103 protein-coding genes, 1 tRNA gene and 1 riboswitch (1 of these 105 cut by a window edge) are annotated in these 115,343 nt (G+C 39.0%); of the genes, 20 read left to right on the top strand and 84 right to left on the bottom strand.

Going from position 1 to position 115,343, the window contains the following annotated elements; translation table 11 throughout:
- Window positions 1-266 precede the first annotated feature (266 nt).
- Window positions 267-1,100 (top strand): undecaprenyl-diphosphate phosphatase, encoded by an 834-nt coding sequence (locus IGJ14_RS05840; protein WP_066025946.1) that lies wholly within the window; start codon window positions 267-269, stop codon window positions 1,098-1,100.
- A gap of 115 nt (window positions 1,101-1,215) precedes the next feature.
- On the opposite strand, the gene abc-f is transcribed toward IGJ14_RS05840, so the two are convergent.
- Together abc-f and IGJ14_RS05830 are read right to left on the bottom strand one after the other, a co-directional pair.
- Entirely contained in the window at window positions 1,216-2,799 is a 1,584-nt protein-coding gene (gene abc-f, locus IGJ14_RS05835; protein ID WP_195274513.1) for a ribosomal protection-like ABC-F family protein, read from the bottom strand.
- A gap of 111 nt (window positions 2,800-2,910) precedes the next feature.
- Window positions 2,911-3,045 (bottom strand): hypothetical protein, encoded by a 135-nt coding sequence (locus IGJ14_RS05830; RefSeq protein WP_019723122.1) that lies wholly within the window; start codon window positions 3,043-3,045, stop codon window positions 2,911-2,913.
- A 261-nt stretch (window positions 3,046-3,306) separates the two neighbouring features.
- Here IGJ14_RS05830 and IGJ14_RS05825 point away from each other — a divergent pair, with 261 nt between their 5' ends.
- The 6 genes from IGJ14_RS05825 (at window position 3,307) to rpsT (ending at window position 6,745) form a co-directional block, all read left to right on the top strand.
- Window positions 3,307-3,639, top strand: coding sequence for a PadR family transcriptional regulator (locus IGJ14_RS05825; RefSeq protein ID WP_019723123.1), 333 nt, complete (start codon window positions 3,307-3,309; stop codon window positions 3,637-3,639).
- Window positions 3,636-4,592: a permease prefix domain 1-containing protein gene (locus IGJ14_RS05820; protein WP_066025944.1), complete on the top strand. Its 957-nt coding sequence runs from the start codon at window positions 3,636-3,638 to the stop codon at window positions 4,590-4,592. The genes IGJ14_RS05825 and IGJ14_RS05820 overlap by 4 nt, the downstream gene beginning before the upstream one ends.
- A 380-nt stretch (window positions 4,593-4,972) precedes the next feature.
- A complete protein-coding gene (locus tag IGJ14_RS05815; protein ID WP_010735644.1) occupies window positions 4,973-5,428 on the top strand; it encodes a DUF441 domain-containing protein in 456 nt (151 codons plus the stop codon).
- Between the two features lie 70 nt (window positions 5,429-5,498).
- Entirely contained in the window at window positions 5,499-5,624 is a 126-nt protein-coding gene (locus tag IGJ14_RS05810) for a hypothetical protein (RefSeq protein WP_010735645.1), read from the top strand.
- Window positions 5,625-5,819: 195 nt separating this feature from the next.
- Entirely contained in the window at window positions 5,820-6,089 is a 270-nt protein-coding gene (locus tag IGJ14_RS05805; RefSeq protein WP_010735646.1) for a hypothetical protein, read from the top strand.
- Between the two features lie 401 nt (window positions 6,090-6,490).
- A complete protein-coding gene (gene rpsT / locus IGJ14_RS05800; RefSeq protein ID WP_010735647.1) occupies window positions 6,491-6,745 on the top strand; it encodes a 30S ribosomal protein S20 in 255 nt (84 codons plus the stop codon).
- A gap of 112 nt (window positions 6,746-6,857) precedes the next feature.
- Here the strand turns inward: rpsT and holA are convergent, their stop codons facing one another.
- The 36 genes from holA to purC form a co-directional block, all read right to left on the bottom strand.
- Window positions 6,858-7,904, bottom strand: a complete 1,047-nt coding sequence (gene holA / locus IGJ14_RS05795; protein WP_029594021.1) for a DNA polymerase III subunit delta — start codon at window positions 7,902-7,904, stop codon at window positions 6,858-6,860.
- A 36-nt stretch (window positions 7,905-7,940) separates the two neighbouring features.
- Window positions 7,941-10,217 (bottom strand): DNA internalization-related competence protein ComEC/Rec2, encoded by a 2,277-nt coding sequence (locus IGJ14_RS05790; RefSeq protein WP_019723127.1) that lies wholly within the window; start codon window positions 10,215-10,217, stop codon window positions 7,941-7,943.
- Complete coding sequence (locus IGJ14_RS05785) at window positions 10,210-10,692, bottom strand: ComE operon protein 2 (protein WP_019723128.1); 483 nt, start codon at window positions 10,690-10,692, stop codon at window positions 10,210-10,212. The genes IGJ14_RS05790 and IGJ14_RS05785 overlap by 8 nt, the downstream gene beginning before the upstream one ends.
- A 19-nt stretch (window positions 10,693-10,711) precedes the next feature.
- A complete protein-coding gene (locus tag IGJ14_RS05780) occupies window positions 10,712-11,356 on the bottom strand; it encodes a helix-hairpin-helix domain-containing protein (RefSeq protein ID WP_029594023.1) in 645 nt (214 codons plus the stop codon).
- 123 nt (window positions 11,357-11,479) lie between these two features.
- Window positions 11,480-12,622 (bottom strand): hypothetical protein, encoded by a 1,143-nt coding sequence (locus IGJ14_RS05775; protein ID WP_229049050.1) that lies wholly within the window; start codon window positions 12,620-12,622, stop codon window positions 11,480-11,482.
- A 304-nt stretch (window positions 12,623-12,926) separates the two neighbouring features.
- Entirely contained in the window at window positions 12,927-13,970 is a 1,044-nt protein-coding gene (locus IGJ14_RS05770; RefSeq protein ID WP_019723132.1) for a SepM family pheromone-processing serine protease, read from the bottom strand.
- Window positions 13,960-14,451, bottom strand: coding sequence for a pantetheine-phosphate adenylyltransferase (coaD, locus tag IGJ14_RS05765; RefSeq protein ID WP_019723133.1), 492 nt, complete (start codon window positions 14,449-14,451; stop codon window positions 13,960-13,962). Before coaD ends, IGJ14_RS05770 begins: the two co-directional genes overlap by 11 nt.
- A complete protein-coding gene (gene rsmD, locus IGJ14_RS05760; protein WP_019723134.1) occupies window positions 14,452-15,009 on the bottom strand; it encodes a 16S rRNA (guanine(966)-N(2))-methyltransferase RsmD in 558 nt (185 codons plus the stop codon).
- 183 nt (window positions 15,010-15,192) lie between these two features.
- The gene (locus IGJ14_RS05755) at window positions 15,193-15,534 is read right to left on the bottom strand and encodes a YlbG family protein (protein WP_034689324.1); all 342 of its coding nucleotides are present in this window, start codon (window positions 15,532-15,534) and stop codon (window positions 15,193-15,195) included.
- Window positions 15,518-15,949 (bottom strand): YlbF family regulator, encoded by a 432-nt coding sequence (locus tag IGJ14_RS05750; protein ID WP_065096766.1) that lies wholly within the window; start codon window positions 15,947-15,949, stop codon window positions 15,518-15,520. The genes IGJ14_RS05755 and IGJ14_RS05750 overlap by 17 nt, the downstream gene beginning before the upstream one ends.
- Complete coding sequence (locus tag IGJ14_RS05745; RefSeq protein ID WP_019723753.1) at window positions 15,936-17,066, bottom strand: CAP-associated domain-containing protein; 1,131 nt, start codon at window positions 17,064-17,066, stop codon at window positions 15,936-15,938. The genes IGJ14_RS05750 and IGJ14_RS05745 overlap by 14 nt, the downstream gene beginning before the upstream one ends.
- 17 nt (window positions 17,067-17,083) lie before the next feature.
- A complete protein-coding gene (locus IGJ14_RS05740; protein ID WP_019723754.1) occupies window positions 17,084-20,512 on the bottom strand; it encodes a pyruvate carboxylase in 3,429 nt (1,142 codons plus the stop codon).
- 21 nt (window positions 20,513-20,533) lie between these two features.
- Window positions 20,534-21,700 (bottom strand): FtsW/RodA/SpoVE family cell cycle protein, encoded by a 1,167-nt coding sequence (locus IGJ14_RS05735; RefSeq protein ID WP_019723755.1) that lies wholly within the window; start codon window positions 21,698-21,700, stop codon window positions 20,534-20,536.
- A gap of 2 nt (window positions 21,701-21,702) precedes the next feature.
- Window positions 21,703-22,005, bottom strand: a complete 303-nt coding sequence (locus IGJ14_RS05730) for a YlaN family protein (protein ID WP_010735661.1) — start codon at window positions 22,003-22,005, stop codon at window positions 21,703-21,705.
- A 97-nt stretch (window positions 22,006-22,102) separates the two neighbouring features.
- A complete protein-coding gene (gene recQ / locus IGJ14_RS05725; protein WP_195339587.1) occupies window positions 22,103-23,881 on the bottom strand; it encodes a DNA helicase RecQ in 1,779 nt (592 codons plus the stop codon).
- 435 nt (window positions 23,882-24,316) lie between these two features.
- Complete coding sequence (locus IGJ14_RS05720) at window positions 24,317-29,533, bottom strand: LPXTG cell wall anchor domain-containing protein (protein ID WP_019723243.1); 5,217 nt, start codon at window positions 29,531-29,533, stop codon at window positions 24,317-24,319.
- Window positions 29,534-29,988: 455 nt separating this feature from the next.
- Window positions 29,989-31,818: a translational GTPase TypA gene (gene typA, locus IGJ14_RS05715; RefSeq protein ID WP_010735665.1), complete on the bottom strand. Its 1,830-nt coding sequence runs from the start codon at window positions 31,816-31,818 to the stop codon at window positions 29,989-29,991.
- Between the two features lie 345 nt (window positions 31,819-32,163).
- Window positions 32,164-32,931, bottom strand: coding sequence for an inositol monophosphatase family protein (locus IGJ14_RS05710; protein WP_029594039.1), 768 nt, complete (start codon window positions 32,929-32,931; stop codon window positions 32,164-32,166).
- A gap of 4 nt (window positions 32,932-32,935) precedes the next feature.
- Window positions 32,936-33,211: a UPF0223 family protein gene (locus IGJ14_RS05705; protein ID WP_019723241.1), complete on the bottom strand. Its 276-nt coding sequence runs from the start codon at window positions 33,209-33,211 to the stop codon at window positions 32,936-32,938.
- 167 nt (window positions 33,212-33,378) lie between these two features.
- Entirely contained in the window at window positions 33,379-34,785 is a 1,407-nt protein-coding gene (lpdA, locus tag IGJ14_RS05700) for a dihydrolipoyl dehydrogenase (protein WP_010735668.1), read from the bottom strand.
- A 7-nt stretch (window positions 34,786-34,792) separates the two neighbouring features.
- Window positions 34,793-36,445, bottom strand: a complete 1,653-nt coding sequence (locus IGJ14_RS05695; protein WP_195339590.1) for a dihydrolipoyllysine-residue acetyltransferase — start codon at window positions 36,443-36,445, stop codon at window positions 34,793-34,795.
- Window positions 36,446-36,469: 24 nt separating this feature from the next.
- Complete coding sequence (locus IGJ14_RS05690) at window positions 36,470-37,447, bottom strand: alpha-ketoacid dehydrogenase subunit beta (RefSeq protein ID WP_010735670.1); 978 nt, start codon at window positions 37,445-37,447, stop codon at window positions 36,470-36,472.
- A 2-nt stretch (window positions 37,448-37,449) separates the two neighbouring features.
- Window positions 37,450-38,559, bottom strand: a complete 1,110-nt coding sequence (pdhA, locus tag IGJ14_RS05685; RefSeq protein ID WP_010735671.1) for a pyruvate dehydrogenase (acetyl-transferring) E1 component subunit alpha — start codon at window positions 38,557-38,559, stop codon at window positions 37,450-37,452.
- Window positions 38,560-39,077: 518 nt separating this feature from the next.
- Window positions 39,078-40,514, bottom strand: a complete 1,437-nt coding sequence (locus IGJ14_RS05680; RefSeq protein WP_019723827.1) for a PLP-dependent aminotransferase family protein — start codon at window positions 40,512-40,514, stop codon at window positions 39,078-39,080.
- 242 nt (window positions 40,515-40,756) lie between these two features.
- Entirely contained in the window at window positions 40,757-41,734 is a 978-nt protein-coding gene (gene guaC, locus IGJ14_RS05675) for a GMP reductase (protein ID WP_019723828.1), read from the bottom strand.
- Between the two features lie 239 nt (window positions 41,735-41,973).
- A complete protein-coding gene (locus IGJ14_RS05670; RefSeq protein ID WP_019723829.1) occupies window positions 41,974-43,095 on the bottom strand; it encodes a hypothetical protein in 1,122 nt (373 codons plus the stop codon).
- 105 nt (window positions 43,096-43,200) lie between these two features.
- Window positions 43,201-44,115, bottom strand: a complete 915-nt coding sequence (locus IGJ14_RS05665; protein WP_019723830.1) for an aldo/keto reductase — start codon at window positions 44,113-44,115, stop codon at window positions 43,201-43,203.
- Between the two features lie 118 nt (window positions 44,116-44,233).
- A complete protein-coding gene (gene purD / locus IGJ14_RS05660) occupies window positions 44,234-45,499 on the bottom strand; it encodes a phosphoribosylamine--glycine ligase (protein WP_195339591.1) in 1,266 nt (421 codons plus the stop codon).
- Between the two features lie 15 nt (window positions 45,500-45,514).
- Window positions 45,515-47,047 carry a bifunctional phosphoribosylaminoimidazolecarboxamide formyltransferase/IMP cyclohydrolase gene (purH, locus tag IGJ14_RS05655; protein ID WP_029594273.1) on the bottom strand — a complete coding sequence of 511 codons (1,533 nt, stop codon included), beginning with the start codon at window positions 47,045-47,047 and terminating at the stop codon, window positions 45,515-45,517.
- On the bottom strand, window positions 47,044-47,622 hold the full coding sequence (gene purN / locus IGJ14_RS05650; RefSeq protein WP_019724550.1) for a phosphoribosylglycinamide formyltransferase: 579 nt from the start codon (window positions 47,620-47,622) through the stop codon (window positions 47,044-47,046). Before purN ends, purH begins: the two co-directional genes overlap by 4 nt.
- Window positions 47,619-48,662, bottom strand: a complete 1,044-nt coding sequence (gene purM, locus IGJ14_RS05645; protein WP_019724551.1) for a phosphoribosylformylglycinamidine cyclo-ligase — start codon at window positions 48,660-48,662, stop codon at window positions 47,619-47,621. The genes purN and purM overlap by 4 nt, the downstream gene beginning before the upstream one ends.
- Before the next feature lie 30 nt (window positions 48,663-48,692).
- Window positions 48,693-50,132: an amidophosphoribosyltransferase gene (gene purF / locus IGJ14_RS05640; protein WP_430608389.1), complete on the bottom strand. Its 1,440-nt coding sequence runs from the start codon at window positions 50,130-50,132 to the stop codon at window positions 48,693-48,695.
- Window positions 50,117-52,339, bottom strand: a complete 2,223-nt coding sequence (gene purL / locus IGJ14_RS05635) for a phosphoribosylformylglycinamidine synthase subunit PurL (protein WP_019724082.1) — start codon at window positions 52,337-52,339, stop codon at window positions 50,117-50,119. The genes purF and purL overlap by 16 nt, the downstream gene beginning before the upstream one ends.
- The gene (gene purQ / locus IGJ14_RS05630) at window positions 52,340-53,014 is read right to left on the bottom strand and encodes a phosphoribosylformylglycinamidine synthase subunit PurQ (protein WP_430608388.1); all 675 of its coding nucleotides are present in this window, start codon (window positions 53,012-53,014) and stop codon (window positions 52,340-52,342) included.
- Between the two features lies 1 nt (window position 53,015).
- On the bottom strand, window positions 53,016-53,270 hold the full coding sequence (purS, locus tag IGJ14_RS05625) for a phosphoribosylformylglycinamidine synthase subunit PurS (RefSeq protein ID WP_010735683.1): 255 nt from the start codon (window positions 53,268-53,270) through the stop codon (window positions 53,016-53,018).
- A 3-nt stretch (window positions 53,271-53,273) separates the two neighbouring features.
- Window positions 53,274-54,005, bottom strand: a complete 732-nt coding sequence (gene purC, locus IGJ14_RS05620) for a phosphoribosylaminoimidazolesuccinocarboxamide synthase (protein WP_019724080.1) — start codon at window positions 54,003-54,005, stop codon at window positions 53,274-53,276.
- A 256-nt stretch (window positions 54,006-54,261) separates the two neighbouring features.
- Here purC and IGJ14_RS05615 point away from each other — a divergent pair, with 256 nt between their 5' ends.
- Window positions 54,262-54,639 (top strand): hypothetical protein, encoded by a 378-nt coding sequence (locus tag IGJ14_RS05615; protein ID WP_010735685.1) that lies wholly within the window; start codon window positions 54,262-54,264, stop codon window positions 54,637-54,639.
- A gap of 141 nt (window positions 54,640-54,780) precedes the next feature.
- Here the strand turns inward: IGJ14_RS05615 and purB are convergent, their stop codons facing one another.
- The 9 genes from purB to IGJ14_RS05570 all read right to left on the bottom strand — a co-directional run bounded on the left by purB (window position 54,781) and on the right by IGJ14_RS05570 (window position 63,162).
- On the bottom strand, window positions 54,781-56,076 hold the full coding sequence (gene purB, locus IGJ14_RS05610; RefSeq protein WP_034690182.1) for an adenylosuccinate lyase: 1,296 nt from the start codon (window positions 56,074-56,076) through the stop codon (window positions 54,781-54,783).
- Window positions 56,077-56,089: 13 nt separating this feature from the next.
- On the bottom strand, window positions 56,090-57,214 hold the full coding sequence (purK, locus tag IGJ14_RS05605) for a 5-(carboxyamino)imidazole ribonucleotide synthase (RefSeq protein ID WP_019723456.1): 1,125 nt from the start codon (window positions 57,212-57,214) through the stop codon (window positions 56,090-56,092).
- Entirely contained in the window at window positions 57,207-57,695 is a 489-nt protein-coding gene (gene purE / locus IGJ14_RS05600) for a 5-(carboxyamino)imidazole ribonucleotide mutase (protein WP_010735688.1), read from the bottom strand. The genes purK and purE overlap by 8 nt, the downstream gene beginning before the upstream one ends.
- A gap of 441 nt (window positions 57,696-58,136) precedes the next feature.
- On the bottom strand, window positions 58,137-59,441 hold the full coding sequence (locus IGJ14_RS05595; RefSeq protein WP_019723457.1) for a nucleobase:cation symporter-2 family protein: 1,305 nt from the start codon (window positions 59,439-59,441) through the stop codon (window positions 58,137-58,139).
- Window positions 59,442-59,443: 2 nt separating this feature from the next.
- Entirely contained in the window at window positions 59,444-60,025 is a 582-nt protein-coding gene (locus IGJ14_RS05590; RefSeq protein ID WP_019723458.1) for a xanthine phosphoribosyltransferase, read from the bottom strand.
- An 86-nt stretch (window positions 60,026-60,111) separates the two neighbouring features.
- Window positions 60,112-60,209, bottom strand: a riboswitch (purine riboswitch).
- A 276-nt stretch (window positions 60,210-60,485) separates the two neighbouring features.
- On the bottom strand, window positions 60,486-61,163 hold the full coding sequence (locus tag IGJ14_RS05585; protein WP_010735691.1) for a hypothetical protein: 678 nt from the start codon (window positions 61,161-61,163) through the stop codon (window positions 60,486-60,488).
- Between the two features lie 24 nt (window positions 61,164-61,187).
- On the bottom strand, window positions 61,188-61,802 hold the full coding sequence (locus IGJ14_RS05580; RefSeq protein WP_019723459.1) for a glycoside hydrolase family 73 protein: 615 nt from the start codon (window positions 61,800-61,802) through the stop codon (window positions 61,188-61,190).
- A 9-nt stretch (window positions 61,803-61,811) separates the two neighbouring features.
- Window positions 61,812-62,612, bottom strand: a complete 801-nt coding sequence (locus IGJ14_RS05575; protein WP_019723460.1) for a M15 family metallopeptidase — start codon at window positions 62,610-62,612, stop codon at window positions 61,812-61,814.
- A gap of 13 nt (window positions 62,613-62,625) precedes the next feature.
- A complete protein-coding gene (locus IGJ14_RS05570) occupies window positions 62,626-63,162 on the bottom strand; it encodes a hypothetical protein (protein WP_019723461.1) in 537 nt (178 codons plus the stop codon).
- 197 nt (window positions 63,163-63,359) lie between these two features.
- Between IGJ14_RS05570 and IGJ14_RS05565 the strand changes: the two genes are divergently transcribed.
- A complete protein-coding gene (locus IGJ14_RS05565; protein WP_019723462.1) occupies window positions 63,360-64,319 on the top strand; it encodes a Gfo/Idh/MocA family protein in 960 nt (319 codons plus the stop codon).
- 57 nt (window positions 64,320-64,376) lie between these two features.
- On the opposite strand, the gene IGJ14_RS05560 is transcribed toward IGJ14_RS05565, so the two are convergent.
- The gene (locus IGJ14_RS05560; RefSeq protein WP_019723463.1) at window positions 64,377-65,342 is read right to left on the bottom strand and encodes an aromatic acid exporter family protein; all 966 of its coding nucleotides are present in this window, start codon (window positions 65,340-65,342) and stop codon (window positions 64,377-64,379) included.
- 109 nt (window positions 65,343-65,451) lie between these two features.
- On the opposite strand from IGJ14_RS05560, the gene IGJ14_RS05555 reads away from it, so the two are divergent.
- Complete coding sequence (locus IGJ14_RS05555; RefSeq protein WP_010735697.1) at window positions 65,452-66,048, top strand: FUSC family protein; 597 nt, start codon at window positions 65,452-65,454, stop codon at window positions 66,046-66,048.
- 182 nt (window positions 66,049-66,230) lie between these two features.
- Here IGJ14_RS05555 and IGJ14_RS05550 read toward each other — a convergent pair whose 3' ends face one another.
- Window positions 66,231-67,712, bottom strand: a complete 1,482-nt coding sequence (locus IGJ14_RS05550; RefSeq protein ID WP_019723963.1) for a flotillin family protein — start codon at window positions 67,710-67,712, stop codon at window positions 66,231-66,233.
- A gap of 13 nt (window positions 67,713-67,725) precedes the next feature.
- The gene (locus IGJ14_RS05545; RefSeq protein ID WP_034690200.1) at window positions 67,726-68,250 is read right to left on the bottom strand and encodes an NfeD family protein; all 525 of its coding nucleotides are present in this window, start codon (window positions 68,248-68,250) and stop codon (window positions 67,726-67,728) included.
- A gap of 126 nt (window positions 68,251-68,376) precedes the next feature.
- Here IGJ14_RS05545 and IGJ14_RS05540 point away from each other — a divergent pair, with 126 nt between their 5' ends.
- Together IGJ14_RS05540 and IGJ14_RS05535 are read left to right on the top strand one after the other, a co-directional pair.
- Window positions 68,377-69,189 carry a DNA/RNA non-specific endonuclease gene (locus IGJ14_RS05540; RefSeq protein ID WP_019723962.1) on the top strand — a complete coding sequence of 271 codons (813 nt, stop codon included), beginning with the start codon at window positions 68,377-68,379 and terminating at the stop codon, window positions 69,187-69,189.
- Between the two features lie 9 nt (window positions 69,190-69,198).
- Window positions 69,199-69,558, top strand: a complete 360-nt coding sequence (locus IGJ14_RS05535; protein ID WP_019723961.1) for a hypothetical protein — start codon at window positions 69,199-69,201, stop codon at window positions 69,556-69,558.
- Window positions 69,559-69,827: 269 nt separating this feature from the next.
- Here IGJ14_RS05535 and IGJ14_RS05530 read toward each other — a convergent pair whose 3' ends face one another.
- Window positions 69,828-72,419, bottom strand: a complete 2,592-nt coding sequence (locus tag IGJ14_RS05530) for an HAD-IC family P-type ATPase (protein ID WP_019723960.1) — start codon at window positions 72,417-72,419, stop codon at window positions 69,828-69,830.
- A 162-nt stretch (window positions 72,420-72,581) separates the two neighbouring features.
- On the opposite strand from IGJ14_RS05530, the gene IGJ14_RS05525 reads away from it, so the two are divergent.
- A complete protein-coding gene (locus tag IGJ14_RS05525) occupies window positions 72,582-73,370 on the top strand; it encodes a MerR family transcriptional regulator (RefSeq protein ID WP_253181800.1) in 789 nt (262 codons plus the stop codon).
- Window positions 73,371-73,464: 94 nt separating this feature from the next.
- Here IGJ14_RS05525 and nagA read toward each other — a convergent pair whose 3' ends face one another.
- The 4 genes from nagA to IGJ14_RS05505 all read right to left on the bottom strand — a co-directional run bounded on the left by nagA (window position 73,465) and on the right by IGJ14_RS05505 (window position 77,473).
- Window positions 73,465-74,613, bottom strand: a complete 1,149-nt coding sequence (nagA, locus tag IGJ14_RS05520) for an N-acetylglucosamine-6-phosphate deacetylase (RefSeq protein WP_029594281.1) — start codon at window positions 74,611-74,613, stop codon at window positions 73,465-73,467.
- Window positions 74,614-74,687: 74 nt separating this feature from the next.
- Window positions 74,688-75,524, bottom strand: coding sequence for a helix-turn-helix domain-containing protein (locus IGJ14_RS05515; RefSeq protein ID WP_010735706.1), 837 nt, complete (start codon window positions 75,522-75,524; stop codon window positions 74,688-74,690).
- A gap of 435 nt (window positions 75,525-75,959) precedes the next feature.
- Entirely contained in the window at window positions 75,960-77,177 is a 1,218-nt protein-coding gene (locus tag IGJ14_RS05510; RefSeq protein WP_019724414.1) for a pyridoxal phosphate-dependent aminotransferase, read from the bottom strand.
- A gap of 134 nt (window positions 77,178-77,311) precedes the next feature.
- A complete protein-coding gene (locus IGJ14_RS05505; RefSeq protein ID WP_019724415.1) occupies window positions 77,312-77,473 on the bottom strand; it encodes a hypothetical protein in 162 nt (53 codons plus the stop codon).
- Between the two features lie 64 nt (window positions 77,474-77,537).
- Here IGJ14_RS05505 and IGJ14_RS05500 point away from each other — a divergent pair.
- Window positions 77,538-77,620, top strand: a tRNA-Leu gene (locus tag IGJ14_RS05500).
- A gap of 146 nt (window positions 77,621-77,766) precedes the next feature.
- Here IGJ14_RS05500 and IGJ14_RS05495 read toward each other — a convergent pair.
- Together IGJ14_RS05495 and IGJ14_RS05490 are read right to left on the bottom strand one after the other, a co-directional pair.
- Window positions 77,767-78,042 carry a hypothetical protein gene (locus tag IGJ14_RS05495; protein WP_019724534.1) on the bottom strand — a complete coding sequence of 92 codons (276 nt, stop codon included), beginning with the start codon at window positions 78,040-78,042 and terminating at the stop codon, window positions 77,767-77,769.
- A 96-nt stretch (window positions 78,043-78,138) separates the two neighbouring features.
- The gene (locus tag IGJ14_RS05490; protein WP_019724533.1) at window positions 78,139-78,831 is read right to left on the bottom strand and encodes a hypothetical protein; all 693 of its coding nucleotides are present in this window, start codon (window positions 78,829-78,831) and stop codon (window positions 78,139-78,141) included.
- Between the two features lie 210 nt (window positions 78,832-79,041).
- On the opposite strand from IGJ14_RS05490, the gene IGJ14_RS05485 reads away from it, so the two are divergent.
- Complete coding sequence (locus tag IGJ14_RS05485; RefSeq protein WP_010735711.1) at window positions 79,042-79,254, top strand: DUF378 domain-containing protein; 213 nt, start codon at window positions 79,042-79,044, stop codon at window positions 79,252-79,254.
- A 397-nt stretch (window positions 79,255-79,651) separates the two neighbouring features.
- The gene (locus IGJ14_RS05480; protein ID WP_019724622.1) at window positions 79,652-80,266 is read left to right on the top strand and encodes a LysM peptidoglycan-binding domain-containing protein; all 615 of its coding nucleotides are present in this window, start codon (window positions 79,652-79,654) and stop codon (window positions 80,264-80,266) included.
- A gap of 110 nt (window positions 80,267-80,376) precedes the next feature.
- Here IGJ14_RS05480 and IGJ14_RS05475 read toward each other — a convergent pair whose 3' ends face one another.
- The 8 genes from IGJ14_RS05475 to IGJ14_RS05440 all read right to left on the bottom strand — a co-directional run bounded on the left by IGJ14_RS05475 (window position 80,377) and on the right by IGJ14_RS05440 (window position 88,887).
- Window positions 80,377-80,901, bottom strand: a complete 525-nt coding sequence (locus IGJ14_RS05475; RefSeq protein WP_019723590.1) for a hypothetical protein — start codon at window positions 80,899-80,901, stop codon at window positions 80,377-80,379.
- Window positions 80,902-80,999: 98 nt separating this feature from the next.
- Entirely contained in the window at window positions 81,000-81,602 is a 603-nt protein-coding gene (locus tag IGJ14_RS05470; protein ID WP_019723589.1) for a hypothetical protein, read from the bottom strand.
- A gap of 33 nt (window positions 81,603-81,635) precedes the next feature.
- A complete protein-coding gene (locus tag IGJ14_RS05465) occupies window positions 81,636-81,983 on the bottom strand; it encodes an LPXTG cell wall anchor domain-containing protein (protein WP_019723588.1) in 348 nt (115 codons plus the stop codon).
- A gap of 376 nt (window positions 81,984-82,359) precedes the next feature.
- Entirely contained in the window at window positions 82,360-83,832 is a 1,473-nt protein-coding gene (locus IGJ14_RS05460) for a helix-turn-helix domain-containing protein (RefSeq protein WP_065096555.1), read from the bottom strand.
- Window positions 83,833-84,163: 331 nt separating this feature from the next.
- Complete coding sequence (locus IGJ14_RS05455) at window positions 84,164-85,648, bottom strand: helix-turn-helix domain-containing protein (protein ID WP_019723587.1); 1,485 nt, start codon at window positions 85,646-85,648, stop codon at window positions 84,164-84,166.
- A gap of 410 nt (window positions 85,649-86,058) precedes the next feature.
- Window positions 86,059-87,006, bottom strand: coding sequence for an ABC transporter ATP-binding protein (locus tag IGJ14_RS05450; protein ID WP_019723586.1), 948 nt, complete (start codon window positions 87,004-87,006; stop codon window positions 86,059-86,061).
- Window positions 87,003-88,541, bottom strand: a complete 1,539-nt coding sequence (locus tag IGJ14_RS05445) for an ABC transporter permease/substrate-binding protein (protein ID WP_019723585.1) — start codon at window positions 88,539-88,541, stop codon at window positions 87,003-87,005. The genes IGJ14_RS05450 and IGJ14_RS05445 overlap by 4 nt, the downstream gene beginning before the upstream one ends.
- Before the next feature lie 130 nt (window positions 88,542-88,671).
- Window positions 88,672-88,887 (bottom strand): hypothetical protein, encoded by a 216-nt coding sequence (locus IGJ14_RS05440; protein WP_010735720.1) that lies wholly within the window; start codon window positions 88,885-88,887, stop codon window positions 88,672-88,674.
- 510 nt (window positions 88,888-89,397) lie between these two features.
- Here IGJ14_RS05440 and IGJ14_RS05435 point away from each other — a divergent pair.
- On the top strand, window positions 89,398-90,063 hold the full coding sequence (locus IGJ14_RS05435; protein ID WP_010735721.1) for a YitT family protein: 666 nt from the start codon (window positions 89,398-89,400) through the stop codon (window positions 90,061-90,063).
- Between the two features lie 133 nt (window positions 90,064-90,196).
- On the opposite strand, the gene IGJ14_RS05430 is transcribed toward IGJ14_RS05435, so the two are convergent.
- The 5 genes from IGJ14_RS05430 to IGJ14_RS05410 form a co-directional block, all read right to left on the bottom strand.
- Window positions 90,197-91,246, bottom strand: coding sequence for a zinc-binding alcohol dehydrogenase family protein (locus IGJ14_RS05430; RefSeq protein WP_195339328.1), 1,050 nt, complete (start codon window positions 91,244-91,246; stop codon window positions 90,197-90,199).
- A gap of 151 nt (window positions 91,247-91,397) precedes the next feature.
- Complete coding sequence (locus IGJ14_RS05425) at window positions 91,398-92,090, bottom strand: hypothetical protein (protein WP_019724129.1); 693 nt, start codon at window positions 92,088-92,090, stop codon at window positions 91,398-91,400.
- Window positions 92,091-92,152: 62 nt separating this feature from the next.
- Window positions 92,153-93,121 (bottom strand): LacI family DNA-binding transcriptional regulator, encoded by a 969-nt coding sequence (locus IGJ14_RS05420; RefSeq protein WP_010735724.1) that lies wholly within the window; start codon window positions 93,119-93,121, stop codon window positions 92,153-92,155.
- A 157-nt stretch (window positions 93,122-93,278) separates the two neighbouring features.
- Complete coding sequence (locus IGJ14_RS05415; protein WP_019724128.1) at window positions 93,279-94,040, bottom strand: alpha/beta fold hydrolase; 762 nt, start codon at window positions 94,038-94,040, stop codon at window positions 93,279-93,281.
- Between the two features lie 8 nt (window positions 94,041-94,048).
- Complete coding sequence (locus IGJ14_RS05410) at window positions 94,049-94,435, bottom strand: hypothetical protein (protein ID WP_019724127.1); 387 nt, start codon at window positions 94,433-94,435, stop codon at window positions 94,049-94,051.
- Between the two features lie 137 nt (window positions 94,436-94,572).
- On the opposite strand from IGJ14_RS05410, the gene IGJ14_RS05405 reads away from it, so the two are divergent.
- Window positions 94,573-95,121 carry a DUF2179 domain-containing protein gene (locus IGJ14_RS05405; protein WP_019724126.1) on the top strand — a complete coding sequence of 183 codons (549 nt, stop codon included), beginning with the start codon at window positions 94,573-94,575 and terminating at the stop codon, window positions 95,119-95,121.
- 138 nt (window positions 95,122-95,259) lie between these two features.
- Complete coding sequence (locus IGJ14_RS05400; protein WP_019724125.1) at window positions 95,260-95,871, top strand: hypothetical protein; 612 nt, start codon at window positions 95,260-95,262, stop codon at window positions 95,869-95,871.
- Window positions 95,872-96,034: 163 nt separating this feature from the next.
- Here the strand turns inward: IGJ14_RS05400 and IGJ14_RS05395 are convergent, their stop codons facing one another.
- The 7 genes from IGJ14_RS05395 to IGJ14_RS05365 all read right to left on the bottom strand — a co-directional run bounded on the left by IGJ14_RS05395 (window position 96,035) and on the right by IGJ14_RS05365 (window position 106,662).
- Entirely contained in the window at window positions 96,035-96,886 is an 852-nt protein-coding gene (locus tag IGJ14_RS05395) for a DUF1803 domain-containing protein (RefSeq protein WP_195339327.1), read from the bottom strand.
- A 98-nt stretch (window positions 96,887-96,984) separates the two neighbouring features.
- A complete protein-coding gene (locus tag IGJ14_RS05390) occupies window positions 96,985-97,911 on the bottom strand; it encodes a manganese-dependent inorganic pyrophosphatase (RefSeq protein WP_019724232.1) in 927 nt (308 codons plus the stop codon).
- A gap of 84 nt (window positions 97,912-97,995) precedes the next feature.
- Window positions 97,996-98,757 carry a pyruvate formate-lyase-activating protein gene (pflA, locus tag IGJ14_RS05385; RefSeq protein ID WP_019724233.1) on the bottom strand — a complete coding sequence of 254 codons (762 nt, stop codon included), beginning with the start codon at window positions 98,755-98,757 and terminating at the stop codon, window positions 97,996-97,998.
- A 197-nt stretch (window positions 98,758-98,954) separates the two neighbouring features.
- Window positions 98,955-101,186: a formate C-acetyltransferase gene (gene pflB / locus IGJ14_RS05380; protein WP_066025377.1), complete on the bottom strand. Its 2,232-nt coding sequence runs from the start codon at window positions 101,184-101,186 to the stop codon at window positions 98,955-98,957.
- A gap of 273 nt (window positions 101,187-101,459) precedes the next feature.
- Window positions 101,460-103,910, bottom strand: coding sequence for a DNA topoisomerase IV subunit A (parC, locus tag IGJ14_RS05375; RefSeq protein WP_019724203.1), 2,451 nt, complete (start codon window positions 103,908-103,910; stop codon window positions 101,460-101,462).
- An 11-nt stretch (window positions 103,911-103,921) separates the two neighbouring features.
- A complete protein-coding gene (gene parE / locus IGJ14_RS05370; protein ID WP_065096566.1) occupies window positions 103,922-105,967 on the bottom strand; it encodes a DNA topoisomerase IV subunit B in 2,046 nt (681 codons plus the stop codon).
- Between the two features lie 269 nt (window positions 105,968-106,236).
- Entirely contained in the window at window positions 106,237-106,662 is a 426-nt protein-coding gene (locus IGJ14_RS05365; protein WP_010735735.1) for a CoA-binding protein, read from the bottom strand.
- A gap of 97 nt (window positions 106,663-106,759) precedes the next feature.
- On the opposite strand from IGJ14_RS05365, the gene plsY reads away from it, so the two are divergent.
- Window positions 106,760-107,395: a glycerol-3-phosphate 1-O-acyltransferase PlsY gene (gene plsY / locus IGJ14_RS05360; RefSeq protein ID WP_195339326.1), complete on the top strand. Its 636-nt coding sequence runs from the start codon at window positions 106,760-106,762 to the stop codon at window positions 107,393-107,395.
- Between the two features lie 137 nt (window positions 107,396-107,532).
- Here plsY and IGJ14_RS05355 read toward each other — a convergent pair whose 3' ends face one another.
- From IGJ14_RS05355 to topA, 7 genes are all read right to left on the bottom strand, one after another.
- Window positions 107,533-108,408: an aldose 1-epimerase family protein gene (locus IGJ14_RS05355; protein ID WP_019723888.1), complete on the bottom strand. Its 876-nt coding sequence runs from the start codon at window positions 108,406-108,408 to the stop codon at window positions 107,533-107,535.
- A 66-nt stretch (window positions 108,409-108,474) separates the two neighbouring features.
- Window positions 108,475-109,266, bottom strand: coding sequence for a GTP-sensing pleiotropic transcriptional regulator CodY (gene codY, locus IGJ14_RS05350; protein WP_010735738.1), 792 nt, complete (start codon window positions 109,264-109,266; stop codon window positions 108,475-108,477).
- A 15-nt stretch (window positions 109,267-109,281) separates the two neighbouring features.
- Window positions 109,282-110,679, bottom strand: coding sequence for an ATP-dependent protease ATPase subunit HslU (gene hslU / locus IGJ14_RS05345; RefSeq protein ID WP_010735739.1), 1,398 nt, complete (start codon window positions 110,677-110,679; stop codon window positions 109,282-109,284).
- Between the two features lie 11 nt (window positions 110,680-110,690).
- A complete protein-coding gene (hslV, locus tag IGJ14_RS05340; RefSeq protein ID WP_010735740.1) occupies window positions 110,691-111,239 on the bottom strand; it encodes an HslVU peptidase proteolytic subunit in 549 nt (182 codons plus the stop codon).
- Window positions 111,240-111,263: 24 nt separating this feature from the next.
- Entirely contained in the window at window positions 111,264-112,160 is an 897-nt protein-coding gene (gene xerC, locus IGJ14_RS05335; protein ID WP_023519490.1) for a tyrosine recombinase XerC, read from the bottom strand.
- Between the two features lie 277 nt (window positions 112,161-112,437).
- A complete protein-coding gene (gene trmFO, locus IGJ14_RS05330; protein WP_430608373.1) occupies window positions 112,438-113,763 on the bottom strand; it encodes an FADH(2)-oxidizing methylenetetrahydrofolate--tRNA-(uracil(54)-C(5))-methyltransferase TrmFO in 1,326 nt (441 codons plus the stop codon).
- Window positions 113,764-113,785: 22 nt separating this feature from the next.
- A protein-coding gene (gene topA / locus IGJ14_RS05325; RefSeq protein WP_019723732.1) for a type I DNA topoisomerase crosses the window boundary here: on the bottom strand, window positions 113,786-115,343 show its 3' portion. 521 nt of this gene lie beyond the right edge of the window; the window shows 1,558 of its 2,079 coding nt (coding positions 522-2,079); its start codon lies off the right edge, out of view; the stop codon is at window positions 113,786-113,788.

Genomic DNA, 115,343 nt, shown 5'->3' with positions numbered 1-115,343 from the left:
GGAGTGGGACATTAGTTCTCTCCCACCACCTAAAACCGAATAAACGGCGGGAACAGAAGTAACCTCTTCGGAAATAAGACGCCATCCACAAAAATTTGAAGAACAATTTTCGTGGATGGCGCCTTATTTCTCGAGGCTGAACACTTCTGTCCCGTCCTCTTTTTTGAAGTCCTTTATTTTTGTATTAATCTCAAAGAAACAATTTGGCTTTGGAAACAAAGAACGGTATACTAAATGTTGTATTTTAATTGGGAAGGAAGGAATTTATGTTTTTTGCAAATATCATAAAAGCAGCGATTCTAGGAATCATTGAAGGAATCACAGAGTGGCTGCCAATCAGTAGTACAGGACATTTGATCTTAGCAGATGAATTCATCAAGCTTGATGCGAGTTCACAATTCATGTCGATGTTCAATGTCGTGATCCAATTAGGAGCGATCTTAGCCGTCGTTGTTTTGTATTTCCACAAGTTGAATCCTTTTGCGCCAAGCAAGTCCTCGATCGAGAAAAAAGATACGTGGGTTTTATGGTCAAAAGTACTTGTTGCTTGTGTGCCAGCAGCTATTATTGGTTTATTATTGGACGATTGGTTAGATGCCCATTTTTATAAATTTTTACCAGTAGCGATCGCCTTGATCGTTTACGGTATCGGCTTTATCATTGTTGAAAAACGAAACAAAAATAAAACACCTCGTTGGTCAAACCTGAATGATTTGACTTTCCAAGCAGCGATTCTGATTGGGGCTTTCCAAGTCTTGGCTTTGATACCAGGGACTTCACGCTCCGGCGCTACGATCCTTGGAGCAATCCTGATTGGTGCTTCCCGCTTCGTTGCCACTGAGTTCTCATTTTTCCTTGGCATTCCAGTGATGTTTGGTGCCAGTGGATTAAAGATCGTGAAATACCTTGCTGATGGCAACAGCTTCCAAATGGAAGAAACAGTTATTCTTTTAGTGGGTACTGTGGTTTCATTCATCGTTTCGATTTTTGCGATCAAGTTCTTGATCAACTACTTGAAACGTAATGACTTTACTGTTTTTGGCTGGTATCGTATCATTTTAGGGATCATCTTGATCGGTTACTGGTTCATCGCAATGTAATTTGATATGCTCATCGCAAACCAGCTTAATGATTGGTAAGCGCAACAACAAAACAAAATAGTAGTAAGCTCACGCATCGCTGAGCTTACTACTATTTTTTATAAACTTTTTTAAGCTAAATTGAATGATCCTCATACAACAGCTTTTTGATTTTTTTATCTTTCACTAATAATATCTGATCGAAATTCTTTCGCAAGAAATAGCGATCATGAGTAACTGCTAAAATGGTACCGGTAAATGTAGACAATAATTCTTCGATTTCTTCTCTTACATAGATATCCAAGTGATTGGTTGGTTCATCTAGGATCAATACATTGATTTTCTTTTGGAACAGTTTCAAGAGGTACAGCCTTACTTGTTCTCCGCCAGAAAGATCTTTGATTCTTTTAGCAACATCCCCACTGAAGAATCCAAAATTCGCTAATACTTGTCGTGCTTTCTGTTCATCAGGTATCAGGTATTTAGCATAATTCAATATCCGTTGTTCTGGTTGATCAAACGTTAAGCGTTGAGGCAAATAGCCAATTGACAAACTAGCACCAGTTTTGATTGTTCCTTCCTCTACATCCATTTCTCCCATCACTACTTTTAATAGCGTTGATTTCCCAGAACCATTCTTACCTAATATGGCGATCCGCTCACCACGATAGATCATAAACGAACTATCTGAAAACAAACATTTGTGACCTACTGTTTTCTTTATATTTTTGGCAACCAACACTTCTTTCCCCGACAGATCTTCTTGACTGATCGTAGTTAGTTTTTTGCGGGGGACCTTAGGCGCATTGATCAGTATCATTTTTTCTAATCTACGCTCGATTTCTTTTGCTTTTTTAAAGAATGCTTCGTTGTCTCCTTCATTCCCCCATTGGCGATAGCGTCGTATCATTCCTTTCAATCGTTTGATTTCTTTTTGCTGAAGTTCATGATTTTTTTGAAGTTCCTGTATCCGTTGTTTCTTCAACGTCATGTAACGACTATAATTTCCCGAATATTCGATTATCTGACCGTCCTCGATCTCCATGATTTTTTTGACAACATTGTCAAGGAACGCACGATCATGGGAAATCACGAGGAACGCACAATTTGTCAATCTTAAATATTCTTCTAACCATTGTACGGAGTCGAGATCAAGATGATTAGTTGGCTCATCTAATAGAAGAACATCATTTTCTTGTAATAATACTTTGGCTAATTCTACTCGAATACGTTCGCCTCCGCTTAATTGATCAAGCGTTGTTTCAATTTGTTCTGCAAGGTCTAATCCTTTCAAAACACTCGTGATCCGATCTTCTAATCCATATCCGCCCATCGTCTCAAATCGTTGCTGCAAGTCGCCATATACTTTCATGATATGGTCCAGATCTTCCGTTGCGATACACATTTTTTCTTCATAGTAATTAAGTTGTGTTTGCAATTCTTGGATGTCTTTGAAGCTTTGATACACATAGTCAAAAGTAGCGATTGAGCCATTTTCCATTTTCTGTGGAATATAACCAATCGACAGCCCTTTTTTCCTACTAACTGTCCCTTCATCAACACCTTCAGACCCGATCAACATTTGAAGAAGAGTTGTTTTCCCAGTGCCATTTTGTCCGATCAATCCGATTTTGTCTTGCTTATTGAGTGTGCAACTCAAATTTTCAAAAAGAGGTACGCCACTATAATTTTTACTGATCTTATTCGCTTGAATATACATTTTCCCGCTCCTTAAGACCAATCAAAAAAGCCATGAAAAAATTCATGACCTGTTGTTATTTCATTTATCTGGTACTTAGCTAAAAATGGAATAAACATATTGAATGGTCATTTATTTTTGATTGATTTTTCTATTTTTAAGCGCACTGATGCCTTGGATAGAAAATACAAAAATAATTGCATGACTAAAGCTAATATGATATCTAGAATAATCATCTGTTTCTGTTATTTTAGTCAAGCTGCCCATTAAATATGTCCCTCCTTTTCACTATATTTATATCAATTGTACCAAATCACTCATAAAAGCTCAAATGAGACTAAAAGAAATAAACATCTAGACTGAACATTGTGACATTTCCCCAGATATTGTCTCCGCAAAACGATTTCTAACAAACAGACTCAGACCTAAGACTGAATTCTAAGTAATTCATTTTATTTACTTTACCTGTCGTAGTAATTGTTTTATAATTATTACGACAGATGTAGTAATTATGAAGGAGGCGATCGAGTGATATCAAGTGATGCAATTCGTGGGTATAATGATGCCATCATCTTATCGATTCTTTCCAAAGAAGATTCCTACGGGTACGAAATCTCTAAACAGATTCGCGAGGGAACTGATTCAATGTATATCATCAAGGAAACAACCTTATACTCCGCGTTTACACGCCTAGAAAAGCAAGGGCTGATCCTTTCTTATCCTGGCGAAGTCACCCATGGCAAGAAACGAACGTATTACCGAATCAGTAGTGCTGGGAAGAAATTATTAGAAGAAAAAAAAGACGAGTGGCAGCAAACAAAAATCGTTGTTGACCGTTTTCTACAAGGAGGAGAAACATGAAAACCATTAAGGATTATCTAGATAGTTTATTTTTAAATGTACCGAATACACCTGAAACAAAAAAAGCCAAAGAAGACCTATTGGCAATCATGGAAGATCAGTATCACGGATTATTAGAAGAAGGAAAATCAGAGCATGAAGCCATTGGTGCAGTCATCAGTGAATTTGGTTCTATTGATGAGATCCTCCAAGAATTGGAACTTTCTCGGTCCTCTTTTGACGAAGAAGTCTGGGAAAACGAGATTGAACTCGATGAAGTGATTTCATTTTGGAACCAAGTCCGTCGTTTCTCCCTTTTTCTTTCAACTGGAATTGCTAGTTGTATCTTAGCTGTAGGAATGCTCGTATTTTTTGCTAATGGTATTAGCGAGATCATCGGCTTTCTGGCAATGTTTCTTCTGGTCGCTTTAGGCGTTGGTTTGATTATTACTACAAGTTTGAGCTATTCAGCTAGTAAGAAAAAACTAAATGATCGACCCTATTCACAACAAGTAAAAATCGAAGCAAGACAACAAACAGAAGCCTATGCGAAAAGTTTTCGAGTAGGACTAGTTTTCGGTATTATTTTATGTATCCTTGCGGTCACACCTATCTTGATGAATAGAGCCTTTGGCTTACCGATTGGATTCGCTTTATTACTTTTCTTTGCTTCCGTGGCACTCGGCGTCTTCTTTATCGTCTACGTTAGCATCATCTACACTTGGTTTTCAAAAGTGGCTGAAGGCACGTTCTTCATCTCAGATGAAGATGAGCCAGGACCACGAGCGTCTCAACACATGTACGGAGACTCAGCAGAAGCGATTCGTTTATTTGAACGTTTATACTGGCCGGGTATCTTCATCGTTTACATGGTTTGGTCCTTTATGACTCGAAGCTGGGCTTACTCTTGGCTCATCTTTGTACTAGGCGGTGTATTAGAAGACTATTTTCTTGAAAGATTGAAACGTAAATAACTTCTCAATTTAGTCGAATCATCCGAGGGATTTCGGTATGATTCGACTTTTTTATTTGTCGATTTTTTCTAACTAGAAGATTCTGTCATGTTTTCCACCACATTTGTTGCCTTATTGACCCATTTCCCTTTTGCGACATCAGACAGTTTATTTGTTACTTTTTCACATCAAGTATACATGATAAATCAGACACTCTATTCTTCACCTCATAAAAACATGTTTTGATATCATCAACGTAGGTATTTTTCTCATTTTGCCTTTTCGTCTAATTCTTCGTACCTTTTTGTTCCTTCTATATTCGATCAAATATTTTGCTAATGACTCTTTTGCATCGTATTAAAAAAATGGTATGATGAATAATTAGAAAGTGAGGTTTTTTGATGGAAAGTTGGTTATTTCTTGGGTTGATCATGCTGGTAGCCGTCCTTGCTAAAAATCAAAGTCTGATGTTAGCGACTGGTTTTATTTTACTTGTTAAGTTTATTCCTGCATCAAAAGATTTTTTGACATGGCTCCAAGGGAAAGGAATCAATATTGGCGTGACGATCATTACTGCGGCGATTTTAGTGCCTATTGCTACAGGTGATATTGGTTTAAAAGATTTGCTTGATGCGTTCAAATCACCTATGGGTTGGGTCGCGATCTTCTGTGGCGGCTTAGTTGCTGTATTGTCGTCTAAAGGCGTTGGCTTGATCGCGACAGATCCACAAATCACTGTGGCTTTAGTTTTTGGAACGATCTTAGGCGTTGTCTTTTTAAAAGGAATCGCAGCGGGCCCTGTGATTGCTTCTGGAATCGCCTATTGCATTCTCCAATTGTTTTCTTTTAATAAATAATGATGCATCTAGTGGTTGAGAAAAGGATAATTTTTTTGTTCGTGGTATACTAGTTTTGAGGTGATCGCATATGCAAAAACTAAAATATTTCTTTGGGACTGTTGGATGGTTTTTATTGGCTGTTCTATTGATTATTGGATTGACCTACTTACTATTTCCTGATTTGATCCAAAACGTCTTTGATGCCAATTTTTAATATACGTAACTATTTTTTCAATTATCTATAAAAAAAGTCGGAAAACTTGAAAGATCTTGGGATTATTCAAGTTCTTTCGGCTTTTTTTTGGCTTGGTGCTTCTTTTTTGTTATACTAAGTGTAAGTGTACCTCTTTTATGCAGGAAATTTTAAAAGAAGTGCGAAATGTTTGATTTAGAAGAAAGGAAGACGCTCGTGGAAACTTTTGAAGGTCTTTTGATTGATACGTATGTTTTACAAGAACAACCAATGATGTTGACTGGTTTGAATCTCCAACTTGAAGATCGGGTAATCAATTGTCTAATTAAAGATCGCTACTTGGCAAAATATGTTTTACGTTTACCTTTAAACAAATATGTATTGGAAGTTAGCGGAAAATGGAATCGTCGAAATCAATTAGTCATCAAACGAATGATGATCAAAAACATCGATGAATACATCAAAATCATTGGAACACCCGAATAGCTCCTTTTCATGCATTCTAATTAGTTATAAAATAACTAATCTATGTTAACGTTATGATTCATTGATTTGAAGCAATCGTATCCCTTTTCAAAAAAAACTTTGCAAACGGTTGACTTTGTTATATACTATTTCAGTACCAAACATCCCATTCAATTATTTATTTACCAAGATAAATTAAACCACGTTTGGTTAAGCGCTCGTTGTCTCCCACAACAGCGCTTTTTCTTTTGTTTTTTTGTTTTTCTGCCACTCATAAATCCATGCTCTCTGATATTTCTTACGTGTTAAGGAAAAAAACTTGTCATGTTGATATTGCAATGCGCGCTCGCATTAGGTATAATAATGAATGTTGAATTATGCGGTAACACGCGTAAGAACTTTACTTATCGGAGGTGAAACAAATGCCAAACATTGAATCTGCAATCAAACGTGTTCGCACAAGCGAAAACGCGAATGTAAAAAATTCATCTCAAACTAGTGCTATGCGTACTGCAATCAAAAAATTTGAGGATGCTGTAGCTTCAGGTGCTGACAACGTAGATGCGTTATATAAAGACGCTGTTAAAGCGATCGATATGGCTGAAACTAAAGGTCTTATCCACAAAAACAAAGCAAACCGCGACAAATCTCGTTTAAGCAAAAAAATCGCTAAATAAGGAAATCGGCCACGGCCGGTTTTTTTATTTGCTTTTCTATACACAAACACACAGTTCTTCGCTAATCCTTCTGATCACCGACAAAACTGTGTGTTTTTTGTTGCGATTGTCTTTACTTGTTTTTTAGTCTTTCAGCTGCCTGAAAAACGAATAATTGAAAACTCAATTTCTTTTCGATTTGCCCACTTTTCACTTGATAGTCCATCTCGACTAATTGGTCGAACAATTGGACTAATGTTCGTTCATCGAACTTTCTGACTTCTTGCATCGCCAATTTTACCCGATAGGGATGGATTTTCAAAGTTTCCGCAATGTTTGCTTGTTGGTACCCGATTTTGACTAAAAATTTCGTTTGGAGATACAATCGTAGTTGGGAGAGTAAGATTGCATTGATCTTGATGATCTCTTCCCCTTGTGTGACTAAATCTTCAAATAATCGCAGGGTATGTTCCGTATCTCCAGAAAGCATATATTGTGTCATGTCAAAGATATTATGTTCCAATGTCTTAGGCACTAATTGTTCGATTTCTTTCGCAGAGATTGCTGATTGATTCTGTCCATATAACATCAATTTATCTAATTCTGCCATCATTTTTGATAAGTCTAAATCAGTCAATCGTAAAAAAAGGTCGATTGCTTTACGATCTAGAGTAAGCGGTGTATTTTCTAATGTGTTCAATAAATACTGTCGCACTTCTTTTTCATTCAATTGCTGAACATTGATCGATATCGCCGTTTTCTTCAATTGTTTCGTAACTTTTTTTCGTTCATCTAATTTTTCATAAGGCGCAAAAAAGACGAGTACGGTTGATTCAAGCGGTTCTTTTAAATAGTCTACTAAAAGATCTGTGTTTTGTTCGATACTGTTGCTGTTTTTTTCACCCGTCAAAAAATAAGGGTTTTCGACAAAAACCACCCGTTGATCACCGAAAAACGGTAAGGTTTCTGCTTCAGCGATTACGTCATCGATCGTTGCTTGAGTCATATCAAATCGCAGAAAATTAAGGTCATCTTCTCCTGATATTTGTATTTTCTTGAGGATTTCTGTACGCACTTGGTCTTGTAAAAACTTCTCCGTTCCTAAAACGAGATAACAAGGTGCGAGCTTATCTTTACGTATTTTTTGTAGTTCAACTTGGATACTCACATCTCTCACCACTTTCCAATTTATCCTATCACGAGAAAACAAAAATTGCTAGTCTATCATTTTCTGAAGTTGGCCATTTTTGGTCCAAATAGGATGCCAATAAAAAGTGATCGCCCCATTTTTGTCTGTCCGATAAACTGTACTCTCTAAGCTTTCCAACGTGTCAAGGACTTCAGGATGAGGATGGCCATAGCGATTGTCAAGCCCGTTAGATAAGATACTGATCTTTGGTTGCAAAGCAGCCAAAAACATAGGATGACTCGAACTACGACTCCCATGATGTCCTAGTTTCACGACCTCCGCCCTTAATGTTGGGTAAGCATTCAACAGGTCGAGTTCCCCTTCTTGATCTAAATCCCCCAGTAATAAAAAGCGCTGCTTCTTATATGCGAACCAGAGAACCACTGAATCTTCATTTTTTCCTTGCCCTTCTTTACTTGGCATCAAAACGTACAAGTCAAAGCAAGCAGATATTCGATCTCCTTGCCTGACTTCCATGATCTTGGTTCCTAACTGACTAATTTTTATCAATCGTTCGCGAAACTTTGGTTCTTTGGCAGCGCCCCAACCAATGTAAATTTCTTTGATGGTGAAATGTGACGAGAGTGTTTCTAATTCCCCGATATGATCAGTGTCATTATGTGTGAGAAATAGTTTTGTAATCGTGGTGATCCCTTGTCCTTTTAAATACGGAACGATATTATTTTCTGCATAAGGACGAGTAATACGTTGCTGCCACGCTTCTGTTTCAACATTTAATCTGCCCCCAGTATCGATTACAATCACTTCTTGTTTCATCGGACTTTTTAGTAGGATACTGTCGCCTTGTCCGACATCGATAAAGGTGATCGTAGTCGAGGCATCAAGTAATGGTATCAAGAAATAACTGAGGAGGAGTGATAATGAATAAATGATTGTTTTCCATGGGGGAATCGTTACGCTCTCAAACAAAAGTAAGAGGACGACAATACTCAATAAAACGAAATAAAAAGCGGGTTGCCCGATTGTCAGTGTGGAGAAATCAAAAAAAGAGAGGAAGTCTTCAAAGAGCATCAAACACGATTCGAGGATTTCTAATAAAGACTGCGGAAGGATGTTGCCTGCTAAAAAGAGAATGATCACCCCTGGAAGAAGGACGTATTGGAATAATGGAATGCCAAGTGTCGTGAATAAGCCACCTAAAAACGACCACTCATAGAAATACCAAGCACTTAAAGGTAATTGAATTGCACTTGTTTGGAATAAATAGAATAAACGATTGTTCCAACCTTTTGATGAGTGAGAAAATGTCATAAATAATAAACTCATCCATATACTTAATTGCGCACCCATTTGAAGCAGGATCAATGGATCGAACAATAAAAGCAACCATAGATTCAAAGAAAAGCAATCAAGCGTAGATAGTTTGATTTCTGCCAATTTAAGTATAAGCTTCAAAATAAATAAGCTCCCTGCTCTAACCACAGAAAATGAGCCTCCAGCTAATAGGATATACCCCCCTGTAAGCAATGTCAGTGGAAGAATCGTAATAGACAAAAGACAACCACTTCGTCGAAAAAGATAATACAAAAATCCTAAATAATAGTGGACATGCATCCCAGAAACTGCGAATAGATGCAGTAATCCAGTGGCTTTAAAAATTGATTCGGACTCGCGAAAAGAAGCATCACGATAACCGTAAAGTAACGCGTTAATATACATTCCTATTTTTTCAGGATAGCGTTTTTTTACATAATTGATTGCTTTTCCACGGAGGTCACGAAATAGAGTCCACCCTCCCCTTGTTGAAGGCAGGACTTCGAAATCAGTTCCAAGGAACTGACCACTAGTTCGTGATCCCTTCAGATATTTGACCGCATCAAATGCATAACGATTACGCAACGATTCGGATGTTTGATAACTGCCAGTTACTCGAAGTTCGATCGGATACCCGCGAAAGTCTTCCCATTGGTGTGCTTCTGCTTTTGTTTTGGCTTGATAACTTAGCTGGACTTTTTGTTTTGTGGGGATTCTTCGCGCCTCTACAGTCAACCAGTCGCCATTCCGTTGAATTGTATCGGTCATCAATAAAAACTCTTCAGTTGTTCTTGTGTGATCAATCGAGGGAACCTCTGAACGAAGACAAGCCAACCAGACTGTCAGACTGCAAAAACAACAAAGATAGATCACCGCTTGCTTGTGTTTGAATAGTACCAGAAGAAAAAGACCAGCAACGATCAAGCGAGACAGATCATGCTCCTTATAGTAAACGAAACATAAAATGACCGAAGACATTGCTGGTAAAATCAAGTAATTACGAACTTGTTCGCCAAATTGTTTAATCAAGCTCTCCTGTTGACTCTTGTTGAAGTTTAGCAAAATATTTCATATCTAAATTGACTTGATGGACGGATGCATCTAATTGGGTAATCAATGACTGTGCATAAGGGTCATTGCGATAATCATGCAAGTAGTGGATTTTCCTGATTCCTGCTTGAAGCAATGCTTTTGTACATGCCAAACATGGAAAATGGGTGACATAGATCTCTGCCCCTTCTGTAGGAACTCCGAGTTTTGCACATTGGAGTAACGCATTCATTTCTGCATGGATCGTTCGTAAACAGTGACCATTCACGACATAGCAACCTTCGTCGATACAATGAACATCCCCACTCACTGCGCCGTTATAACCACCCGCAATGATTCGTTTTTCTCTAACTAATGTGGCACCTACTTCTAATCGTGTACATGTACTTCTTAATGATAATAATACGGCTTGTGCCATAAAATACTGATCCCAAGGAATTCGTTCATTGCTCATATTTTGTCACCTCATTGGTTTATTCTATTGTAATTGTAACGAAGTTTTTCAGTTTTTCAACTGTCTTTTCGCCAAATCCCGATATTTCTTTCAAACTTTCAATTGTTTGGAAGGAACCGTTGGCTTCGCGATAATTGATGATCTCTTGTGCTTTCATTGCCCCGATTCCTGGAAGCTCCTGTAATTCAGCAAGGCTGGCAGTATTAAGATTGACTTTCTTTTCCTCTGTCTGTTCTTTTTCCTCTGCGAACTGAGGCATCTCTTCCCCAACTTGGGGAATATAAAGCACTTGTTGATCCGAAACTTTTGCAGCAAAATTGATTTGTTTTTCATCAGCGTGTGCAGTCAATCCTCCTGCTTTTTCAATGATATCAAATACACGTTCCTCGTCTGTAAATGCGTATATTCCTGGTCGATGGACATTTCCTTTCACGTCTACATACATGATTGGGTCGTTTGTCGTTGTTTCGGTTGTCGCAGTTTTTTGGTAACTATCCGAGCTTGTCGCAGTTATCAACGGTATGTTACTAGATTCATGGATCTTAGTTGGAGCGATCTGACGGTATATGACCACTCCTACGATCATACTAACTGATACACTGCATATAAAAAATAGAATGAGGCGTTTTGGCGAATCAAAGATTTCTTGAACTATTTTCTTCATTGGTATTCTTTGCTATTTCATTTTCCTTTCTAAAAAATAGTGAAAAAACATCTACACTGCGATGTTCCTTCAATATTAGATACGCCTCAAATGATTATTTCTTTTATTTTTTATATCCAGGGTTTATCTAGTTGGTTCTATCCTTGGTTTCGGCTTCAAACTTGGAGAAGGCGGAGCTGGTGGTCGATTTTCCCCTGACTTACTCATTGCTGCTTGTTTGGTCATGCCAAATGAACGTTTGTCTGAGTCATTATGACTATTAAAAACCATACGGTCGGACTTCCCAGATCCGTTCTCTATTTCCCAAATCCGTTGTTTCACCGATTGCACAGCGCCTTCTCCAGATAAATTTTTTGACGAAATAAGTCCTTGATTGATCGCAGATTTTACTTCTCGAAGTTTCGTATCACGTCGTTCAAACTCATCTTTCAATGAATTTTTTCTCCCATTATTTTCTTGCAACTCTGAAATTGGTGATAACCGTCTTGGTTGTTTGATTTGTTGCTCATGGTGACCAGTAAAGGCTACCTCGCCATGAACGGAAGGATTTCTGTGGTGTCTAGTTATAGGTTTTTCGATTCGTTTCTCTTTATTATGAGAAACTTCTATATTTAATGAGACTTTTTCCCCATTGTCCTCTCGTCGGATCACAGCGTAAATGACGGGGTCATCTTTTCTATTGATAGTTATCTTGCGCGACTTCTCGCTTTCTCCACCTTCCTCTAGGAAAGAAAGGGTACTGTAGTGTAATTCTTCTTCTGTTTCAGGTTGACGCCATTTTTTTTGCTCCGAAGGTTGTGCTCGAAACTGTTCCCTTAGTTCCAACCCGCGAGCCGTAGGGATAGATTTCGCTCTTGAAGCTAAGTGCTTGATTTCATCAACGATTTCTTTTGGATCAATCCATACATCTTTATCAACAATCGATTGAATATATTCTGATTTAAAATATTTACTGTTCAAATCCTTTAGTGTATTCTCATATTTTTCAGGCTCTTTATTCTTACGCCTAAGAATAAAATTGAAAACTCTACCCGCTTTGCTCAACTTTTTCTGTCGAAATTCTGCAAGTAAGCGTCTAGTCCACAACACACCGTTTCGATGTTTTGGCAGTTGATCTTTCGTTTCTTCCAGTTGTTTGTCAAAATCAATTAATACACGTTTAAAGTCTGCTGTTTTCCGCAAGTGCCCAAAATTTTTTTTATACTTTTTTTCGGAGTAATATTCTCCGATATCAAATGATGATTGGCGATCGCTTGGTTGTTCCATATTTATCTTGCCCCTTTCTAACTCTTTTCTTAATATGGTAGCAAACTTACTTAAAATTACCTACAAAATAACAAAACGTTTTTTTGTAATTATTGAAAAAAAAGAAAAAGAGGGGACATTAGCCCTTTCATACCATCTAAACCGAATAAACGCCGAGAACAGATAGAACCTCTTCAAAAATTAATGCGCCACTCACAAAAATTTAAAAAACAATTTTCGTGGATGGCGCATTATTTGTTGAGGCTAAACATGTCTAGACCTCGCTTTAAAATATGAGTACAAAACATACAAGTCGATAAACCGTTTATTTCATGTTCTCAAGATACTCTAAGGCATCTTGCACTGTTTTGACCGGAACGATCTTCATCGATGTATTGAGTTTTTTAGCCGCAGCTTTAGCTTCTTCATAATTCGTTTTGATATCTGGATTTTCTTTTTTCACTTCCTCAGAAATCGTATCATCTGGCGCAAAAAAGATATTCATTCCTGCTTCGTCTGCACTTGCCACTTTTTTATCGATTCCACCGATTCGTCCCACTTCACCTGCACTATTGATTGTCCCTGTACCGGCTATTTTTTTCCCTTTACGGATGTTTTGATGGGTCAACTGTTCATAGATCTCCAAAGTAAACATCAAGCCTGCTGAAGGGCCACCGATTGAACCAGAATTGATTGTCACTTCAGTGTCTGTGGCGATTTCTGTATGGTCGGTCAACGTGATCCCGATTCCTGGTTTTTTATCTGTCGATAACTCGATCAGTTTACCTGAAGCTTCTTCTTCTTTGCCATTGTGGATGAAGGTGATTGTGACAACCTGTCCTACTTCCTGTCCTTTCACGTACTCCATAAATTCTTCCGCACTCTTGAAACTCATCCCATCTACTTTCGTGACTGTATCGCCAACAGATAGTTTCTTGTAAAAACTCGAATTTTTTTCGACGCCCATGACATAGACACCTTTGAATTCCATCGTATACGGAATATTCGCTAGTTTCAAGGCTTGCTCAATGGCGGCATTTTGTGAGGATTCCATATAATATTTTTGCATCTGATTATATTCTTCATTTGTCGCTCCACCAGTCAACTCTTCTTCACTGATAACATCTTTGAAATTTGACAGCAGTGCGGAGACGACACCAAATCCTGTTGCTCTTCTGATTCCTACAGAAGTGAGAGAGAAAGAGCCTGATTCTTTATCTTCTTGATCATTGACTGTGATCATATCTTTAAGATCAATCGTGGCACCTGGAGCCTCCACGTAATAGGGTAAAGGAACAATGACAAAGCCTGCTAATAACGTACCTAAAAGGATTACGGATAATGTTTTCCACCATTTCTTATTCTGCATCACTTTCACGCTTTCTAGCTAATGCTTCGTTGATCACAGTAGGTAAATAGGCGCTCACGTCCCCACCAAAATAAAGAACTTCTTTAAGCATACTTGAGCTGATATGGCTATACTCTGGTTTTGCCATAAAAAGCACCGTCTCCAATTCATGACTCAAATGATGATTCATTTGCGCAATGTCACGTTCATATTCAAAATCTTTGAAGCTGCGAACACCTCGAACCAGCGCTTGAACACCTAGTTCTTTTGCCGTCGTCACTGTCAGCTGTGTCTCTTGGTGGATCACTCGGACATTTTCTAAGTGTGCGACTGCTTGTGTGATCAATTCCAAGCGTTCCTCAGCCGTGAACAATGTTTTTTTTGATGTATTGATAAAGATACCGATGATCACTTCATCAAACAACTTCGCAGCTCGTTCGATCGTGTCTAAATGTCCCATAGTCAATGGGTCGAAACTCCCTGGAAATAAAGCTCTTCTCATTTATATTTCCTCTTTTCTATAAATGGTCACCGCAGAGATGCCATAGGTCTGCTGTTTGATTTGTTGAAAATTTCCTATTGTCTCAGGAAGCTCCACTGACTTATCTGTTTCGCATACGATCAAGGCAGCATCCTGAAAAAGAGCCAATTCTTCCATACGTTCAATTTGATCGACGATTTTTTGTTTAGCATAAGGTGGATCTAAAAATAGAATATCAATCTTTTGATCTTCTTTCGCCAGTGACTCAATCGCTTTATCAGCATCTAATTTCATTGTATTGAATTTGTTTGGTTCTTTTGTGATTTCAATATTTTCTTTGATTATTTTTAGTGCTTGATAGTTTTTCTCCACGCAGATTGCGTAGCTACAGCCTCTGGAAACTGCTTCGATCGCTAGACCCCCGCTTCCTGAGTAAAGATCCAAAACGACCTCTCCATTAAAATAAGGACCGATCATGTTGAATATCGACTCTTTGACTTTATCAGACGTCGGTCGAGTATTTGGCCCTGCTAAACTTTTTAAACGGCGACCGCCGTAATCTCCTGAAATTACTCGCATCTACTCACTCCTTGAAACATACTGTTATTAGTATACCAAAAAAATAGACTTGATTCCGACTAAAATCGTCAATTCTCAAGTCTATTTTTTCTTAATTTAACTTTTTATAACTATTCAAAATCTTTTTATCACATTTTCTTCATTTTCGCCGATTTTATTAACTATAACGCTGGACTCTCTTTACTAGAAAACGTGATCAGCTAAGCGGATCTTGGTGTTTAATTCTTCGATCTCGAAGCCTTCTTCTTTTGTATCCGCCTTTTTACCGATTTTTTCAGCAAAATTCATTTCGATATCTGGTCGATAAGAACGTTCGACATTTCGTACGAAATGTAATTTCTTGATCCTTTCTTCCGTTTGTTCATAGTTGTCTTCATTTAAATACATGATCACATACTTCATTTTACGAGAGACATAATGCACTAATCCAAATTTGCGAAGATTTTTCAATTGTTTTAAACTATATACCCACACGACTAACCCTCGCCGATGTGTTTGTTCAAATTCTTTATTTTCTATGTCCATGGCAGTTTCCTCCGCACCCTTCACTTTTTTCAAAAAATGGACTACCTGCACTGATTTTGATCTCCGTCGAAATCGTATGTGCAAGTTGTTTTCCAATGGAATCTAGTATCTTTTGTAATTCTGTTTCACTTATTCGAAAAGCAGCTACTTCTTCATTTAGATCCAACTGCCTTTTGGCTTGGCGTACAGTTCGTTGTTTTTCACGAAACTCTGGAACGTACTTTCCATAAGGTGAAATTTCTTCAAATGCTTGTCTGCTTGCAATAAAATCATTTTTTAACTGGTTGACGTTGATAGAAGTTTCCATCTCTTTTTTAGTTTTGAGATATTGTTCCATCATTTCACTTGTTACAATCGTTTGAACAAGCTGATGACACTGGTCCTCCAGTTCAAACAACTCCTCATTGATTATCACTGCTTTCACTAGTCTCCTCTTTTTCCTTCATTAAGACTAACATGTTTTCTTTCGAAAACGCAACGCCTAACTGTGTTGGTTCTTTTTCCAAGAATCGATCATGATAATAAGGATCAGTATATAACAATAAAACTGAAAAAGTCGGATCAATGATTGGATGCATGAAAATTCCAGTTGTTTGATCTAATTGTCGTTTTTCCACTAAGCGATTGATTTCATCATTTGACAACGTAAATTTAACTGTAGTTTGCGAAGTCTGTGTTGCCATTTGCCACTCTGCCAAACGATTTTCTGCCAACCATTCTTCTGGTTGTTCGATAAAGTCTGTTAACAGTACATTCGTTTGGATCATAAAATCTGGAGAGTAATGATAATCAGGCAGTTCAGCTTCTTGGCGTAATCTCGTCAACACTCGAATGATGACACGCTCTCTTGATTGATTGATACTTTCCCAGTCTGCTGAACTATCCATTTCGTAGTGGGGCAATCCTTCCCCAAAGACCTGGTAAGGCATTAATTTCAATAAGCTTTTCTTATTTAAATAAACTGTTGAAAATAATCCACCTGTATCTTGATCAAAGAAAAGCATCGCAAATGTACCATTATCAAAAGCAATCAAGGGACGATAATTCATGTCTTCTTCTGTCAATTCGATTCCGACTTCTGTCTCTTCATATTCAAATGTGAAGTTCGGAAAAATCGTTGTAATCTCTGTCAGATCCTGCATAGTCATGCCAACGGCAAATGGTGTCAAACTAGTTGCGTTCGCATTTAAAACTTTGATAGCCTCCACTCGGTCATTTTGTATATTTGCTTCAAGTACGATTTGTTGAATTGGATCTTGATAATATCTGATCTCAAAGCCGAATCCGCTCGTCAAACGATCTTTAGGTGAACCAATCTTTGCTTCTAATTCGGTGACTGATCGACCAATATATGTAGAAAAGCCAGTCGCATTTAGCTCCTGGTATTTCCAAGACGTTACCTGATTTTGATTTCCTATCAGTTGTTGGTCTTGCGTGGATGTTTCAAGTTTGGGAGGGAACACTACTGGCTCCAAATATAAAGCCGACGTGACGAATAGTAGTGTTGCTATAAATAGACCTAGTCGTTTCAAATGTTCCCTCTCCTTTCTTATTTTTCTGTAACTTCGATCAATAGATCTCCTGAGGCAATGGGATCGCCAGCAACAACATAGAGATGTGCGATTTCTCCATCGAATGGTGCTTCAATGGCCGTTTCCATCTTCATTGCTTCAGTAACCATCAATGTATCGCCTCTTTTGACCGTATCGCCTTTTTTCACCAAGACGTCTAGAACTGAACCGGACATCGTCGCACCGATTTGTTCGCGATTGGTTGGTTCTGCTTTTCGTCTAGTTTTTACCGCACTGACGATCGACGTATCTTTGATAGTGATTTCTCTTCGTTGGCCGTTCAAATTAAAGAATAACACACGGTTTCCTTCAATATCAGGTTCACCGATCTCATCCAAACGAATGATCAGGATCTTGCCTTTTTCGATTTGGACATTGACCGTTTCACCTAAGCGGATTCCTTGGAAGAAAGTCGGTGTATCCAGTAATGTGACATCGCCAAATTGATTATAAGCGGTTTGATAATCCAAGAAGACTTGTGGATACATCAAGTAACTCAAGACTTCTTCTTGTTTTGGTTCATAGCCGATCTTTTTAGCTAATTCTGCTTTGACTTTTTCGAAGTCTACTGTTTCAGCGAACAATCCTGGACGTTCGGTGATGGCTGGACGACCTTTCAAAATGATCTTTTGGAGTTTTTCTGGGAATCCGCCTACTGGTTGGCCTAATTCACCTTGGAAGAAGGTAACGACTGATTCCGGGAAACTCAATGTCTCGCCTTTTTCGTAAATGTCTTCTTCGCTCAACTCATTTTGGACCATGAACAAGGCCATATCGCCTACAACTTTAGAAGAAGGCGTGACTTTGACGATATCACCAAACATCAAGTTTACTGTGTGATACATTTTTTTGATATCATCCCAACGATGACCTAAGCCAACTGCTTTGGCTTGTTGTTGTAAGTTCGAGTATTGTCCACCTGGCATTTCGTGCATATAAACTTCAGTTTCAGGTGCATTCAAGCCATTCTCAAATGGTTTGTAATACATGCGAACATCTTCCCAATAGTGATTCAACTGTTGCGCATTTGCAATATTGATTTCTGGTACACGTGGCCCGTTGACCAAAGCGTAATACAAACTGCTCATACTTGGTTGGCTAGTATTTCCACTCATCGCACTCATCGCTACATCGACGATATCGACACCCGCTTTGGTTGCTGCTGAGTAAGTGATGATGCCATTGCCACTTGTATCATGTGTGTGTAAATGGATTGGTAGATCCGTTGTCGCCTTCAATTCACTGATCAAGCGATAAGCAGCTTGCGGTTTCAACAGTCCTGCCATATCTTTGATTGCAATCATATGAGCGCCTAACTGTTCCAACTCTTTTGCCATGTCCTTGTAATATTGCACATTGTATTTCGCACGACTTGGATCATTGATATCACCTGTGTAGCAAATCGTCGCTTCTGCAATTTTCCCTGTATCACGAACGGCTTGGATACTCTTTTCCATTTGTGGTACCCAGTTCAGACTGTCAAAGATCCGGAAGACATCGATGCCTTGTGCTGCTGCTTCTTTGATAAATTCAGCGATCACGTTGTCTGGGTAGTTGGAGTAGCCGACAGCATTCGATCCTCTAAAGAGCATTTGCAATAAAGTATTTGGCATCAAGGAGCGAATCTTTCTCAGGCGTTTCCATGGGTCTTCATTCAAGAAACGATAGGCGACGTCAAATGTAGCACCGCCCCACATTTCGCTTGAAAACAGCTCCGGAAGCCCTTCACCAGTCAACCGCGCGATTTCTTTGAAATCTTTTGTGCGCACACGAGTAGCCAATAAGCTTTGATGGGCATCTCTAAACGTGGTATCTGTCAATAACACATTTTCTTGTTGTTTGACCCAATCCACTAATGCAGAAGCGCCGTCTTTGTCTAAGACATTTTTAGCTGTGATGTAATCCGGACGAGTGATCAGCTCTTTTGGCATACGTGGTGCATCATAATATGGTTTTTCACCACGTTCGATGCCAGGGAAACCATTTACCGTGATTTCTCCGATGTATTTCATCGTTTTATTTCCACGGTCACGTAAGCGTGGGAAGTCAAATAATTCATTGGTACTATCGATGAACGTCGTTTTAGCTTGTCCTGATTGAAATTCTGGGTGCAAGATGACATTCAACATAAATGGAATATTTGTTTTCACTCCACGAATACGGAATTCTCTCAAACAACGTTCCATTTTTTGGATCGCTGTTGCAAAATCAGCCGCATGGGTACAAACTTTTACTAAAAGTGAATCAAAGTATGGGGTAACGATGTAGCCTGAATAGGCATTCCCTACATCTAAACGGACGCCCATGCCCCCTGGTGAGCGATACGTATCGATCTTACCAGTATCTGGTAGGAAGTTACTCAATGGGTCTTCCGTTGTGATCCGACATTGAATGGCTGAACCTTTGATCTTTATTTCGCTTTGCTGTGGCAATCCGATTTCTTTATGCAGATCTTTTCCTTGTGCGATCAATAATTGGGTCGTTACGATATCGACATCCGTGATCATCTCAGTGATCGTATGCTCCACTTGGACACGTGGGTTGACTTCGATAAAGTAAAATTCGTCATTTTCCACTAAAAATTCGACTGTCCCTGCATTGACATATCCCACATGCTTCATCAACTGGACAGCGGCATCGCAAATACGTTGACGCTGTTGGTCATTCATCGAAACACAAGGAGCAACTTCTACGACTTTTTGATGACGCCGCTGGACTGAACAATCACGTTCAAAGAGATGGATGATGTTTCCATGGGTATCCCCTAAGATCTGGACCTCGATGTGTTTCGGATCAGCGATATACTTTTCAACATAGACTTCATCACTACCAAAAGCAGCTTTCGCTTCGCTTTTTGCACGTTCATATCCTTCGCGAGCGCCTTTTTCGTCATATGCTACACGCATCCCACGACCGCCACCGCCTAATGCTGCTTTGATCATGACTGGATAGCCATGACGTTCAGCAAATGATAAAACTTCTTCAATTGACTCTACTGGACCATCTGTCCCAGGGATCGATGCGATACCAGCTTCGATTGCTGCTGTTTTCGCTTTGATCTTATCGCCAAAAATATCAAGATGATGAAGTTCTGGCCCAACAAAAGTGATGCCTTCTTCTTTGCACCGTGTGGCAAAGTGTAAGTTTTCAGATAATAATCCGTAACCGGGATGGATCGCGTCCGCTCCACTAGCTTTAGCAATCTCAAGAATCCCTTCAATATCAAGATACGCATCTATCGGTCTTTTTCCTTTACCAACTAGATATGCCTCATCCGCTTTAAAGCGATGAACGGAATATTCATCTTCTTCTGCATAGACACCTACAGTTTGGATCCCTAATTCTGTACAGGCACGAAATACCCGTACAGCAATTTCTCCTCTGTTAGCTACCAAAACTTTTCTCATCGAATCACTCCTACGTCAATTTTAGTAAATACCTAAACTCTTACGTTTCTCATCTGCGCTGATATTCAGGACGAAACCTACGCAGATCGAAAGCATCAGTAAACTCGAACCACCTTGACTCAAGAATGGGAATGTGATCCCTGTCAATGGGATGATCCCAGTTATCCCGCCAAGGTTGACAAATACTTGGATCAGAAACATCGAACCGATTCCGATACATAGCAAAGAATTGAATGGATCTTTTGAGCGGATGCCCACTAAAATGATACGCGCAATCATGAACATCAATAAAGCTAAGATCAAAATACCCATGATCACTCCTAATTCTTCTACTACGATGGCATAGATAAAGTCGGTTTGCGCTTCTTGTAGAAATCCTTTTTTCTGGATACTATTCCCTAATCCGCGACCAAATAGGCCACCGTTGAACATCGCATAATATCCATTCACCATTTGGTGTCCGTTATTCAATTCATCAGAAAAAGGGTTTTGAAAAATTTCAAAACGATGATAAATATATTGTAGGCGACCTGGGAAAAGTTTCCCTTGGGTCACGTTGATCAACCAAATTGTTACCACACTAAAAATGATTCCTCCGACACCGACGATCAAGGTGTAAAAATAATTGACGCCGCTAGCTAGTAGTAACACGATGATGATCAAAAAAATAACCGTTGCATTCCCAAAATCGGGTAAACTTGCCACTAATACTGTCAAGGCAAGCACTAACAATAAAGGTCGTTTGACCGTTGCAATGAAGTTTTTTTGCACACTCATTTGTCTCTGTGACAAAGTAAAGGAAAGATACCAGATGGCAATGATTTTTAGGTATTCGGCGGGCTGGATAGAAAATCCGGCAATTTCAAGCCAACCTTTTGCCCCATTACGTTCTTCCCCAAAAAATAAGACGATCAATAATAAAATCGTCAAGACTGCGATAGCCGCCATGATCAATCGCTGATTTTTCAATACACCGATTTTCATTTTGTATAAAAGTGCAATAACAATCAAGCTAAGCACCCAAAAAATACTTTGATTGATAACTGATGATGCTGGATTGCTCCCATTTGCTAATAACAAGTAGGAGGTGGAACTATAAACCATGATCAACCCGATGATACATAAAATCAAATATGGAATTAAAATACTGTAATCCAACAGATGCCTTTTTTTTACTTTATTCGGCAAGCTTATTCCCCCTTGCCACTTTCTTTTTTATCATAATTTTCTCGGTAAACTTCATTGTATAAGTGATTCAATTGACGTTCTAACTCGCTGAGCATCAGTTGCCCTTCTTTTTTTTCAATGATCCCTACACGTATCGCAAAACTCACTTGCTGAGAAAATCCATACATTTGTGTATCGACTACCTCTTCAAAGGCTTTGCACTGCGAGATACAAAGACTGTTTGTTTGATTTTGGATCAAACGCTTGATGCGATCTGCCTCATCAATCAACACATTGAGTGCCGTCTCTTTTGAAAGAGAATCCATTTGCCTTTCCCTCCATTTCTAAGTTCATTCATTATAGCATATTTTACGCGATAACTGAGCAAGAACCTAGATTTATCTAGGCTTTTTTTTATGTTTTTTAACTATCACTTTGCGTAGCGCTTTCTTGGAAATTTTTGATTGCCTGTAAGAACATTTCACCGTACTTATCAAGCTTGCTTTGTCCTACCCCTTTGATTTGGAGAAGTGCCAATCGGTCATTTGGTCGATGCTGACTCATTTCTTTGAGTGTCGCATCTGAAAAAACAACATAGGGCGGAACGTCTGCATCAACAGCTAAATCAGTCCGTAGCTGGCGTAATACTTCAAATAGACCATCCGTTTCGTCATGCGACAATTGTTGCACTTTTTTGGGTTCCTTTTTGTGGACAGTTACTTTTCCCATAAGCACTTGCACCCCAAGATCGCTGACTTTCAAAACAGGGTATTCACCACTAGCCGCAAGTAAGTAGCCACTTGAAATCAGATAGTCGATCAACTGTAATATGTTTTTTTGTGACAGATTCCTTAGTAGACCATACGTAGACAATCGATCAAACTGAAACTGTTTGATTTTCTGATCTTTTGATCCGGCAAGGACTTTCATTAGTAATTGTTTTCCGTAGTTCTCACCCATTCGTTTCAAACACGACAAAACCATTTGCGTTTCTGTGGTCACATCGACCAGTTCACGATCATCAAGACAATTGCCACAACGCTGACAAGGCTCGCTTGCTTCTCCAAAGTAAGAAAGAATATATTGTTGCAGACAGGATTCGATATGGACGTATTCAGTCATTGCTCGGATCTTGTCGTATTCCTTATGTTTTTGTGCTTCCTCACGTTGCGATTGTTGAACAAAAAACTTTTGGACTTGCACATCTTGTGGCGCAAATAGCAAAATGGCTTCACTAGGTAAACCATCTCTTCCGGCACGACCAGCTTCTTGATAATATGCTTCTAATGAACCTGGTATTTGGTAGTGAATGACAAAACGAATATTACTTTTATTGATCCCCATTCCAAAAGCGTTCGTTGCTACTAATAGCTGGATACGATCATAAAGGAAAGCTTCTTGCATTTCCGTCCGTTCCTTTTCGGAAATACCGCCGTGGTATCTGCCAACGGAAAAACCAAATTTCGCCAACAACTGATATAGTCGATCCACTTCTTTTCTAGTCGCGGCATAAATGATGCCTGATTGATTTTGATTCACTTTTAAATACTCGACCAAATATTGTTCTTTTTTTTGATCTTTGATAACCTGCAACCTCAGATTTTCTCGTGCAAATCCAGTTTGAATATGGTTTTGTTCAGGGATTTTTAAAAGTCTTTTGATATCTGTCGCTACAGGGACAGTAGCAGTTGCTGTCAAGGCCACGATGGGCGGACGCTGAGGGATACCTTCTAAAATAATCGCCATCTGCAAATAACTAGGTCTGAAATCATGCCCCCATTGCGAGATACAGTGGGCTTCATCGATGGCAATCAAGCGAACTGACCAACGATTCATCGCTTGGATAAAATCAGGCATGATAAAACGTTCTGGTGCAACATATAACAATTGAACCTTGCCCTCATCTAATGAACGAAAACGTTGTGCCACTTCATATCCTTCTAATGAACTATTGATAAACGTAGCCGCAATTCCCAGTTGATTCGCAGCATCCACTTGATCTTTCATCAAAGAGATCAAGGGAGAAACGACGATCGTCAACCCTTCTAAGGCTAGCGCGGGTAGCTGATAACATATTGATTTTCCGCTTCCAGTCGGCATGATACCCAAGACATCTTCTTGAGCCATGATTTTTTCAATGATTTCTTTTTGGCCTGGGCGGAAAAGCTCATATCCAAAATATTTTTTTAATAACTGCTCCACATGCGCCCTCCTCGATTTCTGTTTGTTTTTACACTTTCATGTTTTACTTCTTTCATCTAACTATTAATTACGCATTTTATCAAATGATTCATCAGACATGTACTATCTATTCTACTTCTGTCTGCTCATAAGAGCAAGTCTCGCTCTGTGAAACAAAACGCCTTTTGTGAAACTAAAAACAGAGTATTTTAAGTTTTTTAAAAGTTCTTTAAAAAATTCATCTTGCCATTCTTGCTTTCATTTTTTGTTTCTTTAAGTTCTCCACAGCTAATGATTGACTTCCTATTACAAGAATTTTGTTTTTTACTCATAGGATTTATTTTTATATTTCTTGTCTATGACTCCTTTATTGGTCATAAAAAAACAGTTGAAAGGATGCCAAAGTAATTATCACTTTCGCTCTTTCAACTGCTTCGTTGTCATTTTAACTATCCGTTACTGTTTATCAAACGATTTTTTAGATGCTTTTCGTTTCCATAAAACAAATCCTACTATTAGTAAGAAGCATGCACCAATATATGGCAGTACTCGATTGATGGTTTGATTGGTTTGTGGCAATTTACTCTCATCACCTTCTGCTGCGGAACCCTCGCCTAAACCAGTCTCTGCTGAAATTCCATCTGCATCTGGGTCGTTTGATGTGTCAGTACCTTCTACTCCTCCTGCATTAGCATCCTCTTCTCCTGGCGTTGTTTCTTGACCAGGTTCAACGATTTCATATGAAGATTCTGTACGAGTAGATAAACTCCCATAACTCCGATCCACTTTGACATCGAGAGAAACAAAGCGACTGCCCATAGTTTCAGTATCGATTTCAGATGTCCCATCTAAAGAAACAGTATAGACGTTTTTAGGTATTACACGTCCATTGACTTTCACTTCTTTTACTAACGATTTCAGGTCAACTCTTTCAGTGCCTTGTGCAAAAGAAGGCTGAGCAGGTTCAACTGTTAACTCACCTGTAGGCTCAAAACCATAATCTGTTACCTTATAATAAGCGTAATTACTGCCATAGGTGTAGTTTCGTTCGTTCTCTTCTGCCATCAATAAATTATTACTAGTATCTACGTGATAAACCTTCACGATATCACCTGGTGTCACCGCCAGTGATTTACCTGTATTAAAACGTGAAATTGCTTGCTCGATCGTTTGTGTACCACGAACCTCGTATTGATATTTGCTTTGCTTACGTTCGTTGAGAATTTCGATTCCATAATATACTTCGGTGTCATCGTATTCATTCACTCGATTCTTCAACACTGTTTGATCGGTTCCTTGGACAGATTGGATTTCGATTTGTTTACTGTTTTTTAGTAGTCCAAACGATCCAACCGTTTCACCTTTACGATTTTTTAAATGGATCGTACTGCCCCATTTCACTTCATATGGCACTTCGATGTCAGTCGAAGAAACTCCATCTGCGGTTGATACTTTTACCGTTACTGTTTTTTCTCCTGTCGTATGGGTATCAAACGCTCCCGTTTGTTCTACTTTGTAAAGCTCTGTGTTCAAACTCTGTCCGTTGAATGCAACATTCTCAATCAACGTTGTCACGTCTACCTCACTGGTATCCTCACCTAAGACGAGTTCCTGACTAGCAACATCTGCGTGAATCATCGTAATCGGCTCAAACTCGCCATTCTTGACTTCATAATAAGCGTAATTCAACCCAGCTGTATAGTTTTTGACGATATCATCCCACATCAGTAAGTTCTGGTTATCTGTTTCTGCATGGTAGACACGGAAAATGTCTCCTTCTTCCACAGGTAATGATTCTCCATTATTGAACCCTTCGATTGCTTGACGAACCGTTTGATTACCTGCCACCTCATAAGTATATTTGATGTTATCGGGAAATAAACTATTGGCTTTATTTTTAGGATCTGCTAGGATGTCGATTCGATAATAGGCATTCCGACCATAGGCAGAGTTGACCGGCGCATTAAGTTCTGTTTCATCTTCGCCTTTTGTGGCATAGATAGCCAACTCATCATTTTGATCAAGCAGGCTAAAGGAGCCGACGATTCCTCTTTTCCCTTCTTTTTCTTCACCTTTCAGAATAAATGTACTTCCCCATTTGACTTGATAAGGCAGTTCAAGTTGTACACTAGATAAACCGTCGTTCATTTTCACACGCATAGCGACGTTTTTATTTCCTATCGTTGTCGTATCGATTTCTGAACGTCTTTCGATCGTGTATTCCTCTGGATCGACTGTTTTGCCGTTGATCGTCACACGATCAATTAATTCAGCATCAGCTGCAGTAGTCACATCTTGCGCGAGATAAAAGGCTTTATTAGCTGTATGGACTTCCATGACTGGCATTGCTTCAAAACCATATGTCGTTACTTTGTAATACGCATAATCTGAACCATACGTGAAGTCCTCTTCTAGTTCATCGACCATCAGTACCGAGCTACCAGGAGATTTTTGCGGGTGATAAATTTTGATCACATCATCTAACTGGACAGTGACAGCTGGAGTACCATTCGTTCCAAAACTGTTGATGACGTCTTGTAGCGTGACACGACCTGGGACTTCTTGACTATACTGGACTTTTTCACCACGTAAGACTTCAATTGAATAATAGAGGTCTTGATCGTTTCCTAAGCGCTCATCTAATGGCGAGTCAAACCCATGATGAATTTTCAGTTGTCTGGTCGTATTAGTAGTTTGCAGTGAGAAAACACCTGCTGAACCACCAGTGCTAGATTTCATCACGATCGTTCTGCCCCATTTCACTTCATAAGGCACTGTGATGACTTTTGATACTACCCCATCTTTTGTGTCAAATTGGATAGCAAGTTCTTTTTGACCGACTGTGGTTGTATCGAAGTTTCCTAATTGTTTCACTGTATATAGATCCGGTGTTAACTCGGTACCGTTGATCGTCACATAATTAATCAGTTGTGTGCCATCAATCTCTGTGGCATCATCACCTAAACTAAATTCTTGTGGTTTAGTATCTGTAGAAATCGCCAGGATCGGTTCTAGCCCATGCTCGGTGACTTCGTAATAGGCATCATTTGAGCCCATCGTAAAGTCTTTGGCTAATTCATCTTGCATCAACAGACTATTACCTGTTGGTTCTGCATGATACACTTTGATGACATCGCCTTGTTTAACGTTTAATGGCTTTCCTTGATTGAACCCTTCGATTCCTTCTCTAATCGATTGATTTCCTAGTACGTTATATTGGTATTTGGTAGTAATATTTTCGATCACTTCAATACCATAGTAAATGTCTCGGCCAAAATGATTATTGACCGGTTGACTCAAGTCCGTCCCACTTACACCTTGACTAGCATGTAATGCCCATTGATCGTTTTCTTTTAGTAGACTAAATGCGCCAACTGTTGCATCATCTAAACCTTTCAGTAAAATCGTACTACCCCATTTCACTTGGTAGTCGACATCAAATTCTTTAGTGGCTAAGCCATCCTTCATAGAAACTTTCAGGCGCATACTCCTGGTTCCAATTGTACTAGTATCAAAATCAACTGAGGATTCTACTTGATATAAACTATTATCGATGATTCTACCATTGATAGTCACATGTTTTAATAGGGAAGCGGGATCGATATTTTTCGTGTTTTCACCTAAAACAAAACTTTTTTGCGAAACTTCTGCATCTAACAATGGAATTGGTTCAAACCCATATGCTGTCACTTTGTAATACGCATATGGCGTATCATAAGTGAAGTCATTTTCTTTTTCATCGATCATCACAACAGAACTATTTGTCGTGTGTTCAGGATGATAAATTTTAATGACATCATTTAGACGCACATCAATCGTACTTGATGAATTTCCAAATTGGTTTATGATTTGCTGTAAAGTCGCACGATTACTCACATCTTGACTATAGGTAACTTGTTGATTTCTTAATACTTCAAATGAATAATAAAGAGAAAATGGAGATACTTGAGGTCCAACTGGTACGTCCAATGGGGACGAAAGTCCTCTAGTGATTTTTAGAGGAATACTATTTGAACTAGAATTATCTAACGTTAAGGAAAAAGCACCTGCCGACTCCCCGTTACTTGTTTTCATCAGAATTGTACTTCCCCAACGAACATTCACTTTTGCTTCAACTGTTCCTTTTGTCATCGCATTGACATCTGGACGTCTTCCTTGAACGGTCAAACGCAAAATCTGTTCACCAACTACGTCATAGTCTGGCTCTACTGATTCTGCCCCAACTAATTCTAAGCTATCTATATCTATTGATGTTCCACGAAAGCTTACTTTTTTAATTAACTCTTTAAATCGATTATTAGAGAGTAAGGAAGTGGTATTTCCTAATTGCTGTTCCTCAATTGAATTTAATTCAATTTCTAGTCCTTCATCAGGTATGATTTCTACATTCACATTTGCAGTTGCCTCTCTACCATCCTGTGTCAGAACTTTTGCTTGCCAAGAGTACATCCCAGGGGTTGAAGTATTAGTTGAAGTTACCCATGACAATTGATAAGAACCTTGATGAATGACTTCAAAAATTTCTTCGATTTTTGGCACAGGATCATTTTGGTAAATCTGTATACTATCTTTTATAGCTTTAATCAACGGCTTGATTTCTAAATCGAAATTTACTGTAACTGGCGCTCTACCCGATTCATCACTTACTTTGATACTCACTTCTTGCTTACCTATTTTTGTTGCATCCGGTACTTTGACCCATTCATAGCTAACTGTTCCACGCGTATTATCTACTTTAATATACTCTTTTGGATCAGGAATCTTTTGTTGGTGCTCAAGAGTATGGGAACCTTCTTTTACACTAGCTTTGATATTACCAATATTTGTTTTTGAGAAACCATCAAAACTAAATTCTGTGCTAATTCTTTCTATACTATAACCACCTTCATCCGCATTTCCCCACCAATAAGAATAAGGGAATCTAGGTATATCAAAAATTTCTTCTTGAGGTGGTGCCACCTTTAAGCGAGTAAATACAACCCCAATTTCTCCTAACTTCATATCTTCCGCTGTCGCCTGCTCTGTTGGAGTAAGTTGCATCCGCCAATTACCACTCTTTGATTCCACATTGATCGTATAAACTGGTCTAGGATGGCCAACTCCATTGTTTCTTAATGGACTCAAATTTTCAACCCTAGTATGATGTCCAGACCCTGGTTTATAAAGCGGAATTGGGCTTTCTCTGTAATAAATCGGTGATACATTAGTTAAGATAATCGTATCCCCAACTGTTAAAGTATCACTTGAAATATCAAATTTACTTCTGATTCCGTTTTGAATATATTCAGACAAGATATTCCCATGATCAACAGATAGTTGATTAGGTGCGACAGGTATGCTTGTGGGTGGTTCGATAGCATATCTAGGGCTAATTAAGCCTTTGATCAATTTTTCAGTTTCCTTCACTTGCTCTTCTGTCTTTTGCTCTTCTGTCTTTTGCTCTTTTTTCTTTGAGCTTTCAGTTGTTGTTTCAGATTTCGTATTTTTATTTGCTACCGTATCACTTGTTGTTTTATTTGATGTTTTAGTCTCTATTCCTTTTTTTGTTGGTTGTGTTTGTACGTTATTACTTGTGCTTACCGTTGAAATACCTTGTACTATCGTTCCATTCATATTACCTAGTATCATTCCAGCTATCAAAAAACTATGTAGTGCTTTTTTCCTTACCGTCAACCTATGTTCCTCCTTCACGCAACTTTTTCATATTACAATTCTCATAAAAATGACAAGCTATCTTTTTATGCTCATTCACACATCCCTTTCTTCTGACATTTTTATAGGTAAGTCCCACTCTCTAACTTTAAAACGAAATCCGTCATTTGATAACGCCATTTTTTCTCAATTAATTGGTAAATATTGAAAGATATTAGTTATTTTAACCTATCTATCAGGCAACTACAGAATTTCCTATCCATCAGCTGAAAAATAAAAAAAAACACCTTTTTAAGGTTATCTCACACATTTGATGTTGAATTAAAATTTTAGAGTTTCTTTTGTTAATACCAGTCATTGATTATGATGACATGTGTACTTCCAAAATTAATTCATCATATTTGACTATCCATCCGTTCGAACTTCTAAAAAAAACCGAACCTCAGAGATTTCTCTCTAAGATTCGGTCAAAATTATTATTTTTTCTTTTTAGATGCTTTTTCACGCGCATTTTTTTCTAAGATTTGTTTTCTTAGTCGGATGTTTTCTGGTGTTACTTCACAGTATTCATCGTCATTCAAGAATTCTAGTGATTCTTCAAGTGTTAATTGTTTTGGTTTTTTGATGACTGATGTTTGATCTTTGTTAGCTGAACGAACGTTAGTCATTTGTTTTGCTTTTGTGATATTGACTGTCAAGTCATTCTCACGGCTGTTTTCACCGATGATCATACCTTCGTAGACTTCTGTACCTGGTTCAACAAATACAGTACCACGTTCTTCGATACTCATGATTGAATACGTTGTTGCTTTACCTGTATCGATGGATACTAACGCACCTTGGTGACGTCCGCCGATTTGGCCAGGAAGCATTGGCAAGTATTGATCAAATGTATGGTTCATGATTCCGTAACCACGAGTCATTGACAAGAATTCTGTTGAGTAACCGATCAATCCACGAGCAGGTGTCAAGAATGTCAAACGAATTTGACCATTTCCTGTATGAACCATATCTTGCATTTCACCTTTACGTTGGCTCAATGATTCGATGACACTACCCATGTATTCTTCTGGTGTGTCGATTTGAACACGTTCAAATGGTTCACATTTTACGCCATCGATTTCTCTTTCGATAACTTCTGGACGTGATACTTGTAACTCATAACCTTCACGACGCATGTTCTCGATCAAGATCGATAAGTGAAGTTCACCACGACCTGAAACTGTCCAAGCATCTGGTGAATTTGTTGGTTCAACACGAAGTGAAACGTCTGTTTGTAATTCTGCCATCAAACGCTCTTCGATTTTACGTGATGTCACGTATTTTCCTTCGCGTCCAGCAAATGGAGAGTTATTGACTAAGAAAGTCATTTGTAATGTTGGTTCATCGATATGCAAGATCGGTAATGCTTCTTGATGATCGACTGGTGTAACTGTTTCCCCAACGAAGATATCTTCCATTCCTGAGACAGCAATCAAGTCACCAGCTTTAGCTTCTTGGATCTCTAAACGTTGTAAGCCAAAGAAACCAAATAATTTTGTCACACGGAATTTCTTCACTGTGCCATCAAGTTTGATCAGTGATACTTGGTCACCAACTTTGATTTTCCCTCTGAAGACACGGCCGATACCGATACGTCCAACATAATCATTGTAATCAAGTAATGATACTTGGAACTGTAAAGGTTCATCGCTATTGTCAACTGGTGCAGGAATAGCTTCGACAATTGTATCAAAGATCGGTGCCATTGTTGGTTCTTGGTCCGCTGGATCATCGGATAAGCTTGATGTTCCGTTCAAAGCAGATGCGTAGATCACTGGGAAATCCAATTGATCATCGTCTGCGCCTAATTCGATAAATAATTCTAAGACTTCATCTACCACATACTCAGGACGAGCGGATGGTTTGTCGATCTTGTTTACAACAACGATCGGTGTGATATGTTGTTCTAAAGCCTTTTTCAATACGAAACGTGTTTGTGGCATGGTGCCTTCATAGGCATCTACAACTAAGACAACGCCGTCTACCATTTTCATGATACGTTCTACTTCACCACCGAAGTCCGCGTGTCCAGGTGTATCCATGATATTGACGCGAATCCCTTTATAATCAACAGCTGTATTTTTTGCTAAGATTGTGATTCCACGTTCTTGTTCAAGTGCGTTTGAGTCCATCGCACGTTCTTGTAATTGAGTGTGGGCGTCTAATGTGTCAGATTGTTTTAATAGTTCATCAACTAATGTTGTTTTTCCGTGGTCGACGTGGGCGATGATCGCTACGTTACGGATGTCATTTCTTTTATTCAATTTAAGTAACTCCTTTTTTATCGATTCTTTATCACAGGGCAATTTTACTCGACTGTTTATTATACCAAACTTTTTTCATGAAATATAGTGAAATGTTTTCATTTTTTCGAGAAAATTAATAATTCGCCCTTTTTCTAATCAAAACAGCACGAAAAATCCGAATTTATGTAAAAAAGAGTCATTACAAAACTTTTCCATTAGCATATTCTATAAATGAATGTTCCGATACTATCATCGATCAAAAAAATAAGCGAAGGATTACATTGCTCAAAAAAGCAATTTTATCGTCCCCCACTTATTTTATAAGAACTTTTTGATGGATGTATCTCAAAGCTAGAAAAATAATCAATCCAATTGAAACATGTCGAGTATGGTCGCATAGGCGGTTGGAGTTGCGGCTAAGTAATATTCTCTGCCACTGAAACTCAATGGTGCACCGGAAAACCCACTATATCGCATACCGAACTCTTCCAACAAGACATTACCAGCTGCGTAATCCCAGGGACTTAGATTGGAGATATAGCCGATGTGGTTGCCTTTTAACATCGCAATCAATTCTAAGCCTGCACAGCCACACATCCGAACGCCGATACTTTGTTCACCAATCGCATGGATATTGAATCGATCATGACCGAAGAGATAGCTATTGATCGCTACTAATCCTTTGTCTAATGGAAGGTCTTGCGGTTGGGGTAATTTCACGTCATTTTTGTAAACACCGATCGTTTTACCGCCCCAGTATAATTCATCTCGCATGACATCATAGATGAATCCTAGCTGTCCTACTCCATCTTCGTAATAAGCAAGCATGATACAAAAATTTTCTCCTTGTACCACGAAGTTCAACGTACCATCAATGGGGTCAATGATAAAGACTTGACCACTTAAATCAGATAAGTTGTTGTATCCTTCTTCTTCTGCCAAAATTTTTGCTTGAGGATAGGCAGAATGGATTTTATTGATCAGAAATGCTTGGATTTCTCGATCCATGTTTGTCACTAGATCTTTACGATTCGTTTTTTCTGCGACTGTTAGTTGCTCATTTTGTGCATGGAGGATCTTTTCTTTTGCTGCTACCAACCAGGCAATTATTTCCTCAATCATTTTCTCCATCGTCTCACCCATTCATTTTTAGCATTTTGTTGGTGTTCTTCTTTGCCTCTTGAATAGTACGGTATAGCGAATAGCCAGAAGCTTTTTCAAACTCACGTCCTAACCGTTTTTCTTCTCCGATCGATTTGATCACTGTTTTGAATTGTTGATAGGTTGTTAGAAATTCTTGATTATTGATTCCTTGTTCATTCGCTTTTTCGAGGGCTTCCCACATGTTCATCACGATGACCATTTCTTCAGTGGTCCAGTCCAAGTCTAATGGATATTGATACTCATTCATAGATATTATCTCCTATTCTATTCATCCCTTTCAGTTTATCATAGAAAGAAGACTTCTTCCAAGTGGTTTTGCTCTATTTTAGTTTACATAATAATTTTATAATCGTTATTTAGAGTAAAAAAAACACAACTCTCTCTTCTCAGAGAAAGTTGCATTTAGTTGAATGATTAAATATGGATCGGTAAGCCTAAAGCTAATTCAGCTGCGTCCATTGTGATCTCACCTAAAGATGGATGTGGATGGATCGTCAACGCGATATCTTCAGCGTTCATACCTGATTCGATTGCCAAAGCAAGTTCAGAAACCATATCACTTGCTCCAACTCCACCGATTTGCGCACCGATGATGACATTGTCTTCATTCGTTGTCACTAAGCGGATAAAGCCTTCTGTTTTACCTAATGATAAAGCACGACCGTTCCCAGAGAATGGGAATTTGTAAGCTGTTGCTTCTAGTCCGGCTTCTTTTGCTTCTTTGATCGTCATCCCTACTGATGCTAATTCAGGATCAGTAAAGGCAACTGCTGGCATTGCTTTGTAGTCAACTGCTACTTTTTTGCCAGAGATTGCTTCTGCGGCGATTTTTGCTTCATAACTTGCTTTATGTGCTAAAGCAGCGCCTGGAACGATGTCGCCGATTGCAAAGATGTTAGGTACGTTTGTACGTCCTTGATTGTCAACTGGGATCAAGCCACGTTCACCGATTTCAACACCAGCTTGTTCTAAGCCCATGTCTTCTGTATTCGGACGACGTCCAACAGTGACCATCACGTAGTCAGCTGTTACTGATTCTTCTTTTCCGTCTACTGCATATTTGACAGTTACGCTATCACCATTGTCGATTGATTCTTTAGCCATTGCATTTGTAATGACTGTTACGCCTTTTTTCTTGAAGTCATCTTCCACTAATTTCACCAAGTCTTTTTCATACGTAGGTAAAATTTGTGGTGAACCTTCAAGGATCGTTACTTCAGAACCTAAGTTGGCATAAGCCGCACCAAGTTCAGCACCGATTACCCCGCCGCCGATGATGACGAATTTCTTAGGAACTTCTGTTAGGCTTAATCCACCTGTAGAATCTAAGACACGACCACCAAATTTGAATCCAGGGATTTCGATTGGACGAGAACCTGTCGCAACGATAGCATGGTTGAATGAATAAGTTTGAGCAGAATCCGGATGGATCACACGTAATGTATGATCATCTACGAAGAATGCTTCACCTTCGATCGTTTCAACTTTGTGTTTTTTCAACAAGTAGCCGACACCTGAAGTCAATGTTTTCACTACTTTGTTGTCTTTCCACTCTTGTGTTTTTGTAAAATCTAGTGAGACATTTTCACTTGTTACACCGAACATCGATGAATCAAGTGATTCTTGATAATGATGACCAGCTGCGATCAACGCTTTAGAAGGAATACAACCAACGTTCAAACAAACGCCGCCGATATATTCTCTTTCAATGATCGCTACTTTTTGGCCCATTTCAGCAGCGCGGATGGCAGCGACATAACCGCCAGGTCCCGCACCGATTACAACTGTATCTAATTCAACAGCAAAATCTCCAACTACCATTTGTTTCTCATCCTTCCATCATTAATAGCTCTGGATCAGCTAATAAACGTTTGATGTTATTCATTGCTTGTTGTGCTGTCGCACCATCGACGATTCGGTGATCGAAACTCAATGATAATTTCATCACTCGGCCAACAACGATTTCACCTTCAGCATTGACGATTGGTTGTTGTGCAATTGTTCCTACACCAAGGATTGCTACTTCAGGGTAGTTGATTACTGGTGTGAACCAGCCGCCACCAACTGAACCAATGTTACTGATCGTGATCGTTCCGTTACGCATATCGTCTGCCGCTAGTTTGCCATCATGAGCAAGTTTTGCTTTCTCGTTGATTTCGTCTGCGATCGCAAACATTCCTTTACGGTCAGCATCTTTCACGTTTGGCACATACAAACCGTGGTCTGTATCTGTTGCGATACCGATATTGTAATAGTTTTTATAAACGATTTCTTGTTTTGCATCGTCGATTGACGCATTCAAGATTGGGAATTTTTTGACTGTTGCAGTCAACGCTTTGACAACGTAAGGCAAGAACGTTAATTTCGTGCCGTTAGCAGCTGCCACTTCTTTGAATTTCTTACGGTTATCCCAAAGATTTGTTACTTCAACTTCATCATGTAAAGTGACATGAGGTGCTGTTTGTTTGCTGTTGACCATTGCTTTGGCAATTGCTTTACGTGTTGGTGTCAATGCCACACGTTCTTCTAGATCGCCTAAGTTTGATTTGAATGCTTTTGCTGGAGCAGCTTTTGTTTCAGCTGGTTTTGCAGCAGATGCTTCTGTTGGTGCAGCTGATTCAGCAGGTTTGCTTGCAGCTGCTGGAGCGCCTCCGCCAGATAAGAAGTTTTCGATATCTTCTTTTGTCACACGTCCGCCTTTTCCAGTTGCAGAAACTTGGCTGATATCCACGTCTTTTTCGCGAGCGAATTGACGAACAGATGGCATTGCTAATACGCGTTTATCTGGGTTTGCCGCTTCAGGGATACTTGAAGAACCTGAAGTTTCCACTTTTGCATCAGAAGTTGCTGCCGCTAGTTTGCTTGCAGGTGCACTATTGTGTCCTGGCGCATCGATCTCAACCAATACGTCACCAACATTTGCGACTGTACCTTCAGAAACAACGATTGTTTTCACAGTTCCTGTTACTGGAGATGGAATTTCTTCCACTGATTTGTCATTTTGCACTTCTAATAATGTATCGTCTTCATTGATCGTGTCACCGGCTTTAACAAACCATTTAACGATTTCACCTTCTGCGATACCTTCACCGATATCAGGTAATTTGAATTGGAATACGCCGCCGTCAGAAGCTTCTGCTGATGCAGATGAACTTTCTGTTGTTGGTTCAGCAGCAGGTGCTTCAGGTGTTTGCTCAGCAGCTGCCACGCCTTCGCTTCCGCTGTCTTCGTTTCCTTCATGTCCTGGTGCATCGATCTCAACTAATACGTCACCAACATTTGCAACTGTACCTTCTGGAACAACGATGCTTTTCACTGTTCCTGTTACTGGAGATGGAATTTCTTCCACTGATTTATCATTTTGTACTTCTAATAATGTATCGTCTTCATTGATCGTATCGCCTGGTTGAACGAACCATTTAACGATTTCACCTTCTGCGATACCTTCACCGATATCAGGTAATTTAAATTGGTAAGCCATGGGTTTTTAACGTCCTTTCTTTCCTTAAAATTCTGCGATTTCTTTTACTTTTGCTTCGATGTCAGAAGCATTTGGCAACCAGATGTTTTCTGCTTGACCGAATGGGAAAACAGTATCTGGTGCAGAAACGCGTCCGATTGGTGCTTCTAATGAAAGAATTGCACGTTCAGAGATTTCAGAGATTACTTGAGTGCTTACGCCTGCTTGACGTTGTGCTTCTTGAACAACAACGACACGTCCTGTTTTTTCAACAGATTTGATGATTGTTTCAACATCTAATGGAGCAACTGTTCGTAGGTCAACGATCTCAACAGAGATACCTTCTTTTTCAAGATTGTCTGCTGCCTTGATGGCTTCACGTACCATTGCACCGTAAGTGATGATTGATACATCTGTTCCTTCACGAGTCACTGCGGCTTTATCTAAAGGCACTTCGTACGCTTCATCTGGCACTTCCTCACGGAATGAACGATAAAGTTTCATATGCTCCAAGAAAACAACAGGGTCATTACTTCTAATAGAAGCAATCAATAATCCTTTTGCATCATATGGGTTTGACGGAATCACTACACGGATACCAGGAGATTGAGCAATCAATCCTTCTAAGTTATCTGAGTGTAATTCAGGTGTATGAACACCACCACCAAATGGTGAACGGATCGTTACTGGAATATTTCTTGTTCCACCCATACGGTATCTCGTACGAGCCATTTGTGCTACAACTTCATCCATTGCTTCAAAAATAAAGCCAAAGAATTGGATTTCAGGGACAGGACGGAATCCTTCAAGTGCTAAACCGAAACCTAATCCGGCAATACCTGATTCTGCTAAAGGAGTGTCAAATACGCGGTCTTCACCGAACTTTTCTTGCAATCCTTCAGTTGCACGGAATACGCCTCCGTTTTTGCCGACATCTTCACCAAAAACGAGTACGTTTTCGTCGTTTTCAAGTTCAAGTGCTAAGGCATCTGTGATTGCTTGAATCATTGTTTTTTGTGCCATGGTTATTTCGACTCCTTCGCTTCATAGATTGCAATTTGTTCTTTGATTGTTTGTGGTGTTTCTTCAAACATATTTTTCAAGAAATCTGAAACTTTTTGTTTTGGAACTTTATCTGCTTCAGCAATTGCTGCTTTGATTTCTTCTTTTGTTTGTTCGATGACTGCTTCTTCTTTTTCTTCGCTCCATAAACCTTTTTCAGTTAGGTATTTACGGAAACGGATCAATGGATCTTTTAATTGCCATTCATCGTCAACATCTTTTTCACGGTAACGTGTTGGGTCATCACCAGATAATGTATGTGGACCGTAACGGTAAGTCAATGTTTCGATCAATACAGGTCCGTTACCAGAGACTGCCCAGTCACGTGCCATTTTTGAAACAGTATAAACGGCTAATGGGTCCATACCATCTACTTGGATACCAGGGATACCAGCTGCTACTGCTTTTTGCGCTAATGTTTTTGCTGCTGTTTGTTTTTCACGAGGTGTTGAAATCGCAAATCCATTGTTTTGGATGTAGAATACAGCATTCGCATGGTAAGCTCCAGCAAAGTTGATTGCTTCATAGAAGTCACCTTGAGAAGAACCGCCATCACCTGTATAAGTGAAAACAACATTTTTCTTGTTACGTTTTTTAAGTCCTAATGCAACACCTGCTGCTTGGACGTATTGTGCACCAATGATGATTTGTGGTGGTAGAGCTTTCAATTCTTCTGGGTAGAAGTTTCCAGCTGCATGCCCACGAGACCATAGAAATGCTTGAGATAAAGGTAAGCCGTGTTTGATCAATTGTGGAACATCACGGTAACCTGGTAATAGTACATCTTCTTTGTCAAAAGCGAATGCACTAGCTAATTGACTTGCTTCTTGTCCAGCAGTAGGAGCAAAAAATCCTAAACGTCCTTGACGGTTCAATGCTGTTGAGCGTTGATCCAATACACGAGACCAAACCATGCTAGTCATCAATTCTACTAACTCTTCATCTGTTAAATCTGGAACAAGATCAGGGTTTACTACTTTCCCATCTTGATCAAGTGCTTGGTATACCGGAAAATCTGAATTGACTTCTTCAAGCAACGCTTGGAAGTCGATAGGTGTTTTCTTGTTTGCCATTTATCACACATTCCTCTCTCATCTATAAGAAACTCTCTTCATTCCGCGGTTGAAACAGCGACGATATCTGTATCACTATTTCTCCGGCTTCACTAATAAATTATCACGTATTCCTCCGAAATACAAGCTTTAAGCACAAATTTTCACCATTAAAAAAAATTATAACAATCCCTATCTCTGTTAAAATAGTGAAGGTAATCACAAGGTAGTAAGCGGTTTACATTTTTTCTAAAAAAACATAGAGATGTTTCTCCCCTTTTATAACAATCGTTTCTTTTCTGTATCCAAGTTGTTACAACCTTTTACCAATCACTGTATTAATTTTTTTCTCGATAGTGAGTGATTACACAAATCACTTACTTTAATTTTATCCTTAACATAGGCTTTTTTACAAACAATAAGCCTGTCCAACTACATATTTCTTTTGATTGACAGGCAATACGTCAACTTTTCCAGAAATTTCTTCACAAAATAAAAAAGAAAAGAAAAAATAACAAAAGTTACTCTTTCTTTTCTTATTATTGTTTCTCTTTCGCTTCCAACCATGTACGTAATTTGTCCATTCGTGAAACGAACAGTGGTAGGTCATCAGGACTCATACGGCTATAGTTGATTCTTAAACCAATGTCTTCGCCAAAAAGATAACCTGGAGCCACACCTAACCCCTCACGCAATAATCTTTCTGCTAATACTTTCGTGAACTTTTCACCCTCCCAAGTCAACCAGCCATAGTATCCGCCTGCAAGAGGGGCTAAATGAAAGAAGTCTTGCGAATCGACCCAACTACGTAAAAGCTGACTGTTCTTTTCTAGTCGTTGACACAGACTTGCCATGTTTTGGTCAAAAGAAGAATCAAAAACAGCAGTTGCAGCCATTTGTGTAAAGATACTCAAAGAGACATCCATCATTTTTTGTGCCTCAGACAATCGTTGGATCAGAATAGTTGGGCCCACGATCCAACCAATTTTAGTCGTTTCCCCCAACAAACGCGATAACGAGCCGACATACAAGACATTTTCCGGATCAATCGCATGGATCGGAGCGATCGAAGCTTGTTTCTCCGGAGAAAAGGCTAAATCTGCAAACACATCATCTTCTATGATCGGCAATTGGTATTTGCGGCACAGCGCGACTAAACGTTGGCGACGTTCAGCAGCCATCACTGTACCTGTCGGATTTTGAAAATTTGGATTGACTAAGACCGCTTTGATCTTATGCTTATGAATAGCTTCTTCCAATTTCTCTAAATCAATCCCTTGATCATCCATTGGAATACCGAACAAGCGGGTACCAAGTGCTTTAAACAATGGCAAGCGGTAGAAAAAAGTGGGGGATTCCACCGCGATGGCATCTCCTACCGACAAAATGGTTTGTAAAATCAGAAAGATCGCTTGTTGTCCCCCACCAGTGATTAGCAATTGACTTTTTTTAAACGAAAATCCGTTATTTCTGATCAAGCGTTCTCTGATCTGCGCCATCAGCGGTTGATACCCAAACACGGAAACGGCTTGTTCTTCTTTTAAGATACCTTCTAATGTATAATTGGGCATCTTCATATTAGGTAATACATCAAGCGGCATTTCACTTGAATATAAATCTAAAAAATCGGATTTTCGACTTGCTTCTTTGACTTTTTCTCCGTAACTATCAACGATTTTATCGTATCTTGCAGAGATCAATTGACGCCAATCGATCCGTGGCTCTGAAAAATCACCCCAAGTCATCGAAGAAATAAACCGACCACTCCCTTGACGACTTTCCAATATCCCTAGTCCACGCAATTCATCTAACGCATGAACAACAGTCGTACGATTCACACCAAAAAAATCAGCAAACATTCTTTCAGAAGGTAATTTATCTCCTGGTTGCAATTGCCCATTTTCGATTTTCTTCAAAATTTGATCCATGATCTGTTGGTAAGCAGAACCTTTATGTTTAGTTATTCTCGTCCACATGTGCATTCTCCAAATATTTACTTTCTACTATTGTAGCTTAGTTTCAAAAAGAAAGAAAATGTAAAAAAAGGGAGTGGGACATTCGTTCACCTCACCCACCTATAACCGAATAAACGGCGGGAACAAAAGTAACCTCTTCGAAAAATAAGGCGCCATCCACAAAAATTTGAAAAACAATTTTAGTGGATGGCGCCTTATTTCTCAAGGCTGAACACTTCCGTCCCGACCTCTCTTACTTCGAATTAAATCGTATCTCCATTGAAAATCGAGTTTTTAACGATGACATAATCGACTTTACGAATCGATTCTAAATCACGACCACCGGCATAAGAAATCGAAGATTGTAAATCTTGTTGCATTTCAACTAACGTATCTTTTAAAGATCCTTTGTGTTGAATCCAAATTTTCTTACCTTCAACATTTTTCTTTTCGCCTTTTTGGAATTCAGAAGCTGATCCAAAATATTCTTTGTAAACGACACCGTTCTCAACTTTTGTTTCTCCTGGTGATTCTTCGTGTCCTGCAAACAATGAACCGATCATCACCATCGTCGCACCAAAACGTACTGATTTCGCGACATCTCCAGGTGTACGGATGCCACCGTCCGCAATGATAGGTTTGCGGGCAGCTTTCGCGCACCATCTTAGTGCCGCTAATTGCCAACCACCAGTACCAAAACCAGTTTTGATTTTTGTGATACATACTTTTCCTGGGCCAATGCCGACTTTCGTTGCATCTGCTCCAGCGTTTTCTAATTCTCGAACGGCTTCTGGCGTGCCGACGTTCCCTGCAATGACAAACGTATCTGGTAAGTGCTTCTTAATGTGTTGGATCATCGCGATCACAGCATTTGAATGTCCATGGGCAATATCAATTGTAATATAATCTGGTACAAGCGATTTTTCTGCTAATTCTTCTACAAAAGCATACTCGTCTTTTTTCACGCCTACACTAATAGAAGAAATTAAATTTCTTGCTTTCATTTTTTCGATAAATGGGATTCGTGCTTCTTCTTCAAAACGATGCATGATATAGAAATAACCATTTTCAGCTAAAAATTCCGCAATCGTTTCATCAATGATCGTTTGCATATTTGCTGGTACAACCGGCATTTTAAAGGTATGTGAACCTAAAGTCACAGTTGTATCACATTCTGAACGGCTGTTTACGATACATTTATTAGGAATCAGTTGAATATCTTCGTAATCAAATACTTTCATCATATCGTCCTCTCGATTTCATATTCGTAAAAAACACGAACATTATCTACTTTTTACGTGCTTATTTTTAACACCTCAAGTAATTTAACGCAATTTAATTAAAAAATCAAGCTTTTTATTATAAAAAAGTTGTATTTTACCTTTAATTAAGTTTTCGTGTAAAAAAAAGCGAACATTTTTAAACGTTCGCTTTTTTTGATTGCTACCTTACTTTTTTGTTTGTAAAATCACAATGATTCTTAACGACTTTTTTCATGGTTACTTGTTGTTGGGCGATTTTGTTGAAAATCTCCCGCCATTTTTTTCGCACGATTCGTCCGATCGGCGAAAGAACCTTGCGCTTTCAACTGAGCTACTTGTTGGAGTTTTCTATCCGTCTGTACATGCTTATCTACATCAACTGTTCTTAGTACTCCCGCACCTAAACTACGTACATAATCGATCGCTGACAGCACTTTAGGAGTATAGTGTGATTTGCTTATTGCTTTTAGATCAGTTAATGCCTGACCACGCTGATAATTCAAACTTTTCAGCGTATGGCTCCCATTGACATACTGATTTTTCCCGTTGATTTGCGCTCTGGTTTCAAAAAGTTCTCCCTCTTTTTTATTTAAATGGATCAAACTTTCTGCGTAATTCAACATACTTGAATGTAGTGATTCGATCGAATTGATGACGGGGGCTGCAATATGTTCAATAGAATGATGCGACTCCAAACCTCTCTTGAAATCCATGCGAAAATCAGGATTTTCTAAATCTTCACGATGCTGTAATACTTGTTTCGTTAAGGTTTTTAAATCATTTTTCCATTCATTTGATTCTTTATGTAGTACTTTAAACTCAGCTGATAAACGATCTTTACGTGTTTGTAATGTTTTTTTACTTAGGTTTAGATCAACCGATTGTGGAATTTTTGCTTCACCACGGGCGAAAGTTACATCCTGACCAAGGAAGGAAGTGATATTTGAAATCAATTGTTGAAACACCTTGGGATAAAACTGTTCGTTACGTTTTTCAAGCATGAATCTTGCCGAATTTTCCTGATAACCCATTCTTTCGAAAGCCTTGCTTGGTTGATGAAAGCCCGCATGTAATTTTAATCGGATAGATTGGATATGTTTTTCCATTTTTTCCATCCGCATGGCGTTGGCTACCCACATTTCGATCTTATTTTCATAAGAATTGATTTGGTCGATAAGTTTTTTTGCTTGTGTTTCATTTTCAGGAAATTTATTCAATAAGTTATTTTGTTCTTTGGTGATCTCATTATATAGTTTTTGTTGTGTTTTATGTAATGTACTAAAATCGGCGTATAAGTATTTTCTCTCATCTTGTAATAGTTTCCTTAACTGTTTATCCATTGATTCTCCTCTTTTCTTCGATACTGTTCATCGTTTTTCTATTTTTGTAAAAACCGACTCTCTTTCTCATAAAAAACAGAGAGTCGGCTAACGATATCTTTTATTTTATGGCAAAATATTGCCAGCAGCACGATATAATGCATACCAATCTTCTCGGGTCATATCGATCATCGATGCTTTCGCGATTTCTTCAATCCTTGTCAGATTCATCGTTCCAGCGATCACCTGCATATTTGCAGGATGACGTAAGATCCACGCCGACGCTAACCCTGTTGGTGTCGTCTGATATTTTTCTGCCAGTTCGTTTAACGACTGATTTAATTCTGGGAATTTTTCATTTCCAATGAATACACCTTCAAAGAAGCCATATTGATAAGGCGACCACGCTTGGATCGTCATCTCATGTAAACGAGAATAATCTAGGATACTGCCATCATGGTCAATACTTGCTTGATCCGTCATGTTCACATGGATTCCCTGATCGATCATTTCGGAATGTTTAAGACCAAATTGTAATTGGTTCGCCAGTAATGGCTGGTTCACATATTTTTTCAATAACTCGATCTGCATTGGCTTTTGATTGCTCACACCAAAGAAACGAACCTTGCCAGATCGCTCCAACTCATCAAACGCTTCCGCCACTTCTTCGGGTTCAACGAGCGTGTCTGGACGATGAAGTAACAAGGCATCAACGTATTCCATATCTAATCGACGCAAGCTATCTTCAACCGATTGAATGATGTGTTTTTTTGAGAAATCAAACATCTTTCCTGGTACGATCCCGCATTTCGTTTGGATAAATAATTCATCACGTTTTAGCGAAGTTTTTGCTAACGCTTGAGCAAAAATTGTTTCACAGTCCCCACCACCGTAAATATCCGCATGGTCAAAAAAGTTGATGCCATTTTCAAAAGCTGTTTCAATCACTTTTTCAGGTTGCTCAGAACCATTCATACGCATACAACCTAAAATGACGGAGGATACGAGCTGTTCAGAAGTCCCTAAACGAATCTTTTTCATCAAATCTCATCCTTTCTTACCAACTCGATTTTACCATAACCACCATGAAAAGGCTTCAAAAAAAATAAAACTATTTTTCCGTTTCAGCAAAAAATAGTTTTATTTCTTTGTGTGACTTTTACTTTTGTACCAAGGCTTTTGAGCCGATATCCGTCCGATAGAATGTACGCTCAGTATTCTTGACTTTTAAAACAGAGTATATTTTTTCTTGCGCTTCTTCGATTGTCTGACCACTCGCTTCCACCAAATAGATCCGTCCCCCTGCACCTACCAGTTCTTTCGCTTGTTCCTCTACTCCCGCATAATAGACGGCCACATCTGGATCAGCTGAAAAATCCGGAAGCAAGGCACCTTTTTGGTATTTTTCTGGATAGCCTTCTGCCGCAACGACTACACCTAAGCAAACTCCTTCTGTCTCCCATGTTAACTCGACTGCCTTTCCTGATAATAGGCGGTCAATGACTTCCGCTAGATCACTTTTAAGTCGTGGCAACACAACTTGCGTTTCGGGATCACCAAACCGGGCGTTGAATTCGATTACTTTTGGCCCTTCTGCTGTGGCAATCAGTCCTGCATATAAAATACCAGTAAATGAACGACCTATCTCTTTCATTCCTCGCACTGCTGGTTTCAATACTTCTTCGACAGCCTGATCAACCATGGTTTGAGGGATTTGTGGCACAGGTGTGTAAGCACCCATTCCGCCAGTATTGGGACCTTTATCCTCATTATACGCTCGCTTATGGTCTTGCGAGATCACCATGGGATAAACTTCTGTATCTCGGACAAAAGCAAGTAAAGAGAACTCTTCACCCGACAAGAACTCTTCCACAACGATTTGCTGCCCACTAGCACCAAAACGATCATTTTCTAGCATCTCTGAAGCGGCTTCGACAGCGGCTTCGAGGGTTTCCGCCACAACGACCCCTTTACCAGCAGCTAATCCGTCTGCTTTGATAACGATCGGTGCGCCTTTTGCTTCAATGTATTCTCTCGCTTCGGCAAAACGGGTAAACGTTTGTGACTCTGCAGTAGGAATACCTTGACGTGCCATCAACTCTTTGGCAAAGCTCTTTGAACCTTCAATTAAAGCTGCAGCTTTTGTTGGACCAAAAATCGCTAATCCTTCCGCTTGAAAATCATCAACGATCCCATTGAGTAGAGGGATTTCTGGACCAACAAATGTCCAGGCGATCCCTTCAGCTCGAGCAAATTCGATCAATCCTTCATGATCCGTTTCAACAAGATCCACTAAGTGAACCCCATCTTTTTTCATTCCTGCATTTCCAGGTGCGCAATATACAGCTTCAACTAATGGACTAGCTAAAAGTTTTTTGCTGATCGCATGTTCTCGCCCGCCCGAGCCAATCACTAAACACTTCATTTTATCCGCTCCTTCTTAATGTCTAAAATGACGCACGCCGGTAAATACCATTGCGATACCATACTTGTTTGCCATATCGATCGAGGCTTGATCCTTGATACTTCCTCCAGGCTGGATGATTGCTTTGATGCCATGCTTCGCAGCGTATTCGACAGAGTCATCCATTGGGAAGTAGGCATCACTTGCAAGCGCAGCTGTTTCGGCTTTAGCACCAGCTTGTTCGATCGCAAGCTTGACCGAACCCACACGATTCATTTGGCCCGCACCAATACCGAGGGTTTGCTGTTGATTTGCAACGACGATCGCATTTGATTTCACATGTTTGACCGCTTTCCAAGCAAAAGCCATCGCTGCTTGCTCTTCTTTGGTGGGTTGACGATCGGTGACTACGGTCCAACTTTCTGGTTCTTCCATTGCACGATCATCTTGTTGGACCAGTAAACCTCCTAAGACAGAGACCATTTCGTTAGCATTTCCTTCCACATTCGAGAAATCGACTTGCAACAGGCGGAGATTTTTCTTCGTTTTCAGTACAGCTAGGGCCTCTTCACTGTAACTAGGAGCGATAATGATTTCTAAAAACAATTGAGTCATTGCTTGTGCACTAACCAAATCGACTTCCCGATTCAATACGATAATGCCGCCAAAAATTGATACCGGATCAGCAGCATAAGCAGCTTCCCACGCAGAGAAAATCGTCTCGCCACTTCCGATCCCACATGGATTCATATGTTTCAACGCAACGACAGTTGGTTCCGTGAACTCTCTCATGATACGTAACGCAGCATCCGCATCACGAATATTATTGAAAGAAAGTTCCTTACCGTGCAATTGTTCCGCACACGCAATCGAGTAGCTCGATGGTAAAGCCGCTTGATAAAATGCTGCTTCTTGATGGCTATTCTCGCCATAGCGAAGGTCTTGTTTGCGCGTATAAGTAAGGGTTAGATTCTCAGGATCTTTTTCACCCACAGCTTCTGTGAGATATTGACCAATCAACGCATCATAAGCAGCCGTATGACGAAAAACTTTTGCTGCTAACTTTCTACGTGTCTCAAGGCTCGTGTGACCTTCTTGCTGGATTTCTGCTAAAACGATCCCATAATCAACGGGATCAACGATGGCTGTTACGAAAGCATGATTTTTTGCAGCACTTCGCAACATGCTCGGTCCACCGATATCAATATTTTCGATCGCATCTGCTTCGGTCGTTTCTGGTTTTAAGATCGTTTCCTTGAATGGATAAAGGTTGACACAGACAATATCGATTGGTTGGATGGCTTCTTTTTCCATTGCCTCCATATGGCTTTCACTATCGCGACGCCCTAATAATCCTCCGTGGATTTTTGGATGTAAAGTTTTTACTCGGCCATCCATCATCTCAGGAAAACCAGTCACTTCATCGATAGAAATGGTTTCGATTCCTGCTTCTTCCAAAGCTGTTTTAGTTCCACCTGTGGAAATGATCTCTATACCAGCAGCACGTAGTCCTTTCGCAAAGTCAATGACCCCAGTCTTATCTGAAACACTTATTAACGCTCTTGTCATTTTTTTACATCTCCCATATTTACTATATTTGCAATCACTTCTGGAAAGATCTGATGTTCGATCTGATGGATTTTTTGTTCCAATGTAGCTAATGTATCTTCTTTTTCGATCATCACTTTTTCCTGGCGAATGATTGGTCCAGTATCCACCCCACGATCGATATAATGGACAGTCACACCTGTTTCCTTCACACCCGCTTCAAAAGCATCGCGAATCCCATGAAGACCTGGAAAATTTGGTAATAACGAAGGATGGATATTGATCATTTTATTTTCGTAAACAGACAGTAAACCTTCACCAACGATTCGCATATAGCCTGCCAATACGATCAAATCAATCTCTCGGTTTGCTAATTCTTCAAGGATCGCTTGTTCGTACTCCGTTTTGGATGCAAACTCTTTCGGTGAAAAACAGGCGCTCGGAACTTGCGCTTTTTTTGCCCGTTGTAAAACATAAGCATGTGGCTGATCACAAAACAACCACTCGATTGTCGCAGAAAGTCGGTTCTTTTTAAAATAATCGACCAGCGCTTGAAAGTTACTGCCATTTCCTGAAGCAAAGACGGCAATCTTCATTTTTTCCCCTCTGCGATCACGACTTTTTGCTCCTCAAACGGTACGACTTGACCGATTTGATAGACTTCTTCGCCAGATTCACGGATTTGATCAATGATTTCACTCGCATGTTCAGGAGCAACTGCAATGACCATTCCAATGCCCATGTTAAAGATCTCATACATTTCATGTGCAGGGATCTCACCATACTTTTGCAAACAATCGAAGATCGGCAAAACTGGCCAAGTGCCTAGATCGATGCGGGCAGCAACATTTTCTGGCAACATCCGCGGAATATTCTCAATGAACCCACCACCTGTAATATGTGCGGCACCTTTGATCTTCTCTTTTTTGATTAATGGCAATAAAGTCGAAACATAGATTTTTGTCGGTTCAAGCAACACATCTGCCAAAGAGGTATCCAACCCTTCGATCGATTCTTCTAATGAAAAACCTTGCTGTTCAAAAAAGATTTTACGAACCAAAGAGTATCCATTGGAATGGATGCCACTAGAAGGCAAACCTAGCAGGATATCACCTGTTGTGATCGATTGACCAGTAATCAATTGCGCTTTTTCCGCAATCCCTACCGCAAAACCTGCCAGATCATAATCGTCCCCTTGATACATACCTGGCATTTCTGCTGTTTCGCCACCGATCAATGCCATGTTTGCTGAAACACAACCAGTAGCAACGCCTGCTACGACTTTTTCTAGACGTTCTGGATCATTTTTACCTGTTGCCAAATAATCTAAAAAGTATAAAGGTTCTGCCCCTTGTGCCAAAATATCATTGACACACATCGCGACACAATCGATACCGATCGTTTCATGGCGATCTGCGGCGATAGCTACAGCTAACTTAGTACCCACACCGTCTGTCCCGGAAACTAAGACAGGTTCTTTTAATTGGAATCCACTAAGGTCAAAGCAGCCACCAAAGCCTCCTAATGCGCCCATCACACCGATTCTTTCTGTTTTCTTCACATGTTTTTTGATGCGATCCACGACTTCATAACCCGCTTCTACATCCACACCCGCTTTTGCATAAGCATTACCCATTTGATTACTTGCTCCTTTCATTTGCTCCGTTTAAAAAAAAGATACTTTTTCTTTTAAAGATTCTTGGTATTTTTCTTCGTAGTCATATAGCGGTGTCGGATAATCGCCGTTGAAATAAGCCATACATAACCCTGAATAAGGGGCATCTTTTTGTAGGCCGATTGCTCCAATCAAGCCTTCTTCACTCAAGAAATCCAACGAATCTGCGCCGATACATTCTCTGATCTCTTCGATGGAATGATTCGCTGCGATCAGTTCTTTTCTCGTTTGGATGTCGATCCCGTAAAAACATGGATATTTCAATGGTGGAGATGCGATCCGCACATGGACTTCCTTTGCTCCAGCTTCTTTTAATAGATTGACGATTCTTCGGCTGGTCGTGCCGCGAACGATCGAATCATCGACCATAATGATTTTTTTTCCTTCCACAACGCCCCGAACCGCAGAAAGTTTCATCCGCACACCTTGTTCTCTTAATTCTGGGGTTGGTTGAATGAACGTACGTGCCACATATTGATTTTTCACCAAGCCGATTTCATATGGGATACCACTTGCTTCAGCATAACCACTGGCTGCTGACAACGAAGAATTGGGCACACCAACCACCATATCTGCTTCGATCGGCGCTTCAGCCGCTAAACGTCTCCCCATATTTTTACGTGCTGTATGCACATTGATCCCTGCAATATCAGAATCCGGACGTGCAAAGTAAATATATTCCATGGAACAAATCGCCAATTGAGTATCTGTCGTGTATTGCTCGATCGTATAGCCATCATCATTGATGATCACGATTTCTCCTGGCAAGACATCACGTACAAACCGCGCACCGATCCCTTCCAACGCACAGGTTTCAGAAGTAATGACATATGCGCCATTTTTCATTTGACCGATAGCTAACGGGCGAAAACCATTAGGGTCTAGTGCCGCAACCATAGCGTCTTCTGTCAGTAATAAGTAAGCAAATCCGCCTTTTACCTCAGCCAATGCTTCCTTTAATCTGTCTAAAAATGTTTCTTCGTTACTACAACGGATCAAATGCATCAAGATCTCTGTATCTGAATTTGAATGAAAGATAGCACCATCTTTTTCTAAAGACGTTCGTAAAGAGCGAGCATTCGTCAGATTGCCATTATGAGCCAACCCAATCGATTGATCGTAAAACTTGAATAAAAAAGGTTGGATATTATCCACACTGCCATTGCCGGCGGTAGCATAGCGAACGTGACCGATCGCTGCTTGTCCAGATAAAGCTGCTAGTTTTCTTGGATCTTTGAATACCTCTGAAAGAAGCCCAAGATCACGGTGACCATATAATTTCCCATCATCATTTGATACGATGCCAGCGCCTTCTTGCCCACGATGCTGCAAACTATGCAACCCAAAGTAAGTGACATTGGCAGCTTGAGGATGTCCCCAAACACCGAACACTCCACATTCTTCATTGATGCTTCTTACTTCATAAGACATTCGATTGCTTCCTCCCAAGACTGTTTCGCCGAAGCGACTGCCAAGTCAACTCTTCCATCATTTGCTTGTATCACCAATTGTTTTTCATCCGTTACGTGACCAAGAAGTGTCACACGCTCACCAGCTAATGTTTCAAAGGCTTGTTGGTTTTCTTTTGTTACTGATACAATAAAACGCGATTGTGATTCAGAAAACAGATGAGCAGCTGGCAGATCAACTCTCGTTGAAACACCAAAACCATTTGTGAACGCTGATTCCGCAATAGCCACCGCTAACCCACCTTCTGCACAGTCATGCGCACTTTGGATCAGTCCAGCTTGGATTGCTTCTAACATCAAGGTCTGGTTTTCTTTTTCGGTAGTTAGATCAAAATGTTCCACCATTCCTTCGATTCTACCTAGCTGTAGCTTTTGTAATTCACTACCGTTAAAGTCTGCAAACGTCTGGCCGATCACATAGATCACATCTCCTGCTTGTTTGAACTCTTGGGTAGTGATATGTTCGTGGGCTTCGATCAATCCGACCATACCGATCATCGGCGTTGGATAGATCGCTTGGCCATCTGTCTCGTTATATAGAGAAACATTTCCTGAGATCACGGGTGTTTCCAACATTTCACATGCTTTGGCAATTCCATCAGCTGAGTACGATAACTCCCAGAATACTTCTGGTTTATCCGGAGAACCATAGTTCAAACAATCCGTAATCGCTAAAGGTTGACCACCACTTGCGACAATATTTCTTGCTGCTTCCGCAACAGCAATCTGACCACCAATTTCTGGATCTAGATAAATATAACGAGCATTACAGTCTGTCGTCATCGCTAACGCTTTTTTGGTCCCGCGAATACGCAAAACTGCGGCATCACTACCTGGAGCAACCACTGTATTGGTTTGGACACGCGAATCATACGTCTCATAAATCGAACGTTTTGATGCGATCGTCGGTTGCTTCAACAACGCAGTCAATACTTCATTTGGATCAGAGATCACTGGTTGGTATTGACCTAATTCACGGAATTTTGCCATCCGTCCTGGTTCAACCATTTCTTTCTGATAGACAGGCGCATCTTCTGCCAAGGCATCTACCGGAAGATTGGCTACTTCTTTTCCATGATGATACAAACGGTACTGACCATCATCTGTTACTTTTCCAATCGTCACCGCGTCTAGATCATATTTTTGGAATAGTGCTTGGACACGCGCTTCTGAACCAGCCTTCACACAGATCAACATCCGTTCTTGGGATTCAGATAACATCATTTCATAAGGGGTCATCTGCGATTCACGCTGCGGTACATCGTCCAAGGTCAATATCAAACCAGAGCCTGCTTTTGAGGCCATTTCTGAACTTGATGAAACAAGTCCTGCCGCACCCATATCTTGGATGCCGACAAGAATGTCTGAGTGGTCCAAAATCAATTCCAAACAAGCTTCTAACAATAATTTCTCCATAAAAGGATCGCCCACTTGCACAGCTGAACGTTGTTGTTCTTCTTCCTGACTAAATTCTTCGGAGGCAAATGTCGCACCGTGGATACCATCCCGACCTGTCTTAGCACCTACATACATGATCGAATTGCCAACACCTGATGCTTGTCCTTTTTGGATATCTTTATGATCGATCAACCCAACACACATGGCATTTACCAATGGATTCCCCTCATAACAAGGATCAAAGGCGATCTCACCACCAACTGTCGGTACGCCGATACAATTACCATACCCTCCGATACCAGCAACAACTTCTTCTAACAGGTATTTTGTACGAGGATTATCTAATTCGCCAAAACGCAGTGAATCAAGTAGAGCAATCGGACGTGCACCCATACTGAAAATATCACGAATAATGCCCCCAACACCTGTTGCTGCGCCTTCATAAGGTTCGACTGCCGAAGGATGATTGTGGCTTTCTGCTTTAAAAACCACTGCTTGTCCGTCTCCGATGTCAACGATCCCCGCACCTTCACCAGGCCCTTGTAAGACATTCGGCCCACTTGTTGGGAATTTTCTTAAGATCGGCTTGGAGTTTTTGTAAGAACAGTGTTCACTCCACATGACTGAGAACAAACCGGTCTCCGTATAATTCGGCATCCTACCTAAGATGTCTTCTTCGATCATCCGGTATTCTTCATCCGTCAGTCCCCATTGCGTATAAATCTTTTGTTCTTTGATTTCTAATGCAGTTGGCTCCATCATTGTTTTCATTTATGCAGTCACCTTTCCGAAATTCTTCAATAGCGAAGCGAAGAAACGTTTGCCATCTTCTGAGCCAAGTAATGCTTCCATTGCTCGTTCTGGGTGGGGCATCATCCCTAACACATTTCCTGCTTTGTTTGTAATCCCTGCAATGTTGGCCACACTGCCGTTGATATTTTCTCCCTCGTAGGTAAACACGATTTGGTTGTTGTCGATCAGTTCTTGAAGCGTCTCTTCGTCACAAAAATAATTGCCTTCTCCATGGGCCACCGGCAACTGGATCACTTCATTTTTGTCATACTCTGAAGTAAAGGATGTTTGATTGTTGACTTTCAGTGACGCTGACTTACAGATAAAACGTAGTGAATCATTTCTTCTTAATACGCCTGGTAGCAATCCAGCCTCCGTCAATACTTGGAATCCATTACATGTACCAAAAATAGGTTTTCCTTCTTCCGCAAAACGAATCACTTCATCCATGATTGTTGAAAAACGAGCAATCGCTCCACAACGTAAGTAATCGCCGTAAGAAAAGCCGCCAGGGATCAATACTCCGTCATACCCTTCAAGAGAAGATTCGTCATAACGAACATAGTCTGCTTCTGCGCCCATCACATCACGGATCGCCCAAAGCAAGTCCGCATCACAATTCGATCCAGGAAAAACAATCACGGCAAATTTCATGCTAAACTTCCTCCATTTTGTTGATTTCATAACGATACGTTTCCATATTGACATTTGCTAATAAACGATCGCAAATCGCTTCGATCGTTGCTTCTACTTCCTCTTCACTAGCTGAGACTTGGATTTCAAAATACTTCCCGATACGAATATCTTCAATGTTGTCGTAGCCTAAACGATGTACCGCATTTTTAACTGCCTCTCCTTGTGGGTCTAATACTGAGTCTTTATATGTTACGTACACTTTTACAAAATACATGATTTATTCTCCTTTATTTTCGAGTGATAATTGATTTAAACGATCGAGTACTTCTTGATAGACAGGAATGATGTTGCCGATCTTTCGCCGGTAGACATCTTTATCCATATGTTCCTTAGTGGTAAGATCCCATAAGCGACATGTATCCGGAGAAATTTCATCTGCTAATTCGATCTCGCCAGTCGCAGTACGTCCAAATTCCACTTTAAAATCGACTAATCGTAAATTGATTTTTTGGAATAGTTCCATCAGATGGTCATTGATTTGCAACGCTTGTTTTTTAAGCTCCGCTATCTCTTCAGGCGTTGCTAACCCTAAGAACCCAACGTGGGCATCATTGATGAAGGGATCATCTAGTTCATCTTTTTTGTAATAAAATTCAACGATCGGTGTCGGTAGCACTTGCCCTTCTTCTACTCCTAGGCGTTTTGAAAAACTTCCAGCTGAAATATTTCTGACGACCACTTCTAAGGGAATGATCGACCGTTTTTTAATCAATTGTTCGTTTTTTGACAATTTCTCAATAAAATGATTTTTTATTCCTTGATTCGATAAGTATTCAAAAATAGTACTTGTGATTTGATTGTTCAATTCTGCTTTCCCTTGCATTGGGTCTTTCATTCCACCGTTGAGGGCAGTCACTTGATCTAGATACTCCACCCACAGGACAGTTTCATCATTCGTGTTAAACATTCTTTTTGCTTTTCCTTCATAGAGCAAGTTCTGTTTTTCCATGTCTACGACTCCTTGTTTGTTAACGTTGTATTACCAACACACATTATTTGTTCGTCTTTTCACTTTAAATTTTACCAAGGGTCAGGAATCAAATCAATACAAAAGTGTACATTCAAACCATTAAAAACATTTAATGTTCGTCTTTCGTGCTTTTATTAAGAATAGTTGTTCTTCGTTAAGAAGCGTTTACACATTTATTGATTGGTGATATAGTAGATTTAAAGAAAACAGTTAGAGGTTTCAAGGAGGTAACTAAATGGAAGATCCAAGTACGTCTGCCCAACGCTTTTTACTCGATTTATCTGTTGAAGAAAAATCACGCTTATACAATGATCTACTTGCTATCAAAGATGTTGATGCCTGCATGAAGGATCGAAGTTTTTATACATTTAGAAAACTTCGCCGTGCAGCAAAACGACAATCGGAGTGTCGAAAACGAACATTCCATTACTTGACCCAAAACAACCATGAACTAGTGATCAAACAAATCCATGAGCAAAAGTTATTCAAACATCATTACCGATTGCTCGTGACCTTCGATCAACAAGAATTTGGCTATACATTTGTTGAAACATTATTGAATCTTCTACATTCCCAACATTTCAATTTGGGTCATCAAATGGCTTATGCTTAAACCAAAAAGAACATCCCTCAGAAGTTAGTCTGAAGGATGTTCTTTTTTTCTTGCATTTAAAAAAATAGTTCTAGCTAGTGATTGTTCGGTTTTTCTCGATCAGTCGAGAAACATTGTTAACATCTATTCTTACTGAATGGTTTATGCTAAACCGACACGTTCAAAAATGACATCCACATTTTTCATATGGTGGTTGTAATCAAATGCTTCAGCGATTTCTTCTGGTGTCAAAACAGAAGTGATCGCTTCGTCTTCTTCAAGTAACGGACGGAAGGACACTTGGTTATCCCAAGCATACGCTGTCTTAGGTTGAACAAGATCATAGGCTTCTTCTCTTGTCATCCCTTTATCAATCAACTTCAACATGACACGTTGGCTATAGATCAAACCAAATGTCGCATCCATGTTACGTTTCATGTTTTCTGGGAATACCGTCAGATTTTTAACGATATTGCCAAAGCGGTTCAACATGTAATCAAGTAGGATCGTTGTATCAGGTAGAATGATCCGTTCTGCAGAAGAATGGGAGATATCTCTTTCGTGCCACAATGAAACATTTTCATAAGCGGTAATCATATGCCCACGGATCACTCGCGCTAAGCCAGCCATATTTTCTGAACCGATCGGATTACGTTTATGTGGCATAGCAGATGAGCCTTTTTGTCCTTTAGCAAAAAATTCTTCGACTTCTCGTGTTTCCGATTTTTGAAGTCCACGAATCTCTGTCGCAAAGCGTTCGATACTGGTCGCAATTAATGACATCGTCGCAAAATATTCGGCATGTAGATCACGTGGTAAAACTTGCGTCGATACTTCTTGCGGACGGATGCCTAGTTTTTCGCAGACATATTCTTCAATGAACGGAGGGATATTCGCAAACGTACCAACAGCACCGGAGATTTTCCCTGCTTCTACGCCTTTTGCTGCATGTTCAAAACGTTCGATATTTCGTTTCATCTCAGAATACCAAGTAGCTAATTTAAGGCCGAAAGTCGTTGGCTCAGCATGCACACCATGCGTACGTCCCATCATGACTGTATACTTATGCTCTTTGGCTTTTTCACCAATGATCGCTGTGAAACGTTTCAAATCTTCGCGCAAAATATCATTTGCTTGTTTGATTTGGTAACCATAAGCTGTATCAACCACATCTGTACTTGTTAATCCATAATGGACCCATTTACTTTCGTCGCCAAGTGTTTCCGAAACTGCTCGAGTAAAAGCAACGACATCGTGGCGTGTCGATTGCTCAATCTCTAAAATACGAGCGATATCAAAAGACGCGTGTTCACGGATTTTCGCTACATCTTCTTTAGGTATTTCTCCTAATTCTGCCCAAGCTTCATCAGCAAGTATTTCAACTTCTAACCATGCTTGATATTTATTTTGCTCTGTCCAAATATTGCCCATTTCAGGTCGTGTATAACGTTCTAACATCAACTATTCTCCTTTAGTCCCAAATATTCGTTTTTTCGATTTCTTTCAATGTCGACTCGATATCTTCTGTCAAAATCGTGATGTGTCCCATCTTACGACCTTTTTTCGCTTGTTTCTTGCCATAGAAATGAAATTTCCAATCTTGTTTTTTCGCAATCAAATTGTAACTTTCTAAGAGTTGTTCCCCTAAAACGTTGACCATGACTGCATCACTTAACAATGGGACTTTTTTAGGTAAAGGCCAACCGCAAATCCCACGAATATGCGCATCAAATTGTGTCATTCCGCATGCTTCTAAGGTGTAATGTCCTGAATTGTGTGGACGCGGTGCCAATTCATTCACATACAATCCACCAGTCTTCGTCAAAAACATTTCGACGCCCAGTGCACCGGACAAACTCACTGCTTCAGCAATCACTTTAGCAATTCTTTCTGCCTCTTCGATCACATCCGCTGAAACAGTTGCTGGCGCAATCGTTTCATGGAGAATATTATTACGGTGGATATTTTCAACAACTGGAAATGTCGTATATTGCCCTTGCCCATTGCCTGCGACCATGATCGATAGTTCTTTTTCAAACGGAATCCAAGCTTCTAATACGCAAGTTCCTTCTCTTAAAAGATCCATCGCAGGAGCTAAGTCCGCTCGACTCTTCAGTACATATTGCCCCTTACCGTCATACCCGCCTCGAGTTGTTTTCAAGACACAAGGATAACCGATACCATCGATTGCATCTTGGATATCTGTGGGACTGACGATTGTTGCATGTGGAGCGATCACGATATTATTTGTTTCTAAAAATGATTTTTCTAGTAGACGATCTTGCGTGATCGCCAACAAATCTGTTCCTTGAGGAATAAATGACATCGGCAAAATCGCATTCAGTGCTTCCACACTCACGTTCTCAAATTCGTAGGTGATAACCTCAGTTCGTCTTGCAAGTTCTTCTAGAGCAAATGTATCATCGTAGGAACTTTCAATGTGCCAGTCCGCTACTTGAGCAGCCGGACAATCATTCATCGGATCAAGTACACCGACTTTGAATCCCATTTCTTTTGCACTGATCGCCATCATGCGACCTAACTGTCCACCACCGACGATTCCGATCGTCGAGCCTGGTAATAATGGTTTAACCAAGTTGATCACTACTTTCTATTACAGATTCAACCGACATTGCGCGTCGTTTCGCTAATGCAGCCTCCAACTCTAAATCATACATTGAAAGCATCTGTATCGCAAGTAGACCGGCATTAATTGCGCCTGCTTTTCCAATCGCTGTCGTCGCCACAGGCACGCCGCCTGGCATTTGGACAATGGATAGCAAAGAATCCAATCCGTTCAATGTTCGGCTTTGAACAGGAACACCAATAACCGGTAATGTCGTCTTTGCAGCAACCATCCCTGGTAAATGAGCTGCTCCTCCCGCACCTGCAATAATCACTTTTATACCTTTTTCTCGAGCTTCTTCTGCATACGAAAACATCAAATCTGGTGTTCGATGTGCTGAAACTACTTTCTTTTCAAAAGAAACGCCAAATTCTTCAATAATCTCACACGCATGTTTCATTGTCTCCCAATCCGAGATGCTCCCCATTATTACAGAAATTTTTGCAGCCATTCGTTTCTCCTCTCGATTCGTATTCACTTATATTTTATCAATCGCCCCCCTGTAAATCAAGATAAATTCGAATGAAAAATAGATAAAAAGGTTTATTGTTCGTCTTTAACAAATCAACTCTTGCTTGTTGAAATCAAGTTTTTTCTGGTCCAAATCATTTGTTTTTTTTAAGGATATAACACTTTTCTTCATGTATCCAAAATGCAGAGAGAATCTGTTCATGAATTTGCTACAATTAAAAAATTCGTCTGGGAAATTCGTCTTCTCGCACCACCTAAAATCGAATAAACGGCAGGAACAAAAGTAAACTCTTCGAAAATAAGGCACCATCCACAAAAATTTGAAAAACAAATTTCGTGGATGGCGCCTTATCTCTCTAAGCTAAAAAGGTCTCTACCTTATTCAGTTACTAGCTATGATTTATAAAAGTGATCTACATCATTACTTCAATGCTTCTTTAATGATTCTCTCGTCTTGTTTTAGTCCGTTAAAAACTAAGTTCAACACAATTGCTGTGATACTGCTCATAACGATCCCATTTCCTGTGAACATTTGAACTGTTTCAGGTAACTGGCTGAATAATTCGGGCATCAAATTGAAGCCTAAACCAAAACCAATCGACACTGCAGCAATCAATAAATTTTTGTCATTTGTAAAATCTACTTCTAATAACATCCGGATTCCTTGGATCGCCACCATTCCAAACATGACCAACATCCCGCCACCAAGGACTGGTTCAGGTATGATTTGAGCCACTGCGCCGATTTTAGGGAATAGACCCAAGATGATCAAAAAGAAAGCGGAAAAGTAAATGGGTTTTCTTGTTTTGATTCCTGAAAGTTGTACCAACCCGACATTTTGCGAAAATCCTGTATAAGGAAATGTGTTAAAAATACCACCTAAGATGACGGCTAACCCTTCTGCTCGATAGCCTTTTTTCAACTGCTCTTCCCCGACTTTTTTTCCAGTAATATCTCCTAAGGCAAAATAGACGCCTGTTGATTCTACCATACTTACCATTGAAATGATGATCATCAATAAGATCGACCAGATTTCAAATGTCGGTTTTCCAAAGTAAAAAGGTTGCGGTACGTGAAAAACAGGGGCTTGTCCAATTGCTCCTAGATCGATTCTACCTAAAAAGGCAGCTAAGATACTTCCACCGATCAGACCGATCAGCACAGCGATCGATCGAATAAACCCTTTGCCTAATAATTGCACACCAACGATCAGTAGGATCGTGACAAACGCTAATAATAAATTCGTCAGATCACCAAAGCCTGGAGCAGTTGCACTGCCGCCACCCATTTTTTCGATGGCTACTGGAATCAACGTCAAGCCAATCACTGTAATCACTGTTCCAGTAACAATCGGCGGAAATAGTTTTTTGATCTTTGAAAAGAAACCAGCAACTAGCACAACAAAAATCCCTGATGCGATGATCGAGCCATAGATTGCACCGACACCTTCAGTACTACCGATCAAAATCAACGGTGCAACTGCTTGGATCGCACAACCTAAAACAACTGGTAAACCAATCCCGAAAAAGCGATTGACAGTTAATTGTAAGAGCGTCGCTAATCCACACATGAAAATATCGATTGAGATAAGATAAGTCATTTGTTCTTGATTAAATCCTAGACCCGTACCGATCAATAACGGTACAGCGACTGCTCCCGCATACATCGCTAATAAATGCTGTAACCCTAAGACTGCTGCTTTTCCATTTTGTGTTTCTTTCTCCACGCTTACGCATCCTCCTCAAGAAAATCTACTTGACCATCAGAAAGTGATGCTACGCGGGCAAGCGAGACCACTTTTAAGCCCATTTCTTCAAGAAGTTGACGACCGTCTTGGAAGGATTTTTCAATGACGATCCCGATTCCCTCCACACTCGCACCTGCTTGTTGGCACAATTCGATCAACCCTTTTGCCGCTTGACCATTCGCTAAAAAGTCATCAATGATCAATACTTTATCTTCAGAAGACAAGAATTTACGAGAAATCGATATCGTGCTTGTTACTTGTTTCGTAAATGAATAAACGGATGCCGTCAATAATTCTTCATCCATCGTCAAACTTTTGGCTTTTCTTGCAAAGATCATCGGTACGCCGAGCTCTTTAGCCGCAAATAAAGCAGGGGCGATACCAGAAGCTTCAATTGTCACCACTTTAGTGATTCCTTGTTCTTTAAATACTTCCGCAAAACGTTGGCCCATTTGTTCCATCAACACTGGATCTACCTGATGGGTAACAAAACTATCTACTTTCAACACGCCTTCACCCAAGACTTGTCCATCTTTATTGATACGTTCAACTAATTCTCTCACTTTATTTACTCCTTTTCTTGCTAAATTCATGCCACTCAAAATAGAAAAAAAACATCTCTACTGCTCATGTATAAGCAAAAAAGATGTTTCACTACTTTTTCACTTATAGTCCAACATTTACGGTGCTGGCTAGAAACTGTCATCCTTATTATGACGATATATAAGTTGTTCGATATTCGATTGATAAATGATATTTTTAGAAACAAAATAGTTTAATTTTTAAACGATGAAAACAGTCTAACACTTGTTTCTGAAACTTACAACTATATTTCTTGTTTTTCTCATGAAGGATTTATCTTTAGATTAGACTTGATAAACCTCATAGTTTCATCCTAGCAAACAAAATAGTATTTATGAAATAAAGCAACCTATCCCATAAAGGAAAAGGTTGCTAAAGCCAAGTTTATATCGATAACTATTATCTATGGTTGGTTGAATGATATTTATTTTCGTTTGGTACTCAATTGGTTTTCTCGATTTTTCGATACTTGTCCATTTTACGACTGAATAACTCTCCGCTACTAGGTGGTGTGTAGGTGATTGCATTGGCGCCAGCTTCAATCGTTTCTTTGATGCTTTCTTCCGTGGGACCTCCAGTCGCAATAATTGGTAATTCTGGGTACTTTTCTCGGAAAAAGCGAACAGTGTCTGCTGTATCTTTTCCCGCACTGATATTGATGATCGTAATGCCTGCTGCCAATTTTTCGTCGATTTCCGAGTATTTAGACGTGACTGTACTGATTACCGGTATATCAACCACTTGACAGACATCATGGACAGTCTCTACTGGTGTTGGACCATTCAAGACTACGCCTAATGATCCTTGTGCTTCTGCAAAAAGGCTCATATATGCCGAACGCATCCCTTGTGTCAAGCCACCACCGACACCTGAAAACACAGGGATATCCGCTGCTTCAATGATGCTTTTCGTAATCGCCGGATGGGGTGTAAAAGGATAAACTGCGATCACTGCATTTGCATTGGTGTTTCTGATGATCGCAATATCCGTGGTGAAGATAATCGAACGTATCAACTTGCCAAAAATTTTAATACCACTTGCTTCCATAATGACCTCTGGGACTCTCACGATATCCTTACGTAATTCTGTCATTATTTCTGGAACAAATAAATCTGCCATCCGTCCACTTCCGTTCTTTTCTGATTATTGATCGTATTGATTTAACTGGTAAGTTTCAATCACATGTATGATTTTATCAGCATATGTCGGATCTGTCGCATATCCTGCCGCCTGTAACGCATGAGCTGCTTCAATATAATTGGTCGCAGTGATCACATTCGCATACAATGCAGGATTCCAATCGACACCATTGACAAATAAAGCTGTGTGGTCATCCATTGATTGTTCCCACGAAGAATAGACTCGAAAGTCTCCTTGGATGGTGATCCATTCTTCATTGATATATTCTTTTGTTTCCAGATTGACTTTTTCTTCGTTCCCAAACGCTTTGATTCCAAACAAGTTCTTATATTTACTGGCAAGCGTACTATTGCCCCAATCAGATTCAAGGATGGCTTGCCCAATAATGATACTTGGCAAAACGCCATAGCCTTGTTGTAGTTCTTTCGCATGTGGAACTAATGCGTTGATAAATTCCTGATGAGTCAGTGTTTCTTGTTGCTGTGCTTCTGTAGAGTAGGGCGATGACAAACTTCTCAAAGAAAAAACAAAAGCCATCATGATCAACATACTCCCTAAAACTACAGCAAACCAGCGATTATTTTTACGCCTTTGTTTTTTCCCTTTGTTTTTTGCCATCTCTTATTCCTACTTTTCTTTTAGTTGGTCCAAGTACTCCTCCATCGTTAAATCGTTTGATGTGATATATTCTGCACTTTCTTTGCCTACATAACGTAGGTGCCAAGGTTCGTAAGTGATTTTTGTAATATCTTCTCGACCTTTTGGATAACGGATGATAAAGCCATATTTAGAGGCATTGTCCGCAAGCCATTTCGCACCTGGTTCGTCACCATATTTTTCATCCAATACAGTATTGGGATAATTGTTGTACCATGTTTCATCGACCACATCCACAGCTAAACCTGTATGGTGTTCACTGTAACCCGGTTCTGTCATAGTTTTTTTCGTAATCGCGGTCGCCTCTTCTTCAGTGACTCCCTGACTACTCATCACCTGTTGGACATTTTGAGCGAACACCTCTTGTTGTGTCGCAACTGAGCGATAAGCCGATACCATAACTAAAGGAAAGCCCGCAGCTTTAGCTGCGTTAGCCAGTTCTTCATAATCAGCTTTAATACGTTTGTCGATCAGATAGCCATTATCTAGCGCAGCCAATTGGTTGGCTTCATCGATTTCTGTCTCGATTTTATGATCAGGTCCTACCAATACCAGTGACCAATCATCCAACTTAACATCTGGTAAATCACTAGAGGTTGCTTTTTTTGTTGCTTTTTCTGTACTTTCTTCTGTCGCACTCGTCGTGTTTGTTTGTTCTGTCTTTGAATTATCAGCTTGAGCTTTCGTATCCGTCCGACTCTCACTAACAACCAGATAGCCCATCGCAACAATCATAATCACGACTGAGATAACGCCTAAAATTTTATTCACGCAAAAAATCCTTTCATTCCCTTTCTGGTTCCACTTTCTCACTCACGTAAGTTTCTTCCAGATTTTCATTTACCCAATCTAACAACTCGATTTTCTCCCCTTCGATTTGCTTTTGAACTTCTGCTGGTAATCGAAAGTTCAAAATGTCATCATAACCCCACTCATCATATTGAATACTGACTTTCAAGTCAAGATATCCATTGACAATTTGATCATTTTTTAAAGGGAGCAACTCTACATTCGCACTGCCACTACTTACCCATTTCTGAGCAATACGTGTTTTGATTTGCTTATATTCCGCTACTGCAACGTTTCTTTTTTCAGGGAAAATAATGGTTTGACGTAGAATTTTTTGCGTCAACATCCATTCATAGTCCGTAAAAAGATTTTTCACTTTTTGCATGGCCTCGGATGGTAAGTTTTGTTCACCACGCTTCCAAGCTTGCCAAGTTGTTTCATCCACCAATAGATAAGTATCTAAGAAATTTTCTTCTGTTTCAAATTGTTCGAGTAAAACACTCATAATAAGATCAACGTATACTTGATGCATCGCAATCTCCTCCTCCTTCTTATTCTACTTAAATTAAGGTAAAAAATCATCTATTAGAACATTTCTTTCACCTTTTTTTAGAAAGCAATTCTTCAAAACGATGGGATGTCCTTTTTTTGATATAATAATAGCGAAACCAAGAGTATTCAACTAAATACCCTTATATTAAATATATCACGTCAAGGAGAGATGAAAAAATGAAAAAATTCCAATGGGGCATTGTCGGTCTAGGATCGATCGCTAACGAATTTGCAGAAAGCTTCGATCAACCATCAAGTACATTGGCGGCAGTCGCATCACGAACTTTGGAAAAAGCACAGGATTTTGCTACACGCCATTCTATCAAAAAAGCATATGGCGATTATCGTGAAATGTTGCAAGATGCTGAAGTTGATATCGTGTATATCGCCGTTCCGAATCGTCAACATATCGACTATATCCTTCCTGCCTTGGAAGCTGGGAAACATGTCTTATGCGAAAAAGCCATCACGATGAATAAGGCAGAACTTCAACAAGCCATCCAATTAGCCGAACAAAAACAGCTGATCTTGGCAGAAGCGATGACGATTTTCAACATGCCTTTGTATCATCAACTTCGTTCAATGATCGATTCAGGCAAGTTAGGTGCATTAAAGATGATCCAAGCACCTTTTGGCAGTTACAAAGAACCTGATCCGACCAACCGCTTCTTCAACCCTGATTTAGCAGGTGGAGCATTACTTGACATTGGAACCTATGCTGTTTCATTTGCTCGCTTCTTTTTGAGCTCACAACCGGAAGTCATCGCCTCTCGTATGATTCCATTTAAAACAGGTGTCGATGAACAATCTGTAACGATCTTACAAAATAAAGAAAATGAACTAGCTACGATCAACCTGACCTTCCAAGCAAAAATGCCAAAAATCGGAATCGTTGCTTTTGAAAATGGGTATATCTCGATCAATGATTATCCTAGAGCTGACCAAGCCGAAATCATTTATACTGACGGTACAAAAGAATTGATCGAAAGTGGCCATCGTGCGCAAGCAATGAATTATGAAATTGAAAATATGGTAAAAATGATCGAAGGAGAACTTCCAAACCGTTCCCTGTACTTAACTACCGAAGTGATTGCACTCTTAGATGATATGCAAGAGCATTGGAAGAATAACAAATAAACAAAATAAAAATAAGACGAAGCGAGAATGGTCTTCTCATCGCTTCGTCTTATTTGTTCATCTTTCCGCATCCACTATCATCTGCTGAGAAAATTCTACTTTTATTTCAATAAAACTTTTGAATGACTGTAAAAACTGAAACAATTCCGCACGATCTTCAAATTCACTTCGAGTAGTCGGCAATGGCATTTGACGATACATCCCATAGACCTCTTCGATCCGTGTCAATATTTCTTTGCCATCATTTGATTCAGAAAATGTCTCAGCTGTATAGATCAACAAGCCGTATATATGGTCGCTATAAGGCACTGGGTCCTGGATATAAGCTAAATTTTCTTGCATATCTTGGATCACATTGATCTGAGCCCGTCGCATAGAAAAATAGGTTTCATAGTATTGATTTTGTCTAAGCAAGTTATTCTCTTGGTGATTCCGTGCATATGCTTGGCTTTCTCGAATATAAACTTGTAATTCTTTGCATAACCCTTGATTTTCGTAAGCTTCGCCAGAAAGCAAAAAGTCTGCCATATTCTTCAAAAGAAGACGAAATCGCTCTTCGATGATCATTTGATTTTCCTTTAAACGTTTTTTACTATCTGGCATATAGACATTAGATAACAAAGCAAAGCCTACACCAATGATCATCAAGGCTGCTTCGTTTGTGATCAATTGCCAACTCATACTTTGTTCACTAAGATAATGAGTGATCAAGACTGAGTTTACAACGATTCCTTCTGTCAATTTGAACCGCACGGCGATTGGAATAAAAAATAATAGAAAGACACTGAAACTGATGATTCGATAGCCCAAAAGTGTAAAACACATATAGGCAATAAGTGTAGCGACAATAAATGCAGCGATTCGATAGATTCCAGTCATCAAGGTGGAGCGACGAGTATTCCCTACGCTTAACAACGCAATAATACCGGCAGATGGCCAGAATAATAAGGAAAAGTAGTTTGCAACCAACATGGAAGCAAATACACTGATGACCGTTTTTACCGTTCTCATTCCAATACGCATGATCGGCTCCTTTCTTTTTATTGAATTATACTAAATTCGTTCATGAAAAACTAGCAATCCAAGGTAAGTTTAGTTATGATATTGTAAAGAACGTAAAGGAGAGTATACTATGCAATTTGGACGCTTTCGACTTGGTATGCGTACAATGAAGAGTGCTTTAGCCGTTTTCTTATGTATTTTGATCTTTCATCTCTTTGATCGTGGCATTCCAATGATTGCTGCCCTATCTGCTGTTTTTTCCTTGCGCCAGGATTTGACTACGACCTTTTCTTTTGGTCGCTCGCGTATTATTGGCAATCTACTTGGTGGCGGATTAGGTATTTTCTATTTTTTTGTAAAAAGTTACTTCCACAATGATTTTTTAGTTGAACTGATCGTTCTCCCACTTTTAGTGATCATTGTGATCGTCTTATCTGACGGTATCAATAATAATTCTGGGATCATTGCTGCTATTGCAACATTACTGCTGATCTCTTTAAGTATCCCTCAAGGAGAGTCAGCCTTCTATGCGATTGAGCGGGTTTTCGATACATTTATCGGGACATTTATTGCTATCGGTATCAATTTTTGCTTGCGTCCGCCAGAAGTTGAAAAAAAAGAAGAGATTGTCGAGGACTTAGAACAATTAAGAAAAAAAGAGCAGGCTTTACTTGAAAGTCTTGAAGAAGTAAAAGCACAGATCCGTGAGCAAAATGAAAATAAATAGCGAACCAACAAAAGAGGTCGAGACAGAAGTGTTCAGCCTCGAGAAATAAGGCGCCATCCACGAAAATTGTTCTTCAAATTTTTGTGGATGGCGCCTTATTTCCGAAGAGGTTACTTCTGTTCTCGCCGTTTATTCGGTTTTAGGTGGTGGGAGAGAACTAATGTCCCACTCTCTTTCTTAAGTTATTCTTTCGGTTCATTTGATCCTTCATAGACATTCAATTGTCTAGAATTTCCACGTGTGGAAAGATTCTCAATGATATCCTTGATATCCAATCCAGTTGTTTCTTTCAACGTTTCTTGTGTCGTCGACAACAAGTTTGTCGCATAGCTTGTCACTCGATTGGCGCCACCTGCTTCACCTGAGGAGTTTCCTGTATCAACAACAGAGATTTTTTCGATATTGCCTAGCGGTTGTGCCGCTTCACGCATCAATTGAGGCAACATTTCGATCACCATGCTAAGCACAGCAGCTTCTCCATATTCTTTGAACGCATCTGCGATTTTTTGTTTTGCTTCTGCTTCCGCTTTCCCTTTTGCTAACGTGGCTTCTGCCTCGGCTTGTCCAGCTAAACGAGTTTGGTTGGCTTGGGCTTGGGCTAAGGCTTCGATTCTAAATTGTTCTGCTTCTGCCTCAGTCACTTCTTTGACTTTTTGCGCTTGGGCTTCTTGTTCTTTGGCGTAACGATCCGCATCGGCTTTTTTCTTCACTTCAGAATCGTATTGTTTTTCACGACGAATGATTTCTTTTTCTTCTAATTCGATTTGTTTTTGACGTTCGACGACTTTTACTTGCATCTCTTGTTCGATTACTTGTTGTTGTTCTCTGGCACTTTCTAAATTATACGCTTGGTCAGCTTTTGCTCGTGCCACATCTTGTTCCTGTTTATAGGCAGCTAATTTCAATTCTTTTTCTTTTAAAGATTCGGCGATCTCTGTTTGGCGTTGTAATTCTGCAGCTTGAGATTCTTTCTCTGCTTCCGCCTTTTTGATACGCGTTTCTTTTAGTGCTTCTGCTTCTGCAATATCTGCATCACGTTTGACTTGAGCAATCCGTGGTTTCCCTAAAGAATCCAAATAACCATTTTTATCACGGACTTCTTTGATCGTGAACGAAACAATGATCAAGCCCATTTTTGCTAGATCCACCGAGGCAACTTCTTGCACGCTTTGGCTGAATTTGTCACGATTTTGGTAAATTTCTTCTACTGTCATCGAACCTAGGATCGACCGCAAATGACCTTCTAATACTTCACGCGCTTCATTTTCAAGTTCTTCTCGCGTTTTCCCTAGAAATTGTTCCGCTGCTGTCGCAATTTCTTCGACAGAAGAACCGATCTTGATGATCGAAGTACCGTCACACATCACCGGCACACCCTGCTCTGTATAAACTTCTGGGGTAGACACGTCTAATTTGCTTGATAATAAACTGATGCGATTCGAACGTTGGAAAACTGGTAATACGAATGCACCACCACCGCGGACGATTTTGATTTTATTGTTACTCTCGTCGGCATGAACATTTTTACTTCCCAAGTAACTACCACTGATGATCAATGCTTCGTCAGGCTTTGCCGTTTGGTACTTAGCGACAAAGACGATCAATAACATTAAAACGATCAACACTGCTAAAACAATTGCAACAAACACTCCAGATATTTCCATTTCTTCCACTCCTTTACATTTTCAACATACTTTCGTACGGTGTAACATAACAAACACGGTCTCTTACTTCAATGATCAACACCTTTTCGCCACGTCCGATCATTTTCTCTTGGGGCGTATAAAAACAAGCAGGGCGACTGATTGAACCAGTAACACTTTTTAATTGGATCTCTCCCATTCCCTGGATCGGTATCGGGGTCACCACTGTCGCGATTTGACCTTCTAATGTTTTTTCAGAAGTTGATAGCGTCGATTCTGCGTGCTTCATCGGCATCAAGATATAAAAATTCAACAAAAAAACTAAAACGGTTGCAATAATCGCGCTGATCACGAAAATCACTAATGAGGACTGGTCGGTCAAGGATTCACCTAAATAACCTAATAAACTGGTAAAAGTCAACCAGGGAACGATCAGCATCGGATCAATAGGTCCATCGAAATCAAAGACATCTCCAAAAATAACAAGTAACACTGCAACCCCAGCGCATATGAGTAAAACGTACCAGTAAATCGTGATGATTGCGATTCCTCCTATCATCTCATTCGCCTCCTTTGTGTACAAGATTATCATATCATACTAACCTATATAATTAACCTACTTTGGATAAAGTTTTCACTTTTAGTCCGCTTGGTTTTGGATTATACTAACAAAGGAGGTGAACGAATGAAAAATTTAAAAAAACTATGGGGTACATTGATCTCTATAGTTGTTTTTGGCGCAATTGGCTTTATCGGAATGGATCTAGTGAATGTAGAACAACCGATCTCAAGGGATTACAGTGAATCTAGTTTTACTGCTTCAATCGATAGTGAACCGGAAGTTTCTACTGAACAACGATCAAACATGAGTACATATAGTATGGAGTCTTCTGATAAACCAGTCGAAAGTACAAGCAAAAGTGAAGCTACTATCACAAGTAGTATACCTGACTCATCTGAACCAAGAAACAACGGCTTACCACAAGAAGAAGACTTAGCACCGACTGGAAACAATCCTGGGCCACAAGAATTAGGAACAGCTTCCTTTGATGGGGCTGAACTCTCAACAAACAAAGGATGGATCGAGTATCATGAGCTTGATCGATTAGGACGTCCCACTGGTGCGGATGCCTTATTGGAAAAATCAATGATCAATACAGGAACCAGCGCAAACCGTGACATCCGTCCTCCTGGATTTATTTCTGGTCCCAGATACGATCATTCTCGCGGACATCTGATCGCTAAACAGTTCGGCGGTAGTGGCGACGACGAAAGAAATCTAGTTACTTTGTTTCAATTTCCAGTCAATGATCCTTACATGAACTACTATGAACTAAAAATCCGTAAGGCGTTGAATCATGGTGAAACTGTACGCTATCGTGTTACTCCACATTATGTTGGCGATGAACTCATCCCTGAAAGTGTCGAGTTAGAGGCAAAAGGAACAGGCAATAATCCAACGATTGATTTTACGGTATTGATACCAAATAAAAAGTAGGTGAAACGATTGTTTGAACAATTGAAGCAAAATCGTACATTAGAAGAAACACTCGCATGGCTGGAAGAAAACGAGCTGTTCGATTATGAGGAACTTGTATTTTTCCCTTCTTACCAACATTTCAAAGCTAGTATTCTGCGAACAATCGATTATACCTCCCTGGATGAAGCGGAGGTCGCGAATCTCCTTTCATCCTTTTACTTGGTGGCTCGTACGATCGATGGTGATTATCTCTTAGCAAATGAAAAAACGGTTTGTTTGTTTCCTCGCTCTCACCAAAAAGAAGAAATCCAGCGATTTAATGGGAGTTTTGCCGATCTACTAATAAGATACGCAAACTCTTCGAAATCAATTGTCGAATTTTTTTAACTTTCTACTATCTAAGGTTGCTCGCATTAACAATGACAAACTGGGGCTTTATCTTTGAACATTTAACAAAAAACGTATCGCGCATGTTTAGGTATATGAAACAGAATAACGTACAAAAAAACGTCTGAAATGATCATTCTCATTTCGGACGTTTTTACTAACTTATTTTATAAACTAGTTTCTTCTTCCAACATTACTTGGGTTTAGTGTGAATAAAAAGCACCTAGTTACTTTGGTATCTTTCTATGTTTTTTCAATAATATGGATGATCAAGCACCTACCCTGTAACTTCTAGCTGATAAAACATATTTTTCGATTTCTACTAAGAAGAATAAAAGTAATCCAGGTAAAAGACTGATGACGACTTCCGTACTTGATAGTAGGTTTGTTCCTAGAGCCATTCGTAATGGTGGGAACCAGATCATCGCGGCTTGAAGCAAAATCATGATCCCAATTGAATAAAACAATGCGGTATTTTTCCATAATCCTCTATCTAAACTAAATTCGCTGATCCTACGACAATTGATCATATAGAAGGCTTGACCAAACACCATCGCATTGATCAACACCGTCTGACGTGCATCGTTTGAGACATATTCCATCGCAGTTAAGCCTAAGATCGTCAAGATCATCCCTACATACAAAATGCGCATCAACGCATATCGTGACAAAATCCGTTCGTTCAATGGTCGTGGTCGTCGACTCATCACTTGTTTTTCTGCCCGTTCAAATCCTAAAGCATAGGACAAGGTGATCGAAGCAACTAGATTCAACCATAGGATTTGCACAGTCGTCAAAGGTAATGGGTAGTTTCCGATCAATGAGAAAAGTAACAATAATCCTTGCGCCAAACATGTTGGTAAATAAAAGAGAATCGTTTTCTTCAAGTTGTCGAATATCCGACGTCCTTCTTTGACTGCATAAGCGATCGTCTCAAAATTATCATCGACTAAAACCATATCTGCTGCTTGCTTACTAACATCGCTCCCTTTGATCCCCATAGCAATCCCGACGTCAGCTTTTTTCAATGCTGGTGCATCATTTACACCATCGCCGGTCATCCCAACAATTTCACCTTGCGCTTGTAGATAAGAAACGATTGCCAATTTGTGTTCTGGTGTCGTTCGCGCAAATACATCGTTTTCACTTACTGCGCGTTGCCATTGTTGCTCTGACAGTTGATTCAGCTCTTTTCCTGTGATTGCTGTTTGATGATTTTGCAATCCTAGTTGTTTTGCGATGGCTTTCGCTGTCAGTGGATGATCGCCTGTGATCATTTTGACACGTATTCCAGCTTGTTGCATTGATTTCACTGCTTCGATTGCTGACTCTTTTGGTGGGTCGATCACACCGCATAAGCCAATCATCGTCAATGCTTCATCTAGTGCATCATGAGATAAGTCTTCATCGCCGATTTCTTTCATCGCAAAAGCTAACACACGTTGCCCTTGACTCGCTAAATCTTCATTTTTCTTATGCCAACGTTTTTTATCGATCGACTGGCTCATACCTCTAGCATCCATTTGTTGTCCCGCTTTTTCGATCAATACATCCGGTGCACCTTTTACGAACAAGATATTCTTCCCATTGATCTCATGAACAGTCCCCATGTATTTATACGCTGAATCAAAAGGGATTTTGGCAATAGGTGAATGGATTATTGCCTGTTGCGTATTTGTATAACGTAATAATGCAAGTTCTGTTGCATTTCCCGTTTCAGGACAATCCCCATCTGCTAATTGTGTTTCTTGACAATTATGCATTGCTTGTAACAAATATTCTTCGACTTTTGTATGTGCTACTTGTGCAAATGATTCAGGCGTATACCAATCATTTAGTGTCGCTATATGAACTAAAGACATTTCATTTTTTGTCAATGTCCCTGTCTTATCTGAACAAATAACCGTCATCGCACCTAAGGTTTCTACTGTAGGCAATGTTTTTACGATGGCATTCTTCTTTGCCATTCGATTCACGCCAATCGACAAAATGATCGTTAAAATCGACGGCAGGCCTTCTGGAATCGAAGAAACGATCAAAGCAATGATCGCCGTAGCGATATAGCCCCATGTCATACCATAATAAAAATACGAAACAAGAGCAATTAACAAAATCAACGCACTGATTCCTTTAAATATACTTGTATTCATTTCCTTGATTTTCTTCAATAACGGGGTTTCTTGTTCTTCAACAGTTGATAAAGAATGACTGATTTTACCGATTTGAGTATTCGAACCTACTTCAACAACGACACCTAATCCATTGCCAGATTCAACTTTAGTGCCCGAAAAAGCCATATTTACTTGTTCAGCTAATTCTGTATTTTCAGGTAAGCTATCAACAGTTTTGCTGACAGAATGTGTTTCTCCTGTTAAAATCGCCTCATCCACTTGTAAATTGAATGATTCGATGATCCGAACATCTGCTGGTACGATATCTCCAGCAGTCAAGACTACTTGATCGCCGACGACCAAGTCTGCCGGATCGATCTCTCGTTTTTTACCATCTTCTAAAATCACTGCTTTATCACTCAATAATCCTTTGATACTATCTAAAGAAGAAGCTGCTTTTCGTTCTTGGAAGTACCCGATCATCGCATTTAGAAAAACAACTAAAAAGATCATGCCACCTTCCATCAATGCACCAGTTGCAACTTTCAATATCGCTGCCCCTAATAAGATGTACATCAACGCATCATGGAAATAAGATAAGAATTTTTGCCATTCTGGTGTTTGATCTTTTTCTTCCATTTTATTTTTTCCATATTTTTGTTGACGTTCCAGCCGATCACTCTCTGTGATATATTCTGTGACTTGAACTTGTTTGATTGTTTCTTCCGTTGACTTGTTATACCATTCCATACTTTTTCTCCTCCAACACTGACTAATCTATAATCAGCTTACAGGTTAGAGTAACTCTAAGGTCAAGGGTTTTGTGTAAATAATTTAAAAATACTCGCTTTTTTGAATCAACTAATAGTAAAATGAGGAACAGATATAAAGTATAAATAAAATCAAACGGAAGTGAATCGATTGAAAATCAATGAATTAGCAAAATTATATGATATTACCCCACATACTTTACGTTACTATGAAAAAATCGGTTTGATCCAACCAGATTATGACGACAACGGTTATCGAAATTATTCGTACAAAGAATTAGAACAACTAAATACGATTCGCGATCTGCGATATTTTGATGTTTCTTTGCCTGAGATCGTCGAATATCTGAATAATAAAAATATCGATCGAACAAAAGAACTTTTACGATTTGAAATTGATTCTTTGCATCGGTTGATTGCAGAATCAAAAGAAAAAATCGCCTTATTAGATGATCGCTTACAGTTGATCTATGAAGTAGAAGATACTCCATTCAATCAACCGATCGTGATGGAACATCAATTACGTCAAGTCATCAAAGACGATGAAATGACGACTAGTGATGATGTCGATTACGCATTGAAACAACTGCATAAAAAACATGAGAAACACCTCAGTGCCAACAATCAAAATTTATTTGGAAGTATCTTACATGAAGAGTCAGATTCTTTTGCTTATCAAGTCTTTTATTTCTATCCAGAAACTGCCTCTTTGATCAATGAGGTGTCTACGTTACCATCCGGGAAATACTTGACCTACACTTACCAAGGAGCCTATGAGCAACAAGTCACAGGCATTCAAGAAATGAAAAAATATGCACAAACACATCAACTAGAATTAAAAAGTCCATTTTATGAACTCTATCTCGTAGATTTCCATGAAACCAATGACCAGAATGAATTTATTACACGCTTAGAAGTATTGATCCAGTAACCAACTATTTATCTAAAAAACACCACAAAAAAACAGCCAAAAGAGAGTAAAGCTACGAGTTGCTTCTTCCTTTTGGCTGTTCATTTATTCTTTTTTACGCATGATAACGTTCAACACCATCTAAATAAGTGGCATCTAAGGTCATGTCAGGATTCAAGACGATGAAATCAGCATCTCTTCCTTTAGCAATCTTTCCACATGTATCGTCGATCTTACAGCTAACTGCAGGAACGTACGTAGCCATCATAATGGCTTGTTCTGGTGTAGCTAAGCCCCAATCTACGACATTTTTGATTGCTTCTTTTAATCTTAGGATACTTCCAGCTAGATTTCCAGATTCTAAGCGAGCCGTTCCATCTTTTACGACTACTGGGAACTCACCTAAATTGTAGTTACCATCAGGCATTCCACCAGCCATCATGCAATCCGTGATCAAAGCCACATGTTCATGTCCTGCTTTTTCCATCAGGATCTGTGCTGCATTTGGATGGACATGGTGACCGTCACAAATCAACTCAGAAAATACGTGATCCAATGATAATAATGCGCCGACCATACCTGGCTCACGATGGTTCAAGCCGCGCATCCCGTTAAACGCATGAACAAACACGCTTGCACCTGCTTCAACAGCTGCTTGTGCTTCATTGATCGTTGCATTACTATGACCTAAAGCAACGACAACGCCTTCATCTGTCACTTGTTTTACAAATTCTTCGACACCTGCGCGTTCTGGTGCTAATGCGATTTTTTTGATCAATCCGCCTGAAGCTTCTTGCCATTCATTGAAGACTGCCAAATCAGGGTCGCCAAAATAACTTGGGTTTTGCGCGCCTTTATGCTCTTCTGTAAAGAATGGTCCTTCAAAATAGATCCCTTTGATTTTAGCGCCAGGAGCTTCATGGTACATTTTTCCGATCGTCTCTGCTACATCTCTTAGACGTTCTTTACTAGAGGTTAATGTTGTAGGTAAAAAGGCAGTTACCCCACAAGATAACAAACCTTCTGACATAGCTTTGATTCCTTCTGCGTCATTATCCATAACATCGTGATTCATAAACCCATGAATATGTGTGTCTACAAGTCCAGGGGCGATCCATTTACCGCTTTGATCAATGATCGTTACTTCACCAGCTGGTTTTTCTGAAAGATATTCGCCAAAAAGCCCATCAGTGATTTCAAGATATCCAGTGTTTTTCACACCAGATGCTAAAAAGAATTTGTCAGCATAGATATAAGTTCTCATTCTATTCTCTCCTTTGATGATCTACCTTTAAATTACTCTTATTTACGAAAGAAGTCAAGAATGGTCTACACCATTTATATACTTTTAGCAATCTTTTTTACTGCTTGAGCTAATTCTTCATAAAACAATGCTTTTGATAGTTCATTTTGCTGTTTGTAGATCAAACTTTTTAGAATAAATAAATCATTTAAATAATAATAGCTATTTTTTTCTTGTGCCCAACGAATCCCTTGATTCACTTGTTCAAGGGCTGCTTGGCGTTCTCCTTGATGAAATAGAAAACTACCATAATTATAAAAAATCTGGGTCAATTCGCTTTTGTTGTGCTCGTTGATCGTATCATGCAAGAGTTGGACACTACGACTTAAATAATATCTTGCTTCTGTACTTCTCCCTGCAACCCCATAGACTTTCCCAATACAGCTGATCAATTGGATCTCGATATCACAGACATGTGTCCGATCTTTTTGGCTGGAGTAAGTCAATGCTTCTTTCAAGTAACTAAGTGCCTTTACTAGGTTTTTCCTTAATGTAAATTCACAAACACCTAAATAATAATAATACCGTTGAAAATCCTCAGCTGAATAGAGATTCTCTGTCACCTTCGCTGATTTTAGTTCTTGTTCTAATTTACGATAATCTCTTTTTAAAAAGTAAAGATCCAGAAGATCAAACTGTCTAGTTGCTGCTCGAATCTTGTCCTTGGATAAGTTCATGACATAATCGATCGTTACACCAAGCCTGTGACAGATCTGAGCCATCACTAATACATTTGGTAACTCTTCGTTATTTTCGATTCTACTCAGCACACTTTGAGAACAAATGCCTTGTGAAAGCATTTGTTGAGTCATTTTTTGTTCTTTTCGGATTTCTTTGATGATCGTACCAAAGGAATCGACTAATGCTTCCATAAGTATCCCCCTCTCAAAAAAATATGCGTATTCGCATGACTACATGTATTGTACTTGACTACTTTGTAAACTTCAAGAAAAGTCCAAAAGCAACGAATCATTTTTCAAAAATTGACATTAAAAAAACGCCTCGGTATCGGGACGGCTTTTAGGTGAAGTCGTATTTACTTTATAAAAAAAGTTACCAATCACATCGTTTTTACTACTCGTTGGCTCTTACTCGAAACTGGTTATTTACAGGTGTCAAATGAAAATAAAACTCAGACAAAAACGGTTGATTTAGTGAAGTAAGCAAACGCCCATAAGAATCGTTGATTCCAATTGTTATAGTGATTCACTTACTTCATAAAATCTTGATATGTTCCATCAGTTACTCGCTTACGCTTAATACTACCTACTTAATACACACGCACAACAGCCAAATTATGATATTTCCTATCTTTGTTGGTAGGTTGTCAGGAATTCACGCATTTTTTTCGCCGTTACTTTTAGATCGTCTAATTTTGGTAAGTAAACGATTCTGAAGTGGTCTGGATCAGGCCAGTTAAAACCGCCTCCGTGAACAAGTAAAATCTTGTGCTCGTGCAGAAAATCTAATACGAACTGCTCATCATTGGTAATATTGAAGCGTTTCGTATCGATTTTTGGAAAGATATAAAAAGCTGCTTTCGGCTTAACCGCTGATAATCCAGGGATATCATTGATTGCATTATAAATGTATTCTCTTTGTTCGTAGATCCGTCCACCAGGCAATAGCAATTCATCCACACTTTGGTAGCCCCCTAAGGCAGTTTGGATGATTTGTTGTGACAGGACATTTGAACAAAGACGCATAGAGGAAAGCATATTCAACCCTTCGATATAGCCTTTTACATTTGATTTGTCACCACTCAACACCATCCAGCCGACACGGAATCCCGCCACACGATGTGATTTAGATAGGCCATTCAATGTGACAACGAATAGATCAGGTGCTAAAGTCGCAATCGGGATATGCTCTAAGCCATCCATCACTAAACGATCATAGATTTCGTCTGAATAAATGATCAATTGATGTTCTCGTGCAATTTTCACGATTTCTTCTAATAACTCTTTCGGATATAAAGCTCCTGTTGGATTATTAGGATTGATGATCACGATTGCCTTTGTCCGGCTGGTAACTTTAGATTTGATATCCTCAATATCTGGATACCATTCGGCTTGTTCATCGCATACATAATGAACTGGTTTTCCTCCAGCCAAAGAAACAGAAGCTGTCCATAAAGGATAATCTGGCATTGGCACTAATACTTCATCGCCATTGTCCAATAGCCCTTGCATACACATCGTGATCAGCTCACTGACCCCATTACCAGTATAGATATCATTGATCGTCACATTTGGAAATTTTTTCAATTGACAATACTGTTCAATCGCTTTTCGTGCAGAAAAAATCCCTTTTGAATCCGAATAGCCTTCTGAATCTCTGGCATTCATGATCAAATCACGGATCACTTCATTTGGTGCCTCAAATCCAAATGGTGCTGGATTTCCCGTATTCAATTTTAATATACTGATGCCCTCTTCTTGCATTCGTTCTGCTTCTTCAAGAACCGGTCCGCGGACATCGTAACTTACGCCTTCTAATTTGTTGGATTTTTCAAATTCTCTCATAGTGATCCAATCCCTCGTTTCAAAAAAGTTAGAAATTTCTGATTATACCCATTTATTTCCATATCATACTCCATTCATCTGGATTTTGCCACCGTTTTAAAGAAATCCTAGATGAAAATCAACTTTTTTTACTTTTATTTCTCATGCCGATCGTTCCAAAGATTTGCTGCCCAATCCATAGCGATCCCGATAATCACACCTAAGAATATCCCCATAGTCAATTGTCCAAATGCAGATCCAATGATAATGCCTGCCACCATTCCTAAAATTGAAAATTCCCCATCATATTTATTCATGATTTTCCTCTTTCATATCTTGACATCTATTTCGTTACTCGCTATGATTAAAGTGTTGTTTCTTGCAGACGTGATGGAACGGCAGACATGCAAGATTGAGGGTCTTGTGAGCGTAAGCTCGTGTGGGTTCAAATCCCATCGTCTGCATCAATAAGTAAAACTCATGGTTTATGCCATGAGTTTTTTTGTTTGTTATTAAAAAAACAAGGCAGTTCATCGAGTCAACTTACAATTTTTCTACCTATATAAGAGTAATCCATTAGTTCTTGATATCGAACATTGACTTTGTTCTCTCATTTGATGATCTTCTGTTTAGGGAAGAGACTATTTTCAAAAGCGACAACAATGTTTGGTTTTTCTAATACCGTGTAGTCTTTGACGACAAATTGCTTACGGTTATTATAGTAGCCTTTCACAAATATCTTCATTCCTTCATCTACATCGGCAATAAAATTAAGACTATGATTAGCAATCAAGCAATTCTCTGAGCCTAAAGTAAAACGGATCAGTGGTCGTTCCCCTAGTTTGATCGTTCTGATTTTTGAGACTGTTCCATATTTTCTTTCCATTGTCATCTCTCCCCTCATCACCATTATACGAACAAACGTTCCGTTTTTCAAGTGATTTTCCTTGGAAAAACAACTCTAAAAAAGTATCTTTAACGTCTACTTATGCACTTGGCGATCAACGATTTGTTGAGATTTTTCCGCCGTTTGCTTTGCATCGTTTCTCGCTTTTTCTAATTGTGCGATGTAACTTCTCAAATTACTATTTTCTGCTGAAATAGTTTCTAATTGTTTCTTCGCGGTTGCTAAATCAGTTTGCAAATTTGTTTTTTCTCGATTTAATTGGCTGATTTGTTCGTTTAACTGATTAACCGTACTTTGCATCTCTGTATATTTGCCCTGGATTTCTTGGAGTCTAGTGTTCCATTGACTATTTAGGGTATTGATTTCGTTTATTTTTTGAGTTATTTCATTGATCTTATTGTTGATTTCGATTTGTTTGTCATTTAATTGATTTTCTTTACTGGTTAATTGGTTTTGTAAATTTGCATGTTCAGCAACCAATTGGCTTTTTTGCGTTTCCAAGTCAGTGATCTTTGTTTGGTATTCTTGCGCTTTTGTTTGTATATTTTGAAGATCTTGATTTTTTATTGCTAATTGACTATTTAAGTCAGTGATTTTTTGGTCATGGCTTGTTAACTGTTGATCAAGTTTTTCTAAATTTTCGTTGATCTTAGTGATATCAGATTCTCCACCCCAGAATAAAACTTCTCCTGCAAACCGTGTGCCCGTATAACCAATAGCCCCTAGCAACAATGCAATCAATCCAGTAATCATCCATTTTTTCTTCATGTTCTTCTCCTTAATAAATATTATTATTTTATAACCAGCTAAATCTAATCTTTTACTTGTCTATTGTCAAGACATATCTATTTTAAATTTTCAAATTCTATAAAACGTTGAAATGAAAGGACTATAAATTAAATTACAGGCAATATTTTAGTACAAATTCTTTAATTGTTTTATAATAATAGTATGTCATATAGGAAAGGGGTAATTTCAATGAAAACATTAGATATGATCGCTTTAACATTGTTGATTGTTGGAGGATTGAACTGGTTGTTAGTCGGTTTATTAGAATTTGATTTAGTTGCGACGATTGCAGGCGGCTCTACGACTATTTTAGCTAAAGCTATATATATTATTGTTGGGATTTGTGCTATTTATTGTTTGAAATTCTTTCCAATGATCTCCAATCGTGTAGAACATCAATAATTGGGATTTGATTTTTTTAGAACATGGGGCAACCATTTGCTTCATGTTTTTTTATTTACTCCTTTGTATTGTCGTCAACAGGCTTAAGAATAGCTATTATGACTGATAGATAGCCACCCATTTTATCTTCTACAATAGAAAAAAACATATTTATTATCCGCTTAATATTTTCTTAACTAATTTTTTTCATCAAAAAAAGAGAACATACATTCTTTTAATTAAAGGAAAGAAAGCGTTTTTCGATTACATATGTTTCGTTGAATATTACAAAAAAGGTAGCTTTGTCATAAACTGTTACGTTTTTATCACCTATGAAATATAATCCCATGGTAAAGTATTACTCGTTAGCGAAAACAGCTAATCAAAATAACTTTTTAAAATACGAAGGAGATCTTTCATGAAATCACTTAAAACTATTCTTTTTGGAACAACTTTGGCCGCCGGCGCTGCATTATTTATGGGTACTTCTGCACACGCAGACGAAGCCTACACTGTTCAATCAGGTGATACTTTATCAACGATTTCTCAAAAATACGTTGGTGACAACTCCTTGATCCAAACAATTGCCGAAGCTAACTCAATCTCAAACATTCACCTGATTTTTTCAGGTCAAGAATTAACTATTCCTACTGGTGAGCAAGCAGCTGCACCTGTCGCTACTCAAGCACCTGTGGAACCTGTTCAAGAAACAGCGCCAGTTGTGGAAACACCTGTAGTGGAACAAGCACCTGTAGTAGAACAAGCGCCAGTTGTAGAACAAGCACCAGCTACTGAAGTCGCTGTTTCAACTGGTACGAACGATGCCAAAGAATGGATCGCACAAAAAGAGTCTAGCGGTTCTTATACAGCAACAAACGGACGCTATATCGGCCGTTACCAATTAGACTCTTCTTACTTGAACGGTGACTACTCTGCTGCCAATCAAGAAAGAGTGGCAGAACAATATGTGGCTTCTCGTTATGGCTCTTGGGATGCAGCCAAGGCTTTCTGGTTAGCTAACGGTTGGTACTAAGAACAATTTATCATTGAGTTAAAAGTTAAATAAAAAAATGGAAGGCTCGAAAATAGATAATCTATTTTCAGAGCCTTCCATTTTTTATTTATGTTACCTTCAATCAGCGATCAACTAATGTTGATTGTACCATCGATCGTTGTTGTATTGACCAATTTTTCTTCGTTATAAATATTGTATAAAATTCTAACATCATGACTGCCAGCATCAGGTAGATTCTCAAAAGGGATAGAGTCTATTCGGTTGTTTGGAGGAATCAATCCTGATTTATACAATTGTTTATTATTTGACGCTAGATAGTATTCTACTTGGATATTGAATGCATTCTGACCATTATTACGTACATCGACACTCGCTTTTCCTTCTTTATCAACTTCTATATCATGTTTCAAAAGAATACGCATTTTGTCTTTATCTACTTGATCTTGCATTGCTTTTAAAATATCTTCATTACTCAATCTTGACAGATGATCATCTAAATCAGGCAATCCTGCCACTACTTGAGGAGGAGATTGATTAAAATAAAAGTATCCGCCGATCCCTGCTACAAGACATACGAGTAGCAAAGAAAACAAGATATAAGTTCTCTTCTTTTTACTATGATTCTTTTTTTCAATATTATTACTATGTGCCATTTTTCTCAACCTCCTTTCTCAAATTATAACTGAAAAGTCTGTTATTCAGACTCTTTCTACTAAAATAGGTAATGGAATACTTATCAACTTTGCTAAGATTAGTTAGCTAATGCAGAAAAATGGAATGACATCGTGTATGCAGGTGTCACAATAACATCTTGTTGGAAAGGACTAGTGATTGCTCCTTCAAATTTCAAGGATTTTGTTTGTCCTGTTCCGATAGTTGTCAAGTAAGTACGAGTATTCAAGAACTGTCCAGAAGCACTTTGCAAACGAACCGCTGCTTCATTTAATGGTGTAAAGAACAAATCTTGAGTGATCCCAGTTGAGCTTGTCTCCGCAAAACTATCTACTTCGATCATCACTCTATGTGAAGTTGAATTATTTGTCATTGCATATAATGGGGAAACGATCTCTGGTTGAGGCGTTCCGTCTTCTGCCATTGCATTTGCATATCTTACAGTCGTTGGGATCGTGATATCGATATAGCGTTTATCTTCTGGATCAACTGGATCCCATTCTCCGATCCATCCTGAAACTTGAACATCTGCTTTGTCATCACCTTTGATCGTTTGTCCCGGTGAATTGTCTGGTTGTCCAGGAATCCATCCCAAGTCATTGGCAGCAGCGTTCATTGAACCAAGTCCTAAACCACTTAATAAAATTGTAGATACAATTGCTAAATTACTTAGCTTCTTCATATTGAATTTCTCTCCTTGCTGAAATAATCTATATTATTTCACTAAATTTTTTTGTAGTCGTTCTTCTTTTTGATTGAATGTATAAAACAATCCTATCGAAAAAAGAGTAAGCAATAAACCGATCAAAGCAATTCCATTGGTCAAACGTTCCCCAGTTTGTGGAAAATTAGAGGAAGAACCTTTACTTTTGTTTGATGTTGGACCTGTAGCTTGCTGTTCTTCATTTTGGGTACTCTGCCCTGTGTCGTCTTGATTTTCGGAACTATTACCTAAATCACCGATCGTTGCTTCGACATGAACTGTTTGTATTTCTGATTGTTGAGCATGATAGACAGTTGGACTCATAACGCATAACAACAACACACCTATCATGTAATACATCGTCTTTTTTATCTTACCCTTCACCTCCTAATATAAACGACACGATTCCCACAAAACAATTATCCTTAAAAAACCAGCACTTTTAAAACTAAGTTTTACCGCCAGTTTGGTAAATAAAATAAGAATATATAGTTATTTATTTTAGTAACAAATACAAACCAGACTTACAATAATTGACCAATACCCCATATATAACAGTGATAAAATAGCATTATAGAGTCCATATGAAACCAAGAAAAAATAAATAACATATTATTTTAACCAATCAGTTTGAACTTTTCTTAATAATTCCCACCAAAAGAAATAATTGAGCGATATATCGCGGAATCGAATAAACTATCCTGAAACAATTGCCAACTGATTTTTGTATAGTCGATCAAATCTCAGCAAGTTCATCCACTTTGATGTGATAGTACTCGACCAATTTATCAATGATCGCTTCATCTAAATAGTTAGAAATACCAAGAGTAGGCACTTCAAAATAGTCATTGGAATAGATATCTGTCAGAAGACAATCAAACTTTTTTAAATAATCATTTTGTATTTTTGTCGCAGGGTTGAGAATCTCTATATTGATATTGTGTCGAAAATAAAATTTGATTTCCTCTTTGAGCATACGCATATGATCATAAGAACTATCTAATAATAGTGCGACATGGAGTTTTATCTTTTGCTTCCGTACTTGTACCCATAGATCTGACCAGGAAGTCAACAACTTGAAGACGGATTGATGGATCATTTCATCTAGATAGCTATGAAATGCAGATCCTAATGTCTGATAAATCTCAAAAAATCGGTCTTCAAGATCTTTCACTAGTGTGGGACTATCTCTTTTTACGTTTTGAAAAAATTCTTGTTTCTTATTATGTAAAATATAGGTGGGTCTTACCATATTCATAGTTGTCCAATAAATATCATGAATCAATTGATCACGATTCTCACAAACTATACCGAACTTATTCTCTAAATATTCAATTACTTGATTTAGTTTATTTTTTTGATTTACTGCATCAACTTGGACATTTAAATATTGTAATCGTAAAGTCGGATGAATCGGTTGATAAAACTCATAGAAAAGTTGTTGGAGGTTTTCTTCTCTTAAACTGACGGCAAAATTTTCATTGATACGTCCTAAAAGTTCTGTTTCATTTGCGAAATGTTGGAAAATGAACGGTACATTCCTTGAGATCAACTGATAATCTTGCTTCAAACGAACAAAACAAATAAATAAATGAAATTTCATATTTCCTAAAAATAAATGATTGTCATTATTGACTAATGCCCAGATCGTATTCTCTTTTACAAATACTTCGATGATATCCGTGATCAGAGAGATATCATCGCCTTTCATTAAATTCTCAGGTAAATTATATTTTTCTGCAAAAAAAGCAGAAAAAAAATCTCTAATATTCCCTTCATTACCTACAATATCGAGATGATTATTGATTTTAAATTCATATTTACTGATGACTTGATTGATTCGATTAATAATACGTGATACTTGTGTTTCAGATATGTATAAACTATCACTTAGATCGTCTTTTGAACTTACTCTTCTAAAAAATAGTGTCTCAAGTAAGGTATATTCCAAACTTTTACTCAAAATTTTTGAATAGATGAATGCTTTGGGTGTTTTCAGATTTTTCTTTAGCAATACTCCTGATCTAAAGGAGGTTTCAATTGTCAGCGGTGCAATCATCTCATTGATTTGTGAAAGATCATTTCGAGTTGTTTTTTCTGAGCTTTCGATCATTTCGGCTAATTCAGCTGTCGTCATCCACTGAGTATCCCATAATATTTCCAAAATCTTCAACTGACGTTTCAAACGTCCATCTAAGATTTCTCTCATTTCGTTTCCACCTCTCCAAACAAAAAATATTGAACGTCTACATTATTTTTAACATAGTGATTTATCTAAAAATAATCTCAATCTACCGACTGCTTGGTAAAATAACGTTAGAACTTATAGGTAAATGTATTGAAAATGTCAATAATTCTATCATTCAAAAAATTGGTATAGTTTAAAAAAATTAAGGTGCTCTCATTTTTTCAGTGATCATTCGATTGATAACCATTTCCAAAACAGATATTTATCAATGATTTTTTGCATTTTTATTAATTAAGAACAAGAAAAGATATGCCAGTATAGGCATATCTAATAAATTGGATTATTAAACAGATTACATCACAAGTTCTTTTCTAAATAACTTGATACTTTCTTTTCTATTTATAATAAAAGTATGTAATTTGTGAATGAACTCATTATCGAAATAATGTGGGATGCCAATCACCCTCGGTTGTTCGATGGACCCTCGGATTGTACAAACATCTGTCAACACACAGTCATATTTTTCTAATTTTACTTGGCTGAACAGATCAAATGGTGACAAGATATCAACGGAGTACGTACTTCTGAAATGCATTTCGATTTCTTCCTTCAACATACGCAAATGACCAATGGGAACATCCAAGATCAATGCAGCCTTGATCTGATGGGTCTTTTTCATCTCGATCCTAAAATCAGACCACTGTGTAACCAAACTATAGATCGATTGATACACCATATTTTTCTTATCAAACGGTTTAAGTTCAAGTTCTTCATATATTTCTGCAAAACACTCTCTTAATTCAAACATGATTGTTTGATTTTCACCCATTAATTCTAAAACAAATTCTTCAATCACATTGTTCAATATGAAAGTCGGTCCAGTGATTCGATAACTACTCCATAAAATGTCTGCAATCAATGTATCACTATGGGAACACTCGATATTAAATCGTTGAGATAAATCTTTGATCAGTCGTTCAATTTTACTATGTAAGGATGATTGAAACATACCAAACTGTTGGCAAGCTCCGGTCACTTTAAAAGGTTCGCAATAGTTGGCAAATAAATTGTATAATATGTCTTCATTCAGTTCAATTTCAAAAGATTCTTTACATCTACGTTTTAATTCTTCGTCATTCAAAATGGTTTTGTAGTTAAAAACAGTTGCTTTTTTTTCTATAAAAGCGCCTTGCTTGCATCGATATAGCGCAGCTAGTACTTTTAAATGTATTTTATTTAATAAAAAATGATGTTGGTCATTCGCTTCAATGATCGTTATGTTTTCCTCATAAAAACATTGGATCAATCGATCGATCAGGTCAAACTCTTCTTTTAAAAGAAGCGTTTCCGCAGAAAGATATTTTTCATACATCAAACTAGCAAATAATTTACGAATATTTATCTCTGAACCTTCAATCGTCAATTCATGACTGATCTGTATTGAAAATTTTTCTAAAACTGAATTTAGCTTGGCCAACAAGCGGTTCAACTGTGTCTCTGAGATAAACAAGCAATCACATAACTCACCTTTAGAAAGCTTTGGATTGATAAAAATTTCTTCGATGATCTGACATTCGATGCAGTTTTGCAAAAACAAAGAATAAAGATGTGTTTTTGAGACCCCAAGTGTTTTATCCAAGAAAACCCCGTGTTTAAAAGATGTTTCAATTTTAAGCGGTTTGATTATTTCATTTAAATGTTTGATATCCGTTCGTATCGTCTTTTCGACTCCCCCGATGACTTGGACAATTTTCGATACGGTCAACCATTCATTCTCCCATAGCAATTCTAATAATGCTAATTGCCTTGTACTTTGTTTATTTAATATTCCTTTCATTTTACTCCCCCAAATCTAATAAAAAAGCACAGTAATAAACAAAAAAATAACACCCCGTCTGTGATTTTTCCATTTTTTTCTTATATGATTATTCAATTTTCATTTAGATTTATCATTGAAATAAGATTTCAACAAAAATATATGTACTATTACTTAATCATAATTTTAAAATATAAATCGTCTTATGTCTATAAGAAAAATGAAGATAACATGAGATATTTTTAATTTACAGTTAAATAATATTTGTAATAATAAATGATCGAATAAAAGCATCCGAAAATCAACGCCTTTATTCAATCATTTCTTTATTTGTTATTCTAATATTTTTTTAAATAACTTTTATTGAACCACTACTTCTTTGTGTCTAGTTATCTAAATAAGTCAGGGTTCACCTGTCTAAAACATCCAAATCAACTCTGTTTCCCACTTAGAAATGCAAAGACATGTTCTCTGGAGATCGATCCAATCGGAATTTCTTGTTTATAGATGTTGACTGTTTCGACTGCTTCTAGTTGAGCAAATAATTGTTTTAGTGGTGTATCAAGCTGAACCACTCTTCGTTGTTCAGTGATCTCTTTCTCAAAAAAGCCAGCAAGTACAAGTTGTTCAACTGTCTGATCTTTTTCTTGGATCGATTCCTCGAAGAAACTACGTACAAAGTCATTCTTAGGATGCATCAATAATTGTTCTGGTGTATCACATTGGATCAATGCCCCTTCTTTCATCACAGCGATGCGATCCCCTAGTTTAATTGCTTCCTCCATATTATGGGTAACAAAAACAATCGTCGTACCTAATTCTTTATGAAGTGATAAAACAAGCTCCTGCAAGGAAGTTCTTGATAGAGGGTCCAACGCACTGAAAGGCTCATCCATCAAGATCACTTCAGGATTGGCTGCTAACGCCCGAATGATCCCTACACGCTGTTGTTCTCCTCCAGACAATTCTTGTGGCATTCGATCACGATAGATATCAGGATCTAAACCAACTTTTGCCAGTAACTGATCCGAAGTCTCGGATCGTTTCTGTTTTTCCCAGCCTAACATTTCAGGGATCACTTCGATATTCTGTTTGACAGTCATCGTTGGAAATAATGCAATCTGTTGCAAGACATATCCCATTTGCCAACGCATTTTTTGCAAGTTATAGTCCTTTAATGATTTACCTTTGAAATATACCTCACCGACACTTGGTAAAGAGAGTCCATTGATCATTTTTAGTGAAGTTGTCTTTCCACTTCCCGAAGGACCTACCAATACAAAGATCTCTCCCTCATTGATCGAAAGGTCTAATTGTCTAATTGCATACTTGTCATTAAAGGTTTTTTGGACGTTTTTAAATTCAATCAGTTCGGTCAATTGTTACCCTCCTTCACTAAACCTTGGTCAACCAAAAATTGTCGTGCCACTTCAGCTGGTTGTTTTTTCTCGACATTTACTTGGTAATTCATCGTTTGCATCTGTTCTTCCGTTATTTTGCCGCTAAGTTTCTCTAAAGCTGCCACGACTTCTGGATGATCATTGGCAAAATCTTCATTCATCAATGGTGCGCCTTGGTAGGTAGGGAACAAGCCTCGGTCATCTTCTAGGACGACTAAATCGTATTGTTTCAGTTCACTGTCGGTAGAATAGGCATCAACTACATTGACATCACCATTATTTATTGCTTGGTAACGCAAACTAGGTTCCATGCTTTGGACACTCGGAAAATCTAACTGATAAAGTTCCTGTATCCCCTTGTACCCATCCGCACGGTCGATAAATTCTAACGTGAACCCTGCCTTCATTTGATTCTCGATTTTAGCTAAATCAGAAATTGATTTTAATTGGTGCTCATCCGCAAAGTCACGTTTAACAGCAAGAGCATATGTGTTTTGATAAGCCATCGGACTTAAAAGTGTCATTGAGAACTGTTCATTTAACAGTCTATTGGCCTCGTGATACGTTTCTTCTTTTGTTAATTTTTGGTCCTTGATTGATTCTGGAACTGTAACCAAACTCTCTAATACTGTTCCAGTAAACTCAGGATAAATATCAATTTGTTTGTTTTCTAAAGCGCTGAATAGAAAACTGGTTTTACCGAAATTCGGTTTTAATTCGACTTCCGCCTCGGTTTCTTCTTCAATCAATCCTTTGTACATCTGGATCAATATATCTGGTTCTGCACCAAGCTTACCGGCAATCGTGATTTTCTCTTGTTTCAAGAAACCAGTTTGATAAATGGAAGCACCTGCGACTAAAGTCAAAATCAAGCCTAAAGTGATCATCGTATAACGAGGTTTCAAGTGTTGTAATAGACGGATCAAGCTACTGAAAACAATAGCTAACAAGGCGGAGCTGATTGCGCCGATCAAAGTTAAAACAGGTGTATTCCGATCGATCCCTAGTAAGATAAATGTTCCTAGCCCGCCAGCACCGATCAAGGCTGCTAATGTTGCTGTACCAATGATCAATACTAACGCAGTACGGATACCTGAGATAATGACAGGCAGCGCGATGGGTAATTCTACTTTGATCAATCTTCGAAAACGAGACATCCCAAAAGCAACTGCTGCTTCTTCGATTGATGGATCGATTTCTGCTAATCCTATATAAGTGCTTTGAAATATCGGTAATAAGGCGTATAAGATCAAGGCGATCAACGCCGGTAAAGTGCCGATCCCTACAAATGGAATCAATAATCCTAAAAGTGCAAGTGAGGGAATAGTTTGCAGCACACTCGTTACTTGTAACAAAAATTCTGCCATTCTTTTATGGTTGACTGCCCAAATAGCAAGTGGGATCGCAATCACTGCGGCAATCAATAATGCAATCAATGAAATAGATAAGTGCTGAAATGTTGCTGCGAATAACTCTTCTTTTCTCTCACTGAGCGTTTCGATAAACGTATTCATATGACCTTCCTTTCTGTTCTCCTTTAAGTATAAACATAGCGAAGTAAATCCCCAACTAAGTTGTTTTAAAAAAAAACTTGCAATCGACTAGATGGTGAGAAGTGATTGCAAGTTTTGTTTTTGTATTTAGTTATTTTGAATCGTACGTAGCTCTATGTTGATAGAAGGTTTCTTCATACCTGCGTTTTCGTTCATTTTGTCGATACTTTTTTTCATCCCACATCACAAACCATAATACAAACGAAGGTAAAAAAATCAATAATGCTGTTTGTAACCCATAATTACCTATAATAATTCCAAAAAATAAAATCAACAACATCGCACCAAAACGTCTCATTGATTGCATCTCTGATCACCTCTATTATTTTATACCGAACGATTGTTCGCTCTTTTATTATACGAACAATTGTTCTCGTTGTAAAGGAGAAGTTGGAATTTTGAACAAAAAAAAACAGCCAGTAACTTTTAAAATCTCGTGGGGGAGATACTTGTTTACTGGCTTGTTCAATAATTATTATACTTTAAGTTGTGTGTCAGTGACCAAAAAAGTAAAAATCGGTTGTTTTAACATCATAATCGTTAAATTTAATAAAATAATTTATGTTTTTTTATATTTAAATACATTTTTTTATTTATCACACTATTTTATTCACTATTTTTTTATCCCTAAATTATGCAATACATATTTTTACATAGAATCATTTTTGATTTAAAAGATTGTTTTACAAGGAATGATTGACCAAAATTAAATACACTTCATTATGTATATTTTTTTCTATTTACCTATTGAATTTATAGAGCCATTCAGTGTAATATAAAGATTGCTGAAAATTTTCAAAAAGAAAAGAGGTTAGAGATGAAACAAGTAAAATTTTTATTAGACTTATGTGGAATTATTTTTGGGGCTGCTCTTTATGGATTAGCGGTAACCGGAATCAATCTCCCTTCAAAATTAGCTGACGGTGGTGTCACAGGAATTGCTCTTTTACTTAATCATTTATTTGGCTTTGCGCCTTCCATCACCTCACTGATTATAAATTTACCTTTATTGCTGATTTCCTTGTTTATTTTTGGAAAACATGCATTTATTCGAACGATCGTCGGAACATTTTCTCTGGTCTTCTTCTTGCATGTATGGGAAAATTTAAATGTCCACTTTGCTGTTGGAAATCTTTTAGTGAATAGTCTAATGACTGGCATTCTTTCGGGAATCGGTTGTGGCTTAGTTTTTCGTTTTGGGGGCAGCACTGGCGGCACCGATATCGTTTATCAAGCAATTGAAAAATATTATCATGTGAATATCGGGAAAAGTCTATTTGTTATCACGTTTGGGATTTTAGTTGTGTCTTTGTTGTATTTGGATTTTACGCATTTTGCCTATACTCTTTTGAGTTGCTCAATTTTATCTTATACATTGAATAAAGTGAAGTACTTCCGCTTCGCTAATCCTTTCAAAAAAATCACAGCTCCATCCCCAACAGTCAATCAATTAGAACCTGTGGAAGATTCATATATAGATTGAACTCTTACCATAAAAAGCAACTGAGGTCGGAACAGAAGTGTTTATTTCTCGCCGTTTATCTGGTTTTAGATAGTGCGAGAGAAACCATGTTCCAGCCACAGTTGCTTTTTTATAGTCATTCTTACTACTTGTCTTATCGAGCCATTTTTCCACCGGTGGATTTGAACCCACCTGACAAAACGACTTTGCCTTGCTGGCTACCTTCCTTCACCAACTTCATCGCTTGTTCAAGGGAAGCTCGGGTGATACCATCTGAGTAAACAGTTGTTACGTGGCTATGAAGTTTATTTTCTTCAAATAACTTTGTCAATGTCTCTAGGATTGTGCCTTGTGTTGCGATTTCTTTATTATGATCGGTTTTCGTGAAAACATACTCCCAATGGAAGCTGATTGAATCATTTTTATATTCATTCCAATCGATTTTCGCTTGTGTATTGACGATCATTCCGATATGCCCTAAAGGTTGAATGATATTTTTTATTTCTGGTAGATAGGCTTCAATATCATACAACACTGCGATATAGTCAACACCATCGCTCCCAGCTAATTTTAATTGGTCATAGATAGAATGATGGTAATCGATCGGAACATCTACGCCATTTTTTTCAAGCCATCCAAAATTTTGCGGACTAGCAGTTGCATACACTTTCATACCCGTCCACTTCGCTAGTTGCGTCATGATCGAACCAACGCCACCTCCTCCATTGATCACCAAAAGCTCTTTCCCTTCATTTGCTTTTTCTTGAGGAACTAACTGAAATTTTTCAAATAGCAATTCATAGGCAGTGAGTGCAGTCAATGGAATCCCTGCAGCAGCTTCGTCGCTAAGATTCTTAGGAGCTTTTGCAGCGATCCGTGCATCAACGATTTGATACTCTTGTTGACTCCCTTCGCGTTGAGTCGTTCCTGCATAATAGACACGGTCATTCAGCTCAACCCCTTTTACAGCCGCGCCCATTTCCCGTACATAACCCACACTATCATAGCCGAGCACAGTGAATGTTTCTTCTTTGACGATTTCTCTTCGCTTCGTATCTATAGGATTGATTGAAAGTGCTACAACTTCGATCAATAAGTCGTGTTCGCCAGGTTTTGGTACCATCGTATCTTCTTCAATCAATTGCGGATAAGGGGTCTCATAAGTAAAACCAAACCTTTTCATTGATGAGGGTCTATTTATCATTTTTCTGTTCCTTTCTACTGCAATAATATAGTCGGTCAAAAAAAAGCTGTTCCGCTCCAACACCCAGACATTTTTTCACAAGTCCTGCTTGTTTCTTATGTGTCTGAATGTTTGAAGGAACAACTTTTTCTCATACTTGAGCAGTCACTACTTATTGGAAATAACCATTGCCTTTCAAGGAATTACCTTGGTCATTGATCAGGCCTTCCAACGAACGATCTAATACTCCATGAGTTTTCTTACTTGAACTTTTCTCTTGGTTCATTGTTACACCTTGTTTTCCATCATAGGGTGTATTTTCTGTTTCAAATAAAAGATACGCATTCTTTTCTTTTTTGATCGAAGCGAGCAATTCTTCTTCAGAGATTTTATTTTTCTTCGGATCAGGAATGATCGAAGCGGGTACGTACTTAGGTACAAAATAAGAACGTTCTCTTCCCGAACGATTGAATACACTTCGTGATTGGCTTGTTTTTTCTTGTGTTGATCTTTGCTCTGAAGGGCTGGCATGACGAGTATAGCCAAAATTCGTCTGACTGTTTCGTTTGGTTTGTGTTTTTTTACTCTGCCTATAGTCTGGCAAATTTTGTTTATGTTTTGCTAGATTTGCTTTTTGTGTTGAAGCATGCCGAACATTGACTGTCGAATGAGGATTTTTTTCATTTTTTGAATAATCCTCAAAATGAAATTCATTGATTTGCTCGAACAATGGTTTGTCGCTTGTATCGGTCATCAGATCATCTTGTCCGTCAAACAGCACACGCCTATTTTCATTTTTTAACTTTACACCTATGTGATCATCGTATGCAGGAAAGCGAAAATGTTTTCGTTTGATTTCTGTCATGTAAACCATCCTTTTTCAGTGGACTTTCTCTTATAATAGCACAAATCGTCTATTTTCTATAGCTAAGCGTTAGTCTTATTTAACTTTCTTGTCGTTTCACGAATGATCAATTCTGGGAAAAAGTGACGGTATCCTTGACTTGCTCCTTTTTCAGTAATTTTCTTTAATAACATTTCGCCGCACACTTCCCCCATACGAATGATGTCTTGTTTAACGGTAGTCAGTTTTGGGGAACTGATTTGATCAAGAAATACGCCATCAAAACCAATAACGCCAAATTGATCGGGTAACTGTCCGCCAACTTGTGTGATGCCACGAACGATACCAAGCGCTAAACGATCAGAACTGCAAACAAAACACGTTTTATCTGAAAATTCGTCCCAATGTTCTGTGATATATTTTTCTGGTGTGGTGGAGTGATTATCAAAACGCAGCATTTTCGGAGTTAGCCCAGCCTCTTCCATCACTTTTAGATAGCCCGCTTCTCTAGATAGTTCAAAAGGTTCTGCTTCATCAATGCCGATATAAACAACCGTTTGATAACCAACTTCTAAGGCATATTGTGTCGCTTTGGCGGTTCCATATTGATTATCGCTATCAACATAATCATAGCCCATACGATTTTCACCAAATAGCACGACTGGCTTTTCTAGACGATTGATCCAATCAAAATCTCTTTGACGCACGCCAGTGATGATATAACCATCGCAGGAGCCAACGTCAAAAGCATCGTTGGTCACTAATTGCAAGGAATAGTGCTCTTTACCAATCCTTTTAGCAATCCCCATGAGTAGATTCATATAATAGGGCTCCGTGGTATCGATTTCCTCAAGAATAAACAACTTGATGATCTGTGAACGGTTCGAAACTAACGCTTTTGCTGCAATATTTGGACGATAATCCAATTCAGCCATGGCTGTAAAAACTAGTTCCTTTAGCTCATCAGTGACTTGTTCTGGATGATTGATCACCCGAGAAACCGTCATTTTTGAGACATTTGCTCGTTTAGCTACATCTGCCAATGTTGGCATAAAATCTCCCCTTCCATGCCTAATTCCATAACTATAGTCATTATAGCAAAGATTTGTGCTAAAAAAGAGCAACTCTCAAGTAGTTCTGAAAAAAAAATCTATCAAAGAAAAAAATTTCTCTTTGATAGACGTTTTATTTATTTAGACCTCTTACTTACTATATAGACACAGCCATCATTTGGCTCAAAAAATCCGCTGCTTCATCCATCAATGGGACTTCTACCATGTGACGTTTTTCCGAAGAAGCACGAAAGACGATTCCCTTACCATAAGACTTATCTTGGTTTTTTTCGACAAATTTAGACACTTGTCGAAAAGGAATCTTTTCATCTTTTTCACCATGCCAGAAAAATAAAGGACGACCTGCTAATTTTTCTGGGTGTAAAGATAGATCATAATGGTTGACCCAAGAAATCAAATCAAAGTAGTCAACGGGCAACTTGTACTGGAATTCTTGTGCTCTAAGTGAGATTTCTTGACCATATTCAAGTGGTGATGGTGATCCCATCAAACAAATTCCGCCAGTGATTTCTGGGTGTTTGGCTAGCAATGCACAAGTGGTCATTCCACCCATTGACACACCACCCACAGCTAATTTATCTGAAAGAAGTTCACGTTTTTTTAGATGTTCGATCAATGTATCAAACTCGAATAGATTCCCGTAGATACTACTCCAAAAAGTAAAGGAAGGAATTTTTGAAACGGGTTGTTTACGCTCGCCATGATTCATCGCATCTGGAAGCAAAACTCGCATCCCTTTTTTAGCCATTTTTCTACCTTGAGTCAATACAAGCTCCTTGCTTGTCTGCCAACCATGATAGTAGATCACTACTGGGATTTTCTCTGTCTTCAACTCTTTTTGGACAACTTCTAATACGGGTATGTTTTTGATGGTTCGTTTCAAAATAATTGGATTCACTGATTGATTCACCTGATTTTCATTAGATTGGTTGACCGTAAAGACAACCATAAACTTAGCATGACTTGTACAAGGCATAGTAGCCCAAATGTAATAGTATAAAAATCCATCCTTTTAACAAAGAATAACATGGCCAATATTCCTATGGTTCCTAATCCTATGGATAAGGCTGGGGAAATCGACATTTTAAAGAAGCTAGCCACACTACCAAAAATATTACCAATAAACACCATTAGAAAAAGAAAAATACTTAATATTACCCCATCAGTTAGTGAGATTGGGAATAACAAGGAATTCGCTTCAATGGGTTGTTGGATCGCATGGGTCCCTAAATACATACTAAGAAAAATACTACATATATGACTGACTCCAATGACCCTGTTCATTCGCTTCATCGCGCTCACCTGACTCTCTTTATAATTCTATTATAATCATTTTATCATTTTTTTAAAGTAATAAACGTTTATTCTTTTCTTTAATCGCATTATTTCTGATATGATGAACATAGACGCTACTGAAAGGAGTTCTTATTATGTTCGATCCAAAAATGTTAGCGATGATCTTTTTCATCAATTTCGCTTACATCACATTAAATACCCTACGCTTTATGTTGACCATGAAAGGCTATCGCTACATTGCTCCATTAGTTAGTATGGTTGAGATCACTATTTATATCGTTGGTTTATCGCTGGTTTTAGACCGCTTAGATAATCCATTGAATTTGTTCGTTTATGCGTTAGGCTATGCTGTTGGTATCAGTGTTGGGATTGCCATTGAGGATAAATTAGCACTAGGATATATCATGGTAACGACGATCCTACCAGCAAATACTTCAGAGGATAAAAATTTGCCGATCATTCTTCGACAAAATGGGTTTGGAGTGACTCAAACGTCAGCAACTGGTTTAGAAGGTGAACGGTTAGTCCTAGAGATTTTATCTCCACGTAAAAGTGAACGTGAGCTTTATCGCTTGATCAAAGAAGTTGAAGAACGCGCTTTTATTATCTCCTACGAACCAAAATATATTTCTGGCGGATTCTGGACAAAGAAAGTGCGCAAACGTCGAAGCAATGTGAAATGAATATTCACAAAACAGACGATGATTCGATGAATTTATTTCATCCGACCATCGTCTATTTATTTGTTTTATTAAAAACCATCGACAATTCCTCATCATTTTGTTATTATATTGTATATCATTAAATTTATGGGAGTACTTATGGAAATACAACAAAAAACAACGACCTATCTACATTGGGGATCTGTTTTTGCCGTTTTGAATGCTTTACTTTTTTTCTTTTATGCTTATTTTAAGACTTCAAGCATCCCATGCAATTCATTTGGCTGGTTATTGCTTGACCATTCCGAGCTGAATCAATCGACTGACAACCCAACCTTCTTGATTCTTTCTACTTTCTGCGGCCTTATCTTCTCGTTATGTTTCGCCGCCTATTTTGCTAAAAAAAAGATGAATACATTTAATGAAGTAAATGTTATTTTCGTGATACTGAAATCACTGAACCTTTTAACAGCTATGCTCTATACGGTTAATCAAGATTCACTTTTTTTCTTCATTATTAACGGTTTAGTTGTGATTTTAACGATATTTACTTTCTTTATTTTTTCATTGATCACCAAGCAATTAAGAATGCCGATGGTCATACAAACCAGCACCTTTTTCTGTTTTTGCTATAGTCTCGTAGCACTATTCATCCTAGCCTTTGCGCCATCGATCAATTCTGCCAATATCCAAATCACTAGTAATATTCTAGATATCTTGTTTATTGGGAATTTGGCTTATATGATGTGGCATTTTCGTCAAGCAGCATGATCCCAATGAGATCTGGACAGGAGTGTTTAGTCTCGAAAAATCAGGCAGCATCCACAAAAATTATTTTCTAATTTTTGTGGATGCTGCCTGATTTTTCGAAGTAGTTCTTTCTGTTCTCACTTTTTCCGGTTTTAGTCGGTGGGGTCCCCAACAATTGTCGAGGTCATATTTTCTTGATATAAGAATAAGATTTTAAATCCAATTGCCGCATGACTTCGACCAACGCTTGTTCTTTAATAAAGGCGGCTCGCATTGGTGTTTCCGTTGAAGGTTCATATTTTTGTAGCAATGCGTCATTCCTATCCTCTGTTACAGGCAAGAGCAATTGATATTGCTCCTGTTGGACGACAACCCCCGCTAATAATAAGGCATCTAAAAAAATCGACTCACGGCGTTTTTTGTATTTGTTTTCACAAATTCGTTCGATAATCACTTCTATTTGGTCAAAAAAATAGGTTTCATTCACATCGCCAATCAACTGCCCTAGAGCCTGAAATTCCTCAGATAGTGGGGTTTGCTGTTTTTGGAGATGGAAATACGTTGGTAAAGAAACCACGTTCTCTCCTTGGTTGAGCGTTACAAAGCGATAGTTCTCATTTCCTGCTTCCAACCGCACAATCGTAGGAACTGAAAAAGTAGTGGCATAAAAATAAGCAGACGTTGTTTCATGGCAGAAATCCCAAATTTCTTCTGATAAGAAGAGATTTCTGCGGTGTTCCGGTTGTTTCATTAATTCATTGATCAATTCTTTAGTCAGTTGATTGATCTCTGTTTGGAAATCTCCTTGGTCATAGACCGGAAAAGCACAGCGGTAACGGCGATTTTCTCGGATGATCAAGCCACTATCGATCATTTGATCAAGAAAGTGTACCATTTTCTTTTGGGGAAATGCTTTCTTTAGTTGGCGTAAAATGACCTCTTGTGAGCCTTGTTCGATCAAATAGTCGATCATTGGTTGGAAGAGCGGATGCTCAATTAGTTTTCGTTCGTTCTCTAAAGAATAAAAATATTGCATATCTGTTTACCTGCTTTCTATGTGACACCTTGAATGAAAAAAGCGGGAGGTCCCAGTCAACTGGTTACACTCCCACTCCCTTCTTCCAATCTCATTGCCTAATTGAAAACTTCTGTTAATTGAGGTACCACTTGTTTTTTACGTGAAACGACCCCTTGTAAAAATGCGCGATTGTTTTCTAACTTCACGCCAAAAGCTTGTTCAACTTGTTCTTTTCTTTCGCCAGCAATCAATAATTCTGAGTTACTGTTCAAGATGTCTGTTACAACAAGAACAAAAAGATCATACCCATTCGTCGCGATCTCTGTTTGCATAGCAGTTTCAAGTTCAGCTTGACGATCCATTACTTCATTTAGATCAACTGTATTGACTTGAGCGATACGAACACTTGCTTCACCCATAGGGAAACTTTTCGCATCTAGATCAAGTAATACTTCTGCTGGTTTATCACTTAGATTTGTACCTGCTTTCAACATGTCTAAACCATACGCTTCTAAGTCTACACCAGAGATTTCAACTAGCTCTTTTGCAGCCAATTGATCTGCTTCTGTTGAAGTTGGTGATTTGAACAACAATGTATCTGAAATGATTGCTGATAACATGATTCCAGCGATTTCTTTCGGAATCTCAATTTGATTTTCTTTAAATAATTTTAGAATGATCGTACTTGTACAACCCACTGGTTCAGCACGATAATACAATGGATTCGCTGTTTCAAAGTTGGCGATACGATGATGGTCAACTACTGCTAGAATCGTAGCTTCCGCAATATCTACCACGCTTTGTTGGAATTCATTATGATCGACAAGCATGACATCTGCTTGTTCCTCTTTGATCGATGTGATCACTCGAGGCGCCTCTAATTTGAAGTAATCTAGTGCAAATTGTGTTTCTTCACTTGGCGTGCCTAAAGCGACAGGCTCAGCGTTTACTCCTAATTGATTTTGCAAATATGAAAATGCAATCGCTGCTCCAATTGCATCTGTATCAGGATTTTGATGACCAAAAACTAAAACTTTTGACATTTGACTCGCTCCTTTTTGTTTTCTCCTATTCAATAATAGCAAAAAAACGGAAAGAAGCAATACTTATCTTCCTTCCGTTCGCGTCTATCTAGTTAAATACTTTGTATAATCTTCGATATGAAGAAGACGTTTTGCATTTTCTACTCGTTCTTTTGTCGGTGGTTCGATTCCTTCTAATGGATACGTCAAACCAAGCGTTTCCCATTTGTATTTACCCATTGTATGATAAGGAAGGATTTCCACACGATCGACATTTTCAAGTGTTTTGATGAATGCATCAAGGCGGATCAAATACTCATCATAATCACTACGTTCTGGGACTAACACATGACGAATCCAGACAGGTTTCTTGATATCTGAAAGATACTGAGCCATTTCTAAAATATTTTCATTGCCCCAATGAGTTAATTTTTTATGTGCTTCGTTATCGATGTGTTTGATATCGAATAACAGTAAGTCCGTATAGTTCATCAACTCTTCAAAACGAGAAAAGAAAGGCTCATCATGGCTAAATGGTTTTCCACATGTGTCGATTGTTGTATGAATGCCACGTTCTTTCGCCTTTTGGAATAATTCGATCAGGAAATCGATCTGCAATAAAGGTTCACCACCACTGATCGTGATCCCTCCTTGTTTCCCCCAATAAGAACGGTAACGTTCTGCTTGGTCTAAAATTGCATCTGCGGTATATTCTTTTCCTCCACCAATATTCCAGGTGTCGGGGTTATGACAAAATTCACAACGCATGCGACAACCTTGCATGAAGACGACAAAGCGAACGCCTGGTCCATCTACAGACCCAAATGTTTCAATCGAATGGACATAGCCTTTTGTTTGTTCTTCCATTTTAATCACTTCTTTTCTTTAGTTTCTTTCGTTATGAGCCACGGACAATGTTGCGACTTCTCAACACGCTGTGAAGAGGAGATCTATCTGTTTGCCTCTAACACGCTATATATCCTTTTTTACATATAGTTGTAAAAAAGGAAGACAAAAGCTCATGCGGAACTTTTGCCTTTCCTTTTTACACTGCATTGATTGTCTTACATTCTGTCGTGTGACGTTCTCATTAATACGTCTAATTGTTGTTCTCTTGTCAAGTCACGGAATTTAACCGCATATCCAGAAACACGGATCGTTAAGTTTGGATATTTCATTGGGTTTTCCATGGCATCACGCAATAAGTCATTACTGAATACGTTCACGTTCAAGTGGTATGCTCCTCTTGAGAAGTAACCATCTAAGACGTTACGTAAGTTGTCGATTCTTGTTTCTTCATCTTTCCCTAAACCAGAAGGGTTGATTGTTTGTGTATTAGAGATACCATCACGAGCGTGTGCATAGTTGAATTTCGCAGTTGAGTTCAAGCTTGCAAGCAACCCATTTTGTTCTGCTTGATAGCTTGGGTTTGCACCAGGTGCTAAAGGTTTACCAGCTTCACGTCCGTCAGGTGTATTCCCTGTATTTTTTCCGTAAACGACATTTGATGTGATCGTTAATAATGAAGTTGTCGGAGTCGAATTACGGTAAGTTTTATGACGTTTGATTTGACCCATGAAGTATTCTAAGATCCATTCAGCGATCTCATCGGCACGGTCATCGTCATTACCATATTTAGGGAAGTCACCAGTTACTTCAAAGTCAACTGTGATCCCTTTGTCATTACGGATTGGTTTAACTTGTGCATATTTGATTGCAGATAAGCTATCTGCCGCATGAGAGATACCTGCGATACCTGTCGCAAATGTACGTTTCAAGTCAGTATCCATGACAGCTAATTGTGCTGCTTCATAAGAATATTTGTCGTGCATATAGTGGATGATGTTTAGCGTATTGACATAAAGCTCAGCTAACCAGTCCATGATGTTCATGAAGTTGTGTTTTACTTCTTCAAAGTCTAATGTGTCGCTTGTGATCGGACGATACTCAGGACCTACTTGTGCGCCTGTCATTTCATCCACACCACCATTGATCGCGTATAACAAAGCCTTAGCTAAGTTTGCGCGAGCACCGAAGAATTGCATATCTTTACCAACAACCGTTCCAGATACACAACACGCAATCGCACAGTCATCTGAACCCCATTGTTCACGAAGCAAGTTATCATTTTCAAATTGGATCGAAGAACTTTCGATCGCAATTTTACTTGCATACGTTCTAAAGCCTTCTGGTAAGTTTTCTGAGTATAAAACAGTCAAGTTTGGTTCTGGTGAAGGTCCCATATTTGTCAATGTGTGCAACATACGGAAATCATTTTTTGTGACTAATGAACGTCCGTCTAAGCCCATACCAGCGATTGATAAGGTTGCCCAGATCGGGAAGCCAGAGAACAATTGGTTGTATTCAGGCGTACGTGCAAATTTCACCATACGTAATTTCATTACTAAATGGTCGATCAATTCTTGTGCTTCTTTTTCAGTGATCACACCGTTGTCTAAATCACGTTGGATATAAATGTCTAAGAATGCAGAGATACGTCCGATCGACATAGCTGCACCATTTTGAGATTTGATTGCTGCTAGATAACCAAAGTATAACCATTGAACGGCTTCTTTTGCGTTTGCAGCTGGTTTTGAAATGTCATACCCATATTTTGCAGCCATTTCTTTCATTTGAGCTAATGCACGATATTGTTCTGAGATTTCTTCACGAAGACGGATGACCTCTTCACTCATCGTATGGTAGCCTGTATTGTCATGGTCTTTTTTCTTTTGAGCCATCAAATAGTCGATTCCGTATAATGCGATACGACGGTAGTCACCGATGATGCGGCCACGTCCGTAAGCGTCAGGAAGTCCAGTGATGATCTTGTTTTTACGTGCAGCACGCATTTCTGCAGTATAAGCATCGAATACACCTTGGTTATGTGTTTTTCTCCAGTCTGTGAAAATGTGTGTTAACTCTTCTTTTGGCTCATAGCCGTTACTTGTTAACGCATGATTCGCCATGTTGATGCCACCAAATGGCATGAATGCTTGTTTCAAAGGAGTTTCAGTTTGCAGACCGACGATTTGTTCTAAATCTTTGTCTAGGTATCCTGCTTCGTGGGAAGTGATTGTTGATACGACATCTGTATCCATGTCATATACACCATTACGTTCAAATTGGATATCATTCAATTTTTGTAATTTTTCCCACAAATTTTCTGTTGCTTCAGTGGGTTTTTCTAAAAAGCTGTCATCACCGCGGTATTCTGTATAGTTGTTTTGGATAAAGTCACGTGTATCCACGCCTTCTTTCCACTTAGTTCCTTTAAATCCATTCCATTGTTCCATCGTATGGACCTCCCGTTTCTGTTTTATGTAACAGTTTTTACGTGATAAGTATAACACATGTTGCCTCCAATGCAAGGGTTTTCTTGTTTTTTTGTTAACAAATAAAGCGAATATAAAATAATAGTAGTTATTAAAGCTTATATATAGGCATTTATCTATTGTGAATCTATTCATATTTTGTTTGTGCAAGTCTTAATTTTATGTTAATAAATAAAAATAGCTGGCAACTGTAATAATACAGTTGCCAGCTATTCCATAAAAAAACTATAACAGTTATTCCTTGATATCCATCGTTGGAGAATCAATCACCATTTGTACTTCTCCGCCTTTTTTCTCATCTAAAACAAATGAACCGTTAGACGTACGATCACCAATTGGATAATCCGTCGGATCGATTGGTAATTCTTGTCCTTTTTGATTGATCAACGTCATCGTTTTGGCATGCCCCTCTGACATATAGATCACTCGATGTGGTTGTTTCTTCAATTCTCGCAATACACTCACACCTCGTTTGGCACGAGAAGTCTGACTGATTTCTTGTGCAAGCATTCGTTTTACTGCCCCACGCTGGCTGACGATAACGATAGGCGTATCTCCTTCTGCTAAGACAAGTAAACCATTAACGACATAATCTTCTTCTTTCAAATTGATCGATTTGACACCTGCAGCCTTCGTTCCAACAACTGGCACTTCAGTCAACGGATAGCGTAGGCCCATTCCTTGATGCGTAACAAGGAAAACATCACGATCTGTTTGTTCTTTTTCAAGATAGACAGCCACTAATTCATCTTCACTGGCTTTTAGCTTCATGCCACTCAATGGACGACTCTTATACGTACGCCATGGTTCAAAATCTGTCATCCGCGTCTGTTTGATCAAGCCGTTTTTACTGATAAATACAAATGTTTTTTCGGAATCGATTTTCTGATAGGGGAATACCGCTAAAATGGATTCATCAACAGCTAGATTCACTATCGTTTGTGAGATATGCTCACCGGCATCTTTCCATTTCAAATCTGGTAGTTCGTGAACTGGTCGATAGATCACATTGGCTTTATTGGTGACCAGTAACAAATGATCTAACGTATTCAGTTCCCCAGCATATAGAAGATAATCTCCTTCACGCATCCCGATTTCTTCTGGTTTTGATGCACTATAGGAACGAAGGCTTGTTCGTTTCACATAGCCTTCACGTGTGACACTGACAATGACATCCTCTTGCGCAACTAATACTTGTGTATCGATTTTGATTTCTTCGATTTCATCTTCGATCATCGTCAAGCGAGAAGAAGCATATTTCTTCTTGACTTCACGTAGTTCTTTTTTCATGACAGAAAATAATTCTTTATCGTTTGAAAGGATTTTATTTAATTCAGTGATCAGAGCAATCAATTCTTGCGATTCACGGCGTAGTTCGGTAATGTCTGTATTCGTCAAACGATAAAGCTGTAACGTAACGATGGCTTCAGCTTGTTCTTCTGTAAATTGGAACATTTGGACTAAATTGTGCTTCGCATCTTTTTTATCTTTACTCTCACGGATCGTTGCAATGACTTCATCTAAAATCGATAGAGCTTTCATCAGCCCTTCAACGATATGCTGTCTTCTTTGCGCTTTCTCCAAGTCAAACTGACTACGTTTGGTGATCACTTGTTTGCGGTGCTCGATGTAACTACTTAAAATATCCTTCAACCCTACTTGATGAGGGGTCATATGATCGATTGCCACCATATTGAAGTTGTAGTTGATCTGTAATTCGGTATTCTTGAATAAATAATTCAAGATTCCTTGAGCGTTAGCGTCTTTTTTCAATTCCACAACGATCTGTAGACCCGTACGATCACTTTCGTCACGAACTTCTGCGATCCCATCGATTTTCTTGTTCAAGCGTATCTCATCCATTTTTTTGACAAGAGTCGCTTTGTTCACTTCGTAAGGAATCTCAGTGATCACGATTTGTTGCTTGTTTCCTTTGATGGATTCGATCGCCGTTTTTGAGCGTAGGATCACTTTCCCACGACCAGTTTCATAAGCTTTCTTGATTTCATCTTTTCCTTGTAAAATGCCCCCAGTTGGAAAATCAGGACCTGGAATGAATTCCATCAATTTGTCTAAGCTGGCTTGTGGATGGTCGATCATATAGACCGTTCCATCAATAACTTCCGCAAGATTGTGCGTTGGTATCTCAGTAGCATAGCCCGCAGAGATACCGGTTGATCCATTGACTAATAGATTGGGGTATCTCGCTGGTAATACAGTCGGCTCTTTTTCAGTGTCATCAAAGTTCCACACAAGGTCGACCGTATTTTTTTCGATATCAGCAAGCATCTCACCACTCAATTTCGATAAGCGTGCTTCTGTATAACGCATTGCTGCTGGTGGGTCTCCGTCCATACTTCCGTTGTTTCCGTGCATTTCTACGAGTACTTCTCGTAGTTTCCAATCTTGGCTCATACGAACCATTGCATCATAGATACTGCTGTCACCATGAGGATGATAATTACCCATGATATTCCCGACGGATTTAGCTGATTTACGGAATCCTTTATCAAACGTATTGCCGTCTTTGTTCATCGCAAATAAAATACGACGTTGAACGGGTTTCAGACCATCACGGATATCCGGCAAAGCACGTTCTTGAATAATGTATTTCGAGTAACGTCCGAAGCGGTCACCCATCACTTCTTCTAACGTTAATTCTTGGATTTCTTGACGTTCTTCCATTAGGTGACCTCCTATTCTACCTCTACTGATTGTTCATTTTTGTTTTCTTCTGCGCGTTCTTCTTCTAATAGGTCATTAGAAACAGACGCGGAAGTCTCAGTTTCTTCTTTTTTGTCTAGAATACTACGTTCTTCTTCTAAGCTGAATTGGACATGGTTTTCGATCCATTTACGACGTGGTTCGACTTTATCCCCCATCAAGGTGGTTACGCGTCGCTCTGCTTGCGCAGCATCATCGATCCTCACCCGGATCAAGGTCCGAGAGGTTGGGTCCATCGTCGTTTCCCATAACTGCTCCGCATTCATCTCCCCAAGACCTTTGTACCGTTGCAACATATAGCCTTTACCGACAGTCTTAATGACTGCAGCTAATTCGTCATCGGTCCAAGCATACTCGACTACTTGTTTTTTCCCTTGGCCTTTAGATACTTTATATAGCGGCGGCAAAGCAATGTAAACTTTCCCTGCTTCGATCAATGGTTTCATATAGCGATAGAAAAATGTCAACAATAAGACTTGGATATGGGCACCATCGGTATCCGCATCGGTCATGATGATGATCTTGTCATAGTTGCAATCTTCAAGTGAAAATTCAGGGCCTACGCCGGCACCGATCGTATAGATCATCGTATTGATTTCTTCATTTTTTAAGATATCTTGCATTTTTGCTTTTTCGGTATTGATGACTTTTCCTCGAAGTGGCAATATCGCTTGGAATTTCCGATCTCTCCCTTGTTTGGCTGATCCACCGGCTGAATCTCCTTCGACAAGATACAATTCATTTTTCTTAGGGTTTCTCGATTGTGCAGGTGTTAATTTTCCAGAAAGTAATGATTCGCCCTTTTTACGTTTTTTCCCATTACGGCTTTCTTCTCTGGCTTTACGAGCGGCTTCCCTTGCTTCTCTCGCTTTGATTGCTTTACGGATCAGCATTTGGCTCATTTCGCTATTTTCTTGCAAGTAGAAGCCCATTTGTTCGCTCATGACATTATCAACGACGGAACGAGCAATCGGTGTACCTAGTTTTTCTTTCGTTTGTCCTTCAAATTGTAGCAAATGTTCAGGTACCCGGATCGACAAGACTGTCGCAAGTCCTTCACGGAAGTCAGTACCTTCTAGGTTCTTATCTCGTTCTTTCAACAAGCCTACTTTACGGGCATATTCATTGTAGGCTTTGGTCATTGCTGTTTTCATGCCGACTTCATGTGTCCCACCATCTTTTGTTCGCACGTTGTTAACAAACGACAGGACATTTTCAGAATAGCCATCATTATACTGATAGGCCACTTCTACTTCGATTCCTTCTTTTTCACCAGAGAAATAGACTACTGGCGTCAACGTATCTTTTTCTTCATTTAAATACGCAACGAATTCTTTGATTCCTTCTTCGTAATGAAAGACTTCTTGAACTGTTTCGTCACCTCTTAGATCTGTCAAAGTGATTTTTACACCTTTTAACAGAAATGCAGATTCTCTTAAACGTTCAGATAACGTATCATAGGAAAATTTCGTGGTTGAGAAAATACTATCATCTGGTAAGAAATGAACAGACGTCCCATTGGCTTTCTTCGTTTTGCCAATTTTTTTCAACGTTCCGTCTGGTTTTCCACCTTGTTTGAATGTTTGTTGGTATTCGATACCATCTCGGACGATCGTCACTGTTAGCCATTTAGATAAAGCATTGACAACACTGGCACCTACACCATGAAGTCCACCAGAAGTTTTATATCCTCCTTGGCCAAATTTACCGCCGGCATGTAGCACAGTGAAAATAACTTCGACCGTTGGGATACCTGAAGCATGCATGCCAACAGGCATACCACGTCCACTATCCGTAACAGTCACACTGTTATCCTCGTGAATCGTCACAGCGATTTCATTTCCGTAGCCTGATAAAGCTTCATCTACGGCATTATCAACGATTTCATAGACTAAATGATGCAAGCCTCGGCTATCAGTCGACCCGATATACATCCCTGGTCGTTTTCTTACTGCTTCTAATCCTTCAAGAACTTGGATCGAGGCATCATTGTATTCATTTTTAATTTTTTTTGCCAAGGCAAACGCTCCTTCAATAATACTTGCGATATAACCGCACCACGCTTATCATACTAGAAAAGTCCTCAAAAAAAAAGAGGGAAGGTCAGAATTACAAGAAACAACCAACTCTCCCGCTTTTTTCTTTCTTTTCTCTCAGCTTGTCAGTGGTAACGATCACTTACTCTTTTTTGATAACAGGTCAAACCATTTTTCATCACTTAGCTAAACCATTTGCCAGTAAAAGTGTCACTGACTATCAGGATATGTGCTTCTGTTATTCCTGTTTTTTATTGTTCCATTTTTGCTAATTCGATCTTGATGCAGCGATCCATGACGATATCATTTCTTCCAGCTGCTTGGAGCATTTCAGCAGCTTCTTCATTCTCAATGCCTAACTGTGCCCAGAAGACTTTCGCATCTGTTTTCAGAAAATCTACCGCTACTTCTGGTAAAAACTCACTACGGCGGAAAATATCCACGATATCAATAGGTTCATTGATATCTGTCAACTGTGCGACAACAGTTTCGCCTAACACTTCTTCCCCTGCTAATACAGGATTGACTGGAATGATACGATAGCCGTGTTCTTGTAGTAATTGTGCGATCTGATAACTTGTCCGTTCGGGCTTATTACTTAAACCAACGACCGCGATCGTTTTTGCTTCTTGAAGATAGCGAAAGATATTCGCTTGTTCTGGATTTTTAAATGACATGTGGATGACTCCTTTCGATCGTTCGATTTTTTCGATTGTTTGAAGCATTCTTTCATGCTAAAATATACATTAGTTTCAACTTGAAAGAGGTTAAAAAATGAAAATAATCTTATTGTTTATTGTAGCATATCTTTTGGGTTCCATTCCATCTGGAGTATGGGTTGGTAAAATCTTTTTTAAAAGAGACATCCGCGAACACGGTAGTGGAAATATGGGAACGACGAATACATTTCGTGTTCTAGGTAAAACCGCTGGAACAGTGGTATTATTCATGGACATCTTAAAGGGAACATTAGCTACTGCCTTACCTGTCATTTTCCATGTCACTTCTGTCAACCCGCTATGGTTTGGTGTCTGTGCGATCTTAGGACATACATTTCCGATCTTTGCTAAGTTCAAAGGTGGCAAAGCAGTGGCGACAAGTGCCGGTATGTTATTAGGCTTCAATCCACTGTTCTTTCTTTATTCATCAGCAATTTTCGTGATCAGTTTATACTGCACGAGCATGGTAAGCTTAACGAGCATGATCAGTGCGGTCTTGATCACTTTATCCACCATCTTCTTACCATACATTGCACCAGTGATCTTACCAGAACCAAATTTACTTTTGACGTTGATTGCTTGTGGTGTCTCCGCTTTTATTTTTTACCGTCATAAAGACAATATCAAGCGTATCAAAAATAAAACAGAAAGCCGAATCCCATTCGGTTTGAATAGTAGCAAAAAGAAATAATCTTTTTGATGAATGATAAAAAACAATGCCTTCTAAACAAATGACTGATCGATTGCTCAACCATTCGTTCATTTGTTCAGAAGGCATGTTTTGTTTCATCGAACTAGATCAAGAGAACACATGTAATCGACTTGTGTTTACTTGACAGTGATCGAATATTTCGTCTTGAATAATTCGTGAGCGCCTAATTGGTTGATTCCTGCTTTTTCGTTCAACTGCCCATTACTATCAACAGTATCTGCGATTCCAAACCACGGCTCGATACAAACAAATGGTGCTTCTTTAGGATAGGGCGACCATATCCCAACGTAAGGCATATCTTTGTAACTGAGGGTGACACTGTGACTAGACTTTTCACTCCGGATACTGTAAGCATTCAATCCCCTTGTTTCAAATACTAACGCATCCTGGTCAAACAGCTCCCGAAATAACGCAAGGTTGGTATTCGTTTGTCCAATCGTTTTTTGCTCCATGTCGATGAATGGTCCAGCTAATGGTAAACGCAAACGTGATTTTCTAGGAGAGAAAGCCAAATAAAAGTCTTCAAAAGTCAAACCTTCTTCTAATGGCACATTGAATGCTGGATGACCGCCAATCGAGAAATACATCTCTTCTTCCCCAATATTTTCAACTTGATAATGAACAGTGATCCCGTCTCCCCCTAATTCATAAACAAGTACCAATTCAAAATCAAACGGATAATTCTCTTTTGTTTCAGGGGTACTTTTCAGGACAAACTTCGCACGTTCTTGTTCGTGCTCCGCCACTTCAAAATCCATATCACGAGCAAAACCATGTTGACCCATTGAATACGTTTTTCCTTGGTACACATATTGATCGTTTTTCAAACGTCCAACAATAGGGAAAAGAACGGGGGCATGTCTTCCCCAATACTTAGGATCGCCTTGCCAAATATATTCTAGATCATGTTCTTTTGATTTCAAACTGATCAATTCTGCTCCATGTTCGGAAATTTCAGCAATCAGCTGATCATTTTGAATAATAACAGTCATCGTCATCCTCCATCTTTTCTCAGACACTCACTTCTTCGAGTAGCAAGCCTCTGAAAAATCTTCCTTTTAATAACTATGCTTCGTCAGCTCATCTTTAAAACGAGCATTCAATACTTTTAAATACGTGCCTTTCATTCCTAGAGAGCGGGATTCAATGATTCCAGCTGATTCTAGTTTACGTAAGGCATTTACGATGACCGAACGAGTAATACCAATCTTGTCCGCAATATTTGAGGCAGTCAATCGGCCTTCATTACCTTCTAAAGCATCAAAAATGGCTTGAACTGCTTTTAATTCACTGTATGACAACGTATTGATCGCCATTTGGACAGCGGTCGTACTACGAACGTCCGCTTCGATATCTCGTGATTTTTGATAAAGGATCTGCATCCCTACTACTGTCGCGCCGTATTCTGCTAAAACAAGGTCTTCATCGTTAAAGGCTTGTTCCATTCTTGCTAAAATGATCGTTCCTAAGCGTTCACCTGCGCCAAAGATCGGCACTACTGTCGTCAATCCAAAAGGATATTTTTCGCGACTTTCAAATGGAAATGCCGTCATATCGCTTGTGATCGGGATATTGGATTCTGTTTTCGTGATCATATCGACTGTTTCTGTGTAGGCATCAGGAAATTGTTTTTGCACAAACATTGTTTTCACACGATCATTGTTCACATCGTGCCGTTCATTATAACCAAGTAAAACCCCTTCACTGCCAATGATATACGTATTGCTGTCTAAAACAGCACCTAAAGTGACCGCCATTTTATCGTAAGGTAAATCCGCCTGCATATCAAACGTATTTTTTTGTTGCAATAATTTGTTTATCTTTCGAGTGTTCGTCAACAAATCCGTCATTTTTTTCCTCCGATTTTATAATATATAGCGACTTAGATCTTCATTTGCCGCAATTGATCCTAATTTATCATTGACATAGGCTTCTGTAATGGTAATTTCTCCCATTTGCATTTCTGGCGCTTCGAATAACAAGTCTTCCAACAATTTCTCTAATATCGTGTGTAAACGTCGTGCACCGATATTATCGGTATCACGATTCACATCATAAGCGATTTGGGCAATCCGTTCGATTGCTTCTTTAGTAAACGTGACAGTCACATTTTCAGTACCAATCAAGGCAATATATTGTTTGACTAACGCATTGTTTGGTTCAGTCAAGATCTTGACAAAGTCCTCAGCAGTTAAGTCATCTAACTCAACACGGATTGGGAAACGACCTTGTAATTCAGGAATCAAATCGCTTGGTTTTGATAAGTGGAACGCTCCTGAAGCGATAAATAAAATGTGGTCTGTTTGTAAGGTACCGTATTTCGTATTGACTTGTGAACCTTCAACGATCGGCAAGATATCTCTTTGGACACCTTCTCTTGATACTTCCCCAGATTGTTGCGATTTAGAAGTGATTTTATCGATTTCATCAATAAAAATGATCCCGCTTGATTCAGCCAATTTGATCGCTTCACTATGGATATCCGCATCATTGACTAATTTTGCTGATTCTTCTTTGATCAATAATTCTAAGGCTTCTTTGACGGTCACTGTTCGTTCGATTTTTTTCTTCGGCGTCAACGCACCAAGTGTTTCGTTCAAATCGATCCCCATTTGTTCCAGTCCATTGTTCATCATCGGTGCTGGTTTTTTTTGATCTTGGACTTCGATCGTCACTTCTCGGTTGTCAAGCAAGCCTTTTTGCAATTGCTCTAACACCGTGCGACGATTCACTCGAATCTCTTCTGTGACTTCTTCTTGTGTTTCTGCCGGTTGTTGCGAGGCATTGAACATATTCATCATTTGCTCAAACTGGTTGTTTGATTGTTTTTGTTCTTTTTTGATACCTGGTACAAGGATCTTCACTAATTGTTTTTCCGCATTTTTCTTGGCTTGTGGGCGAACACGAAGATACTGATCTTTTTCAACGATCTGGATCGCATTTTCGACAAGATCACGAACCATCGATTCTACGTCACGTCCCACGTAACCAACTTCAGTAAACTTCGTTGCTTCAACCTTAACAAAAGGTGCGTTGACGATTTTTGCCAGACGACGAGCGATCTCTGTTTTACCGACCCCAGTTGGCCCGATCATCAACATATTTTTAGGTGTGATATCTTGTTGCATCTTTTCATCTAATTGAAGACGTCGATAACGATTTCTAAGGGCAACTGCCACTGATTTTTTTGCTGCTTGTTGGCCAATGATATATTGATCTAATTCACTGACGATTTGTTTTGGTGTTTGTTTTAATTCATACATGTCATTCACCTCTATAATTCTTCTACAATAATGTTGTGATTTGTAAAGACGCAGATGTCTGCTGCAATATTCAACGCATTTTCAGCAATCTCTTTTGCACTCATCTCATTTTGTGCATAGTTTTTCATTGCTCGTGCGGCAGCTAACGCAAAGTTTCCACCAGAACCAATGGCTAAGATCCCATCATCCGGTGTAATCACTTCACCTGTACCAGAAACGAGTAACATTTCTTTGTCATTCATCACGATCAACATCGCTTCTAGCTTTTGCATCGACTGTTGTGTACGCCATTCTTGGGCTAATTCAACAGCTGCTCGTTGGAGATTTCCGTTGTATTCATTTAGCTTACCTTCAAATTTTTCTTCTAAAGTAAACGCGTCAGCAACGCTTCCTGCAAAGCCAACGACTACTTCATCGTTGTAAATGCGACGTACTTTTCTCGCACTGCCCTTCATCACGACAGATTCGCCCATCGTTACTTGGCCATCACCTGCCATCGCGAATTTCCCGTTTTTTTCAACTGCACAAATGGTTGTTGAATGAAACTGTGATTCTACCATAGATATTTCCTCCTAATAATGTGATCACGCTCGTGGATGGAAAGAGCGATAATTTTTTTGTAAGCTTTCTTTTGTGACATGCGCATAGATTTGAGTCGTTGATAAATTTGCATGACCTAAAAGTTCTTGCACTGTACGCATATCGGCACCATTATTCAATAAGTGCGTCGCAAAAGTATGACGTAACATGTGAGGATGGATATCACTATCCAAACTACTCTTTTTAATGATTTGATTTAATACATACTCGATCCCAGTAGGTGTGATTGGTTCTCCATGATGATTCACGAAGACATAGTCATGTGACTTATGGTATTTCGTCATTAAGACGCTGCGCCCTTTGGCAAAATACTCTTGCAAAGCATCTTGCGCAAATGAACCCAACGGCGCATAGCGTTCTTTATTTCCTTTTCCATGGATCAACATCACCTCTGAGCCAAAATCGATGGCAGACATCGTCAATTGGCTACATTCACTCAAACGGATACCTGATCCATATAGTACTTCTAATAATGCTCGATCTCTTAATGCTAAAGGACTATCCCCTGTCACACTTTCAAATAAGCTTTGCATCTCATTCTCATAAAAAAAACGAGGAAGTTTAACATTTTTTTTCTTCAAATGAACATATGAAAATGGATTTTCAGCGATTTTTTCTTCACGAAGAAGGTATTGATAAAATGAGCGTAAACTCGCAATTTTCCGACTCACCGAATTTCGACTGTACGACTTATCAGATAGATAACTTAGATAAACTCGTACATCCAAATAGCTGACTTTCAGTAGATCAGATTCTCCCGATTCCGCCAAGAATCGTTGAAAATCATTGATATCTTCTTCATAGGCAGATTTGGTTTTTTCTGAATACCCGCGCTCTATGATTAAATAACGCAAAAAATCTTCTTGTAAAGTTGGCTTCATTCTATTTACACCTACCTTTAGATCCCAAAATAAATTTAGCATAGCCCCGGAGAAAAAACAAACAAATTGTCAGAATTTAACTAATATTTCTAAGTTTGTTCACAATTCAATTCGTTTGCTTGACAATTAAGGGATGAGCTGTCCAGAATCAACATAAAAAAACCATAGTTATTATATAAATTGGCATGAGTTCAGTCAATAACCGAGAAATAAGCCGAAGTACTCAAAAATGGCAAACACCATCCTGAGACACTTCGACTTATTACATAACATCCATTTAACGAGAAGCAAATTCTTTATTCAAGACTTCTTGCTTCACTTTTTCATTGGCTGCTAAGGCACGTTGTGCAATTGCTTCATACCGAGATTTTTTATCACGGATTCGTTCAGGTAATTCTGGGAATAATCCGTAGTTTGCATTCATTGGTTGGAAATGTTTGCCTTCCGCATGTGTGATGTAGTAGGCCATACTTCCCATGGCTGTTTCTTGTGGCAACGTCACAGGTTCCAATTCTTTCGCTAAGCGAGCAGCGTTGATCCCTGCAAGCAAACCACTTGCCGCACTTTCAACATACCCCTCTACACCCGTCATTTGTCCTGCAAAAAATAGATCTTCGCGTTTAGTCGATTGATAAGTTGGCTTCAAGAGTTCTGGTGAATTCATGAAACTGTTGCGATGCATTACACCATAGCGGACAAATTCTGCATTTTCTAATCCTGGGATCATGCGGAACACGCGCTTTTGTTCGCCCCATTTTAAATGCGTCTGGAACCCAACGATATTATAAAGAGAAGCGGCTGCATTATCTTGTCTTAACTGGATGACTGCATAAGGTCTTTTTCCTGTTTTAGGTTCTTCTAGGCCGACTGGTTTCATTGGCCCGAATAGCATTGTCTTAAAGCCACGTTGCGCCATTACTTCGATTGGCATACAACCTTCAAAATATTTTTCTTTTTCAAAAGATTTCAATTCAGCAACTTCCGCATTGACCAAGGCTTCATGGAAAGCTTTAAATTCTTCTTCGGTCATCGGACAGTTTAAGTAAGCCGCCTCGCCTTTGTCATAACGTGATTTTAAATACACCTTGTCCATATCGATCGTGGATTTGTCGACGATCGGTGCCGCAGCATCGTAGAAATAGAAACCGTCTGAGCCATTGAATGCTTTGATGCTTTCTGCTAAAGGATGAGAAGTCAGAGGTCCTGTCGCTATCACCGTGATTCCTTCTGGTATCTCAGTGATTTCTTCATTCACCACTGTGACTAAAGGATGCTCTTTGACCTTACGAGTGATGGTTTCAGAAAATGAATCGCGGTCCACTGCTAAGGCACCGCCTGCAGGTACAGCTGTTTCATCTGCTGAATGGATGATCACTGAATCTAAGCGACGCATTTCTTCTTTCAATAAACCAACTGCGTTCGCAAGACTATTCCCTCTAAGAGAATTGGAACAGACTAATTCAGCAAAATTATCTGTATGATGCGCTTCTGTCTTCTTAACTGGTCTCATTTCATATAACTTTACAGGTACACCCGCTTGAGCGATTTGCCAGGCTGCTTCGCTTCCAGCTAGACCTGCACCTACTACATTGACGATTTTCAACTAAAAACCTCTTCTCATTTCTTTATTTTTGAACATCTTCTTCGTAATCGCCATTCGTACAAACCACTTGTTTGCCGCCTTTGACTTTTTTCTCGACCAAATAATGGTCACATTTCGGACAATTTCTGCCGATTGGTTTTTCCCAAGAGGTGAATTCACATTCTGGGAAACGAGAGCAGCCATAGAATAGACGATTTTTCTTAGATTTACGTTCGATGACTTGTCCTTCATGACACACGGGACAAGTGACGCCGATTTCCTTGACGATTGGTTTGGTATTTCGGCAATCTGGAAAATTACTACATGCATAGAATTTACCATACTTCCCTAATTTTATCACCATCGGATGCCCACACAAATCACAATCAAAACCAGCTGGTTCATCTTTGATCTGGATTTTCTCGATTTTTTCTTCGGCATTCGATAATTCTTTTTCAAATGGTTTATAAAAACGATCGACGACTTCGATCCATTCTTCTTTTCCTTCTTCGACTTTATCCAAGTCATCTTCCATTTCAGCTGTAAAATGGATATCTACGATTTGTGGGAAGAACTCACAGATCAACGAATTGACGATCTCACCTAATTCGGTTGGTTCAAAACGTTTTTGTGTCAACTTCACATAATATCGTCGTTGGATCGTATCTAACGTTGGCGCATAAGTCGAGGGACGACCTACCCCGTTTTCTTCCAATGCACGGATCAATGTCGCTTCACTATAACGTGCAGGCGGTTGTGTGAAATGTTGTTTCGGTTCGATATCGACAGATTGCACCGTATCGCCTTCTGCTAACTCTGGCAAAATGTTTTCTTTGTCTTCTTTCCCATCATCGCGGCCTTCAACATACACTTGCATGAACCCTTTGAATTTGATTTTTGAACCATTCGCAATGAACCTTACATCATTTTGTTCCAACGTGACTTTCATCGTATCCAATACAGCTGGTGTCATTTGACTTGCAACAAATCGTGACCAAATCAATGTATATAATTTCAATTGGTCTTTATCCAAGTATTGTTTCAACTCATCTGGTGTACGTAATGCACTGGTTGGACGCACTGCTTCATGGGCATCTTGTGCCCCTTTAGAGTTCGTTGCTTTACGTTCCGAATGACTGGAGAATTCTTTTCCGTATGTTTCTTCGATGAACGTTGCGACTTCGGCTTTAGCAGTATCGGCGATCCGTGTAGAATCGGTACGCATATACGTGATCAACCCGATCGTGCCTTGTTTGCCAAGTGAGATTCCTTCATACAACTGCTGCGCCACCATCATGGTTTTACGTGTTCTGAAATTCAATTTACGAGCGGCTTCTTGTTGCAAACTACTTGTCGTGAATGGGTTCGCAGGATTTCGCTTGCGTTCTTTCTTTTCGACTTTTGTTACTGCAAACTCTTTACCAGTGATCCGGTCAGTCACTTCTTTGACAGTTTCGGCATCGGACAATTTTTTCTTTTTGCCATCGACTCCCCAAAAGTTTGCTTTGAACTTCTTACGTTCTTTCTTAAAGTTTCCGTCAATACTCCAATACTCTTCCGGCGTAAAATCACGGATCTCTTTTTCGCGTTCAATGATGATC

The sequence above is a fragment of the Enterococcus sp. DIV1304_2 genome (assembly GCF_050555445.1).
Classification (GTDB): Bacteria; Bacillota; Bacilli; order Lactobacillales; family Enterococcaceae; genus Enterococcus_B; species Enterococcus_B pernyi.
Note: the sequence above shows the minus strand (reverse complement) of the source record. Positions and strands in the feature narration are given on the sequence as shown.

Coding starts and splice junctions, on each gene's coding strand:
- IGJ14_RS05840 (WP_066025946.1), top strand. CDS start 267: ATGTTTTTTGCAAATATCATAAAAGCAGCGATTCTAGGAATCATTGAA.
- abc-f (WP_195274513.1), bottom strand. CDS start 2,799: ATGTATATTCAAGCGAATAAGATCAGTAAAAATTATAGTGGCGTACCT.
- IGJ14_RS05830 (WP_019723122.1), bottom strand. CDS start 3,045: ATGGGCAGCTTGACTAAAATAACAGAAACAGATGATTATTCTAGATAT.
- IGJ14_RS05820 (WP_066025944.1), top strand. CDS start 3,636: ATGAAAACCATTAAGGATTATCTAGATAGTTTATTTTTAAATGTACCG.
- IGJ14_RS05815 (WP_010735644.1), top strand. CDS start 4,973: ATGGAAAGTTGGTTATTTCTTGGGTTGATCATGCTGGTAGCCGTCCTT.
- IGJ14_RS05810 (WP_010735645.1), top strand. CDS start 5,499: ATGCAAAAACTAAAATATTTCTTTGGGACTGTTGGATGGTTTTTATTG.
- rpsT (WP_010735647.1), top strand. CDS start 6,491: ATGCCAAACATTGAATCTGCAATCAAACGTGTTCGCACAAGCGAAAAC.
- IGJ14_RS05785 (WP_019723128.1), bottom strand. CDS start 10,692: ATGAGCAATGAACGAATTCCTTGGGATCAGTATTTTATGGCACAAGCC.
- IGJ14_RS05780 (WP_029594023.1), bottom strand. CDS start 11,356: ATGAAGAAAATAGTTCAAGAAATCTTTGATTCGCCAAAACGCCTCATT.
- IGJ14_RS05775 (WP_229049050.1), bottom strand. CDS start 12,622: ATGGAACAACCAAGCGATCGCCAATCATCATTTGATATCGGAGAATAT.
- IGJ14_RS05770 (WP_019723132.1), bottom strand. CDS start 13,970: ATGCAGAATAAGAAATGGTGGAAAACATTATCCGTAATCCTTTTAGGT.
- coaD (WP_019723133.1), bottom strand. CDS start 14,451: ATGAGAAGAGCTTTATTTCCAGGGAGTTTCGACCCATTGACTATGGGA.
- rsmD (WP_019723134.1), bottom strand. CDS start 15,009: ATGCGAGTAATTTCAGGAGATTACGGCGGTCGCCGTTTAAAAAGTTTA.
- IGJ14_RS05755 (WP_034689324.1), bottom strand. CDS start 15,534: ATGGACATAGAAAATAAAGAATTTGAACAAACACATCGGCGAGGGTTA.
- IGJ14_RS05740 (WP_019723754.1), bottom strand. CDS start 20,512: ATGAGAAAAGTTTTGGTAGCTAACAGAGGAGAAATTGCTGTACGGGTA.
- IGJ14_RS05730 (WP_010735661.1), bottom strand. CDS start 22,005: ATGGATTCTCTTTCAAAAGAGACGGCACTCAATGTGTTGATTGATGAG.
- IGJ14_RS05710 (WP_029594039.1), bottom strand. CDS start 32,931: ATGGAGAAAATGATTGAGGAAATAATTGCCTGGTTGGTAGCAGCAAAA.
- IGJ14_RS05705 (WP_019723241.1), bottom strand. CDS start 33,211: ATGAATGAGTATCAATATCCATTAGACTTGGACTGGACCACTGAAGAA.
- lpdA (WP_010735668.1), bottom strand. CDS start 34,785: ATGGTAGTTGGAGATTTTGCTGTTGAATTAGATACAGTTGTAATCGGT.
- IGJ14_RS05695 (WP_195339590.1), bottom strand. CDS start 36,445: ATGGCTTACCAATTTAAATTACCTGATATCGGTGAAGGTATCGCAGAA.
- IGJ14_RS05690 (WP_010735670.1), bottom strand. CDS start 37,447: ATGGCACAAAAAACAATGATTCAAGCAATCACAGATGCCTTAGCACTT.
- pdhA (WP_010735671.1), bottom strand. CDS start 38,559: ATGGCAAACAAGAAAACACCTATCGACTTCCAAGCGTTGCTTGAAGAA.
- IGJ14_RS05680 (WP_019723827.1), bottom strand. CDS start 40,514: ATGTGGACGAGAATAACTAAACATAAAGGTTCTGCTTACCAACAGATC.
- guaC (WP_019723828.1), bottom strand. CDS start 41,734: ATGAAAGTATTTGATTACGAAGATATTCAACTGATTCCTAATAAATGT.
- IGJ14_RS05670 (WP_019723829.1), bottom strand. CDS start 43,095: ATGGATAAACAGTTAAGGAAACTATTACAAGATGAGAGAAAATACTTA.
- IGJ14_RS05665 (WP_019723830.1), bottom strand. CDS start 44,115: ATGAAAAAGATTCGTTTAGGGACTTCTGAACAGCTCGTATCCTCCGTC.
- purD (WP_195339591.1), bottom strand. CDS start 45,499: ATGAAGTGTTTAGTGATTGGCTCGGGCGGGCGAGAACATGCGATCAGC.
- purH (WP_029594273.1), bottom strand. CDS start 47,047: ATGACAAGAGCGTTAATAAGTGTTTCAGATAAGACTGGGGTCATTGAC.
- purN (WP_019724550.1), bottom strand. CDS start 47,622: ATGAAGATTGCCGTCTTTGCTTCAGGAAATGGCAGTAACTTTCAAGCG.
- purM (WP_019724551.1), bottom strand. CDS start 48,662: ATGGGTAATGCTTATGCAAAAGCGGGTGTGGATGTAGAAGCGGGTTAT.
- purF (WP_430608389.1), bottom strand. CDS start 50,132: ATGTCTTATGAAGTAAGAAGCATCAATGAAGAATGTGGAGTGTTCGGT.
- purL (WP_019724082.1), bottom strand. CDS start 52,339: ATGAAAACAATGATGGAGCCAACTGCATTAGAAATCAAAGAACAAAAG.
- purQ (WP_430608388.1), bottom strand. CDS start 53,014: ATGAAATTTGCCGTGATTGTTTTTCCTGGATCGAATTGTGATGCGGAC.
- purS (WP_010735683.1), bottom strand. CDS start 53,270: ATGTATTTTGTAAAAGTGTACGTAACATATAAAGACTCAGTATTAGAC.
- purC (WP_019724080.1), bottom strand. CDS start 54,005: ATGGAAAAACAGAACTTGCTCTATGAAGGAAAAGCAAAAAGAATGTTT.
- IGJ14_RS05615 (WP_010735685.1), top strand. CDS start 54,262: ATGGAAGATCCAAGTACGTCTGCCCAACGCTTTTTACTCGATTTATCT.
- purB (WP_034690182.1), bottom strand. CDS start 56,076: ATGTTAGAACGTTATACACGACCTGAAATGGGCAATATTTGGACAGAG.
- purE (WP_010735688.1), bottom strand. CDS start 57,695: ATGGCTGCAAAAATTTCTGTAATAATGGGGAGCATCTCGGATTGGGAG.
- IGJ14_RS05585 (WP_010735691.1), bottom strand. CDS start 61,163: ATGGCAGATTTATTTGTTCCAGAAATAATGACAGAATTACGTAAGGAT.
- IGJ14_RS05580 (WP_019723459.1), bottom strand. CDS start 61,802: ATGGCAAAAAACAAAGGGAAAAAACAAAGGCGTAAAAATAATCGCTGG.
- IGJ14_RS05570 (WP_019723461.1), bottom strand. CDS start 63,162: ATGCATCAAGTATACGTTGATCTTATTATGAGTGTTTTACTCGAACAA.
- IGJ14_RS05565 (WP_019723462.1), top strand. CDS start 63,360: ATGAAAAAATTCCAATGGGGCATTGTCGGTCTAGGATCGATCGCTAAC.
- IGJ14_RS05560 (WP_019723463.1), bottom strand. CDS start 65,342: ATGCGTATTGGAATGAGAACGGTAAAAACGGTCATCAGTGTATTTGCT.
- IGJ14_RS05555 (WP_010735697.1), top strand. CDS start 65,452: ATGCAATTTGGACGCTTTCGACTTGGTATGCGTACAATGAAGAGTGCT.
- IGJ14_RS05550 (WP_019723963.1), bottom strand. CDS start 67,712: ATGGAAATATCTGGAGTGTTTGTTGCAATTGTTTTAGCAGTGTTGATC.
- IGJ14_RS05545 (WP_034690200.1), bottom strand. CDS start 68,250: ATGATAGGAGGAATCGCAATCATCACGATTTACTGGTACGTTTTACTC.
- IGJ14_RS05540 (WP_019723962.1), top strand. CDS start 68,377: ATGAAAAATTTAAAAAAACTATGGGGTACATTGATCTCTATAGTTGTT.
- IGJ14_RS05530 (WP_019723960.1), bottom strand. CDS start 72,419: ATGGAATGGTATAACAAGTCAACGGAAGAAACAATCAAACAAGTTCAA.
- nagA (WP_029594281.1), bottom strand. CDS start 74,613: ATGAGAACTTATATCTATGCTGACAAATTCTTTTTAGCATCTGGTGTG.
- IGJ14_RS05515 (WP_010735706.1), bottom strand. CDS start 75,524: ATGGAAGCATTAGTCGATTCCTTTGGTACGATCATCAAAGAAATCCGA.
- IGJ14_RS05510 (WP_019724414.1), bottom strand. CDS start 77,177: ATGAGAGAATTTGAAAAATCCAACAAATTAGAAGGCGTAAGTTACGAT.
- IGJ14_RS05505 (WP_019724415.1), bottom strand. CDS start 77,473: ATGAATAAATATGATGGGGAATTTTCAATTTTAGGAATGGTGGCAGGC.
- IGJ14_RS05495 (WP_019724534.1), bottom strand. CDS start 78,042: ATGGAAAGAAAATATGGAACAGTCTCAAAAATCAGAACGATCAAACTA.
- IGJ14_RS05490 (WP_019724533.1), bottom strand. CDS start 78,831: ATGAAGAAAAAATGGATGATTACTGGATTGATTGCATTGTTGCTAGGG.
- IGJ14_RS05485 (WP_010735711.1), top strand. CDS start 79,042: ATGAAAACATTAGATATGATCGCTTTAACATTGTTGATTGTTGGAGGA.
- IGJ14_RS05480 (WP_019724622.1), top strand. CDS start 79,652: ATGAAATCACTTAAAACTATTCTTTTTGGAACAACTTTGGCCGCCGGC.
- IGJ14_RS05475 (WP_019723590.1), bottom strand. CDS start 80,901: ATGGCACATAGTAATAATATTGAAAAAAAGAATCATAGTAAAAAGAAG.
- IGJ14_RS05470 (WP_019723589.1), bottom strand. CDS start 81,602: ATGAAGAAGCTAAGTAATTTAGCAATTGTATCTACAATTTTATTAAGT.
- IGJ14_RS05465 (WP_019723588.1), bottom strand. CDS start 81,983: ATGTATTACATGATAGGTGTGTTGTTGTTATGCGTTATGAGTCCAACT.
- IGJ14_RS05460 (WP_065096555.1), bottom strand. CDS start 83,832: ATGAGAGAAATCTTAGATGGACGTTTGAAACGTCAGTTGAAGATTTTG.
- IGJ14_RS05455 (WP_019723587.1), bottom strand. CDS start 85,648: ATGAAAGGAATATTAAATAAACAAAGTACAAGGCAATTAGCATTATTA.
- IGJ14_RS05445 (WP_019723585.1), bottom strand. CDS start 88,541: ATGAATACGTTTATCGAAACGCTCAGTGAGAGAAAAGAAGAGTTATTC.
- IGJ14_RS05440 (WP_010735720.1), bottom strand. CDS start 88,887: ATGCAATCAATGAGACGTTTTGGTGCGATGTTGTTGATTTTATTTTTT.
- IGJ14_RS05435 (WP_010735721.1), top strand. CDS start 89,398: ATGAAACAAGTAAAATTTTTATTAGACTTATGTGGAATTATTTTTGGG.
- IGJ14_RS05430 (WP_195339328.1), bottom strand. CDS start 91,246: ATGATAAATAGACCCTCATCAATGAAAAGGTTTGGTTTTACTTATGAG.
- IGJ14_RS05425 (WP_019724129.1), bottom strand. CDS start 92,090: ATGACAGAAATCAAACGAAAACATTTTCGCTTTCCTGCATACGATGAT.
- IGJ14_RS05420 (WP_010735724.1), bottom strand. CDS start 93,121: ATGCCAACATTGGCAGATGTAGCTAAACGAGCAAATGTCTCAAAAATG.
- IGJ14_RS05410 (WP_019724127.1), bottom strand. CDS start 94,435: ATGAAGCGAATGAACAGGGTCATTGGAGTCAGTCATATATGTAGTATT.
- IGJ14_RS05405 (WP_019724126.1), top strand. CDS start 94,573: ATGTTCGATCCAAAAATGTTAGCGATGATCTTTTTCATCAATTTCGCT.
- IGJ14_RS05400 (WP_019724125.1), top strand. CDS start 95,260: ATGGAAATACAACAAAAAACAACGACCTATCTACATTGGGGATCTGTT.
- IGJ14_RS05395 (WP_195339327.1), bottom strand. CDS start 96,886: ATGCAATATTTTTATTCTTTAGAGAACGAACGAAAACTAATTGAGCAT.
- IGJ14_RS05390 (WP_019724232.1), bottom strand. CDS start 97,911: ATGTCAAAAGTTTTAGTTTTTGGTCATCAAAATCCTGATACAGATGCA.
- pflA (WP_019724233.1), bottom strand. CDS start 98,757: ATGGAAGAACAAACAAAAGGCTATGTCCATTCGATTGAAACATTTGGG.
- pflB (WP_066025377.1), bottom strand. CDS start 101,186: ATGGAACAATGGAATGGATTTAAAGGAACTAAGTGGAAAGAAGGCGTG.
- parC (WP_019724203.1), bottom strand. CDS start 103,910: ATGGAAGAACGTCAAGAAATCCAAGAATTAACGTTAGAAGAAGTGATG.
- IGJ14_RS05365 (WP_010735735.1), bottom strand. CDS start 106,662: ATGTCATTTAAAAATCCAGAACAAGCGAATATCTTTCGCTATCTTCAA.
- plsY (WP_195339326.1), top strand. CDS start 106,760: ATGAAAATAATCTTATTGTTTATTGTAGCATATCTTTTGGGTTCCATT.
- IGJ14_RS05355 (WP_019723888.1), bottom strand. CDS start 108,408: ATGACTGTTATTATTCAAAATGATCAGCTGATTGCTGAAATTTCCGAA.
- codY (WP_010735738.1), bottom strand. CDS start 109,266: ATGACGGATTTGTTGACGAACACTCGAAAGATAAACAAATTATTGCAA.
- hslU (WP_010735739.1), bottom strand. CDS start 110,679: ATGTATGAATTAAAACAAACACCAAAACAAATCGTCAGTGAATTAGAT.
- hslV (WP_010735740.1), bottom strand. CDS start 111,239: ATGGTAGAATCACAGTTTCATTCAACAACCATTTGTGCAGTTGAAAAA.
- xerC (WP_023519490.1), bottom strand. CDS start 112,160: ATGAAGCCAACTTTACAAGAAGATTTTTTGCGTTATTTAATCATAGAG.